This window comes from Mucilaginibacter sp. R-33, from assembly GCF_049949235.1.
In the GTDB taxonomy this organism is placed as follows: Bacteria; Bacteroidota; Bacteroidia; order Sphingobacteriales; family Sphingobacteriaceae; genus Mucilaginibacter.
In genome coordinates, this window is record NZ_CP188089.1 from 57,672 (window position 1) to 173,014 (window position 115,343).

Sequence of the window (115,343 nt, forward strand, 5' to 3'; positions counted from 1 at the left end):
TTATCTTAGGTATGGACCAGATCATTAATTATTTGCTTAAACTGTTTTACACATCACTAACATAATATCAGGGGAGACGGAGATGAGTGATCAATTGAAATGGTATGTAGTTAGGGCTATTAGTGGTAAGGAAAAGAAAGTTAAACAATACATAGATGCCGAAATTAGCCGTTTGGGCATTAGTCATTTGGTACCACAGGTATTAATACCTACGGAGAAGTATTACCAGATGCGTGATGGAAAGAAGATCGCGAAAGAGCGTAACTACTTTCCCGGCTATGTGCTTATGGAAGCTGTTTTAGATGGCGAAACCGAACACATTATTAAAAATATAAACAGCGTTATAGGTTTTCTGGGCGATAAAGCCGGAAACGCTATACCGCTTCGCCAGTCAGAAGTTAACCGTATTTTAGGTAAGGTTGACGAGATGAGCACACAGGGCGAAACCATGAATGTACCTTACTATGTTGGTGAGGCAGTTAAAGTTATGGACGGGCCTTTCAACGGTTTCAGCGGGGTTATTGAAGAAGTTAACGAGGAGAAAAAGAAACTGAAGGTAATGGTAAAGATATTCGGGCGCCGTACGCCGCTTGAATTGAATTACATGCAGGTAGAGAAAGAATAAGTTTGGTGAATAGTGAGCAGTTGATTAGTGAATAGTTAATTGCATACAACAAGCCAACAACAAAATAAACAGAGCGTTTGCAAAGTGTAAGTGAGAAAACTACTCACTACTCACAAAATCAACCACTCACAAAAATCTTAAATGTTACTTAGCTTCCACTTACTAACATTGAGTTTATAATTAAAGTAAATTAAAATGGCAAAAGAGATCGGTGCAATGGTTAAGCTGCAAGTTAAAGGCGGCGCCGCAAACCCATCACCACCAATTGGCCCTGCATTGGGTGCAAAAGGTGTGAACATCATGGAGTTTTGCAAACAATTTAATGCACGCACCCAGGACAAAGCTGGAAAAGTATTGCCTGTTTTGATTACTGTTTATGTTGACAAATCATTTGAATTTATCATCAAAACCCCTCCCGTTGCTATCCAGTTATTGGAAGCTACCGGTTTAAAGAGTGGTTCTGCTGAGCCTAACCGTAAAAAAGTTGCCAGTGTTAACTGGGAGCAGGTTGAGACTATAGCAAAAGATAAAATGGTTGACTTGAATGCATTCACAGTTGAATCGGCCATGAAAATGGTGGCAGGTACTGCCCGCAGCATGGGAATTACCGTATCAGGTACAGCTCCCTGGAATTAATTAATTTATACAAATCAGTTTAAAGACAGTGGCAAGATTAACAAAAAATCAAAAAGTGGCACTCTCCAAAATTGAGGCAAACAAATCGTACACATTACAGGATGCATCTGCATTGGTAAAGGAATTAACTCTTACTAAATTTGATTCATCAGTTGATATAGACGTTCGTTTAGGTGTTGATCCGCGTAAAGCCAATCAGATGGTACGTGGTATCGCAACATTACCTCATGGAACCGGTAAAACTGTACGTGTATTAGTTCTTTGTACTCCTGATAAGGAACAAGAAGCTAAAGACGCAGGTGCAGATTACGTAGGTTTGGATGATTATATTGCCAAGATTGAAGGCGGATGGACTGATGTTGATATTATCATTACTATGCCAAGTGTTATGGCGAAGGTAGGTCGTTTAGGTCGTATTTTAGGCCCGCGTAACCTTATGCCAAACCCTAAATCAGGTACAGTTACCCCAGAAGTTGGTAAAGCTGTAACTGAGGTAAAAGGTGGTAAAATCGATTTCAAGGTTGACAAAACCGGTATCATCCACACTTCAATAGGAAAAGCATCTTTCTCTGCAGATAAGATTTATGAGAATGCATTAGAAGTATTGCAAACAATCTCTAAATTGAAACCTTCTGCAGCAAAAGGAACATATTTCAAGAGTATTCATATCTCTTCAACTATGTCGCCTGGAATTACAGTTGAAACTAAATCAGTAGCGGGGATCTAATCATGAATAAAGAAGAAAAATACGACCTTGTTGTAGCCCTAACTGAGCAAATCAAAGAGTATGGTAATTTTTATATCACTGATACCTCTGATTTAACTGTAGCCAAGATCAACAACATCCGCCGTAAATGTTTCGAAAACGACATTACGATGCAGGTAACAAAAAATAGCTTGATTAAAAAAGCTATGGAAGCTGCAGGCGGTGATTTCAGCCCGATATATGATGTATTAAAAGGTTCATCATCAATCCTTTTCTCAAAATCAGCAACTGCTCCGGCAAAGTTGATCAAACAATTAAGGAAAACAGGTGAAAAACCAATTTTAAAAGCAGCTTATATTGATTCAGCGGTATTTATCGGTGATAACCAGTTAGATACTTTAACCAAACTGAAATCAAAAGAACAACTGATCGGCGAGATAGTTGGCTTACTACAATCACCTGCCAAAAACGTACTTTCTGCACTACAATCAGGCGGAACTACAATTGCAGGCCTTGTAAAAACATTACAAGAAAGAGGTTAACGAACGCCTCACAAAAGTTCGACAATAACAAACAAAAAGCATTAAAAGTAAAAATTTAAATAAAATGGCGGATTTAAAAGCGTTTGCTGAACAGTTGGTAAACTTAACAGTAAAAGAAGTAAACGAATTAGCTCAAATATTAAAAGATGAGTATGGTATTGAGCCTGCTGCTGCTGCTGTAGCAGTTGCTGCTCCTGCTGCTGACGGTGGCGATGCTGCTCCAGCTGCTGCTGAGCAAACTGCATTTGACGTTATCCTGAAAGAAGCTGGTGGCGCTAAATTAGCAGTTGTTAAATTAGTAAAAGACTTAACTGGCCTTGGTTTGAAAGAAGCTAAAGATCTTGTTGACGGTGCACCAAAAGAACTTAAAACTGGTGTAACTAAAGAAGAAGCTGAATCTTTGAAAAAACAATTAGAAGAAGCCGGAGCAGTAGTTGAGGTTAAGTAATTTAACCTACTGAAATATAGCATCAAGACTCCGACCATAAACGGTCGGGGTCTATTGCTGTTTATAAAGGTTTTGAATTAGATGTGAGATATTAGATATGAGATTTGAGATTTTTCGAATCGCTATTTCATATCTCAGATCTCATGTCTCAAGTCTCACATCTACAAAAATTAATAACTAAAATTTAAATACCTTGGCAAACAATAATAATCAAAGAGTAAACTTTGCAACCAGCAGAAAGGTACTTGATTACCCTGATTTTCTGGATGTTCAGTTACAATCTTTCCAGGAATTTTTTCAATTGGAAACCACTTCCGACAACCGTTACAAAGAAGGGCTGTTTAAAGTGTTTGCCGAAAACTTTCCTATTTCAGATTCAAGAAACATCTTTGTCCTGGAGTTTCTTGACTACTTTATTGATCCGCCCCGTTATGATATACAAGAGTGTATCGAACGCGGATTAACTTACAGCGTGCCATTAAAAGCCAAACTTCGCCTGTCATGTAATGATGAGGAGCACGAAGATTTTGAAACAATTGTACAGGACGTGTACCTGGGTACTATCCCATACATGACGCCAAAAGGTACATTTGTTATTAATGGTGCCGAGCGTGTAATTGTATCACAGTTACACCGTTCGCCAGGTGTGTTCTTTGGTCAGAGCCGCCACACCAACGGTACAAAATTATACTCGGCCCGTGTTATTCCTTTCAAAGGTTCATGGATTGAGTTTGCTACAGACGTTAACAACGTGATGTATGCTTACATTGACCGTAAAAAGAAATTCCCGGTTACCACGTTACTTCGTGCCATTGGTTATGACTCTGATAAAGATATATTAGAGCTGTTTGAACTGGCCGACGAGGTTAAAGTAAGCAAATCAGGCCTTAAAAAATATATTGGCCGTAAGCTTGCTGCAAGGGTACTTAAAACCTGGATCGAAGACTTTGTGGATGAAGATACCGGTGAGGTAGTTTCTATCCCCCGTAATGAAATCATCCTTGAGCGTGAAACCTTACTGGAAGACGACCATATTGATATGATCATCGACTCTGGTGTTAAAACCATCATCCTTAACAAGGAAGATGCTTCAACCAGCGGTGATTATACTATTATATACAATACCTTACAGAAAGATACTTCCAACTCTGAGAAGGAAGCGGTTGAGCACATCTACCGCCAGTTACGTAACGCTGAACCACCTGATGAAGAAACAGCTCGTGGTATCATCGATCGTTTATTCTTTTCAGATAAAAGATATGACCTGGGTGATGTGGGCCGGTACCGCATCAACCGTAAATTGAAACTGAACACTTCGGAAGAAACTAAAGTTTTAACCAAGCAGGATATCATCGCGATTGTTAAATATCTGATCAAATTAATCAACTCAAAAGCTGAGGTGGATGATATCGATCACTTGTCAAACCGTCGTGTGCGTACCGTTGGTGAGCAGCTTTATGCTCAGTTTGGCGTAGGTTTGGCACGTATGGCCCGTACCATTCGTGAGCGTATGAACATTCGTGACAACGAGGTGTTCACACCAACCGACCTGATCAACGCACGTACATTATCATCTGTGATCAACTCGTTCTTCGGAACAAACCAGTTATCACAGTTCATGGACCAAACCAATCCACTGGCAGAGATCACGCACAAGCGTCGTCTGTCAGCCTTAGGCCCCGGCGGTCTGTCACGTGAGCGTGCAGGTTTCGAGGTTCGTGACGTTCACTATACCCACTACGGTAGGTTGTGTACTATCGAAACTCCCGAAGGTCCGAACATTGGTTTGATTTCATCACTTTGCGTACACGCTAAGATCAACAACTTAGGCTTTATCGAAACTCCGTACAAACGTGTAGTTGACGGTAAAGTTATGGTTGATGAGCCGGTTATCTACTTATCTGCTGAGGATGAAGATGGTAAAACCATCGGCCAGGCAAACGCTGTGTATGATGACAAAGGTGAGTTTGAATTGCCACGTGTAAAAGCACGTTTCGAAGGTGACTTCCCGGTTATTGAGCCAGAGCGCCTGGACTTGATGGACATTGCTCCAAACCAGATCACTTCAATTGCGGCTTCGCTTATCCCGTTCTTAGAGCACGATGACGCTAACCGTGCATTGATGGGTTCAAACATGCAACGCCAGGCCGTACCATTGTTACGCCCGGAAGCGCCGATTGTTGGTACCGGTTTGGAAGGCCGTGTGGCAAAAGACTCCCGTACCCTGATCAACGCCGAAGGCGATGGTGTGGTTGAGTACGTTGACGCTAACGAAATCCGTATTAAATATGACCGTAACGAACTTGATCGTTTGATCTCGTTTGAAGGAGATAGCAAAAGCTACCGCTTAACCAAGTTTAAGAAAACCAACCAAAGCACCACCATGAACTTGAAGCCTATTGTTAAAAAAGGCCAGAGGGTTGAAAAAGGTGAAGTACTTTGCGAAGGTTACGCTACCCAAAATGGCGAGCTTGCATTAGGCCGTAACCTTAAAGTAGCGTTCATGCCTTGGCAGGGATATAACTTTGAGGATGCGATCGTGATCTCTGAGCGTGTTGTATCACAGGATATCTTTACTTCAATCCACGTTGAAGAGTTTGAGCTTGAAGTTCGTGATACCAAACGCGGTGAGGAAGAGTTAACACCAGATATCCCTAACGTATCAGAAGAAGCTACTAAAGACCTTGACGAAGACGGTATCATCCGTGTAGGTGCCGAGGTTAAAGAAGGCGACATCCTGATCGGTAAGATCACCCCTAAAGGTGAATCAGACCCATCACCGGAAGAAAAACTGTTGCGCGCTATCTTCGGTGATAAAGCCGGCGACGTTAAAGATGCTTCATTGAAAACCCCGCCGTCAATTGCCGGTGTTGTTATTGATACCAAATTGTTCTCTCGTGCTAAGAAAACTTCAAAAGCTGAAGAAAAAGCACAGTTGGAAAAATTGGATAACAAGCATGATAAAGCTGTAAAAGATCTGAAAAATACTTTGATCGAAAAGTTATTTGAGATCGTTAACGGTAAAACTTCGCAAGGCGTTTATAACGTTTACAAAGAGTTACAGGTTCCTAAAGGTGTTAAATTCACCCAGAAAATATTAGTTGAGCTTAATTACGATAACATTAACCCAACTAAGTGGACTACTGATGACGATAAAAACGATCAGATCAAGATCCTTCTTCATAACTTCAACATTAAGTACAATGAAGAGCTGGGTGCTTACCGTCGTGATAAATTCGCTATCAGCGTGGGTGATGAGCTTCCATCAGGTATCGTGCAAATGGCTAAAGTTTACATCGCTAAAAAGCGTAAGCTTAAAGTGGGTGATAAAATGGCAGGCCGTCACGGTAACAAAGGTATTGTTGCACGTATTGTACGTGACGAGGACATGCCTTTCCTTGAAGATGGAACACCGGTTGATATTGTGTTGAACCCGTTGGGTGTACCTTCACGTATGAACCTGGGCCAGATCTACGAAACCGTATTAGGCTGGGCCGGTAAAGAGCTTGGTGTTAAATTCGCTACTCCTATCTTCGACGGTGCAAGCCACGAAGAAGTGGAAGAGTGGATCAAGAAAGCCAACTTACCTGAATCAGGCCGTACTTACCTATACAATGGTTTAACAGGTGACCGTTTTGATCAGCAAACTACTGTAGGTATTATCTACATGCTGAAATTAGGTCACATGGTTGATGATAAGATGCACGCCCGTTCAATCGGACCGTACTCATTGATCACTCAACAACCATTAGGTGGTAAAGCACAATTCGGTGGTCAGCGTTTTGGTGAGATGGAGGTTTGGGCACTGGAAGCATTTGGTGCATCAAACATTCTGCAGGAGATATTGACCGTTAAGTCGGATGATGTTATTGGCCGTGCCAAAACATATGAGGCTATTGTTAAAGGTGAAAACCTGCCAACGCCATCAGTTCCTGAATCATTCAACGTATTGGTTCACGAGTTACGCGGCTTAGGTTTGGATATCACATTAGAATAAGGTTAAAGCTTAAAGGCTAAAGGTGAAAGGTTAGGAGGAAACTTCCAAAGCTTTTTACCTTTCACCTTTTTCCTTTCACCTAAAAATTACCTTTAAAAAATCAAAGTAGACTATGTCTTACAAAAAGGATAATAAAATCAAAAGTAACTTTACCACCATTACCATCAGTTTAGCCTCTCCCGAGTCTATCCTTGAGCGTTCAAGCGGTGAAGTTTTAAAGCCGGAAACCATTAACTATCGTACTTACAAACCTGAGCGTGATGGTTTGTTTTGCGAGCGTATTTTTGGCCCGGTTAAGGATTATGAGTGCCATTGCGGTAAATACAAACGTATCCGTTACAAAGGGATCGTGTGTGACCGTTGCGGTGTTGAAGTAACCGAAAAGAAAGTACGTCGTGAGCGTATGGGCCACATCAACCTGGTGGTGCCTGTTGCACACATTTGGTACTTCCGCTCGTTACCAAACAAAATTGGTTATTTATTAGGCTTGCCTACAAAAAGGCTCGACCTTATTATATACTACGAGCGTTACGTAGTGATACAGCCGGGTATTAAAGAGGCAGATGGAATCAATAAAATGGATTTCCTTACTGAAGAAGAATACCTTGACGTATTAGATACCCTTCCGAAAGAAAACCAGTACCTTGACGACAAAGATCCTCAGAAATTTGTTGCCAAAATGGGTGCCGAGGCTTTGGAAGAATTATTAAAACGCCTTGACCTTGATGAATTATCATTCAGCCTGCGTCACCAGGCAGCAAACGAAACTTCTCAGCAACGTAAAAACGAAGCCTTAAAACGCTTACAGGTTGTTGAAGCTTTCCGTGATGCAAAAACCAGGATCGAGAATAACCCTGAGTGGATGATCGTTAAGATTGTTCCGGTTATCCCGCCTGAGTTGCGTCCGTTAGTACCGCTGGAAGGTGGCCGTTTCGCTACTTCAGATTTGAACGACCTTTACCGTCGTGTTATTATCCGTAATAACCGTTTAAAACGTTTGATCGAGATTAAAGCACCAGAGGTAATTTTACGTAACGAAAAACGTATGTTACAGGAAGCTGTGGATTCGTTATTTGATAACTCACGTAAAGTTAATGCGGTAAAAACTGAAGGTAACCGTGCTTTGAAATCACTTTCAGATATCCTGAAAGGTAAACAAGGCCGTTTCCGTCAAAACTTATTGGGTAAACGTGTGGATTACTCTGCCCGTTCGGTAATTGTTGTAGGTCCTAACCTTAAATTACACGAATGCGGTTTACCAAAAGATATGGCTGCCGAGCTGTTTAAACCATTTATCATCCGTAAAATGATTGAGCGTGGTGTGGTTAAAACAGTAAAATCTGCTAAAAAAATTGTTGACCGTAAAGACCCATTAGTTTGGGACATTTTGGAAAACGTATTGAAGGGACACCCTGTATTACTAAACCGTGCGCCTACACTGCACAGGTTGGGTATCCAGTCGTTCCAGCCAAAACTGGTTGAAGGTAAAGCGATCCAATTGCACCCATTAACCTGTACGGCATTCAACGCGGATTTTGACGGTGACCAGATGGCCGTTCACGTACCACTTGGTAACGCGGCAATTTTGGAAGCCCAAATCCTGATGCTTGCTTCGCATAACATCCTTAACCCTGCTAACGGTACGCCTATCACTGTACCATCTCAGGACATGGTGCTTGGTTTGTACTACATAACCAAAGGCCGTAAAACTGATGAAACACGCGTGGTTAAAGGCCAGGGCTTAACTTTTTACTCTGCAGAAGAAGTAATTATCGCTTATAACGAGAAAAAACTTGATCTGCATGCGTTCATTAAAGTTAAAGCTTTAGTTAAAGAGCGCGATGGCAAAATCGTAAACAAAATTATCGATACTACTGTAGGCCGCGTGTTGTTTAACCAGCATGTTCCTGTAGAAGTGGGATATATTAATGAGCTGCTTACCAAAAAATCACTTCGTGATATCATTGGTGAAGTGGTAAAAATCACCGGTATGGCGCGTGCCGCCCAGTTCCTTGACGATATTAAGGAATTAGGATTTAAAATGGCGTTCCAAGGTGGTTTATCATTTAACCTGAAGGATATCAATATCCCTGCAGAAAAAGTTACTTTGATTGAAACAGCTTCTAAGCAGGTTGATGAGGTAATGAACAACTACAACATGGGTTTCATTACCAATAACGAGCGTTACAACCAGATCATCGATATCTGGACACGTATCAACAACCGCTTAACCGCTAACGTAATGGATATCCTTAGCAACGATAACCAGGGCTTCAACTCTGTTTATATGATGCTTGACTCAGGTGCCCGTGGTTCAAAGGAGCAGATCCGTCAGCTTGCAGGTATGCGTGGTTTGATGGCCAAGCCTCAAAAATCAGGCTCAGGTGGTGAGATCATTGAAAACCCGATCCTTTCAAACTTTAAAGAAGGTTTGTCGGTATTGGAGTACTTCATCTCAACTCACGGTGCCCGTAAAGGTTTGGCGGATACTGCGTTGAAAACAGCGGATGCTGGTTACTTAACACGTAGGTTGCATGACGTAGCCCAGGATATGATTGTTGGTGAGGTTGATTGCGGTACTTTAAGAGGTATCTACACAACTGCACTGAAAGATAATGAGGATATTGTTGAGCCATTATATGACCGTATTTTAGGTCGTACTACGCTTCATGATGTTCATGACCCTATCACTAACGAACTGTTAGCAGTAGCCGGTCAGGACATTACCGAAGAGGTTGCCAAAAAGATCGAGAACTCTCCGTTAGAAGGTATTGAGATCCGTTCGGTATTAACTTGCGAAAGCAAACGTGGCGTATGTGCATTGTGCTACGGCCGTAACCTTGCAAGCGGTAAACGCGTGCAAAAAGGCGAGGCTGTTGGTGTAATTGCTGCACAGTCAATCGGTGAGCCTGGTACACAGTTAACACTTCGTACATTCCACGTGGGTGGTACCGCGTCAAACATTGCGGCGGAATCTCAGATCAACGCTAAGTTTGATGGTATCATCGAGTTTGAGAACGTACGTACTGTAACCTATGAAACTGCTGAAGATGGCGCTGTTGATGTGGTATTAGGCCGGTCGGGCGAGTTCCGCATTATCGAAGCCGGAAGCAATAAAGTAATTGTTACCAACAACATTCCATACGGTTCATACCTGTATGTGAAAGACGGTAGCAAGATCACCAAAGGCGACCGTATCTGTTCATGGGATCCGTACAACGCTGTAATTATATCTGAATTTGCAGGTATTGCCCAGTTTGATGCCGTGTTGGAAGGTATCACTTTCCGTGAAGAAAGTGACGAGCAAACCGGTCACCGTGAAAAAGTGATCATCGATACAAGGGATAAAACTAAAAACCCTGCTATCCAGATTGCTGATACAAAAGGTAACATCATTAAAGGGTATAACATCCCGGTAGGTGCACACATCGCTGTTGATGAAGGCGATAGGTTACAAACCGGTCAGGTTATTGCTAAAATCCCTCGTTCAACCGGTAAAACGCGAGATATTACAGGTGGTTTACCACGTGTAACCGAGTTATTTGAAGCACGTAACCCTTCAAACCCTGCTGTAGTAACTGAAATTGACGGTGTGGTAACTTTAGGTGGCGTGAAACGCGGTAACCGCGAAATCACCATCGAGTCGAAAGACGGGCAGGTTAAAAAATACCTTGTACCGCTTTCAAAACACATCCTTGTACAGGATAATGACTTTATTAAAGCTGGTATGCCATTATCCGACGGTTCAATATCTCCTGCAGATATCCTGGCTATTAAAGGCCCTGCTGCCGTACAGGAATATCTTGTTAACGGTATCCAGGAAGTTTACCGTTTGCAGGGTGTGAAAATTAACGATAAGCACTTTGAGGTTATTGTTCACCAGATGATGCAGAAAGTATCTATCGAGGATGCGGGTGATACCCGTTTCTTAGAGCGCGAAGCTGTTGATGGATGGGATTTCATGACCGAGAACGATGAAATTTATGACAAGAAAGTGGTTACGGATCCGGGTGATTCAACTACACTGAAATCTGGTCAGATAGTTTCATTACGTCGCTTACGCGATGAAAACTCAGTATTGAAACGCCGCGACCTTAAACTGGTTGAAGTGCGTGACGCTATTCCTGCAACATCGAGCCCGATACTGCAAGGTATCACCAGGGCATCGTTAGGCACCAAGTCGTTTATCTCAGCGGCATCGTTCCAGGAAACTACCAAAGTACTGAATGAAGCAGCTATCGCAGGTAAAAAAGACAATATGCTTGGCCTGAAAGAAAACGTTATCGTAGGTCACTTAATACCTTCAGGTACCGGTTTACGCGAATACGAAAATATCCGTGTAGGTTCACAGGAAGAGTTTGACCGCCTGATGGCTTCAAAAGCAGAAGAGCTGGAAGCTTAATTTTCAGCGGTTTGAATATTTTATTGAGCCTCCCGGTTTCCGGGAGGCTTTTTTTTTGTCTTTTTTTAAAATTGTTAAAACAAAAGTAAAACATCTATGTTCTACGTTCGGCCTTGCGCAAGGTCAATATGGGGTTGATCCAAGTTATCTAAAGTAAAACAAGGCTCAATAATCACCTCAAAAAAAGGCTGTTTATGGAGAACGTCTTTTTGTTATTTTAGTAGCATGGAAGAACAGAACGAAAATCAGCTCAACATCGAGCTTTCAGAAGAAATTGCAGAAGGTATCTACTCAAACCTGGCTATCATTACTCATTCAAACTCTGAGTTTGTATTAGATTTTATCCGGGTAATGCCAGGCGTACCCAAGGCCAGGGTAAAATCGCGGATCATATTAACCCCCGAGCATGCCAAACGCCTTCTTTCGGCCCTGGAAGATAACATTGAAAAGTACGAAGCCATTAACGGCCGCATCAAAGTACAGCCCGATCATCCGGGTTTTCCGATGAATTTTGGTGGTACAATGGGACAAGCATAATTAAAAAATTTATATCAAAACGCTTTTAATATTATTAAATAGTTTATTTAATGGATTTTTTTTTAATAAATTTTAATTTTTTAATGTTTTTTGTGAAAAAGAATTTTTAACTTGCACAAGTTTAAGATAAGTAATTGCATCTATTGTCATATTTATGAGAAAACTCTATTCGCGGAACATATTCTATGTTCCGGTATTGTTGTGGGCCTTAACGCTATTATCATGTTCCTCAGCTAAACACATTAAGTATTTTGAAGATCTGTCAGATTCAACTCTCGTTACAAAGTTGGGTATTCCTCCTTTTGTTGAACCTACCATTCAAAATGATGATATTTTAAGTATTAATATTCAAACCCTGGATCCTCAATCAACAGAGTCAATCAACCTTGGTAATATTCAAACATCGGGTACCGGTACTATATCGGGAGCTGCGGCAAGTTTAAATCCAATGCAGGCTTCTGGATATCTGGTGGATAAAGAGGGGAATGTTGATATCCCTATTTTAGGTAAAGTGAGGGTTATTGGTCTTACAACAAGCCAGGCCAAAGAACTGATAAGGCAAAAAGCAGCCTTATCTTTTAAAGAGCCGATAGTAAATGTACGGTATACTAACTTTAAAATAAGTGTTACCGGCGAGGTTGCGCATCCTGCTGTATATGTTGTACCTAACGAAAAAGTGAGCATTTTAGATGCTCTTACCATGGCCGGTGATCTCACCATATATGGTAAAAGAGATAATGTATTACTTATACGGGAAGGCAATGGAGGCGAAAAAATAGCTTATAGAGTAAATCTAAATAGTAGCAAAGTTATTAATTCGCCATATTTCTATTTGCGCCAAAATGATCTTATATACGTTGAGCCTACAAAGGGCAAAGCAGCAGCTAATGATCTTGCGCAAACCCGTAACGTTACTATTCTTACTTCCCTGTTTTCATTACTCATAATTATTGCTTCCAGACTATGATCAGTGATTCTAAAAATCAAATCCCGCATTTCAAAAATAATAATATTGAGGATGAGAGCGATTTTGATATTAAGGCCTTAATAGGAATTGTTATTTCAAAATGGTACCTATTTGTTTTAGGTGTTGTTGTATGCTTTGCCGTAGCTTTTTTAATGGCAAGGTATGCTACGCCTGATTATAAAATAATCAGTAAGGTTATTATCGATGACCAAGCCAATCAAACTAAAACCAAAGCGGCCAATGGCAGTGGCATTGATCTCTCAAGTCTGTTCGATATGCCGAGCAATACAGAGAACGAGATCGAGATCCTGACTTCAAGAACATTAATGGAGGCAGTTGTCGACTCGCTTCAGCTTAATGTTAGCATTTTTCGAAAAGGGAATATCAGGTCTGTTGAGCTATTTGAAAACCTGCCATTCAAAGTTCGATTCATCCAAAAAAATGATTTGGTAATCGGTAACGATTTTGACGTAGCTGTTGAAAACGATGGGCTTTCTATCAAAAGTAAGGATGATACATTGAGTAAGAAAGTAAAGTTTGGTCAAATACTTTCATTAAATGGCTATGATCTTATTTTTCAACCAAATCCTAAGGCAGTACCAAGTAAAGAAGAAGATGACAAAGACGGTTACTTGATGCGTGTTACATCCGTAAATGCAAAAGTTGCGGCACTATCATTGGCTCTTGACGTTACCCTCACAGATAAAAAAAGCAGTACGCTTGATCTTACTTTGAACTACACCAATCCTAAAAAAGGGGAGTTCATTTTGCAACAATTAATGAACCTGTACCTAAAGTTTAACCTGGACAATAAAAACCAGATTGCCGACAGTACTTTAAAATTCATTGATAAGCGTATAGCTATTGTTAGTACAGAACTAAATGGTGTTGAAAAAGACCTGGAAGGGTTTAAACAGCAAAATAATCTTGCTGATGTTTCTGAGCAATCAAAGATTTTAGTGGGCAATGCATCAGATTACTACAAAAAGTTAAGCGATGCGGAATTGCAATTGAGCATACTAAATGACATCGCTCCGTATATTAATACGCCAAATACTAAAAAGATCATACCGACTTCGTTAACTATACCTGATCTTGTTTTTGCCGACGGAGTTAAAAGTTATAATGAACTCGTGGCTACCCGTAACCGCCAGGGCTTATCGGTAATGGATTCTAACCCTATCATAAAAAATCTGGATGATCAGATCGAGAGTGTTAGACAGAGCTTGGCTAAAACCTTCGAAGGTTACAAGCAATCGCTTTTAACATCATATAATCAGTTAAAACGGGAGAATAATAATATAACAGGTTTGATAAAGTCTGTACCCAAAAAGGAGCGTATATTTCTTGATTACTCAAGGCAGCAGAACCTTAAGCAGGAACTTTACCTTTACCTTTTACAAAAGAAAGAAGAAACTGCTATTTCCAAAACTTCAACAATCTCTACAGCACGTATATTGGATTCGGCCCGCGCCAATATAAATCCATATAAACCTAATAAAATGGTTTATTATTTAGCTGGTATAGCATTGGGTCTTCTCATACCGGGAGCTTTCTTATATATTAAAGAGCTGCTTAATGTAAAGATTCTTAATAAAGATGATATTGTTAAGGGAGTATCGGTTGGTATTTTAGGTGAGATAGGTAATAACGCAAACGCAACCTCGCTGGTAGTTACTAATAATTCGCGTTCAAATATTTCAGAACAGTTCAGGGCGTTACGAACAAATCTTCAATTCGTACTTCAGCCAAATCAGTCAAATGTTATCCTGCTTACTTCAAGTATGAGCGGGGAAGGTAAGTCATTTATCTGCGCCAACCTGGCCAGCGTACTCGCGCTGTCGGATAAAAAAGTTTGTATGATTGAGCTTGACTTAAGAAAACCGAAGCTATCTGTGAGTCTTGGATCCGACCATAATTTTGGATACACAAATTATGTTGTGTCAAATACGATAAGTGTGGCGGATATAATCAAACCAACTTTTTTCTCAGAAAATTGCTCCTTTATTTCGTCCGGTCCAGTACCTCCTAATCCTTCCGAGTTGTTGCTTAGCGGTAAACTCAAAGAGTTAATTGAAACACTGAAAAAGGAGTTTGACTATATCGTAATTGACTGTGCCCCGGTTGGGCTTGTAGCTGATGCCCTGATTATTGAGCATTTGGCTGATACTGTTCTATACATAGTTCGTCAATCATATACCTATAAAGACCAACTTAATATTCTTCAAAATCTGGTAAAAGAAAGAAAATTCAAGAACCCTTATATTGTGGTTAATGACATCAAGATTAATACGGGCAGTTACTACGGTTATGGCTACGGTTATGGCTACGGTTATGGTTACGGTTATGGTTATGGTAACTACAGCGAGCAAAAGCCCGAAGGTTTCCTGAAAAGATTATTTAAGCGTTAATTTTTTAGAGATAGGTTTCAACGAATGAAAGAGCGGGTAAAGCAGTTTATTTTAACTTCCACTTATAATACCACCTTTTGGTTTTGGGATTTGTTATTGTTAACATTTAAAAACAGGTTTATTGTTGGGACTAAAGATATCTTTGATGGTAAAAGGATTGCTATTGTTGGCCCTGCCGATAGTGTTTTAAATACCGGGCTGGGCGAATATATTGATGGTTTCGACATTGTGATCAGGATGAATATGGCGCCCTTAATGGTTGCAAAGGAAGGAAGCAGCAAGGATATTGGCTCAAGAACTGATATGCTTTTTCGTACGCATTCCGAATCTGAAATAACAGGGGGCAAGTACCTGTTTGATTTATATCATGATCAACAAACCAAATATGTTGTTTTTCCTTTCCTGCGGATAAAATCGCCTCAAATGCTGATGTATTTCTTTATGCGCAAATATCATCACAAGCTGAAGGATATTAGAATGGTGGTATTTGCTGATGATGATAAAGCAATTATTCGCGATAAAATAAACGGAAAATTGGCTACAACGGGTTTTTCAGCTATTTATTCAGTTTTACAATCTGATTTTAAAGAGTGTTATATTACTGGTTTCACTTTTCTGAAAACTGGCTATGTAAAAGGGTACCGTGATAGCTTTAATTCGCTCGAAGACGGGCTTAAAATTGTAAAAAAAGTAGGGTTACATGATCTGGATGCTGAATTTGAGGCATTTAAGAAATTAATTGTAAAAGATAGGAGCAAGATAAAACTCGATAGTACACTTGAGAAACTGATTGAATAAACTTAAAACTATATTACATTACTACTTTTTATGGAATTAGGAAACGTTATAGCGCATATTCCGGCCCGTGGAGGGAGCAAAAGGGTACAATCAAAAAACTTAAGGTTCATGGACGGAAAACCTATGATTGCCTATGCTATTGAAAGTGCGCTTGGTTCAAATTTACTTAACGATGTGTTCGTAAATACCGATGATGACAGTCTTGAGGCAGTAGCCCAAAGCCTTAATTGTAATATATACAGACGGCCTGCTTTACTTGGCGGGGATGATGCTACCGGCGAGGATTTTACATACGATTTTATTAAAGCCAAAAATCCGGATACACTTGTGCTTATAAATCCGGTTTGCCCGCTTATAAGGCCAAAGGATATTGATGCAGCTTTAAAAGCTTATGCAGAATCAGACGCTGATACCCTTATAGGTTGTACTCAAACCCAAATGCAATCATTTGTGGGTGATGAACCGATAAATATTGTTGTTGACGGACCGCTTGCTCCATCGCAGAATAATGAAGTTATCACTATTTGTAACTGGGCAGTAACTATCTGGAATGCTGCTACTTTTAAGGAGCTTTATGAACGCAACCGTAGTGGATATTTTGGTAAAAACCGATTATTCTGGCCGTTAGACCCGCTGGTTGCGGTTAAGGTTAGCGAGGAAAAGGATTTTAGGCTGGCTGAGGCACTATTAATAGCAAGAAAAAACACAACTTCAGAAAACGAAGCCCCGACTTATTGGTCGAAATAAAAAACATTACTTTATAACTTGATTATAAAGGTATTTATAATTGACACCTATGAAAATTCTAACATCACCATCGTCATTTGGGCAGGTTGGCAACGAGCCATTTGCCTTGCTGGCAGAAAATGGATACGAAGCAATCAATAACCCCTACGGACGTAAACTCACTGAAGACGAAGTAATTGAACTTGCTAAAGATTGCATTGGTATTGTTGCCGGCGTTGAACCGCTTACGGCAAGGGTTATGGATGCACTGCCTAATTTGAAAGTGATAAGCCGCGTAGGAATTGGTATGGATAGCGTTGACCTTGAATATGCAAAGCAAAAAGGTATTATTGTTAAAAATACGCCTGATGGACCGACCCGCGCTGTGGCCGAGCTTACACTTGGTATGACTTTGTCATTGTTACGCCGCATACCCCAGGCCGATGCTTCTCTGAAGAATAAGGTTTGGAAAAAACAAACCGGCAACCTTATTCTTGATAAAAAGATTGGAGTGATAGGTTTAGGACGTATAGGCAGGCTGGTTTCGCAGCTTTTTCGCGGAATTGGCAACCCTGTAATCGGATTTGATCCTTTTGCCGATCAGGCGTGGGCTACAAGTAATGGTGTAGAGCTGGCTGATTTTGAAACCGTTTTAAAGTTGGCCGATATTATCACTTTGCATGTGCCTGGCAATGCCGATAAATCTCCTGTAATAGCTGCTAAAGAGCTTGAATTGATGAAGCCTACCGCACAGCTTATCAATATTTCACGTGGTGGTATTGTTGATGAAGACGCCCTCTACACAGCATTATCTACAGGCAAGCTGGCTGCTGCTGCTATTGATGTTTTTGTTGATGAACCATATTCGGGACCACTTACCGGGCTTGATAATGTTATCCTTACCCCGCACATAGGTTCTTATGCCGAAGAGGGTAAATTACTGATGGAAATTGAAGCTGTTAAAAATTTGATAGCCGAATTAAAATAAAGTTTAATCCCATGAATTACAAAATTGGTATTATTGGCTACGGTGTAATGGGCAAAACACGCCGTACTGCTATCGAAGAATTAAAAAAAGGGACAATAGTGGCTATATCTGAGCCATCTATTGGTGCCGAAGAAGATGGTATCCCAAATGTAAGCCATGAAGATATCATCAATAACCCTGAAATTGATATCGTTATTGTTTGTACGCCTAACTTTTTAAACAAGGAGCTAACTATTCGTTCCCTTAATGCGGGTAAACATGTTTTTTGTGAAAAACCGCCTGCGTTTACTGCCGCCGATATCGTAGAGATTAAAGAAGCTGAAGCGCGCAGCGGAAAAACATTGATGTATGGCTTTAACCATCGCCATCATGACAGTGTGCTGCATATGAAACGCTTAATTGATAGTAATGAATATGGTAAAGTACTTTGGCTACGCGGCCGTTATGGAAAAAGTGTAACTAAAGATTATTTTAATCAGTGGCGTGCTAAAAAGGAGCTTGCCGGTGGTGGAATCCTCATGGACCAGGGTATTCATATGCTGGATCTTTTCCTGTTTCTTTCAGGCGATTTTGATGTTGTAAAGGCCGAAGTGTCAAATTTATACTGGCACATGGATGTTGAAGATAACGCCTTCGTTATCCTTAAAGAATCAGCAACAGGCAAGGTTGCTTCATTACACTCAACAATGTCGCAGTGGCGCCACCTTTTTTCACTCGAAATATTCCTCGAAAAAGGATACATGGTATTAAATGGCTTGATCACTTCGACTATGTCATATGGTGAAGAAACTTTGTCAATAGCCAAAAACCGTTCAACAGCGCCTGCTGCAACCTGGAAGGATGAGGTTGTTACCAAATATGTAAATAACAACAGCTGGCGTTATGAAATGGATCATTTTTTTGAATGTGTTGCTAATCATTCACCGGTTGTTTACGGTAGCTCAGATGATGCATTGAAACTAATGACCATTATTGATAAGGTTTACGAGCAAAAAGATTTTTAATTTATTGACTACCCCCTTAAAATATTATAAAATGGAAAGAACAGGTTTATTAAAAGATTACTTACAGGATTATGTTGGCCGTTTAACCGACATTTTAAACAAAATTGACCCTGAAAAACTGGGTGAAGTTGTTACCACCTTTATTGAGGCTTTTAAAAGCAAAAACACTATTTATGTGGTAGGTAATGGCGGCAGCGCTGCAACGGCTTCACATATGCAGGCCGATTTCAGGTTTTTCGTACGATATTTTTCAAAATTCCGTCCTAAAATTGTTGCCTTAACTGATAACATGCCAATGATTACTGCTATTGGTAATGACAATAATTTTGAAGACGTATTTGTTGAGCAAATGCGTGGTCAGTTTGTTGCAGGCGACGTTTTGATAGCAATATCCGCAAGCGGTAACTCGCCAAACCTGGTCAAAGCAGCTGAATATGCTAACGAACTGGGTGGTAAAACCATTGCTTTTGTTGGCTTTTTAGGCGGTAAGCTTAACGAAATATGTACAGTACCATTGTATACGCCAAACCCGAAAGGCGATTATGGCCCAATCGAGGATGTTCACATGATATTAAACCATATTATTGTGAACTACCTTTCAAAAGATGAAGAGTTTTTAGCCCTGGCAGAATAATTACGGGATGAGTACTTCTGGAGTCAGTATTGATCTTACCGGTAAGGTGGTATTAATAACAGGTGGTACCCGTGGTATTGGGAAAGCCATCGCTAATCGTTTTATTGAAGCGGGCGCAACGCTTATCCTTACGGGCACAAAGGCGGCTGAGGTTGATAAGCTTAATCAGGAAAACAAAATGGAAGAAGTGAGCTACCTCCAGGTTGATTTTTCGGATCCGGAAAGCAGTGCTGTTTTCCTTGATAAGGTTGCTTCTGTCGGTAAAATTGATGTGCTTGTTAATAATGCCGGCGTAAACCGTGTTGCTTATAATACCGAAACCACCCTGGACGATTTTAACTTTTTGAATGATATCAATGTTAAAGGGCCTTATTTGCTTTGCCGGGAAATAAGTAAGCTGATGAAGCATAATGGGTATGGTCGCATTGTGAATGTGACATCTATATGGAGCGCGATTACCCGCCCCGGACGATCATTGTACACTACCACCAAGTATGCTATCGCCGGCCTTACCAAAACACTGGCTGTAGAGCTTGCAGAGCATAATATACTTGTTAACTCGGTAGGGCCGGGATTTACAGAAACTGAGCTCACACTGGCAACCAATACTACCGAAGAGATTGAAAGATTAAGTAATATGGTGCCCATTAAGCGTTTTGCGCAACCGGTTGAAATAGCAAACCTTATACTGTTTTTATGCAGCGATTTAAATTCATATATGACCGGGCAAAATTTAATAATTGACGGAGGATACACCAATGTATAATTTTACAGTAAAATCTATAATTCATGATTATAGTGTAACATTTATTGAGGATACACAAAAAACGCTCCTTGATGAACTTAAGGAGGGTGATGTTATCATCATCGATAATAAAATAAAAGCCTTGTATGCCGATACACTTGAACCAATACTGGCTCAATACAGGCACATAGGTATTGATGCGCATGAATCTGTAAAAAGCTATCAGGGTGTTGAGCCAATTATCAACGATCTTATTGAGAATGGCTTTCGCAAAAATCATCGCCTGGTTGCAATAGGAGGGGGGATTACCCAGGATGCCACAGCTTTTATATCGTCCATCATGTACCGGGGCGTAAAGTGGTTGTTTTTTCCAACCTCGTTGCTGGCACAGGGTGATAGCTGTATAGGCAGCAAAACCTCTATTAATTTCAAGAATTTTAAAAATCAGTTAGGAGGATTTTACCCGCCCAATCAAATTTTTATCAATCTACATTTTTTGGATACCCTGCCGCTTGCCGATATAAAATCAGGAATGGGCGAAATGCTTCATTATTTTATCGTATCGGGCGAGGCTGATTTTGAACGCTTTAAACGTGAATATAATGATGCCCTTACCGATAAAAAAGTGCTGGCTGGGATCATTAACCGAAGCCTTGAAATTAAAAAAGGATATATAGAGCGTGATGAATTTGATCAAAATGAACGTTTGGTGTTTAATTATGGTCATTCTTTTGGTCACGCTATTGAATCGTTAACTAACTATCGGATCCCGCACGGCATTGCCGTAAGCCGTGGTATGGATATGGCAAACTTTGTATCTGTTAAATTAGGTTATATATCTGCCGAAACAAGGGATTATATCAGGGAGTTAACCAGCCAGATATGGGAAGGTACCCACATTGACGATATCGAACTTGATAAATTTACTGTTGCCCTGAGTAAGGATAAGAAGAACGTGGGCAAAACCCTTGGCTTGATACTAAATAAAGGCTACGGCAAAATATTCAGGGATATGCGGGCTATGGACGAGGAATTTGTTGGCTGGCTTAAAGAATATTTCGAAAACGAACTTTAAAATATTACCCCATGATTGTAGATAAATTAAAAAACATTGACATATACAAAGGTATATCTGCTGATATATATGAAGGCTTACAATACCTTCAAAACGTCGATCCTGATATTGCTATTGGTGTATATCAAATTAGCGAAAACGTTAAAGCCATTGTAAGTGAATATCACACTGTCGAAAATTTTGAACGTGGGTATGAAGCTCACAAACATGTTATTGACATTCAATACCCGGTAAGAGGGCTTGAAAGGGTTAAATGGTCGCCTATTGAAGGGATGAACGTAAATATCCCTTACAGTGAGGAGCACGACCGCACTTTTTATAAAGACCCGTCGCCACAGGGAACTTCAGTTGACATAGGCAACGGCATATTTGCAATTATGTTCCCTGAAGATGGGCATGGCCCTCAACATTACGTTGATAAACCCGAACTTATTAAGAAGATCACTATTAAAATAGCTATTTAAGCTGAGCATGAAGAATTGCATCCTCCTTTCACATATTATTACAGAAGATACCCCTGCTTATGGTAATAAGGACAGGATCACAATAAAAGCTAATTCGTCAATAAGTAACGGGGATACGGCTAATACTTCAAGCTGGTTTTTCTCAAATAATCATATAGGTACTCATATGGATTCTGCTTATCATTTTTGCGAAAATGGAGCAAAAACCTTCGAGATCCCGCTGGATGATTTTATTTTCAATCAGGTTTCGTTCATTGATATCCCTGCCACCGAGGCTAAGCTGATAGGTATTAACGATGTTATCAATGCCGGAACAATCCATCCCGAAACCGAGTTGTTGCTCATCCGCACAGGGTTTGAACAATACAGGCACGAAGAAAAATATTGGAACAATAACCCCGGGCTGGCTCCGGAACTTGCTGACCATTTCAGAAATAATTTTCCGGCTTTGCGTTGTGTAGGATTTGATTTTATATCACTAACCTCCTATCAATATCGTCCCGAAGGCAGGTTAAGCCACAAAGCTTTCCTTTGCCCTGAAAATGGGAAAAAGAGCATCCTTGTAATTGAGGATATGTCTTTAAAAAAAGTAACAGGTAAGCTGAATACTGTTATAGTTGCTCCATTGTTTGTTCAGGACGGCAATGGGGGAGCCGTTACCGTATTTGCAACCCCTTCTTAAAAATCATTAAAAGAAAAAAAAGACGATGAATAAGGTACTTGTTTTGGGAGCATTTGACAGATATAATTATGGCGATCTCCTTTTTCCGCTTATTATTGAGCAACAGCTTAAAACATATAATCCCAATATAGAGTTTGAATATTTTGGCCTGGTTAAAAGTGATTTGAGCGAGGTAGGTGGAAAAAAAACTCTTGATATACTTTCATTTTACAAAGAATGTAATAACGTTAATGCCAGAGTAAATGTAATTATTGCCGGAGGCGAGTCAATCAATGCTACCTGGAACGGTTTGCTCTCAAGTATTAGCGGCAGTTTTGCCGTGGTTAATAAATATCACAGGCAGCTAACCCGTTTTATTAACCTTAATCGCATTGCCAGGTTTATACTTAAAGGCCAAACAAATTTGCCGCTAATATTTGCTAAGGAAGATTTCAAAGGTGTTGATCACGTTATTCTGAATTCATTGGGTGGTTCAAGCATAAATGATCAGATTTTTTCAAAGTTTGCTGTACTTGAAGGTAAATTGAAAAAAGCAGACTATTTTGCAGTACGTGATAAAAAAACTTATGATGTAATGGCGAACAGGGGGATCCCTGTCAACCTGTTTCCCGATTCGGCAATTATCATGTCAAAGTTTTTTCCTTTAAGCAAACTTGAAGAGCTGGTAACCCCCGAGATTTTAAGTTATGTAAAGCAAAATAAAAAGAAATACATTTATTTTCAATCAAACAAAGGGTCGGCTATCAACAAAGAAACACTTATTGCAGAAAAGCTTTCAGAGATAGCCAGGAAACATGATTTGAAAATTGTTTTATGCCCAATTGGCGTGGCTTTAGGCCATGAAGACCATATTCCTCTTCTAAAGATAAAAGAGCAGCTTGATGTGCCGGTAAACTTTTTTGAGAAAGTTACTATCTGGGATATTATGTACCTGATAGGCAGCTCATATGCTTATATAGGTACCAGCCTGCATGGTGCAATAACTGCCATGAGTTTTGACGTGCCTTATATTGGTGTGAGGATAAAAAAATTGGATAGCTACATAAATACCTGGGGTGTTGAATCGCTCAAAGGAGTAGTTGAATTTGATGCGATGCCAAAACGCTTTGACGTACTAACCCAGGTGCCCGAAAGTGAGTTGGTAGCCAGCAGGGAACACCAATTTAAGCAAATTGAAAAAAGCTTCGATAACATTAAAAAAATGATACTTGCATCAGCATAAAACTATATGAGCACTTTTAAAAAGATTATCTCGGGTTCCATGTGGGGCATGTTGGCTAAAATACTGGATGCCATAGCCAAATTTGTTACCATTCCTATGCTTATTGGTTTTTATGGAAAAGCCGATTATGGTTTAATTGCGTTGGCGTTTTCATTGAATGCCTATTTGAGGCTAATGGATTTGGGTATGACAACCGGAGCAGTGCGCTTTTTCTCGATATGGTTTGCAAACGACGAAAAGGAAAAAGTAGTAAAAGTAGCACAGTCAAGCCTTGTTTTTTATGGTGTAATTGGATTGATAAACGCGATAATTTTTATCATAACAGGTTATTATTCGGATCATTTTTTCCATCTTCCGCCAAGTCAAACAACAGTTTTTGCATGGATGATGTATATTTTGGCCGCCAGTACTATATTTAACTGGATGTCTTTTGTTGTTAGGCAATTATTAACAGCCTGCGGTGAATTGGGTTGGATCAATGCGACGCTGGCAATAAGCAGCATCTTTAATTTTATAACCGCGTTTGTGGCTATTAAATTAAAGATTTCTCTGCCCGTATATTTTCTGTTGTATATTCTTTCAACGGTAATAGTAATCCCTTTAAATACAATCAGGCTTACCAAAACCAATATAAAAATAGGCAGGCTGCTTACGCCAAAATGGGATGGTAAAGCATTTAAAGAGATTTTGGGTTATAGTATGGGGATATTCATAATGAGTATTTTCACCTATTCGGCCGATAGTTTACGCCCTATTGTATTGGGTATTTTCACTACTAAAGGCACACAAATTTTAACAGATTACCGCATTGTTCAAACCATAATTATTTTGGTTAATACGCTGGGCGGTGTATTTTTCCAGGTTTTATTGCCAATTACATCAAGGAGCTTGGCGCTTAACGAAAAGAAGAAGATTGAAGAATTGATTTATACCGGTACAAAGTATATATCAATATTTTCTTCGATAATGATCTTTGTATTGATGGTTAATTCCACAATTATATTACACCTGTATGTGGGCAAGGAATATGAGCATCTTTCTTTATGGCTAATAATTGGTTTAATTACGCAGTTGCTTCAAATGCATTTAACGCCTATAGCCAGCCTCGTGCTATCAACAGGGAAAACAAAGTTCTTGATCTATTCTTCAGGGTTTTCATGTATCGCTTCATTGGTATTAACGGCAATTTTAACTGCTAATTATGGTATGGGCGCGGCTATGGTTGGCTATTGCGGCTATATGGTAGTTCAAATAAGTTTTTACTATTTTTATTATGTGCCTAAGATTTTGGATTTGAGCTCGGTGAAAATATTCTTTAAGTCGTTTTTGCCTGCGGTAATAATAGGGATAGTGCCATACGTTTTGATTCATCTTATGGATAATATGATTCACACGCGTAGCCTGCCTGTTTTACTTATAATTAATACAATAGTTATGATTGTTGTGTTTTTTACGCTTTGTACCGCGTTCATAGTAAAGCCGGCCGAATTGAAAGTTTTGTGGAAGAAATTAGTATAGAAAAAGTTAAGTATGACTGATTTGGTAACAGGGCGGCAAAAGAAAAAAGGGGGGATATACTTTTTCATTGTTCTTTTGACAATAGTAAGTATAAGGGCTTGGTCGTTTCAGTCTATTCCTGAAAATATATATGACGCGCTTGAATTAATTGTACTTTTCTTCCTCGTCTTTTTTGTTTGGGTAAATTATAAAAAGATAAAAGGGAAAAAACTAATTTTTAAGGATAATGTAGTTTTATTCATGCTTATTCCGGTCATAAGTATGTTTGGTGCGTTTGTATATCACGATCAGCCATTTTATCTTTCCCTGTTAATATTGCGAACAAACTTTTATTGGCTTTTTTATTTTTTACTCCATATTTATAATGTGCCGGTTAAAAAATTAATAGGGCTGATGACTTTTGTAGGTATTGTTTGGGCTACACTTACTATAGTTCAACAGTTTACCTATCCTGTTTATTACTTTTTTACCAGAACTGATGATGAAGAAACGGGTAAGTCAATATTAAGAGCCGGTATTTACAGGTTTCAGCTATCAAGATATGATTTTGGTGAATTTGTGGCTATTTATTTCTTTGACAAATTTTTAAGAACCAAAATATTCAAATACCTGCTGTATGTATTGTTCGTATTAATCGGGTTCTATTATTTTGGTACGCGTCAGTTTGCTATTGCTCTTATTTTGGTTATTATCATGACTGCATTTATGCAGAGCGGTAAAACAAAAGTGCTTGCAATTATATTTATCGCCATTGTAGCTACATTTCTTATTTTTTACCGGGATGTGCTGTTCAGCAAATTTATTGAGCTTACAAGTGACCAGTTTAATGACAAAGATGGTGACGTAAGGATTTTATGTGCACAATATTTTATGTTTGAATACTGGCCTCACTGGACAGCCGTATTTCTCGGTAACGGACGCGCCCACAGCGTTTCAAGCTATGGCTTGGAGTTAAAAAATACCGCTACAAGTCTTGGATTTTATTTGAGTGATATCGGTATTATCGGCTCTTTTAATGAATTTGGAATCTTCTACATTTTAAATGTTATCGCCTTTAACATCAAGGGTTTAAGAAAGAGGTATTACCTCGAAGAAGACAAATATCTCCGATTGTTTTTTTATTATTCAATAATCATATTGGTATTGGTAACATCTTATTCAAATGGCAGATCAATACCTTTTTATTGCTTTCTGCTGTATTTTGTTGATAAATCTTATGAAAAAAAACTCGCACAAAAGTCGGTTCAGCATTGGGATACCAGCGTTCAAGAGCAAGTTTCTTAAGGAATGCATTTCCAGCATACTGAACCAAACCTATGCCGATTTTGAGTTAATAATAATTAACGATTGCTCTCCTGAACCACTTGGGGACATTGTTAAACAATTTGATGACGAAAGGATAAAATACTTTGTTAACGAAACTAATACAGGTGCGTTAAATGTAGTAAACAACTGGAATAAATGCCTGAATGAAGCAGAGGGAGAGTTTTTTGTGTTGATGGGCGATGATGACAGTATGGAGCCTGATTATTTAGAGGAGTTTGATAAGCTAATTCAAAAATATCCGGAGCTGGATGTTTATCACTGTCGTACCCGCTTGATAAACGAAAACTCAAAACCTGTGATGCTTACTCCTTCATGGCCCGAGTATGAATCAGTTTATGAAAATATCTGGCACCGTATAAACAGTTTCAGGGTGCAATACATATCCGATTTTTTATATCGCACAGATGCTTTGAAAAAACGCGGGGGTTTTTTTTACCTCCCATTGGCTTGGTTTTCGGATGATGTATCGGCTTATATTGCAAGTGGTGAAAAAGGCATTGCTCATACAAATAAACCTGTGTTTAATTACAGGGTTAACAGCTTAACCATATCAAGTACAGGCAATAATGAAATGAAAATGGAAGCGGTTATGCAGCTTAGTACCTGGTTTAATAACTTCCTGGCTAAAAAGCCTGCATCAGAACAAGATGCTTTAGTTTATGATAATATTTCAAAAGGGTTAAAAAAGTACCTGCAAAAAAAGAAGATTAACACTATAGCATTTTCACTAAATAAAAACATTTTAAGTTCGGCGTATAAATGGTATAAACTTCGTAAAAAATACCAGTTTACGTTAAATGAGCTTTTGTTTGCTGTATTTGAGCACCTAAAAAAGAAAAAGGTAAAAGAAAAGTTTTCATCGGCACAATAAAAATGCGATTGCCTTAATGAACGGGTGAAAAATACCCCTATAACTCTATCATATGAAAAAGACACGTATCAGTTGGTTAACACCCGATTATTTTATTGATTGTGATTTAAATGTAATTCATCAGCTTGCCCTGAGCGGCGAATACGAAATACATTGGACAGTTATATTCCTGAAACAAAACAGCCGCTTTTCGGTGGCTGATCTTAAGTATCTGGAAGGTATTGAAAATTTGCATATCCATTATACTTATTATAAATATCGTGTAAGAAACCCGCGTAACCTTGCTCTTTTTTATAAACTGCTAAAAGGAATGAACCGGGAGAAGGCCGATATTATGTACATTGATCATCCCGCTATACCTTATTTTGCAATTGCTGCGGTTTTATTGCTTGATAAGGCCAAAACAATTTTTACGGCACACCAGGGATCAGTACATAGCGGCTTTTCATTTAAGAGTATTTTCAAAGCCAGTTACAAGTTTGCGTACTCAAGGTTTAAATATGTTCAGCTTTTTTCCGAAGCACAGTCAAAATTGTTTAAAGCACTGTACCCCCAAACACAGGTTTATACCATTAATTTGGCCTTAAAAAGTTTTGGTGATACAGATAAGCGTTTGGTTAAAGACGAAGTAGTTTTTTTTAATTTCGGTACCGTAAAGCCCGGTAAAAACATCGATTTGTTAATTGAAGCTGCCTGCAATATATACGAAGCGGGCGTGCGTGGCTTTAGGATAGTTATTGCGGGCTCTTGTCCAGACTGGGATTTTTATCAACAAAAGATACGCTATCCTGAAATATTTACGTGCGATATCAGATTTATTAAAAACGACGAAATTTCGGATATGTTTGCCCGGTACCACTACCTTGTTTTACCTTATAAAGTGGTTACGCAAAGTGGTCCGCTGAAAATTGCATTTAACTATAATACTCCTGTAATTGCTTCAAGAATAGGCAGCTTTGCCGATGAGATGAAAGACGGTGTTTCTGGTTATTTATTTGAGCCTGAAAATGTAAAGGATCTGGAACGTGTAATGACCAATGCGATTAATACTCATGCCGAAAACTATGGTAGGCTAATGGAAGCGCAACGCAAATATGTAAATGATAATTATTCGCTTGATGTTATAGTTGAAAAATATAAAAACATGTTTAAATCAGTCAATATTTAACATATGAAAAGGGTTGTTAAAAATATTTTCTTTGCTATAAACTCGTCAAGGTTAATATTTCATATACTTCTGTTTAAACTTAAAGCCGACCCTTTATTTGCCGGCGACCTTTTAAGGTGGAAGGAATTATACCACAAAGAAAAACATTCGGACATAAGCGCGTTTTTACATTTCCTGATATATAAACCCGAGTTCAGGAATCTTTTTTATTATCGTATGGGCAATGCCAGCCGTGTAATAAAATTTTTGTGCCCTCAAATGAATACCCTTTACATAAATACAAAAAAAATAGGTAAAGGGTTGTTTATAGCTCATGGTTTTTCATGCATAATATCGGCCGAATCAATTGGCGAAAACTTTTGGGTACTGCAACAGGTAACCGTAGGATCTGCACATGGCGGAGACCCTGTCATCGGTAATAATGTGCGTGTTTTTGCCGGTGCAAAGGTGATCGGTAAAATAAAAATTGGTAATAATGTAGATGTTGGAGCAAATGCCGTGGTTGTAAAGGATGTACCTGACAACAGCACAGCGGTAGGTGTTCCGGCAAGGATAATAAAAAGAGATATTCCGACTGATTAATTAAATTATAATGAATGTTTTTAAAGAGATAAAATTGCTGAATGGTAACTCGAAAGGAATATTCTTTTTACTGTTTTTTCGCACCAGTGCTTTTTTTACCCGCAATCTGCCATTAAAAATCGTTGGGCTTCCGGTAAGGTTGCTATACCGCATTATTATTCAGTGGATTATGGGGATAGATGTATTTGATTTTACCAAAATAGGCTCTGGTTTTAATGTTTACCATGGGCAAGGGCTTGTGATTAATGGCGCTGTTATAATTGGTGATAATGTAATAGCCAGGCATAACACCACTATAGGTAATGCCAAAGTAAATGGCGGCTCACCAGTTATAGGGAATAATGTACAAATTGGCGCTAACGCGGTAATAATTGGTGAAATTACAGTAGGTGATCATGCTATAGTTGCAGCAGGCTCGGTGGTTGTGAAAGATGTGCCTGCTTTTGCGGTTGTTGCAGGTAACCCGGCAAAAGTGATCAAATATTTAAATGCTTAATTAATTAATGGAAGCTTTATAAAAATTAAACTTTAAATTCATTAAAATTGCATTTATCAAAATAATTTATTGATATCAATAAAAAAAATGTAATTTAGCAATACTATCTATTGAAAATCTGTTTTTAAAAGTCTTTACCCCCGATGCCTAACGCCATATTTTTTCAACGAATCGCTTACTATCTTTATTCGCATAAAATCCCTCTTCTCCCAAGTTTAATTACACTTTTTATTTTCCTTATATACAACTCAAAAATTTCGCACAAAACACCAATAGGTAAAGGTACTTTTTGTGTATATGGAGGTATTGGTGTTTTAATTAATGGCAAAGCGATTATAGGTGAAGCCTGCAGTATTGGCGCCGGTGTTAAAATTGTGGGTAAAAGCCCCTATAAAAACGCGCCTAAAATTGGCAATAAAGTATTTATTGGGCCTGGGGCGGTAATATCCGGCCCTGTGATTATTGAAGACAATGTAATTATTGCACCCAATGCGGTGGTCACCAAAAGTGTTCCAAAAGATGCAATTGTAGGTGGCATTCCGGCTAAAATACTTGGCGATGTAACTACTCTTGATTACGATATTATGAAAAACGAATCATTTAAAGAGGGATATATTGATTTTTTAATAAAATAACAAACTGCCTGTCTTGAACAACAACTTCGAAAACATATTATACATTGGCCCCGACCACAAAAATCACAGGGGAGGGATAGGTGCAGTACTTGACGTTTATGCAAGCTATCTGGGCAACTTTAAATTTGTTCCATCTTTTAAAGCAGTTAATCCGCTAAGAAAAGCATTGGTATTTGTTGGCTCATTGTTTAGTATATCATCTGTTTTAGGTAAAGATAAAGCTATAAAGGTGGTGCATATTCATGGCTCGCATGGAGCCAGTGTTTATCGAAAATCAATAATTATTTTCCTGGCAAAAAAGATCTTTTCAAAAAGGGTTATTTACCATTTGCATGCCAGCTCATTTGATGTTTACTACAAAAAGGGAAATGGGGTTTATAAATGGCTGTGCAATAAATCAATTAAGGCAGCCGATGTTGTAGTTGCGCTATCGCCAAAGTGGTATGATTATTACAATGAAACTTTTGCCCCCGAAAACCTGATTACCATAAAAAATGTGATCCCGTATCCTGATCTCTCAAAACTGCAGCCAACCAGGGCGGGTGGCAAAACACGTTTCTTATTTTTAGGCAGAATTGGCGATCGTAAGGGCATATTTGATGTGCTTAATGTGGTAAACGATAATAAAGAGGCATGGAGGGGCAAACTTGAGATACACATTGGCGGCGATGGTGACATTGACAGGTTGAAAAAAATAATAGCAGATAATGAGCTTGGAGATATCGTAAAATACATTGGCTGGGTTGATGGAACGATAAAGCATAAAGCGTTGTCATCTTCTGATGTATTGCTGCTGCCTTCATATAATGAAGGGTTACCTATCTCTATTCTCGAAGCCCTTAGCTACGGAATGCCGGTAATAGCTTCAAATGTGGGCGGAATTCCTGAAGTGGTAAAGAACCGGGTTAACGGTTTTCTTGTAACACCGGGAGATCTTCCTGCGCTTGAGCAAGCTATCAATGAAATACAGGAGCTAAATGACCTGCAGTTCGCTGACATGAAAAAAGCTTCACTTGAAATAGTAAAAGATTATATGCCCGATAAATTGATTGTTGAACTTAATAATTTGTATAGCAGTATAGTATGAAAAGCAAATTATTGTGGTTTATTAACAGGGCCCGCACTATATCACTACCAGAGTGGGGTTATCGGATAAAACAGCAGTTATTAATAAAAAGAGAACAGCTGCTGCCCAAAGTCCCCGAAGGGAAACTTTTAACTGTTGAATTACCGCCGGCTATTAAATTTGCCGACCTTCCGGCAGTTTCCTCAAAAAACGATTTTAAGTTTTTTGCATATTCCGTTAATATCAGTGATCCCCTGGATTTTCACCTCGATGTGTCGTCTGGAAAGTCATTTCCAATGAGTTTTTCGAAGAAAATTAATATGCGTTCTGATGCTTACGGAAGTGCAAAGGTTGTTTGGGAAGTTAACAGGCTGCAATTTCTGTTGCCGTTGCTTTTGGATTATAAACATACCAGAGATGTTACTTTACTCAACCGCTTTGTGAGTATCATGACAGAGTGGGACAAGCAAAATCCGTATCTTAAAGGAGTAAACTGGTACAGTAATATTGAAGTTAATATCCGGCTCATGAACTGGTATTGGTGCTGGTTATTACTTGCCGATGATGAAACATTTTTAAATGATGAAAGTTACACCCGCTTCAAAAGTGATATTTGGGTACCGCTTATTTACAAACATTGTTATTATTCATATCATAACCCGTCTTTTTATTCCTCGGCTAATAACCACTTGATATCTGAATATGCCGGTTTATTTTTAGCAACCAGTTTATGGAAATTCAAAGAGTCGGCCTATTGGAATAATTATGCACGTAAAGGACTGGAGAAAGAAATCGCTTTGCAGCATTCGCCAAATGGTATCAATAAGGAAGAAGCTGCAGAATATATTCAGTTTATTACCGACTTCTTTTTATTAAGCTACGTAACTGCTGAACAATATGGAAAAGGCTTTAGCCCTGCCTATAAAACCATGCTCATTAATATTGTTAATTACATAAATGAGTTTTTAGATATCAAGGGTGCTTTCCCCAAATATGGCGATGAAGATGACGGTCGCTTGATACTGCCCGACGGTAATACGCACAGTAATAATTTTATTTCGATTTTAAGTACAGCGGCAATTTTATTCAATAACAGCTCATTTAAAAGAGAAGACGCTGAATGGGATATAAAAACCGCATTGCTTACTGCCTATATTAACGGAAAATCAGTATGGGATAAGTTACCTGTCTCTGGATATAAACCTGTCAGTAAATTTTACAAGGAAGAAGGGCATTTTTATTTCAAAGATTATACGGCTGCCAATAAAGAGGTTTATGCGCATATGGATGCAGCGTCACTTGGTTTTTTATCCATAGCAGCACACGGCCATGCCGATGCGTTATCGTTTACTTTAACTATCGATGGATTGCCGGTTTTGGTTGATCCCGGAACATTTACATATCATACCCACCCGGCCTGGCGTAAATACTTTGTCAGTACTCTTGCTCACAATACAATAACAGTAAATAACAAAGATCAGGCTCAACTGGCGGGTCCTACCATGTGGTTAAACCATTTTAAATGTATCGTCGAAGATGCTGCTATAAACGGTACAGAAGCTCAGGTACAGGCAAGTCATGACGGGTATAATAAAATGGGGGTAAGGCACAGGCGAACTGTTAAATATAACAGCAGTGATAAGGTTTTTTATATTACTGATGAGATAGCGCTGAAGCAAGGGATTTCTGTTGATTTGAAAATGCCTTTCCATTTGCATCCCCTTGTATCGGCTTTGGCAAACAGTAATGAAGTTGCAATTTCAAAAAAGGAATCACACGAAAACATCGCGTCATTAACAGTTGACCCGGCTTTTAAATGGGAGGTTATTACCGCGCAGGCCGATGCCCCCCTTGCATGGTATTCACCGTCATTTATGATAAAACAGCCATCATCTGTTTTAATAGGAAATTTATCATTGAACAGTTCAATGACATTTAACACCATTATAAAAATTCTATAGCTTATGAATATTAGTATTTTCGGACTTGGATATGTAGGCTGCGTAAGCCTCGGTTGTTTGGCAAAGAATGGTCACACCGTTGTTGGTGTTGATGTGAGCGAAAGTAAAGTATCACAGATCAATAGTGGCATAGCAACAATTGTTGAAAATGATATAGATGAAATTATTGCCGAACAGCATAAAGCTGGTCGCATAAGCGCCACACAGGATGTGGCTCAGGCTATTTTAAATACAACAATTTCAATAGTAGCAGTTGGTACCCCCTCATCTGAAAAAGGGCACCTTAACCTTGATTATATTTTTAAAGTTGCCGAAAATATAGGTGACGTGTTAAAGAGTAAAAACGAATTTCACGTTATTGCAATACGCTCAACTGTTTTTCCGGGTACATGCGAGAAGTTTTCGCGTATTATTGAAGAAAGGACCGGCAAAAAAAACAACATTGATTTTGCAGTAGTTGACAATCCCGAATTTTTGAGAGAGGGTACTGCTGTTGATGATTACTATAACCCGCCGCTTACACTAATTGGAAGTAATAGTGAACAAGCTACCAAGTTGATGGTGAGTTTGTATGATCAGTTACCCGCCGAAGTTATTGTTACAGATGTGAAAGTCGCAGAGATCATGAAGTATGTTAACAATACCTATCATGCGCTCAAAATCTCTTTTGCAAATGAGATTGGTAACGTTTGTAGTGCACTTGATATCGATTCACATAAAGTAATGGATATCTTTTGCAAAGATAAACAGTTGAATATATCTCCTTACTATTTTAAGCCGGGTTTTGCCTATGGCGGTTCATGTTTGCCTAAGGATTTGAAAGGTTTGCAAACACTTGCTCATGATCTTTACGTATCAGTGCCGGTGATTGATAGCATCGATAAAACCAACGAATACCAAAAGCAGCGCGCACTAAGTATGCTTAATAAATATTTCGGTAAAAAAATTGCAGTTTTAGGCCTGAGCTTCAAAGCAGGTACAGACGATCTCCGTAACAGTCCTTCTGTTGAAATTGTGGAGAACCTTTTAGGCCGCGGGTTTGATATTCAAATCTATGATAAAAATGTTCACATTGCTAAACTTACGGGCAAAAACAAAGATTATATAGACAGCCGTATTCCTCACTTATCACGCCTTATGGTTAGTGATCTGGATAAGCTTGTTCAGGAAAGTGATCTGATAATTATAAGCAATAAGGAACTTGAGTTTGTTGAAAAGCTCGAAAATGTGTCTGGCAAAACCATTATCGATATGGTTAAAATTAATAGCCCTAAAATCATCGCCAATAACAACTATAGAGGAATTAACTGGTAATTAAATTATATGCAGGATCTGAAAGGCAAACATATACTTATTGTTGTAGAAAATTTACCTCTTCCTTTTGACAGGCGTGTATGGCAGGAGGCCAACACTTTTAAAGAGCAGGGGGCAGAGGTATCAGTGATATGCCCAAAAATGAAGGGATACACCGAAAAATATGAATGTCTTAACGGAATCCATATTTACCGGCATTATCTGCCGCTTGAAGCTGACGGTGCCTTAGGGTATCTTTTAGAATACAGTGCAGCCTTGTTTTGGGAGTTTGTACTAAGCTGGAAAATATACTTCAAGAAACGTTTTCATGTAATACAAGGCTGTAACCCTCCCGATCTGATATTTTTGGTCGCCATCTTTTTTAAGATTTTTGGTGTAAAATACGTATTTGATCATCACGATATCAACCCCGAACTTTATATAGCTAAGTATAATAAGAAAGGTTTTTTTTATAATTTCTTGCTCCTCGCCGAAAAATTAACTTTTAAAGCGGCTAATTTCAGTATCGCAACAAATGAAAGCTATAAAAAAATAGCAATTGAGCGTGGCGGTATGCCTGCCGACAAGGTTACCGTAATCAGGAGCGGCCCAAAGCTTGACAGGCTTAAACTTACTGCGGGCAATGTAGTCTATAAAAAAGGAAGAACATTTTTAATAGGTTATGTGGGAGTTATTGGCGAGCAGGAAGGTATTGACTTGTTGCTTTATTCGGCACAAAAAATTATAGCAAAACGGCAGGATGTTCAGTTTGCTATAGTTGGCGGTGGTACCGAGGTTGAAAACTTGAAAGTATTAACCCAAAAACTTGGTCTTGAGGATTACGTTGATTTTTATGGCCGTGTTGATGACGCAACTTTAGTTGATGTTTTAAATACAGCCGACGTTTGCGTTAACCCCGATAAACCCACTGAAATGAATAATCTTTCAACTATGAATAAGATTATGGAGTATATGGCGTTAAAAAAACCAATAGTTCAGTATGATTTAAAAGAGGGACGTTTTTCGGCACAGGAGGCATCGTTGTATGCTGATGAAAAAGATCCTGATGATTTTGCAAATAAAATATGCTGGTTACTTGATAATCCTGCAGAGAGGGCCCGCATGTCTGAATTTGGATATAATCGTGTAGTGAATGAGCTTTCCTGGGAATTTGAAAGTAAAAAGCTTATCGATTTTTATAAGAAGGTATTTGCAGGAAAATAGTCACCATTATACTGAATTTTGATTTATTGCTGTAATAACAAATTTAGTAAACATGAAAAAGACGTTGATTAAAGCTTTAGCCGGGCTTATTTTGGGAGGCACACTATTGGCTTTTATACCGCCGCAGGATTCGGTAGGTTCAAAAACAGTAAATAAAACAAGTTTTAACCGGAGTTTGATGGGCGGACGTCCTAAAATATCAAACTGGGGTTTGCAGTCTGCCGGTAATTCAGTTGAAGTAACATCTGAGCAAAGCAGGTTTAGGGGCGGGCGCTCATTAAAATTAAGCCTTGCGAAGGCTGATTGGAGCAGACAAAGTAACCGGCGGACTGAAATAATGAATACAAGGTTCAAAGAATTTACAATGGGGCGCGACTGGTGGGTTGGTTTTAGTGAATATATTCCAAACGATTGGGAAAATGATTTGAAGGGGAATCAGGACGTTATTTGGCAGTTTCATGGTGCCGTAAATGGCCCCGGAGGTGGAAGCCCGCCACTTGCGGCTTACGTTGAAGGCGATAGCTTACGTGTAGTTTTACGAACCGGAGATGTCCCGTCAGCATATGGAAAATCAAACTACCTTGCAAGATTTTCAGTCCCTAAAGGTGAATGGAGCGATTGGGTAATCAAGGTTAATTTTGATTACGAAAACGGCTCGGTTAAAATTTGGCGAAATGGTAAGGTTTTGGTTGATTATCATGGCTCAACCATGTATAAGTGGATCAATCAGGTCAATGAAAAAGGACCTTACCTTAAATTGGGCATTTACAAACCAGGCTGGGCAGAATTGCCTACAGTGGCAACAAAGCGTGTTATTTACTTAGATGCTATAACCGTGGCCGGAAGTAACGGCTCATATGATAAAGTGAAACCCGGTAATGACAGTGCCGAGGTTAATTAAAAAAAAAATTTAAACTATGTCAAAAAAAATAATCCTTATTACCGGTGGTGCCGGTTTCATTGGTTCACATGTAGTTCGCCGGTTTGTTACGAAATATCCCGAATATACAATTGTTAATCTTGACGCGCTAACTTATGCCGGAAATCTGGAAAACCTGGAAGACATAGAGAACGCCCCCAATTATAAGTTTGAAAAAGCAGATATTACTGATAGAGATGCTATGAGTAATGTTTTTGATAAGTTTGGGATTACAGACGTGGTTCACCTGGCTGCTGAGTCGCATGTCGACAGATCAATTTTAAGCCCGATGGATTTTGTTTATACCAATGTTATCGGCACGGTAAATTTACTTGAAGTAGCAAAAAATAAGTGGAAGGATAATTACGGTGCGCACCTGTTTTACCACGTATCTACCGATGAGGTTTATGGTGCTTTAGGTAGTGAAGGCTTTTTTACCGAAGAAACCCGCTATGATCCTCATTCACCGTATAGCGCAAGCAAAGCGTCATCCGATCATTTTGTACGTGCATATCATGATACTTATGGCATTAAAGTAGTAGTTTCCAACTGCTCAAACAACTATGGGCCATATCACTTTCCCGAAAAACTAATACCGCTGATGATCAACAACATTATCAATAATAAATCATTGCCTGTTTATGGCGACGGAAAGTACACACGTGACTGGCTGTTTGTTAAAGATCATGCTATTGCTATCGACTTGATATTTCATGAAGGAACAGTAGGAGGTACCTATAACATTGGCGGTTTTAACGAGTGGAAAAACATTGATCTTGTACACTTGCTTTGTGAGCAAATGGATGAAAAGCTTGGACGTGAAGCCGGAACAAGTAAACAACTGATTACTTTTGTAAAAGACCGCCCGGGCCATGATCGGAGGTACGCCATCGATGCCGGAAAAATTAACCGCGAACTTGGCTGGAAACCGTCTGTGACTTTTGAACAGGGACTTTCTGAAACCATTGATTGGTTTTTGGCAAACAAAAAATGGCTGGATAATGTAACAAGTGGAGCATATGCCAGCTATTATGATAATCAGTACGCAAGCAATTAATTCAGTTAAACAGGTATAAGATATTTATGACCATAACACCCACACCACTAGACGGATGTATAATTATTACTCCACGCATTTTTAACGATGACAGGGGGTATTTTTTTGAATCATATAATACACAAACTTTTAATAACGCTGTTGGATATGAGGTGAATTTCGTTCAGGACAATCAATCTTTTTCAACAAGAGGCGTATTCAGAGGGTTGCACCTTCAAAAAGGAGAGCACTCGCAGGCAAAGTTGGTGAGGGTAACCAAAGGTGAGGTGTTAGACGTTGCTGTTGACTTAAGGCAAAAGTCGGCTACCTATGGTCAATATCACGCAGTATTGCTTTCTGAAGAAAACCACCAACAATTTTTTATACCGCGTGGCTTTGCACATGGGTTTATTGTATTGAGCGATGTTGCCATTTTTCAATACAAATGTGATAATTACTATAATAAAGCAGCCGAAGGAGGTTTGCACTTTGCCGATCCTGACCTGAATATAAACTGGGGCATGCCGGCAGCTGAGCTCCTGGTATCAGAAAAGGACCTGCAACTGCCATTTTTAAAAGATGCAGGTGATCTTGGCTTTTAAAGTTTATTTTTGTTTTTGAAAAATACCTGTCAATCTTAATATGGAAAATATTTTAGTATTCGGCGCGTCCGGGCAACTTGGTCAGTGTTTAAAAAAAGTTGCGTTGTTAAAGGGTGTAACCTCCACTTCTTTCCCTCCCGAATCAGAGGCCGATATTCTGAATACTGACTTGCTGGCTAAAGTTTTTGAACAATATAAGCCGGCTTATGTCATCAATTGTGCTGCCTATACAGCGGTTGACAAGGCCGAAGACGAGGTAGAACTCGCCCGTAAAATCAATAAAACCGGAGCTGCTAACCTGGCGGTTCAATGTAAGGCTTATGGTGCTGCGTTGGTGCAGATTTCAACCGATTTTGTTTTTGAGGGTAATAACCCAAACCCGCTCAGTGAGGATGATATTGCTGAACCTATAAGTGTTTACGGGCTTACCAAGCTTGAGGGAGAACAAGATGTAGCAGCTATTTTGCCGCAGCATTTTATTATCCGCACCAGTTGGCTATACTCTGAGTTTGCTAATAACTTTGTGAAAACGATGCTAAAGCTTGGCGCCGACAGGGACGAATTAAAGATCATTGCCGATCAGGTTGGCACACCAACTTATGCCATTGATCTTGCCGGTGCCATACTTGATATTATAATCTCAGGCTCGGAAAATTATGGCATTTATCATTACAGCAATGAAGGGGTAACTTCATGGTATGATTTTGCTAAAGGAATTTTTGATATATCTGGAACACAGGTTAAGGTATACCCTATCCGTACAAGTGAATATCCTACAAAGGCAACAAGGCCCGCATATTCGGTAATGGATAAAGCTAAGATCAGGAATACCTTTGGTTTACAAATACCCTACTGGCGGGACAGCCTTATAGTTTGTATTAACGCATTACAATCGGCACAATAAAAAAATTGACTATGAAAGGAATTATCCTGGCAGGCGGCTCCGGAACCCGTCTTTATCCCATAACAAAGGCGATCAGTAAGCAGTTGATGCCTATTTATGATAAGCCAATGATCTACTACCCTCTGTCGGTATTGATGTTGGCTGGGATCAATGAAATATTGATTATAACAACCCCCGAAGACCAGCCTGGTTTTAAACGCTTGCTGGGCAATGGGAGTGAACTCGGGTGCCGTTTTGAGTTTGCAGTGCAGGAAGTGCCTAACGGACTTGCACAGGCCTTTGTAATAGGCGCCGATTTTATTGGGAGTGATAAAGTAGCCCTGGTGCTTGGGGATAATATCTTTTATGGATCCGGTTTCAGCACCCTTATTCAAAGCTTTAACGATGTAAACGGAGCAGCTATTTTTGCCTATCCGGTAGCTGATCCGGAACGTTATGGTGTGGTGGAGTTTGATAAAGATTTTAAAGCACTTTCTATCGAAGAAAAACCGCTTAAACCAAAGTCCAATTATGCTGTTCCCGGTTTATATTTTTACGATAACCAGGTTGTTGAAATAGCCAAAAATATTCCGCCTTCGCCAAGGGGCGAATATGAAATTACCGATGTAAATAAAGTATACCTTGAAAAACAGCAACTTTTTGTGGGCGTAATGGACAGGGGCACAGCATGGCTTGATACTGGCACATTTGATTCGTTAAGTGACGCCACAGAATTTGTCAGGGTAATTGAAAAAAGACAGGCTACCAAAATCGGCTGTATTGAGGAAATTGCTTACCGGATGGGATATATAACTTATGATGAACTTCAGGCTATTGCCACAAAATATATTAAAAGCGGCTATGGTAAATATATTCAGGGTATTGCGCAACAATAAAAACTGTTAATATTATAAACGTTAATATCGTTGTAAATTAGAAGCCCAATAAATATGATTGAATGGTAAAAATTGCTTTAATTACAGGCATTACCGGGCAGGATGGCGCATACCTGACTGAATTATTACTTTCCAAAAATTATATAGTTCATGGTATTAAGCGGCGTAGCTCCCTATTTAATACCGATAGGATTGATCATCTGTACCAGGATCCTCATGATGTTAATAAAAATTTGATATTGCATTATGGAGATCTTAGTGATAGCACTAACCTGATCCGTATAATTCAGCAGGTGCAGCCCGATGAGATCTATAACCTTGGAGCAATGTCACATGTTAAAGTAAGTTTTGATACACCTGAGTATACAGCTAATGCCGATGGCATTGGCACCCTGCGTTTATTAGAAGCTATACGCATCCTGGGGCTCGAGAAAAAGACTAAAATATATCAGGCCTCAACGTCGGAATTATATGGTTTGGTGCAGGCTGTTCCGCAATCGGAAACTACGCCGTTTTACCCGCGCTCACCTTATGCAGTTGCTAAATTATACGCGTATTGGATCACGGTAAATTATCGCGAAGCTTACGGTATTTATGCCTGCAACGGTATATTATTTAATCACGAAAGCCCTTTACGGGGCGAAACATTTGTTACCCGTAAAATTACCCGTGCAGTTGCTAAGATCGCTATGGGGCTACAGGATAAGTTATATCTTGGTAACCTTGATGCTCAACGCGATTGGGGCCATGCCAAAGATTACGTTGAAGCTATGTATCTTATACTGCAGCAGGAAGTTGCCGAAGATTATGTAATAGCTACTGGTATAACCACACGTGTACGTGAGTTTGTACGTCTTGCTTTTAAAGAGGTAGGTATTGAAGTTGAATTTAAAGGTGAAGGTGCTGATGAAAAAGGGTACGTGGTTAACTGTAATGATCCAGATTTCAACGTTCAGATTGGGAAAGAAATAGTTGCAGTTGATGAAAAGTATTTCCGTCCCACCGAAGTTGATCTCTTGATAGGCGACCCCACCAAATCAAAAACAAAATTAGGTTGGGAACCAAAGTATGACTTGCAGGGATTAGTGAAAGAAATGGTTGCTGCCGATGTCGATCTGTTCAAACGTGAAAAGCTGCTGGAAGATTCGGGTTACAGCATTAGAAAGCAATTTGAGTAATATCGATGGAAAAAGATGCAAAAATATATATAGCCGGCCATCGGGGCATGGTTGGTTCAGCAATTTTTCGCAAGCTGGAAAAAGAGGGATTTACCAACATTATTACCCGTACATCGCCAGCGCTTGATTTGCGCAACCAGCAACAGGTAGCTGATTTTTTTGTGTTGGAGAAACCGGAGTATGTTTTTCTTGCGGCCGCTAAGGTGGGAGGGATTGTGGCCAATAATACATACCGTGCTGAATTTTTGTATGATAACCTGCAAATTCAGAATAATATTATTCACAATGCATATCTGAATGGCGTAAAAAAACTGATGTTTTTGGGGTCAAGCTGTATTTATCCTAAGATGGCTCCGCAGCCGCTGAAGGAAGATTATCTGTTAACAGGTCCGCTTGAAGAAACAAATGAACCCTATGCCATTGCAAAAATAGCCGGTATAAAAATGTGCGATGGATATCGTACCCAGTATGGCTGCAATTATATATCTGTTATGCCAACCAATTTGTATGGCTACAATGATAATTATCATCCTCAGAATTCGCATGTTTTGCCCGCATTGATCCGCCGTTTCCATGAAGCAAAAGTGCAGCGGGCACCTGCTGTTACCATATGGGGTACCGGTGTGCCGATGCGTGAGTTTTTATTTGCCGATGATCTGGCCGAAGCCTGTTATTACCTGATGCAAAACTATAATGAGCCGGGTCTGGTCAATGTAGGTACGGGCGAAGATATCTCTATAAAAGATCTGGCTTTGCTTATCAAGAAAATAATTGGTTATGAGGGGGAAATTAATTTTGATACCTCTAAGCCTGATGGAACGCCTCGTAAATTGATGGATGTTACCAAATTGAACAATGCGGGCTGGAAATACCATACTACATTAGAGCAAGGTATTGCGATTGCTTATAATGACTTTTTAGTCAATGGCCAACAGGTTGCACAAAGATAATTGAGCGGTATTGCGATTTATGTAAAATAAGAGGCCGGATTTTCTAAAATCCGGCCTCTTATTTTATGATTTGAAAAACTGGTTTGCTAACCGTCTCCTCGGTAAAGTTAAGGGCTATAAGAATGTCCCTGCTGCTACCGTTTCATTAGTTGATTCATCAACCAGGATCAATGAACCGGTAATACGGTTTTTGCGATACTCGTCAAACACTACGGGTTGAGTAGTGCGTAAGCGGATCTTCACCATTTCGTTCATCTTAATATCAGTATTTTCTTCCTGCTTTTCAAGCGTATTGATATCCAGTTTATAATAAACTTCTTTAATGATCGACATTACCTCGCGGGTAGTAGTTTTGAGATGATATTTAGCACCTGGGCGTGGGCCGCGGGGTGCCATCCAGCAAATCATGGCGTCAAGGTCCTGGCTCACCTGTGGTTCGCTGTCGTCTTTAACAATCATATCGCCGCGACTTACATCAATATCATCCTCCAGTGTAATGGAAACCGACATTGGTGCAAAAGCTTCCTCGACCGGGCCCGAATAAGTGTCAATAGATTTTATTGCTGATGTTAACCCTGACGGCAATACAGTGATCTTATCGCCAGGCCTGAAAATACCGCCAGCTATCCGGCCGGCATAACCACGGTAATCATGATATTCATCCGCATGCGGACGGATCACTGTTTGCACCGGGAAGCGGGCGTCAGAATGGTTTTCATCGCTTGCAATATGAATAGTTTCCAGTGTATGCAGCAAGCTTTCACCCTTGTACCATGGCATATTTTCCGAGTCGTTAACCACATTGTCACCGGCTAAAGCACTGATCGGTACAAAACGGATATCAGTAACATCAATTTTAGCTGCAAATGCTTCGTATTGCTCAACTACTTTATTAAACGCTTCTTCGCTGTAATCAACCAGGTCCATTTTGTTTACACAAACAATAATGTGAGGGATTTTTAACAGCGATGCGATGAACGAGTGACGGCACGTTTGCTCTACCACGCCTTTGCGTGCATCAATAAGCACCAGGGCAAGGTTGGCGGTCGAAGCGCCAGTAACCATGTTGCGGGTATACTGGATATGGCCGGGAGTGTCGGCAATAATAAATTTGCGTTTAGGCGTGGCAAAATAGCGGTAGGCCACGTCAATGGTAATGCCCTGCTCACGCTCCGAACGTAAACCATCAGTTAATAATGATAGATCAACATGCTGAAGTCCTTTTCGCTCGCTCGATTGTTTTACAGCCTCCATCTGGTCTTCAAAGATGGATTTCGAATCGTATAGTAAGCGCCCTATAAGGGTACTTTTACCATCGTCAACACTACCTGCTGTAGTAAAACGTAATAATTCCATTGTGGTGGTATGTTTTTTGCTCCGGGCTTGGCTGCCTGAAGGCTCATTGAATCAAATTTAAAAATAACCTTGCTTTTTCCTGTCTTCCATTGAAGTATCCGAGCGTTTATCGTCGCTTCGGTTGCCCCGTTCGGTGCTGCGGGTTGCTGATACTTCAGCAACTATCTTCTCCAGGGTATCAGCGTCTGATTCGATACCGCCGGTGATGGTGATATCGCCCAGGGTACGGAAACGCATGAGCTTATTTTCGATAGTTTCACCCTCCCTAAGCTGTAAGAACTCCGAAGCAGGCAGCCAGGTATTATCGCGGTAAACGGCATTACGCTGGTGTGCAAAGTATAATGAAGGTATAGCTATGTTTTCCTGCAGAATGTAGTTCCAGATATCCATTTCGGTCCAGTTGCTGATGGGGAACACACGGAAGTGTTCGCCCATGCGCTTGCGGCCGTTAAAGATATTCCAAAGCTCGGGGCGTTGGTTTTTAGGATCCCACTGGCCAAACTCATCGCGGTGACTGAAGAAACGTTCTTTAGCACGGGCCTTTTCTTCGTCACGGCGTGCGCCGCCGATAGCAGCATCTATCTTATTGCTTTCGATGGTATCAAGCAGGGTTACTATCTGCAACTCGTTGCGGCTGGCGTTGATACCACTTTCCTCAACTGCACGGCCTTTGTTAATTGATTCCTGAACCGAGCCTACAATGAGTTGTACGCCAAGGCTTTCAACCAGCTTATCCCTAAACTCCATAGTTTCAGGAAAGTTATGACCAGTATCAATATGGATTAGGGGCATTGGGATTTTAGCGGGCCAGAATGCCTTTTTTGCCAGGTGTGTTACAACAATAGAGTCTTTCCCGCCCGAAAACAGGATGGCAGGACGATCAAATTGTGCAACCACTTCCCTGATAATGTAAATGGCCTCTGATTCTAATTCCTGCAGATGAGTAAGATAATATTTATGCATGTTACCAATAAAAACACTGCTAACCCCACATAAATAGTAGAGTTTGGCATTTAAACTGCAATTATACGCATTTGTGCTAATTTAAACGCTATCTATTTGGAATTTAGCAATGAAGATTTGGATTAATTTTGTGTGCTTTTCGGCGGGGCAGCTATTTATAATAATACCTTTATGCAGTTGTTTCAATCGTTTTGATCATTTGGTGAATAACATCGGGAGCACCGGCATCAAACCAAACAAAATCTTTATCTTTTCTGAACCAGGTAAGCTGCCTTTTGGCGAAACGCCTGGTATTTTGTTTTATAAGCAGAAGGGCTTCATCAAGGCCGGTCTTGCCATCAAAGTAATCAAACAGCTCAGAATAGCCCACTGTATTTAAAGCATTAAGTTGACGGTAGGGAAGGAGGTTTTTTACTTCTTGAATCAGGCCTTGTTTAGCCATCAGATCGACGCGCAGGTTTATACGTTCATACAATTTTTCGCGGGGCATATCAAGCGCCAGTTTGATAATATTAAAAGGTCTTTTATTTACAGTGGCGTTGCGGTAAGATGAAAACGGTTTACCTGAGGTTTCAAAAACTTCCAACGCCCTGATGATACGCTGAGGATTATTAAGGTCGACCTGGGTATAATAATCCGGATCGACCTGTTGTAGGTGTTTTTGTAATGTTGTAATTCCTTCGTTTTCCAGTTGCCGGTTTAGTTTTTCACGTACTGAAATATCGGCTACGGGCAAGTCATCAAAGCCTTCACAAATAGCTTTAATGTACAAACCTGATCCTCCCGCCAGGATCACCTTATCATGTACTTTAAAAAGTTCATCTAAAAGCGCAAGCCCCTGCTTTTCAAAATCGCCAACAGAAAAACTTTCGGATATGGAGTGCGAATTGATAAAGTAGTGTTTGGCCGCAACCAACTCGCTTTCATCGGGTTTGGCAGTGCCAATACTCATCTCCCTGAAAAATTGTCTCGAATCGGCAGAAACCACCACAGTATTGGAATGCTGCGCCAACTTAATAGCTGCAGCTGTTTTCCCTACTGCAGTGGGGCCGGCAACTACAATGAGGGTTTTATTACCCTGCGTCATGTTCATAAGCCTAAGCTTTACTCATATCAAAAATGTCGGTAACTAAATATACTTCGTCCCGAACTTATTTTTTACATCAGCCACAACCTGCTTGATGTTTTGTTCCTGGTCGCGAGGGCAAATGAGTAGGGAGTTGTTCGATTCTACTACGATATAATCATGCAGCCCCTGCAATATTACCAGTTTTTCGCCCGGCACGTTTACCATGCAGTTTGAAGAGTCATACATGATCACTTTTTCGGCGGGGATAACGGCATTGCCTACATAATCCTTTTCGGCAAGGTCATATATTGATGCCCAGGTACCCAGATCGCTCCACCCAAAATCCGAAGGTAGTACATACACATTATCTGCTTTTTCCATAATGCCGTAATCTATCGAGATATTGACGCATTGCTGGTAAATGTTATGTACATGCGGCTTTTCATTATCCGAGTTATAAACCGGCCTTGCCTCGGCAAAGATCTCATGCATTTCTGGCAGGTACTGATTAAAGGCCTTAACAATGGTTTTGGCCGACCAAACAAAGATGCCGGCGTTCCATAAAAAGTCGCCGCTTTGAATAAAGGTTTTAGCTATTTCAAGAGTGGGTTTTTCGGTAAAGGTTTTTACCTTATGAAACTCATCATTGATAACGTTATCAGTGTATTGGATATATCCGTAACCGGTATCTGGCCTTGATGGTTTAATGCCCAGGGTTATCAGGTAGTCATTTGAAGCGGCGGTCTGCAATGATTTTTCGATAGCGGCAACAAAAGCATCTTCATCCAGGATCTGCTGATCAGAAGGGGCTACAACAATAGCGGCATCGGGGTTAAGGCTTTCAATTTTAAAACAGCCATAGGCAACACAAGGTGCCGTATTACGCATTACCGGTTCGGTAAGGATCTGCTGATCCTCCATATCGGGCAATTGTTGTTTTACCAGTTTGGTGTAGTTTTCGTTAGTAACAACGTAAATATTTTCTTTGGGGCAAACTTTCAGGAAACGTTCGTAGGTGTTTTGTATTAAGGTTTTACCGGTACCGAGTATATCTATAAACTGTTTGGGGTGCGATGTACGGCTTATCGGCCAAAAGCGGCTTCCAATTCCTCCGGCCATAATTATGGCATAGTAATTTTTGTTATTCATTGATAAATGGGGGTAAATTATTATGAGCTGGTTAAAGTAACAAAACAAGTGAGGTGACCTAACATAAAAAACGAGTATATAAATTATATACTCGTTTTTTGTGATTTAATAATCATCGCTACCGCCGCGGCCTGGCTTTTCATCATCATCAAAGCCTTCATCATCGCTAAATTCATTGCCGAATTCATCTTCCTCCTCTTCTTCTTCACCACCGCTGTGTTTTTCTTCCGGCAGATCATCGGTATCTGTAACTTCCGAAAAATCTTCGGCATCCTCCGGGTTAAAGGCCATTTCGTTCAAAAAGTCGAAATCTTCGGTAACAGGCGGTAAAACGGTAGCATTAAATGAGTTGCCAAATTGTTTTGGGGCCTCGCCAACTGATTTTACAACGGCAGGGTAGGTAGTACCTGGTGTTTCATCTAAAATGATCTTCATCAGTTCAACATGAAAATCAAACGGACGATCGAAATTAAATGTATAGTAAAATTTTTGGTGCGGATCATCAATAAAACTCAACAGCTTTACTTTATTCATTAATGATACACCACGGTCAATACGCCTTTGGTTAGGCAGGTAAGTTATTTCTTCACCCTTGGTCCATTGGTCATTGCTAATATAAAATGATGAAGAAAATTCCGGATTATACCCGGTTGACTGATGAATTGCGCGGTGAAGGTCTTCGAAAGTTTGATTTGATTTTACATCAATTTCTCTCATAACGTCATCGTAGTCTTCAAAAGTAACCCTGAACCTGTATACTGCCATTGCTTATTGTAGATTTTGGACAAAAATAATAATGTTTTAATTTAATTTGGGGTAGTCACAACTTTTAAGCCAATTTCAAGGCCTTTGCTTATTGTAAAGCTTAATGCGGCCTCACGACTGTTGGGAATTTCGCCTTCCAAGATGGCTTCGCGGATCTGATTTTTGATTATTCCTACTTCCCGGCCTTCTTTTATCCCAAACATGGTCATGATATCGTTACCGGTAACCGGCGGTTGCCAGTTACGGATACTATCGCGCTCTTCAACATCTTTTAATTTTTGTTGAACAAGCTCAAAATTGTTACGATATTTTTTAACCTTATATTCATTTTTGGTGGTGATGTCTGCTTTACACAACAACATGAGTGCCTCAATGTCATCTCCTGCCTCAAAAAGCAAACGCCGCACTGCCGAATCGGTAACTATGGATTGTGAAAGTACGATGGGCCTTAAATGCAGCTGCACCAACTTTTGAACCTGCTTCATTTTTTCATTCAGCGGCAGCTTAAGCTGCGCAAAGATCTTGGGCACCATGCGTGCGCCGCGGTCTTCATGGCCATGAAAGGTCCAGCCGTGGCCGGGCTCAAAACGTTTGGTGGCTGGTTTGGCTATGTCATGCAGTATAGCAGCCCAGCGTAACCACAGGTCGTCAGTAGTTTCGCAGATGTTGTCAAGTACCTGTAGTGTATGGTAAAAGTTATCCTTATGGCCTTTGCCATCTACATAGTCAACCCCGTAAAGGGCTACCATTTGCGGGAAGATTTTATGCAACAGCCCGGTATCAAACAGGTAATTAAAACCTATTGATGGTACCGGCGACAAGATGATCTTGTTCAGTTCATCGGTAATCCGCTCCTGCGATATGATACTGATCCTGTCGGCCGTGGTTTTAATGGCTTCAACAGCGATATCATCAATCCTGAAATTGAGCTGAGTGGCAAACCTGATGGCCCGCATCATACGCAGCGGATCATCAGAAAATGTTTCGTTAGGGTTAAGCGGCGTACGGATCAGCTTATTTTCCAGGTCGGCAATGCCGTTAAAGGGATCAAGTAACTCGCCAAATGAATCGGGGTGCAGTGAAATGGCCAGCGCGTTGATGGTAAAATCGCGGCGTTTCTGATCATCTTCCAAAGTGCCATTCTCCACAATTGGCTTGCGCGAGTCGCGGCGATACGATTCTTTGCGGGCGCCAACAAACTCTATCTCCAGATCGCGGTATTTGAGCGAGGCTGTACCGAAGTTTTTATAAACCGCCAGTTTAACTTTAAGTGTATTGGCAACAATTTCGGCAAAAGCTATCCCGTTGCCAATAATTACGATGTCAATATCCTTCGACGGGCGGTTCAGGAAAATATCACGCACAAAACCACCTATAGCAAAGGCCTGTACATTTTGTTCGCCCGCTAAACGGGATATAACAGAAAATACGGGATGCCTGAGGTGTTGTTGCATAGTTTGATGCTTAAAAATGCTGATAAGGGTACAAAGGTAAGATTAATTGGTAAAATGCCCCGGTAAAGTCAAAAGTCTTAAGTGGGAAGTCTTAAGTGGAAAGTCCTAAGTATCTTTCCGCTTAATAAACAAAATTTTCAGACTTCAGACTTCAGACTTTGGACCTCATACTTCCGACTTTCTGCACGATGGGGGGTTAACAGGGTTAATATAATTTAAATTATTTTGATTTAAATAATTGATAGTCAATATATTGAATATATAGAGGGGTTACGCCAAAGATTTTCCAAAAATGTTTCTGTCAAAAGATATTTTCAAAAATGCCTTTTTAACTAATCACTAATCTCCAACCTCTAATCTCTCGTTAACGACGCAAAAACTCAAACCTGCCATCAGGGGCCAACCTCATGATGGTTGACGGTGTTTTGATCTCTTTGCTATGCTGCTCTAAATCAACTACATAATCAACGCCATCAATAATTTCCTGATCTATTTGCGAAAAATACTGTGGCGAAGGTTTCCCGCTGATGTTAGCTGATGTTGAAACCAATGGTTTGCGTAAACGCTGAATCAACTGCTGGCAAAAAGGGGTGTCTTTTACAACCCTGATCCCCACACTGCCATCGGCGGCAATTAATGCCGGAGAAATGTTTTTAGCACCCGGCATTACCAGTGTTAAAGGGTTTTCAGCATATTCAATCAGTTCAAAGGCCAGCGGGTTTACTTCACTGATATAGCTTTCCAGCTTGTTTTCAGTATCCAGCAAAATGATCATGCTTTTGGCCTCATCGCGCTGTTTCAGGCGGTAGATCTTTTGAATGGCTTCGGTGTTGGTGGCGTCACAGCCGATGCCCCAAATGGTATCGGTAGGATAAAGGATGATGCCACCCTCTTGTACAATTTTAAAAGCCTTGGCTACTTCGTCTCTAAGCATGGTTCAAAATGTTTTGGTAAAGCTGCATTAATTGCCGGCTTAATTTATCATCGGTAAAATTGGCTGCGTAAGCGCGGCCTTTGGTGATCATGGTTTGCCTTAAGCCCTCATCATTAAGTACCCGGTTTAGTTTTTCGGCAAGACCGGTATCATCATCAGGGTTCACATAAAGGCTGCCCGGCCCGCCTGCTTCTTCAAGGCAGGAGCCTGTTGCTGCTATAACCGGCGTGCCGGAGTTTAAAGCTTCTAACACGGGTATACCAAATCCTTCGTACCGTGACGGGTAAACAAATACCGACGCCAGCTGGTAAACAGCCGGTAACTCTGCAAATGTAACGTCTTTTAAAAATATTACCCGGTGGTTTAAGTTATTAGCCGTTATATACGTTTTAACCAATTCTGTGTATTGGGTTTCTTTGCCAATTACCACCAGTTTTATGTCATCGATATTTTTTAACGCCTTAACGGTTAACAGCAGGTTTTTACGTTCTTCAATAGTGCCAACACTTAAAATAAAACGGTTTGGCAGGTTATATTTTTCTTTTACTGCCGATTTCTGCGCGGCGGTTTGTTCAATTGCAAACGAAGGGTCACATCCCTGGTAAATGACTCCGATTTTTTCTGGATCAATGCCAAGCAGTTCAACAAGGTCATCTTTTGTTTTCTGACTTATGGCGATGATTTTGTCGGCAACGCGGCAGGCATGTTTAACCTTTGCCAGGTAAATGCGGTAATTAATTGCACCAAACTGTTTCGGGTACCGCATAAAAATAACGTCGTGCACCGTAACAACCGACTTGATGCCGCTTGCCTGAATACCTGAAGGCAACTCATGGCTTAAACCATGATATAGTTCAATGCCGTCGCGTTTAAGATCTTTAATAATTCCCTTGCTGCGCCACCATGAGGTAAACCATTTACTTTTAGGAATTGCGGTGCGGATGTTAGGATAATCGCCAATAAAATTAAGCCGGGGATTGGCTTTTGCCTTTGGCGTATATAAATATAAAGTATTGATCGGATTGAGCGATGCTACGCCTTTAATTAACCAGCGGCTGTAATTGCCTAAGCCCGTGTTATTATAAAAAGCCCGTTTAGCATCGTATCCTATCTTCATGTTAAGTCTTAAGTCGGAAGTTTTAAGTTCTAAGTCGCTTATTAATATTTAAAGCCATAAATGAAGGCGGATTAAATACCCAACAATCACTTATGACTTTAAACTTACGACTTCAGACTATATTATACCGCTACGTTGTTTTCACGCAGGGCATCATTCAATGACGTTTTTTTATCGGTTGATTCCTTACGGGTACCGATAATCAGGGCGCAAGGCACCTGGTATTCGCCGGCTGCAAATTTTTTGGTATATGAACCTGGAATTACTACCGAACGGGCAGGTACACGGCCTTTATATTCAATTGGAGTACTGTGGGTAACATCAATAATTTTGGTTGATGCGGTTAATACCACGTTTGCGCCTAATACGGCTTCGTGTTCAACATGTACACCTTCAACAACAATGGCACGTGAGCCAATAAAGCAGTTATCTTCAATAATAACCGGGGCAGCCTGCAACGGCTCCAATACACCACCAATACCAACACCACCGCTTAAGTGTACATGTTTGCCAATCTGCGCACATGAGCCTACAGTAGCCCAGGTATCAACCATGGTGCCTTCATCTACATAAGCGCCAATGTTTACGTACGATGGCATCATGATAACACCTTTGGCCAGGTGGGCACCGTAGCGGGCAATACCATGAGGTACCACGCGAACGCCGGTTTGCTTGTAATCCGTTTTGAGTTTCATTTTGTCATGAAAAACAAAAGGGCCGGTTTTAATTTCTTCCATCTGCCTGGTCGGGAAATACAAAACAACCGCCTTTTTAATCCACTCATTTACATGCCAGCGTGTGCCAATGGGTTCGGCCACACGGATCTCGCCTTTGTCCAAACGGTCAATAACGGTTTCAATGGCGTTGGTGTATTCATTATAGTTCAGCAGGTTCCTGTCTTCCCAGGCCTCTTCAATCAGTTTTTTAAGATCTTGCATTGGTGAAATTAAACTTTTGGCAAATTAAAGGATTTTTTACTTTTATGCTGTTTTGATGCCTTCATGGCCATAAAGGGACAAAACAGGGACAAAATTGATTACCTTATATTAATGTTTTTTGAGTTATGAATTTATTTACTTGCACACTTCCGAAGAAGATTAGCAGGGACAAAGATAATAAAAAGTGGTTTGTTCGCTACTCCATTACTTATAATGGCGAAAAAACAGAATACCCTAAAGAGTATAGTGAAAATTCACCCCGGAATTTCAATAAGTCTCCAATTCGATTGCTTTGGTAGAATCCCAACCTTTCTTTTTAAAAAGTCTTTTGCTTAAAAGTAGTCCTAAAGACAAACCTAAAACTACTCCTGATACGCTGAACGGCAAAACGAAATTGACAGGGTTTTTCAATATAGCAAATTGGTAAAAGATTGCTACACCAACAAGCAAATAAGAAATGATGGTCGATATTGAAACCCCGATTTTTTTAGGCCGGGGAACGAAATAAGCAGTAAGTACTATCAGAACAAAACACAGAATGAAGAACACAAGGAAATGATACATTGCATCAGTAACAATGTTTTTAGCCATAAAATCATTTAAAGGGTTGGCGTATGCTAATGCAGATATCAGGCCAGTAAAAATTAAAAAGGCAAATAAAACTCCTAAAATCGTTTTAAAGATATTCATCCTGTAGGTTCGGTTATCAAAGATAAAAATACTTCGGTCTAATATTTATTAATGTGAAATTGATAAAGAAGGCTTGGGATTCATTAAGAATGAAGAAGGTGTAGTTTTACATGCTTACAAAGATATTGTAGGTGTTTGGACTATCTGTATAGGCTGTACTTATTATCCGAACAGTAAACCAGTAAAAGAAGGTGATATCATCACTCAAATCCAATGTGATGACCTTTTTTTGAATGTTTACGTATAATATTTTGACTTACAGAGCCTTGTTTTACACACATTTATACAATATCCGGACAATCGATGGGTAGCTATATAAAAAACATTAAGTAAGCCTTAATTTTATGTAAACGGAAACCAACGTTTAAACTAATTAGGTGTCAAAGCCTTCCGGACAGCGAGTGTCGGGGAGGCTTATTTTTTGTGATCGTTTTTTGGATAATAATTTATAAAAAAAATAAACAATAGCATTTTATTCAGCGTATAAATATTTTCTTATATCAATCTCTTAAATTACAGGAGGTTGATATGGCTATTTTTACTTTTTAATTGATTATAAACCCTGATTATCCCCTAAAGTATGACCCCATTTGTCCTAATTGCCATTATTTTACTTGGCCTGGCATTGCTGCTTATTTTTGGCGTTTTGTTTTTTAGCTTTCTCAAATACATCCAAAGGCGCTATTATCCACACTGGAAATTCCCTGATTATATCAGCGTTGGTTATGCCGAATATCTTTATCGGAAATTTGTGAAAAGGGATTTGCCAAAATAAGTTTTGCGCAGCTGATTTGTCGCATATTTAAAAATGCGTTAATTAGCACTATGGCAGTAAATCGAAACTTTTATAAAGATGTACTTTTCGGTGTCGCTATCGGTGATTCACTTGGTGTTCCTGTTGAATTCAGGTCGAGAGAAAACATCGCTCAAAAGCCGGTGACTGACATGATAGGTTTTGGCACTTATGATCAGTTGCCCGGCACATGGTCTGACGATAGCTCGTTGACTTTTTGCCTTGCTGATGTTTTGGCAGATGGTTACGATCTGCAAAAAATTGCGAATAGTTTTGTTAACTGGCTATACGACGCGCAATGGACAGCACGGGGAGAGGTATTTGATGTTGGCATTGCTACCCGGGCTGCAATTGAAAGGGTTTTACGCAAAGCGAGGCCGGATTTAGCCGGTGAATTCGATGAATCATCAAACGGTAATGGTTCATTGATGCGGATCCTGCCTTTGTTATTTTATATTAAAGATAAGTCGGTAAAGGAACGTTTTGCGATTGTAAAAGAAGTATCATCTATAACTCATGGGCATGTACGTTCGGTAATAGCCTGTTTCTACTACCTTGAATTTGCCCGGAAATTGCTTACTAATGCCAACGCATTAGCTGCTTATCATGAAGCAAATACTGAGGTAAGAACATTTTTAGCTGGCACAACCATCAATCCAGATGAGTTAGCCTTGTTTAACAGGTTGCTGAATAATGATATTCACGAACATCCTGTAAATGAAATCCAAAGTAGCGGTTACGTGCTGCATACACTTGAAGCGGCAATTTGGTGTTTGTTAACCACAACAAGCTATAGCGAAGCCGTGTTAAAAGCAGTAAATTTGGGGCTCGATACCGATACAACCGGCGCAGTTACCGGCGGGTTGGCCGGTTTGCTTTATGGCATTGAAAGTATTCCCGAACACTGGATACTTATGATTGCACGTAAAAATGATATTGATGAATTGGCCCAACGCCTGGCCGATAAATATAAAAGGAAATGATAAATGGCCGAAAAAGAAAAACTTAGAATAGATAAATACCTGTGGGCCATCCGCGTTTTTAAAACACGCACACTGGCTTCTGATGCTTGTAAAGCTGGCCGCGTAAAACTGGATGGTAAAAATATAAAACCATCGTACGAGGTAAAAATTGGCGATGTTTACCAGGTAGCTAAGGGTATAGAGCGCAAGGTAGTGAAGGTAACAGGTCTGCTCGAAAACCGGGTTGACGCCAAAACGGCTGTGAATTTTTATGAAGATATAACCCCGGTTGAACAAACCCAGGCATTTAAATCAATGTTTCACGCCCCGATACTTAAGCGAGATCGTGGTACTGGTCGCCCTACCAAGGCCGACAGGCGCGAAATTGATGACCTGAAAGATAATTTTTTTGAGGAAAAAGAAGAGGGATAGCCCAACCCAACCCTCCCCTAAAGGGAGAGGGCTTCTGAAAGCCGGATAATGTATTATAAAAGTCTTCCCTTTAGGGGAGATTTAAGGAGCAACTTAATAATGTTCCCTATGCTCGGTTGTTTCCCAAAGTTTAAAGGCGGTTAATGCTTCATCCCGAAGGAGCTGCACGAAAGGAAGTTTGCGTTTATCCATTGGGTTTTCCAATTCATCGTAAATAAAATGATCGTCGAACCCTATTGCGGCGGCATCCGCTTTGGTATTGGCGTAATAAATTTTATCAATACGGGCCCAGTAAATGGCGCCCAGGCACATGGGACAGGGCTCACAGCTGGTATAAATTTCACAACCCGCTAAGTTATAGGCTTCCAACTCCTGGCAGGCCAGGCGGATCACCGAGACTTCGGCATGTGCGGTAGGGTCATTAGTGGACACAACACGGTTGGCACTGCGGGCTACTATCATGCCATCCTTAACAATTACAGCCCCAAAAGGGCCGCCTATTCCGCGCTTTACATTGTCTTCGGCCAGCTCAATAGCTATGCGCATAAATTTTTCGTGTGCCGTATTTTCCATATTGTCCTAAATTAAAAAACCTCAACTGAAGTTGAGGTTTTAATTTGAAAATGTGTCAATTTGAATATTTGAAAATGACTTGTAATTTTCAAATTACTACATCATCAAATTTTCAAATCGTATATTATTTTTTGTCTTTAGCGTAAGCTTCGTTAAGGCGTTTGGCAACGTCAACGGTAACATCTAAAGATGGATCACCATACAATACGGTTGGATTGGCTTTTGAATAGGTTAACACCAGTTTGTAGCCTTTTTCTTTAGCATAACCTTTTACAAAGTCGGCAATTTTATCATACAGTTTAGCATTTTCAGAGGCTTGCTCGTTTTGGAACTCGGCACCTGCATTTTGAGAGTAGCCTTGTAATTCCTGTTGTTTACGCTGTAACTGTTGCTCGGTGGCCTGGCGCTGATCGGCAGGCATGGTAGCCTGATTTTTCTGGTACTCGGCAACCTGGCGCTGAAAAGCCTGACCGCGGTTTTGCAGATCGGTTTGTGATGCTTTGCCTTTTTCTTCAAGGCGTTTTGACATATCCTTAAAGTAATCGTACTTGTTTAATAAAGAGTCAGAGTTTACATAAACAATGGTTTCTTTATCAGGCGTTGCCGCAGTTGTTGAAGCAGCCGGTTTATCGGCGGTTTTATTTTGGTTACAAGCGGCAACGCTACCTGCAATGGCTAATCCTAAAGTAAGCTTGGTTAAAATTGAAGCACTGGTTTTCATTATCTCAATAAAAATATTATAAAATTTTGACAAAGATAATCTTTCATTGCAAGTATCCTAATTTTAGATGAGGTGATTTTGGGAGCAAACAGATGTGCAAATTTCAAATTACAAATATGCAGATGGGATTTATTGTGATGGCTTGGAGGATTTTAATTTGCGCGCAAAGCCACAAGCGGCAAAGTCTTTCTTATCCACTACGGTCCTCGTTTTACGGCATTTTGCATTATGAGAGTGGATACCGGCCATGAGCGTATTGCCAGCAGGCGTATGCGCGGATAGCGGCCGCAGGTAACTCCATTAATGATTTTGAATATCGGATTTTTGATTTCAGATTTCTGAACCTGACTTTTTATTGGCAGGGTTTGAAATGTGACAAGTTCTACAAAATTAGAGTTCAGACGAAGTATTCTGTTAATCCTAAAATCCTGTAAATTCTGATTCTGACAACTCTCCACAACTGTACTTTTATCCACAAATAATCGTTAATACGGGGTATTTTTTGTAATTTTGAAGATTGTTTCATTAAATAAATATGAGCGAAGAAATTCAGGATAAATCCAATTATTCAGCAGATAACATACAGGTTTTAGAAGGTTTAGAGGCGGTACGTAAGCGTCCGTCGATGTACATTGGGGATACAGGTGTTAAAGGGTTGCACCACCTTGTATATGAAGTAGTTGATAACTCTATCGACGAAGCCCTTGCCGGTTATTGCGATGATATAAAAGTTACTATACATGTTGGTAATTCCATAACCGTATCAGATAACGGTCGTGGTATTCCTACAGGTATCAATACAAAAGAAGGTAAATCGGCGCTTGAAATTGTAATGACCGTTTTGCACGCCGGTGGTAAATTTGATAAGGATACTTATAAAGTATCCGGCGGTTTACACGGTGTGGGTGTGAGTTGCGTTAACGCATTATCAACCCATGTGAAGACCCTTGTGCACCGTGAAGGCAAGATCTTTACCCAGGAATACGAACGCGGCAAGCCAATGTTTGATGTTAAGGAAATTGGCTTATCTGATAAAACAGGTACTATTCAAACCTTTCAGCCCGATCCGGAGATTTTTACTACCACTACAGAGTATAAATATGATACGCTTGCTGCCCGTTTGCGTGAACTGTCGTTCCTGAACAAAGGCATTCGCCTGAGTTTAACCGATGAGCGTGAAACCCAGGAAGATGGTACTTTCCGTAGCGAAGAGTTTTTCTCAGAAGGTGGTTTGCGCGAGTTTGTTAAGTTTTTGGACGGAACACGTACATCGATCATCCCCGAGCCCATTTATGTAGACGGTAATAAGGGAGGTATCCCGGTTGAGCTTGCCCTGCAGTATAATGATACTTACAGCGAGAATGTTTTTTCGTACGTAAATAACATTAACACCATTGAGGGTGGTACACACGTAGCGGGCTTCCGTCGCGGTTTAACCCGTACCTTAAAAGCCTATGCAGATAAAGAGGGCCTGCTGAAAAACGTAAAAGTTGAGATCAGCGGCGATGACTTCCGCGAAGGATTAACTGCTATTATATCAGTAAAAGTGCAGGAGCCTCAGTTTGAAGGCCAAACCAAAAGTAAGTTGGGTAACAACGAGGTGATGGGCGCGGTTGACGTGGCTGTGGGTGAAATTTTGGGTAACTTTTTAGAAGAGAACCCTAAAGAAGCCCGCCTGATTGTAAATAAAGTGATCCTTGCCGCTACTGCGCGTGCCGCCGCCCGTAAAGCGCGCGAAATGGTACAGCGCAAGAGCGTGATGACAGGCTCTGGATTACCGGGCAAACTGTCTGATTGTGCCAATAGCGATCCAACCCTTTGCGAGTTATTTCTTGTCGAAGGTGACTCGGCGGGTGGTACCGCCAAACAGGGCCGTAACCGCGAGTATCAGGCTATTTTACCATTGCGTGGTAAGATCCTGAACGTGGAGAAAGCCATGGAGCATAAAATTTACGAAAACGAAGAGATCAAGAACATGTTTACCGGTTTGGGCGTAAGCCGCGGTACGCCTGAAGATGATAAAGCCCTTAACTTAACCAAGCTCCGTTACCATAAGATCATTATCATGACGGATGCCGACGTGGACGGTTCGCACATTACCACGCTGATCCTTACCTTCTTTTTCCGTTACATGAAGGAGCTGGTTGAGGCTGGTTACGTATATATTGCCTCGCCGCCGCTTTACCAGGTTAAAAAAGGTAAGGAGTACGAATATTGCTGGAACGATGTACAGCGCGATGCCGCTATCCAGCGCCTTAAAGGTGCGGGCAAAGAAGACAGTGTACACGTACAACGCTACAAAGGTTTGGGTGAGATGAACGATATCCAGCTTTGGGATACTACCATGAACCCCGCTACCCGCACGCTTAAACGTGCTACCATTGAAAACGCCGCCGAGTGCGACCATACCTTCAGCATGCTGATGGGTGATGAGGTTGCTCCGCGCCGCGAGTTCATTGAACGCAACGCTAAATACGCTAAGATAGATTCATAAGCCCCCCCGACCCCTGAAGGGGAGAGATGGTTGATACATTTTTAAGGCCCGCTTCTTTTTGAAGCGGGCCTTTTTTGCAGGAGCTTGTACCCATCCGGTTTTGGCAGGGCGTATTTAAATCCATTTTGCCGGAGTTGTTGTAATCGCTAACTTTAATTATGGAATATTACGATAACCGGGTTGATACCTACATCGAAAAATCGCCCGAATTTGCGAAGCCGATTTTAAACTATCTGAGAGCTGTGGTGCATGAAGCCTCGCCTATGATAATTGAAACCATGAAATGGAGCATGCCTTTTTTTGATTATAAAGGTGTGGTTTGCAATATGGCTGCTTTTAAACAGCATTGCTCATTTGGTTTTTGGAAGGCATCGTTATTATACGACCCACAAAAGGTATTGAGCCTGGCTGATCAGGCTGCAGGTAGCTTCGGCCGCCTGACCAGTATTGATGACCTTCCTCCAAAGGAAGTACTTGTTGAGTTTATACAACAGGCGATTGCTTTAAATGAGGACAATAAACCGAGGCCGGCTTCCCAAAAAAAGTCGCCCGCCCAACGCGAGGAGCTGGTAGTACCTGACTACTTCGTGAAATTTTTAGAAGCCCATCCGCAAGCCTGGTTAAACCTTAATCAATTCAGCTACTCGCAGAAAAAAGAGTATATTGAATGGATAACCGAAGCCAAAACCGAGGCCACCCGCCTTAAGCGTATGGAAACCGCCGCTGAGTGGCTTACTGAAGGTAAATCAAGGCACTGGAAGTACAAGTAAATTCCAAATACCGAATATTAAACTTAACGCTTATGTTTTTCATCGATCTTAAGTATATCGCCCCTCTTGAAGAGATTGATGCTTATATGGAAGTCCATCTGAAGCATCTTAATAAATATTATGATGAAAAGGTATTTGTTGTTTGGGGGCCTAAGGTGCCGCGCACGGGTGGGGTAATCCTGGCCTTTGCAGGCTCAAAGGAGCAAATAGAGAAGATCATTACCGAAGATCCCTTTTACAAGCATAAACTTGCTGAATTTACCGTCACCGAGTTCTTAACTCCCGTGTATCACCCAGATTTAACGGCACTGCTGGACGGTGCAGAATAGGTTTAGTTTATTTTATCCAGCCGGGTTGGTTTTTCATTTGGAAAGCTGAAAACCATGTACATTTTGTTGCCGTCTGTATTGAAAGTAATATCGGCCCGTTCATTTTCATACATAAAGAACGAAGCTTTTGCATATGGTACAATTACCATAGGTATTGCATCATTTTGGACGAAGTATAGCTTGCCTTCAGCAACATAAGTCTTGAATATGTTTTTTTCATCGCCTGCTATCTGGTAATTACCTGCATATTGTTCCAGTTGCTTTGCTGGTATATTAATGGCCTTATGCTGTTTGCAATAAGCAAATTTTATTGCGTTTTGCATTACTTGCGCCAATGCTGCCCCATGCCCGGCATTTGGGGTGATTGCGGTAGCAATATCAAGCTCTTTACAATGCTGGTTTTGCATGTAGATTTTAAAATCCTGAATATTTTTGCTGGTTAAGAGCTCAAAAGAACCTACGCCTAAAAACACCCTGCAGTTAATGTCATGATTATTGACAAAATATTTCTTAGCCGAAGGGATCAGCTCACTTCCGCTGTTGCCCGGAGCGCCTATGAAAATCATGTTAAACAGGTTGGGGTGCTCAAACAATACCATGGTGGCGAACATGCCACCAAACGAATAGCCATATAAGGCTTTATTATCGGTTACACGGTACTTGCTTTGTATAAAAGGAATTACTTCCTGCTCAATAAATGATATGAACTTTGGTCCGCCGGTTGCGGGGTTCAGATCGCGGCTACGTTGATTTAGGCGGCTGCCGTAACCAATGCCTACAATGAGTGCTTCGGTGGTTTCATAATCCTGCCGGAGCATGTTGAAGCAGTTCATGGCAACGGTCATGTTCCAGTCGCCATCGGTCATGTACAACACCGGATATTTGGTTTTAGTAGTATCATAGCCCGGGGGAAAATGTACATAAATGGTGTAATCTTCGCCAATAACTGTTGAGTGATAGTCCCATTGCACCATGTCTTTGTCGGTAAAAGGGGCGGGGGTATCGCTTTTAACCTGCGCGGCAGCAATGTTTGCGAAAAAGATAAAAGCAAGCAGACAGAGGCTGGTCTTGATACTTTGTTTCAACATGGCGTGTGGTTATATAAATTAAGATAGTCTTAATTTACAAAAGGTTACAGCGTTGCTGAAATAAAAAAGGAATACCGGGAGAGGAATTTTCATTCCCCCTTTAGAGGGCAGGGGGCTAAAAATCCAGCGGCCCCAGCCTTTTCATATTTTTCATAATGAGGTATTGCCTGTGCTTTAAATATTTGGTTGGGTTGGTGGCCGACCATTTTAGCGGGCTTGGGAAAATCACCGCTATGGCGGCAGCTTCCTGCCGGGTTAAATCGGAGGCCGGTTTGTGAAAATAAGCCTGCGAAGCAGCCTCAACACCGTATATGCCATCGCCCATTTCAATCTCGTTCAGGTAAACCTCCATGATGCGTTTTTTGCTCCAAAAGGTTTCTATCAATATGGTAAAATAAGCTTCGATACCTTTACGGAGTATGGAACGGCCTTCCCAAAGGAAAATATTTTTGGCTACCTGCTGTGATATAGTACTGCCGCCAATTAGTTTTTTGCTGTGCGAGTTTTTTTCGATAGCTTTTTCGATGGCGTTAAAATCGAAGCCGTGGTGCTCTAAAAAGGTCTGATCTTCGGCAGCAACGGCGGCACGTTTCATATTGTCGGAGATCTCGTCAAAATCTTTCCACTTTTTATCTATCTTCCATTCCTTACCTGCCGATTTACGCTGGAAGCCGCGTTCGATCATTAACCAGGTAAAAGGAGGGTTTATAAAACGGTAACCAATGACACCCAAAAGGCTTAAACCAAAAAACAGGATGAATATCAGTTTAAAAATTCTGAATATCAATTTAGGGATGCCATAAAATTTTGAATCCGATTTTGAATTCCGTTTGCCCGACGTTGATTTTTGGTTGTTTTTGCCGAAGAATTTGAACACAGTTATAAAATATTTCCTGATAAAAGAAGAGGGTGCTTTGCTTTAGCAAAACACCCTCTAAAATTCTAAAATTTTTCCAGAAATCCGAAATCGAAACTCCGAATTCCGAAATATAATTATTCCGCTACTACTGCAAACGGAACCTGTACTTTAACTTCTTTGTGCAGGTTGATGTTGGCAACATACTCACCAACAAATTTTGGCTCCTGATCAAAAGTGATACGACGACGGTCAACTTCAAAACCTTCTTTTTTCAATGCATCAGCAATTTGGATAGTGTTGATAGCACCGAAGATTTTGCCTGTTTCGCCGGCTTTAGCACCAATGTTAAGTTTAACACCTTCTAAACGAGCTGCAATAGCATCAGCATCCTTGCGGATTTTTTCTTGCTTAAATTGAGCTTGTTTAAGGTTTTCGGCTAAAACTTTACGTGCGCTTTCAGTAGCTAATATGGCGTAGCCTTTTGGTAAAAGGTAGTTACGGCCATAACCTGGTTTCACATTTACGATATCGTCTTTATCACCCAGGTTTTTTACATCTTGTTTTAAAATAACTTCCATTTCTTAAATCTCCTATTATTTTAATGAATCTGTAACGTAAGGTAATAAACCGATGTGGCGTGCGCGTTTAACAGCCTGGGCCACTTTACGCTGAAATTTTAATGAAGTACCGGTTAAACGGCGTGGTAATACTTTACCTTGGTCGTTAATGAACTTCAATAAAAAGTTTGCGTCTTTGTAATCAATATACTTGATACCGTTCTTTTTGAAACGGCAGTATTTTTTACGGTTATCCTCCACTTTTGGAGCGGTAACGTATTTAATTTGTTCGTTAGCCATTAGTTTGCTGCCTCCTCTGCTTTAGCTGCTGGTTTTTTGTTAAAAGCACCGCTACGTTTTTTGTCATTGTAAGCAATGGCATGTTTATCCAAAGCAATGGTCAGGAAACGCAAAACACGCTCATCGCGCCTTAACTCTATCTCCAATTTGTTAATTAATTCACCCGGAGCCTTAAATTCAGTTAAGTGATAGTACCCTGTAGTTTTCTTTTGAATTGGGTACGCTAATTTTCTCAAACCCCAATTATCCTCCTGGACAATTTCGGCTCCGCCATCAGTAAGAATTTTGCTGTATTTGGCATTTGCCTCTTTAGCAGTCTCTTCTGAAAGCAACGGGGTTAGAACGATCACGATTTCGTACTGTTGCATTATACTTGATTTTTAATTATTTACCCGCTATAACGGGGCTGCAAATGTAGAGGTAATTATTGAAACAATCAAATGTTTTTAGATGAAATGCTACGTGTATAACAGCAAATTAGCCCGGCAGCGCTATATTAGCAGCTAAATTAATATTATGAAAAAGAACCTGCTCCTTTTTATCGCATTTTTTTTAACAACAACCAGTGCAATAAAAGCACAAACAATAGGGCCCGCGCAACAACGCCTGCTTGATTCGCTTTGTAAAGAATTGTCCAAAATTGATGTGGCGAAGATATCTACCAAACAGGCAGCCAATGATGCTTTTGAAAAGTGTTTTGAAAACCATGCCGACTTGCTGCTGGATGTAGCCAAAGAGCAAAATGTTGAGGTAACCGATGAACCGGCAATGAGTAAAGTAGGCGTGGAGATTGGTAAAAACCTGATGAAGCAAAAATGCGGATCTTTTATGCAACTGGCCATGAAAATGGGAAAGGATGACGATGCTGAGGATACCGGTACCCAGGTTACTACCGGCGTATTTAAACGGATTGATACAAAGGGATTTAATTATATTGTTATAACAGATAAGGCGGCGTCCGAAAAATCATTTATCTGGCTCAGGCAGTTTCCCGGGTCTGAGAAATTTATGGATGCTCCACCGGCTAAACTTGCCGGTAAAAAACTGCAGATAACCTGGAAGGATATGGAAGTGTATCTGCCGCAGGCTAAAGGATATTATACAGTAAAGGAAATAGTATCGATAGATATTTTGTAAACAAGGAAGAGATTGTGTTGATAAAAACAATATTTTTTCTAAAACTTATGGCATAGCTTATGGTTTTACTTTGAAACTCATAAGTTATGCAACCCGCAACTATTCAAGCCGGAAAAGGAATAAGTAATCCGCTTACTTTCGATGAGATCTTAATGTATGGCGGAGGGGATGATCCCCTTGAAGGCGATTGGGACGACCAGGAAGATGAGGATTTTGATGACATCCTTGAGGATAAAGAAGATATGCATGAATTACAGGTTGACGGCAATATCGGCGAGCCCGACCCCGAAGATGATGATCATTTGCCTGATGATGATATTTAATATATTATGTGCTAAGTCTTGTTTGTTTGACTGTAACATATTAAGCTTTTTTTGCTTATTCCTGTTTATTTCCCGTTGTTGTCTTAAAAAGACAATCAGAGCAGCTTGTTCTCTGAGCTAAGTTAAACCAAAATTGCGTAACAATCATAACGCATGCTCTTTGGTGTCTATTTTTTTCCCCATGATTTAATTTTTTTCGATCTGAGTTTCATTGATTTAAACGGATAGTTAAATTTAATTTGAAGTTAAAATACGAATAATGTAATTTATTTGCTATAATTACGATTGTTTTTGTATTGTCAATAGTATTATTGATGTGATTTTAATAAAAAAACAATATTATTTTTAATAAATTATCATTTTTTTGTTATTTGAAATTAATCGTTAGCCGAAACTGTCTGTTATGAAAAAATTAGTCGTCTTGTTGCCGATATTATTATCTTTTTTTTTAGCAAAAGCACAAAATCAGGATGTGCATATTAGCCTGGAGGCCCAGGGCATTGCCACTACCAATAATTCAGTGCCATTTTGGTTACGGTCAAATCAGTTTGGCAGTATTCCGTTATCGGGAGGTTCGGGAAGTTTGATCGGGAAAATTCGGAAAGATTATGATACAACAAAAACCTATGGCTGGGGATTTTCATTTGAAGGACGTGGTAACGTAGGTAAGGGGAGCAATTTTTTGCTTATTGAAGGATTGATCAAAGCTCATGCAGGTATTTTTGAACTGAAAGCAGGTCGGTCAAAAGATATTGTAGGACTCGTAGATTCGAGCCTGTCATCGGGAGCCTTTTCTATATCGGGGAATGCTTTAGGAATTCCTAAAATAAGTATCAGTATACCCAATTATTATAGTATTCCCGTTTTTGGTAAGTTATTTGCTGTTAAAGGCTCCCTTGCAAATGGATACGCCGGAAGAATCTCATCAAACTACCGGGACAAGGATATAAACTTTAAGAGTTATTATCTCGAAAATTACCTTTATGTCAAAATAGGCAAACCTAACTGGCGTTTGAAATTTGAAACCGGATATAATCACCAGGCCTTGTGGGGGGAAGAAAAACGGGTTTTTGGCCCATGGTTCAACCTGTCCGGCGCAGAAACTTACTGGTATGTGTTTACAGGGAAGGTGTTTAACCATTCGAAGGTAGGTAATCACCTCGGGTCGTTGGACGTGGGGGCCGAATATAAATTTGACGCGCTTACCCTGAAGCTTTATCGTCAAAATTTTTATGATAAAGGAGGGCTCGGGTCACTTGCTAATATTAAGGACGGCCTAAATGGTATTAGTTTTACCAATAATCAGGCCGGATCAGGTAATTTTGTTTGGAAAAAGCTATTGTTTGAGTTTTTATATACTGCTAACCAGGCGGGCACTCCAGATTCTAAAATTACGAATTCAGGCGCAGAGGATTACTATAATAATTACGAGTATGTAGAAGGGTGGTCATATAAAAATATTGCTTTGGGTTCGCCATTTATTACAACTACAGTAGATGCAAGAGCCGATGTGGGCCGTTATCAACGGCAGTTTTTTATAAATAACAGGTTGTATGCTTTGCACGGTGCAGCGCAGTTTTATGCATTTAAATGGAATTATATTGTTAAAATGTCCTATTCACATAACCTGGGCACATTTCAAACCGGCACCGGGCCTTTCAGGTGGGTAGGCGGTCAATTAACAAAACCAATTAATCCAGGTGCGTTTGGTGAAATAAACCAGCTATCATTTTATTTTGGAAGTTCGAGGCCATTGAAAAATGGCTATAGCATAGGTTATGATCTGGCATATGATAATGGAGAATTATTATATAATTCTTTTGGTATTATATTGAAACTTTCAAAGTCGTTTATGTAACAAACATTGGTTTAAGGTTTTTTTAAATAAAGATAAGTGGCACATGTGTAAAAAAAATTAGCAAAACCGCTCTTTCACCAAATCTAATTTCTCACTACCTTAGCACTTGTGGATAATTTCATTGTTTCGGCCCGTAAGTACCGCCCGGCTACTTTTGAAACCGTTGTTGGTCAGCAACATATAACCAATACGCTCAAAAACGCTATAAAAAATAACCAGCTGGCGCAGGCATTTTTGTTCTGTGGGCCGCGTGGTGTGGGTAAAACTACCTGCGCGCGGATTCTGGCTAAAACCATTAACTGTACCAATTTGCAGCCCAATGGCGAAGCCTGCGGCGAATGCGCTTCATGCAAGGCTTTTGAAAACGGAAATTCTTTTAATGTTCATGAGCTCGATGCTGCTTCAAACAATTCTGTTGATGATATCCGCAGTTTGATTGAACAGGTACGGATCCCGCCACAGGCGGCACGGTATAAGGTTTATATTATTGATGAGGTGCACATGCTATCGCAGGCGGCGTTCAACGCTTTCCTGAAAACATTGGAAGAGCCGCCTCATTATGCCATATTTATATTGGCCACTACCGAAAAACATAAGATCCTGCCAACCATTCTTTCGCGCTGCCAGATCTTTGACTTTAACCGTATCCGGGTTGAGGATATGGCCAATCACCTTGCATCAATTGCCGGTAAGGAAAATATAGGTTATGAACCCGACGGTTTGCACATCATCGCACAAAAAGCCGATGGTGGTTTGCGCGATGCGCTTTCAATGTTCGATCAGATTGTAAGCTTCTCGGGTGGCAAAGTTACTTATCGTTCGGTTATTGATAACCTGAACATACTTGATTACGATTACTACTTTAATATAACCGAAAGCCTGCTTAAGGAAGATACTGCAAAAGTATTGTTATTTTTTGACGAGATCCTTTCGCGGGGGTTTGATGGTGCCCATTTTATAGCCGGACTTTCCGAACATTTCCGGAACCTGTTAGTTGGAAAAGATCAATCAACATTGAAATTGCTTGAAGTAAGTGAAGGAATAAAAACAAAATACCTGCAGCAATCCCAGCAGGCATCGGTGTCGTTTTTGCTCTCGGCCATGAATATTGCCAACCAGTGCGATATTAGTTATAAGCTCAGCAAAAATCAACGACTCCAGGTTGAACTGGCATTACTCAAGATGTGCCACCTGCCATCGGTGTTTAACCTGGCAACCACACCACTCACTGTAACTTCCGCGACCGACGGGGGATTAAAAAAAAAACCTGATACCTCAGCAATAGCACCTGTTAATAGTACACCGGTAAGTCCTGCTGTATCAATAGCAAGTGAGGCCGCACCTGTATACAACGTTCCGGTAAAAGAAACTGCAATACCGGCTGCACAGGTAAAAGAAGCCCCGCCCGCTGAAAAGCCTAAGGTGATAATGCCTTTGCGCAGCACGCTCACTCCTTCGTTAACCGGAGAGGTGAAAACGCCTGAAGCTTTACTTGAAGAAGAAGACCCTTATTTAAAAGGTGAGGATAAGGAAGATTTTACCATGGATGCCTTTTTGCAATGCTGGAGCGACTTTGCCGCATTTGCAAAAAAGGAAGGAAAAAAAACTTTGCTAACCGTTCTTACGTCTGGTGCTCCGCGCATGCTAAAGCCTTATGTTTTTGAGGTAATAGTAGGTAATATGGTGCAGGAAAATATTTTCAGGGATGAAAAGCCTATTATGCTCAACTACATGCGCAGTGCACTTAAAAATTTTACTATTGAAGTAAATGCCCGGGTTGACGAACAAAAGGTGGTACGTAAGCCTTATACCGCGCCCGAAAAGTTTCAGCATATGGCAGCCCGCAACCCGCAATTGCTGGAGTTGAAGAGCCGGTTTAATCTTGACTTTGATTAATTCGGGGTTATGAACGCTGAGTTGTGAACTTGATTAAAATCCACAACTCAGCAGTTAATAAATTATCTCAGGGGTTCCTGTCATTTTTGGGGTATCCCTCTTCGTCAAGGTCGTCCCGGTCATCTTCGGGAGTATGAGAAAGAGCGGCATCAACCGGATCAATCTCAACGCTTTCTCCGTTGTCAATGTGCATTCCCAACTCATCTACATCGGTTTCCAGCGAACGGTCTTCATCAAATTCGCCGTCAACATCGTAGGGATTTGCTTCATCATAAGTGGAGTTAAAATCTTCACCGTTTTTGGCTGTAGTGTGATACGGGTCTGGGTGGTCATAGTCCGGGTCATCACTTTTAACATCGTATTCGTAGCTGTTGTCGTCCGGATTATAGTTCAGGTTTTCCTCATCAATGGTTTCGCCCAGCTCATCTTTCAGTGTTTCGTCGCGATCAGGCAGATCATCGTTAAAGCCCGCATCGTCTATTTGATCGTTGTTCATAGGTTTGTACTTTTATTATATAAATATACGCAGTAAAAATCCTGCCAAAAAGCAAATCAACCAAAAAAAAAGATTTAGCCTAAGCTTAATAATGAATCTGTTTCCGGTAAGATGTAACACCACCAATAGCAAATTTAAAACCTAAAGTAACCTGCGAATATGCATCATTATGCGCACCAGCAACATAAGCGTCAAGATTATCGCCCATAATAAAGTTGTATTGGTAACCCAGGTCAATTTTAACCGCAGGCTGGTTGTAACTGTTAAACAGCTTAAACTCATAACCCAGCCTTAGCGGTATAAATATTTCATTTGTTTTAGGTTCGTAGGGCAATACCTGGTCATGCTCCAATAAAAGCGCATCATTCGTTCTATATACAACATTATTATTAATGTATCCTAAGCCCGATGACAGGTAAAGGTTTTTAAAAGCATTGGCTATGGTACTTCTCGAGTAGTCAATTAATTCGCCTGCCTGTACCTGCACCCTGAAAGAGTAAGCACTGAAATGGTTTTCAAATTGCCTTTGTGTACTTGTAGCCGGCGAACCGCCTTTTAAACGGCCTACCTCCACATTAAATACATAATTTACAAACGGGCTTTGATTGTAAGTAAAGTTAAGATTTATAGAAGGTGTTGTTTTTAAGGTTTGTACATCGGTCGAACTGGCCTGGTTGATACCTGCGGCAAAGCCAACATCATATTGTGCATAATCAAAGCCTATTTGGGCTTTGGCTAAAAAAGATACTGAACACAAAAGGATTATAACGGAGGCTTTTAGTATGGATTTTATCATAAATAAACTGCAGCACCTGTATAAAAGGAGCTTGTTTTATGGTAAGCGTTTTATTTTATAAAAATAGCACCAAAGTTTATAAAAACAACAATGCCAGTGTTAATAATTGTCATTATAACGAAATCTATAATTATTCATTGCGTTATTTGATAAAATTCATAAAGTCAATTTTATATATTTGGGCCGTTTGTATAACAAAAACCACATCAGGCATGTCAAAAATAAAAGTAGAGAATCCGGTAGTTGAACTGGATGGTGATGAAATGACCCGAATTATCTGGAAATTCATTAAAGACAAATTGATTACCCCTTACCTTGATCTTGATATCAAATATTATGACTTAGGTATCGAGTACCGTGACCAAACCGACGACCAGGTAACTATTGACGCAGCTAACGCTATTAAACAATATGGCGTTGGTATTAAATGTGCTACTATTACTCCCGACGAAGCAAGGGTGAAAGAGTTTGGGTTAAAACAAATGTGGAAATCGCCAAACGGCACTATCCGTAATATCCTGGATGGTACTGTTTTCCGTGAGCCAATTGTTATGTCTAACGTGCCTCGTTTGGTACCTAACTGGACAGCTCCTATCTGCATTGGTCGTCATGCTTTTGGCGATCAGTACCGTGCTACCGATTTCTTAACTAAAGGTAAAGGCAAACTTACTGTTAAGTTTACACCTGAAGATGGAGGCCCGGAGCAATCATACGAAGTATTTAACTTTAAAGGCGATGGTGTTGCATTAACCATGTACAATACCGATGAGTCTATCAGAGGTTTTGCTCACGCTTGTTTTAACCAGGCTTTAATGAAAGGCTGGCCTTTATACCTTTCAACTAAAAATACCATTCTTAAAAAATATGATGGCCGCTTCAAAGACATTTTTGAAGAGATCTATCAAAACGATTATAAACAAAAGTTTGAAGCAGCCGGTATCACGTATGAGCACAGATTAATTGACGACATGGTTGCATCGGCCCTTAAATGGAACGGTAACTTTGTTTGGGCTTGTAAAAACTATGATGGCGACGTACAGTCAGATACCGTAGCACAGGGCTTTGGTTCATTAGGTTTAATGACCTCAACTTTGGTTACTCCGGATGGTACTGTAATGGAAGCCGAAGCAGCCCATGGTACAGTAACCCGTCACTATCGTGACCATCAGGCGGGCAAACCAACCTCAACCAACCCAATTGCATCTATTTTTGCATGGACAAGAGGTTTGGAATTCCGTGGTATTTTAGATAAAAACACAGAATTGATTAATTTCTGCAAGGCTTTGGAAGAAGTTTGTATTGAAACCGTTGAAAGCGGCAAAATGACCAAGGATTTGGCCATTACCATTAAACCAAAAGTGGAGCACGGTACCGATTACCTGTACACCGAAGAGTTTTTGGCTGCAATTGACGAAAACTTAAAAAAGCGCTTAGGTAAATAATTGCCAGGCAAATTAATATGGAAAAGCTCATACAATTTGTATGGGCTTTTTTGTTGTACATTAATCCCAGGTAAACCAATTTAGCATTTTCAATTATCTATTTAACTCCTAACTTAGCGGTCAAAATACACAACACTATGTCGGCATTATATCCATTAAAATTTAAAACCATATATAAAGATAAGATATGGGGTGGTCAAAAGATCAAAACCTATTTGCATAAAGATTTTGGCAGCCTGCCAAACTGCGGCGAAACCTGGGAAATATCAGGTGTTAAGTCTGATGTTTCGGTTGTAGCATCCGGTGCCCTTGAAGGCGAATCATTAGCCGATTTACTGGAGCAATACAAAGACGAGCTGGTTGGCAAAAAAGTTTATGACCATTTCGGTAACATCTTCCCTTTATTGGTAAAGTTTATTGATGCCAATGATGATCTTTCGGTACAGGTACACCCTGATGATAAGCTGGCTAAAGTACGCCATAACTCATTTGGTAAAACCGAAATGTGGTATATCATTGAAGCTGATCCGGGTTCGACATTGATCACCGGTTTTAACCAGGAAATGACCGAGCAGAAATATGTAGATGCTTTAAACAGCGGCCACATCATGGATATCCTTAATAAAGAGAAGGCAGTAGCTGACGATGTTTTCTTTTTACCGGCAGGCAGGGTGCATACTATTGGCAAAGGTTTGCTGATTGCCGAAATTCAGCAAACATCTGATATTACTTATCGCATTTACGATTTCGACCGCGTTGATGATAAAGGCAATAAACGTGAGCTACATACTGAAGAAGCCCTTGCTGCTATCGATTATAAACATTATCCCGAATACAAAACATTATACGAGCCTACAGAGAATGAAACCGTAAAATTGGTTAGCTGCCCGTATTTTACAACCAATGTGCTTGATTTTGATGAAAGCACATCAAAAGACTACTCGGCCCTTGATTCTTTTGTGATCCATGTTTGTGTTGAAGGTGGATATACCGTTAAATATAACAATGAAGCGTACGCCGTTAAAATGGGCGAATGTATCCTGTTGCCAAAAAGCATCGATAAAATTGAGCTGGAAACAACAGGTGGCTTTAAAATACTGGAAAGCTATATCGAATAATAGCACACGGTTGTTTCCTGCGTTTATGAAAAAACAAATATATTTTTTTTGCCTGGCCACAGTAGCATTACTTGCGGGTAATGCCTGCAAAAAAGAAAAGGGTGAACCTGTAAATGCTTATGCAGGTAAGTATTCGCTGATATCAGAAACTAATATAAACATTACCACCGGTCACTCAGATACCTATACAAACGCCGTATCACCGTGCATAAGTGATAACCAAACTAACCTGAAAGGTGATGGCACATGGACAGCCGCTTACGTAGGCACTGAAGATTGTTATGTTTCACGGACTGATAATAGTTACACTATTATTGGGCAAAAGGGGGCATCTGCGTCAGGTTCCTGGGTGCAAAGCGGCAACCGGATAAAGTTTACTTTGTCTAATAAATCTGTTTCATACGGCGTGGTGAGCAATGTAGGCGGAAAAGTTCAGCTTACATTTAAAGATACCTCCCAATACTTTATTTCTACTTCGGTGTTAATGAAGCAATAATAAATACGGAGCCTTTTAGGTTCCGTATTTTTTTACTTGCTCGCTGACTTGCGGTTAAACGTTGTCAAAAACCTCTTTTAACTGGTTTATTCGTACAGGTTTGAACAGATAGTCAGAAACTTCAGAAATATTTTTCGCCCGGTGGATATCGTTAAGATCAACTGATGAGCTCACCATATAAACAGCGATCTTTTTCCCAGTTCGGGGTTTTATTTTCGCAAATTCATGCATAAACTCCCATCCATCCATAACCGGCATATTAATATCCAGTAATATTACATCAGGTAGGTTATGATCTTCGTTTGCTTTTTTCAATGCGCAAATGGCTTCTTCTCCATTTACAAAATGGCTTAATTGGGTATTCAGTTCCTTTATGCTTATTAATTTTTTTAGGCCGTAAACGTAAATACTATCATCATCCACAATCCAGGTGTTAGCCGGACTTCGCTCTGCAATCATCTATTGGTAATTTAATTATACCAATCTGATAGTAAATTTTGTGCCAACATTTACTGTGCTGTCAACTTTAATGCTTCCGCCTAATGCTTCAATCTGGTTACGGGTTATAAATAAGCCAATGCCTTTTGCATCCGTATTTTGATGAAATGTTTTGTACATGCCAAAAATCTTATCGCCATAGCGGTCAAGATCTATACCAAGGCCGTTATCTTCAAAAATGAGATAAATATGTTTTCCTTCTGTTAAGGTATAGCATTTTATAATGGGCTGTCTGTCGGGGTGACTGTATTTTAAGGAGTTGGTAAGCAGGTTTTGTAAAATACTTTCCATGTAAGCCGGTATATAACTGATCTCACGGCATTGCGTAAAGTCACCCTCAACATGGGCGTTTATGGTTTCAATATTATTTTTTAACGCCGAGCAAATGTTTTTGAACATGGGTTCCAACTCAACCACCTTTCGCTCTTTGGTAATTTCGGTTTGAATCTTAACTATTTCGTTGATGTGTTCGATGGTCAGATCCAGGCTGTCGCTGATGGTTTTAATATGCGAAAAGATTTCCTCCCGTTCTTCAGTTGTTTCGGTTTGTTCAAACAGGTTTACCATAAATTGAAGGTTGCCCGTATGCGAACGAAGATTATGTGAAACAATGTACGCGAAGTTTTGCAGGCGGCGGTTTTGGTCGGTCAGTAAATTTATCGACTGTTCAAGTTTCAGCAACTTTCTTTTTTCGCTGTCGATATCCTGGATAACCCCTTTAACAGATGTGCATTTGCCCAGGTGATCAATCACAGGTACAGCCTTTACTTTTAGCCATAACATATTGTTTTTGGCCGAACGTAAGAGCAACTCAATATCAAAGGGCCTGCTATCTTCAACAGTATGGTTAATAGCATTTTGTAAAACAGGCCGGTACGGAGGCTCAAAAAAACTAATAAACTCTTCAACGCTCAGTTTTAAATGATTTTGAAGATCAAATAAGTCATATACCTGTTTTGACAGCGCAATGGTATTGATGTTTTGAGGATCAATTTCCCAGATGCCTAAGCGCGCTGTTTTAAAGGCATCATCATTGGTGATTTGGTTATGTGCCGATAATAAGTCATCTTGTTTGTAACGGTTGATGTTTACAAGCGAACCGTAAACTATACTGCCATGCTCGTCGTCCAGCTTCCTGATAGTAGTTTCAAACCACTGGTACCCGTTTTTTTTTGTTAAAAAACGTAATTGAAGCGGCGGTGTGTCTTCCGCTATCCTGTTGTTAATAGCGTTGAAAAAATACGGTTTATCCCCGTGGTAAAGCAGATGTTCAAAAAAAGTATAAGCATCGCATTCAATTTCATTGAATTGATAGCCTAATAGTGTATAGAAACCCGTTGACCATTTTACTTCCCTTGTATTGAAATTGTACTTCCAGATCCCCGTATCCAGATCATTGATCAAAGGGGTAAGATGTACATCATCGCCGGAAAGTTTACCCTTTTCAAAAAAACTCATATCAACAATCTGTTCACTAATTCAATTTGCTTTTGACACATGCTTATGATTAAAACGTGTGCCATGATTTGAAGTTTTTATAATTTATAACCATCAGTTGTGTGGCCGTGGCATCTTTTCAATCATTATTCCACATTTGCCCGGTTTCAAATATAATATTTTTGATATTTTCTAAAGTATTCTTTTACTGGTATTTATGGTTTTATGAATATCTGGCCATATCTACTCCTAATTGAAGTAATATTTTACAAAAATATGTTCAGGCTTCATTTTTTGTGTTGAAAAAATGAAGGTGTCCTTCATAAAATTGTTTGATATAATTTAATTGTAAAAAATAGCGGGTACTAAGTTAGTAAATATGGGTGAACTATTAATAGGTATTATAATGTCCTATTTTACAGGCAATTTACCGAGGTTTAACTTTGTAGAAAATATTAAATCATTATTTGCCTATTAGTTCATTAAGCGCGTTTTTTGCAATCCATTTGGCTGATTTGCTGGGCTGGCCATAAATATTGTGTGCAGTGTTAATGGCTTTAACTTTTAATATATTATTCCGTTTGCCTATTTGGCGTAAAGCCCAGTTAATAGCTTTTTTAACAAAGTTTCGATTATCCCAGGCTTCCCGCTCCATAATAGGAAACAAGTCTATAAATATTTCGTCGGGCGCTGTTTTATTGTGAACTGCATATTCGGCCATTAAAACGAAACCGGCACGTTTTACAAATTCCTGCTCATGACTGCTATATTCCACGGCTTTATCAATGGCGAATGGGGTGCGGTCAAAAAGATTACCGCAAACCTGGTCGCAAATATCCCATGAATAAAAGTCGCTGGTCCAGCTGTCCATTAGTTCGGGGGTAACCTGTTTAGAATCGGCTATCATGGAGGCCAGTAACCGGGCTTCATGTATTTGTGTATCCCAAAGTGCCAAAGCCAGCTCATGATCTTTTTTAATGACCTTCGCCAGTTTACGGATCTCTGGCAATTTTACCCCCAAAGCTTGTGAGCTATCAATACCAAAACGGGCCATCCCTTTTAGGTACGCGGCATCAGCTTTTTCTTTAAGCTGTTCAAGTAAAAATGGTACGGCATCCATTTAATTGGTCATGCTTTTCTTTTGGAGTGTATTGTGAATTGGCACTACCTGCATCAGTGCCGCGCTGCAATAAAAAGGGTGCAGCTCCATAACTAAGGCCCCTGCTTTGATGGCCGGGTCGGTTTCGGTAAGTTTTTGGGCTTCTTCCACGGTTTCTACATTAAAAATAAAAATGCCGCGTAAGGGTTGGTTATCCAGAAACGGACCGGCCACAACTAACTTACCTTCGGCCGCAAGGCGGCCAATATTTTTAAGGTGTGCCATCTGCAGCTGCATATTAGCCGCCGAATCTTTGAGTTGTGTTGGCCCTTCTTTTAAAAAGGCCATCACATACTTTTTCATGCCGTAATCATCAGCCCCAAGTTTTTTGGCCAGGACAGCATCGTAAACAGGTTTTGAAGCAGCAGTATTCTGAGCTAAGCAGTTAAAGCTTAATGCAACAGCAGTAATGATAAGTAAAGCTTTCTTCATAAAAGTAATTATTGGTTATATCAAATATAAATAATGCTGGCAAATAAAAAGCCGGGCATTGCCCGGCTCCAAATCATAATTTCAATATTAAAAATGCGAAATCTAAATTCCGAAATCCGAAATCAAAGATTTCCCCTTGCTTCCTGCTCACGCTCAATGGCCTCAAATAGGGCTTTAAAATTGCCTGCGCCGAATGATTTGGCCCCTTTGCGCTGTATGATCTCGAAGAACAATGTCGGTCTGTCTTCGACGGGCTTGGTGAAGATCTGCAGCAGATACCCTTCGTCATCACGATCGACCAAAATGCCTAAACGTTTCAATGGCTCAAGGTCTTCATCAATATGGCCAACACGGTCGATCAGGTCATCATAATAGGTTGAAGGCACTGTTAAAAATTCAACCCCGCGGTTTTTTAGTTCGGTTACGGTAGCTACAATATCATGGGTAGCAAGGGCCAGGTGCTGTACACCTTCATCCTCGTAAAATTCCAGGTATTCTTCAATTTGCGATTTCTTTTTACCCTCGGCAGGTTCGTTGATCGGGAATTTCACATAACCGTTCCCATTGCTCATCACCTTGCTCATCAAAGCCGAATATTCGGTCGAGATCATTTTATCATCAAAGGTGAGGATGTTGCGGAAACCTAAAACTTCCTCATAAAAATTAACCCACTCATTCATTTTATGCCAGCCCACGTTGCCCACGCAATGGTCAACATATAGCAGACCGGTATCTGCCGGGTTGTAGTTATTTTCCAGCTTTTGATATCCCGGTAAAAACAAGCCTTTGTAGTTTTTACGCTCGATGAACATATGCACGGTTTCGCCGTATAATTTGATGCCGCTGGTACGTACTTCGCCATGCTCATCGGTTAGCGTTTGCGGTTGCTGATATGGTTCGGCACCGCGTTTGGTAGTTTGTTCAAAGGCGTCGTAGGCGTCATCAACCCATAGGGCCAGCACTTTCACACCGTCGCCGTGTTTTTTGATATGCTCGGCAATAGGGTGATCAGAGTGCAGGGGAGTGGTAAGCACAATCCTGATTTTGCCTTGCTGTAATACGTATGATGCCCTATCGCGCACTCCGGTTTCGGGTCCGGCATAAGCCAGGTTTTGAAAACCGAATGCACTTTTATAGTAATGGGCAGCCTGCTTGGCATTGCCAACATAAAATTCCACATAATCGGTGCCGTTAAGGGGCAGAAAGTCGGTAGTGGTGGGTTGTTTATCTAAAGTTTGTGTGTTCATTTTAATTGAATTAAATATGTCATTGCGAGGAGGAACGACGAAGCAATCGCATGCTATACAGGGCGAATACGCCTCCGTGCGGTTGCCACGCTACGCTCGCAATGACAAAAGATTATTATTGCCAGCTCTTATAATAATTTTCGTCCTCAATCTTAATCGCGTCTTCCGTTAGCATCAGCGGCCTGAACGGGTCGATCATCACCGCCAGCTCATCTGTTGATTCTTTGCCTATTGATTTTTCGACCGAACCTGGATGAGGTCCGTGCGGGATACCACCGGGATGCAGGGTAATCTGTCCCTTAACTACGCTTTTGCGGCTCATAAAATCACCATCTACATAGTACAAAACCTCATCGCTGTCTACATTGCTGTGGTTATAAGGTGCAGGGATAGACAACGGATGGTAATCAAACTTGCGGGGCACAAATGAGCAGATCACAAAGTTGTTGCCCTCGAAGGTTTGGTGTACCGGAGGCGGCTGGTGTAAGCGCCCGGTTATGGGTTCAAAATCGTGGATGGACAGCGCCCAGGGATAATGAAAACCGTCCCAACCCACAAAATCAAAAGGATGAGTACCATAGATATAGGGATAAATAAGACCTTGCTTTTTGATCAGGATCTTGAAATCGCCATGCTCGTCATAAGTTTTCAGATCGGCCGGTAGTTTGATATCGCGCTCACAATAAGGCGAATGCTCCATCAATTGCCCATACTGGTTGCGGTAACGCTTTGGCGGCCGGATAGGGCTAAAGCTTTCCACAATGAAAAGCCGGTTGGCCGTGCCGTCAAACTCCATCTGGTAGATGGTGCCGCGGGGGATCACCAGGTAATCGCCGTATTGGAACTTGATGTTGCCGAAACCTGTTTTTAAAGTGCCTGTGCCTTCGTGAATGAAAACTACCTCATCGGCCTGACTGTTCTTGTAAAAATAATCGGTCATGCTTTGGCGTGGTGCTGCCAGCGAAATGTGCAGATCGCTGTTTACCAGCACCGGTTTGCGGCTTTGCAGGTAGTCATCCTCCGGCTGTACGTTGAAGCCTATCAAACTGGTATGCTTCAGGTGTTTTTCGCGTGCTATTTTGGGTTCCACACTGTAGGGTTCGCCAAGGGTTTTTACAATGGTGGGCGGGTAGGCGTGGTACACCAGCGAATAAAGGCTCGAAAAGCCTTCGGTTGACACCAGCTCTTCGGCATATAAACTACCATCGGGCTTACGGAATTGCGTATGCCGCTTAGGCGGAATTGATCCTAAACTATGATATAGAGGCATGGATTGGTTTAATTGGTTAACAATAAAACGTATAAAATGCTGATTTGTGTTCGGGCCCAAAAAGTCCGTAACGCATAGCCTGACCATTAAATAAATAATGGTTAAAAAAGATAGACGAAAGAGGAGGGGAAATTAGTATTGCGCCAGCACGATCTTGGCAAGCATAGCATCTCTGAACGATGACGCATCGCTCATGGAGGTTAACCCCAATGAAAACAGGAAATGCATTTGTACGCGCAGCATGATACTAAGTTAAGGGGATTATTTTTAGGATGCAAATTTAGGGTTGAATAGTGAGTGGTTGATTAGGTGAGTGGTTAGTTATTTTTTAATCCTAACGCCGCCGCTCGGCTCCAGCCGAGTGGCGACTATAAAACGGCCTCTGGCCGCCGGCATGATGTATACAGGCCAGAGGCCTGGGAATAATTACCACTCGGCTGGAGCCGAGCGGTGGCCGAAAGTTGTAACCACTAACCTGATCAACGATATAAACTGTTAACTATTCAAGCAACTACTCACCTAATCAACTTAATCAATCATTCACTCCCCAATAATCAACCATTCACTATAATTCCCTCAATCAAAATCATTAGCTTTGATTATACCAATTAAGCTACTCTATGAAATTAGTATCCTATAAAACCGAAGACCGCGAACATCTTGGCGTTTTTGTTAATGGCCACATCTACAATTTAAACTCATGCGATAAGCTGATCCCTGATAACATGAACGAGTTTTTATGGGGAGGGCCCGAACTGATGGAACATGCCGCAAGGGTTAATGAAGAAATCCGGTCGGGAAAGATAGAAGCTAAAGAGGAACTGTTTTTTGAGCTGATAGCCCCGGTACCTCACCCAACATCGTGCCGCGATGGGTATGCGTTCCGCCAGCATGTGGCGTCGGCAAGGCGTAACCGTAAATTGGATATGATACCGGAATTTGATCAGTACCCTATATTTTATTTCACCAATCATAATGCCATACAAGGCCCCGGCGAAATTGAATGTATGCCCGATCATTTTCAAAAGCTTGATTTTGAGCTGGAAGTTGCCGTTGTTCTCCATAAAAAAGGCCGTAACATTACAGCTGCCGAAGCAGATAGCTTTATAGCGGGATATATGATCATGAATGATATGAGCGCCCGCACCTTGCAAATGGAGGAAATGCTGCTGAACCTTGGCCCGGCGAAAGGTAAGGATTTTTCGACGGTGATTGGTCCCTGGCTGGTAACGCCCGACGAGTTAGAGCAATATAAAATACCCGCAAAATCTGGTCATACAGGTAATGCTTATAACCTGGATATGAAATGCGTGGTGAACGGGAAACAGGTATCGGCAGGTAATATGGCTGATATGGACTGGACCTTTGCCGAGATCATTGAGCGTGCTGCCTATGGTTGTGATGTTTTGCCGGGCGATGTAATTGGTTCGGGTACTGTTGGCACAGGTTGTTTTCTTGAACTGAATGGCACCGGTGTACTTAATAATGCAGATTATGAACCACAATGGCTGCAGCCGGGAGATTTGGTTGAAATGGAGGTTACCGGTTTAGGCATGCTCGGGAATATTATTAAAAAATCCAATAGTGATTTTTCGATATTGAAGTTGAAGAAGTAAGAAATAATACCGGTAAGCATGAAATGCGTCATTGCTATAACCCACCAGGGAACCCCGGGAAAAAATGGTTATGACCTTTAAAATGTATTATGACGTGCGGGGCCGCGTTAGGGATTGCAGTGAAAAGCCCACAGCGCGTGCAGGGATTGCGGGTAGGAAAGGCGAGGACTTGTAACGGAAAGCCCGGGCCGCAGGCAACGCCCATGTTATAAAATTGATCGAGAAAATATACTTAATAATCAATAACTTATAATTCCGTCATTATAAGGTACGAAGCAATCCCAAACTATACAGAGGGACTTGTATAGCTTCTCTGCCAATTGGGGATTGCTTCGTACCTCGCAATGACGGTGAAAGTAAAACGTCCATGCCCACCATCCACATATCCGATCTTTCTCCTGTTCAACTGCAAAGCTACCTGAACTTTGCGGTAGCTCCGCGACCGATTTGCCTGGCCTCCACAGTTGACAAGGCCGGGAATGTAAACCTGAGCCCTTTCAGTTACTTTAATATTTTCAGCGTTAATCCGCCCATATGTATTTTTTCGCCATCACGGCGGGTGAGGGATAATACCACCAAACACACGCTCGAAAATATCAGGGAAGTGCCCGAATGCGTGATCAATATTGTTAATTATGATATGGTGCAGCAAACTTCGCTCTCAAGCGTAGAGTATCCGCAGGGTGTTAATGAGTTTAATAAATCGGGTTTAACACCTGTACCATCCCAATTGGTAAAACCGCCACGCGTGGCCGAATCATATGTGCAGTTGGAATGTGTGATTAACGAAGTGATTGAATTGGGGCAAAGTCATGGCGCAGGTAATCTTGTGCTTGCTGAAATTAAGCTGGTCCACATTAATGATGCCGTTTTAGATGCAGAGGGCAAAATAAACCAAGCCAAAATGGACCTGGTCGCCCGGCTTGGCGGCGACTGGTATTGCCGGGTTACCAAAGATAGCCTGTTTAAAGTAGCCAAACCCAATACCAAAATGGGCATAGGTGTTGATGCACTGCCTTATGCTATCCGCAACTCAAGGGTTCTTACGGGTAACAACCTCGGGCAATTGGGTAACCTCGAAGCTATACCCGGCGATGAAGCTATCGAAGTCTTTGCGCTTACCCCGGAGATAAAAGAAGTACTTGATGCCACCATCGGCGATAGTCAGACCCGTGAGTTGCAATTACATTTGAAAGCTAAACAATTGCTTGAAGAAGAGCGGGTTGAAGAAGCTTTGATGGTGTTGCTGATGGAATGATAGCTGAATATGCATTCTTCTGCCGGCGTAGGACGGATCATCAGCTACATCCCTTTAAAGTCTGTTATAGTATTTCCGTCATACCGGTACACTCCACCCATAGCACCAAACCAAATATTTCCTTTATCATCTTCTAAAATCCCAAAAACCATTGGCTTATTAGTGATTTCGGTTACTGACGGCTTTTTATCAGACAAGGATTTTTCATCGTAACGGGAAAGCGCCCAGGCCGCTGTATTAGCGCTAAAACCAGAAAGTATCCTGTTGGGGTTATCAGCACTTTCTGAGCTTGTCCAAATGTTTCCCTTTTTATCTTCGTAAACATAACCCGCAAATTTCCGGGTGAAATTGGTAAATGACCTACCATCGTAGCGCCACAGTCCATCACTGCCGGCGAGCCAGATATTGCCCTTTTTATCTTCCATTACAGAACGAACATTGGTAAAAGGTTTGCCATTACGGCTGAAAACGTTAAACATTTTTCCGTCGTACACAAAGGTGTTGCCTCTTGTGGCAAACCAAAGCTTGCCCGTTCTGTCTTCAATAATTGAATTAACTTCATAAGGTGCCCTATCCGGAAATGTTTTCCCTGTTGGGTCTTCATTCATCCCATATCCGTTTATGATATAATTCCGAAATGATGTTCCGTCATACCGGCTTGTTCCACCCCAAACGCCGAACCAGATACTGCCTTTTTTATCTTCATAAATACTTACAACATCATTATTGAGAAGGCCATCCTTTATTGTAAAATTACGAAAGGATTTACCATCGTAACGGTAAACACCTGAACCGATAGAGCCAAACCACAGGTTGCCTTTCCTATCTTCTAAAACAGAAAAAAAACGGGCCGAACTCACTTTACTTGTGATATTGGTAAAAGATTTCCCATCGTATCGAAAAATACCATCAAATGCAGCAATCCAAATGTTGCCTTTTTTATCTTGTATGATATTACGGGTAATACGGTTAGGCCCGGCGAAAGGAATTACGCTTTCGGCATGTTTTTGCTGGGCCTGTGCAGGGGAATAAATTACTCCTGCCAGCAGTATAATCAGGCAGGACAAAACGTTTCTTTTATTTTTCATATCATATCAAGTTGATTCAGCGAAATTACTCTGATACCTTTCCGTCAGAAGAACCTGGATTGTAAATAAAAATGTAAACTTTGTAAATAAAGGCTCCATATTATGCCTGATGGCCGAAGTCTCCTCTCCCGGGGAATGCAAATCCTTGTTCGGATTGACATTGAGCGTGTGTTAACGCCAGAATTGTTTCGGAAGAAATAGAAAAAGCGAGGGATTGTGCGATTCCCTCCCCTGGGAGGGTGTAGGGAGGGGTTTTAGCGAGATACCTGATCGTTGCAAGGCGTATAAACCCCTCCCTGCCACCACGAAATCCAGCCGCACCCCTCCCAAGGGCATAGCCGTCAACTTAAGGAATAGAAAGCGGGGGAGGGTGCGATTCCCCTCTTGAGAGGGGCGGAGGGGTGTGTGTTTGCTTTGATAAGCCTACAGCAGAAACACACCCCTGCTAACCGCTCGTCCCTCCGCGCCCCCTCTCGAGAGGGGATTTTGTTCAATCGGTGCTTAAGTTGACGGCTATGCTCCCAGGGGGAGGGAATTAAAAATCTTTCGAATACTTCTGGTGATAACACCGATCACAAGCTAAAGATTTGAGCCCCATCCGCGTAATCAAAAAAATCAACGGTTAATAAGCGTATTCCTTCCCCTTAAGATGATAGTCAACTGGTAGCTGTCGTTTTTCAAATAATTCGTAAGCCGGTTTGAGGTTGCGCCAAAAGGCATCCTGTTTGTAAGCCGCATAGCGCTTTAAGTTTGCATCATCCATCCGGAAAGGGAAAATATCAACACGGACCTGCTTTTGGCCGGCTGCAAATGCCTCGTAAACCAGCGTGTAAATTTCTTCTATCCGTGCATCGGTCATGGCATAGCAACCTATAGAGGCACAATGCCCATGTACCATGATGGCACTGCCGGTATAACCTTTAGCTTTATCAACCGTATTAGGATAGCCTACATTAATAGCCAGGTAATAGTTACTTACCGGGTTTAGTTGTTTGGGCTCTATAGTATATAAGCCTTCCGGGCTTTTACCGTCGCCACTGCGGGTTTTGGTACCTAACCCGCCGGAGTAGGTGCATACGTCATAAGTTTTAAAGAGCTGGTATTTATTAGCCGATTTTACCCATACTTCAAGTACGCTGATGTCTTTGATAATACGGAGGTATACTGAGCCATAGGGGGCAAAGCCTTTATCTTTAAGTTCTTTCTGAAGTTTAGGCCATATTTTAAGACGTACATCGTTAGCTCTTTTGCTGTCGGGGATTTCAGTTTTGTGAAGTGCTGCCAATATAATTAATAGCAGCAATGTAATTGGTTTAGGCATTGGTCAGGTTTTTAACTATAATTATAGTTAACGGAGTTGTTGGAAGGAAATTATGTAGGAGGGGAGATTTTTTGTTGGCTAAAAATGCAGGTTATAATCTCCATGTCATTGCGAGCGCAGCGCGGCAATCGCACGGATGCATAGCCGCTCTGTATAGCATGCGATTGCTTCGTCGTCCCTCCTCGCAATGACATTTTTTGTTGTAAGCAGTTGGTTCTATATCCCCAGCACCTGTTTCAACTTTACATACCCTGTTTTACTTACCGGGATTTTAGCGCCTGATTTCAGGATGGCCAGGTGCGCGTCTTTTTCGTATGGGTCGATACGGGTGATCTGCTGTATGGCTACGATGTAGGAGCGATGAACACGAACAAAATGATTAGGATCAAGGGTTTGCTCAAAAAAGCTCATGGTTTTGTTTTTGAGATACGAGCCTTCTTTGGTGATCACACTTACATAATCATCATCGGCCTGCAAATACTCAACATCGGCAACCGGGATGATCTTTACCTTGGTGCCGGTTTTAACCACAATACGCTCATGCTGGGCAGGCGACTGGGTAGCGGCAGTTTCCAGCAACTCTTCCGTTTGTTTAACAGCAGGTTTTGGCGTGGCTGAGGCCAGGAATTTTTCAACCGCCTTATTAAAACGTTCTTTGCTGAAGGGTTTTAATAAATAGTCGACCGCGTGGGCTTCAAAAGCTTTGATGGCGTATTCGTCAAATGCGGTAGCAAATATTACGGCAGGAGGCTGTTCAACCAGTTCCAACATTTCGAAGCCGGTAATTTTGGGCATCTGGATATCTAAAAAAACCAGGTCGGGCTGGTGCTGTTGAATGGCTTTAAGGCCTTCAAAGCCGTCGTTACATTCCTGTATCAGTTCAATGTCTTTAAAATCAAGCAGGTATTCCCTTACAACCATGCGGGCTAAAGGTTCATCATCAATAATTAAAGCTCGCTTCATAGTTGCGGTATTTTTATAATGGTAGTATACAGATCATCGCTCGCATGGGTTTCCATTAAATCATTGCGGGCATACAGCAAATATAATCGCCGTTGCACTCCCCGCAAACCAAAACCTGTACCTTTTTTTGGTTTCGATGTTTGCGGATCGTAAGGGTTCTGTACCATTAAGTTCAGATAGCCATCCTCAATTTCACCGCGAATGCTCACGGTAACTTCGCCTATGGTGTCGTACAGACCAAATTTAATGGCATTTTCAACCAAAGGCTGTAACAGCATAGATGGCAGTATGGCGGTTCCGCATTTGGGATCACAGCTTATTTCGGTTTGTAAACGGTGACCAAAACGTACTTTCTCTATATCGAGATATAGGTTAAGATGTGCAAGTTCTTCCGTTAAGCTAACCTGCAGCTGATCGTCCTTCTTAAGCGTTCCGCGTAAAAAATCGGATAGCTGGTGGATCATCCTGCGGGCCTCATCAGGCTTAAAGCCAATAAGCGCATTGATAGAGTTAAGACTATTAAACAGGAAGTGGGGCTGCAGTTGCTGCCTCAAATTATATAATTCGGCTTCGCGGGCAAGCTGCTCGGCCTCGGTTTTACGTTTCAGCGTTTCTTTCTGGTCGAGTTGCGAAAACCACAGCAGGCTGATCATGGCCATCCAGCCTATAGCCAAAAAGTCGGTAAAAAAGCGGATGATTAACGACTGGGCCAGGAAGCCGGTGTAGATCGTGTCGCTGTTAATTAGGGGTAACAGGTAGCGGCAGCCGGCTGTGCAGATCCCTGCAAGTGCTACACACCATATAAACAGGTTAATGTAGCTTCCCTTGCCCGGTTGATAGTAACGTAAGTTATTGTTGATAAGCCAGCATGCGCATGAAAGCAATATGGCGCTCAACAAGCCATCGGTGGCGGCGGTGAACCATAAAAACCCAAAACTATGGATGATGTAAGTTTGCAGTGCGGCCCAGGCCACACCGCATATTACAAATGCCGCGTATAGTTTTGATGATTGTATTGATGGAACTTCCAAAACGGGTTGCTTTCTTGTGGTTTAAGGTTTAATTTCTGATGCCCAATAAGGCCGACTTATGATGCGCCCAGGCAATGTACAGGTCGGCATCGGGTGTTTCATGTATGTTGTAGTATAGCTCGGTGCCGTCGGTAAGTTCACCAAGCTGGTTAAGTTCGGCCACATCTATAAATTGCCATTTAACGGTTTGCTTTTCAATGTTTTTAAAGCTATCCTGGTTGGCGTGACCTATCCGGTTGGCTTTTTCATAAGCCACCAGTTCATTATCTGCACTGATCAATCTTAATTGCTCATCAAATTGCGCCTGATGGTCGCCATCCCCGCTTATCACCCTGAAAACTAATTTTGCTACGTACCAGTTCATGTTGTTTATGCTTTTCGTAATTAGCTGCCTTAATTAATAACTGCGGATATCTACCCCCGCGAATATGGATACCCCTTTAAGTACCAGCACCTTTTCGCTGCCTACGCTTGCGGTGCTCCTGATGCGTTTATCATCAACACTGGCAAAAACCGCTGCCAGGTCAGATACTACCTGCCAGTTTGATGGCACAATAATTTTAGTGCCGCCGAAGATCTGGGTGATGTCGATGATGATACGGCCATTAATATCTGCCTGCGTAAAATCAAGTTCGGCACCGCCAAATATGTTTACGATATCGCCACCGCGGAACTGTTTGGAAAGGATTGTTTTGTTAACCCCGCCAAAAATGGATACGGTATCGATATAATCATCGCCGGAGTATTTGGTGTTGTATTGCTGCTGTTTTTGAGCGTAGGGATCAACCGGAGGGATCGGGTCGCCTTCATCTTTTACGGTGTAGTCAACCACAGGCTCTGTTTTTTCAAATTGAAAAGGCTCTTTTTTATCCCAGTTGGTCCATTTTTCTCCTTTGAAATCGTTTTTCCACTGCTGCGGATCAAAATGTTTGTTGCGTCTTAATATCAGCCACATGCCAAAGCCGATTACAGCCAGGGGGCCAACTATCCGATCGGAATTGTTAATGTTCTGGGTGATCAGGAATATAGTACCTAAAGCTACCAGCAATACCCACGATGCTTTTTTGTAATTATGCTTTGCACCTATGTATATCCCCCAAAAGATAAGCCATAAGGGCCACAGGGAAAGATGAGCGGGTATGAAAAAAATTCGGAATTGCTGAAGTAGCAATATGCCGCCTACAGCAAGTAAAATGATCCCGGCAACAGATTTGCCTTTGTTGGGATCTTTTGGATGTTCTATATCGTTGTTCATTGTATTATCTGCAAATTAAAATCATATCCAAAACTAAGGTAACATTATAGTTGAGCCAAACAAAAATTGGCGATGTATTTAAAGAAATCGGTAAAAGGGGAGGTTTTGGCGGTGAAAAAGTTGCGGGTGATTATTTATCATCCGGCAAAAATAAAAAAATGTATGTTGCGACGGTTTTTATCGGGAAAATTAGGCATGGCTTTATCCCGGCAAATAAATCTTCGGGGCTGAATAAGCGGATGGCAGAATATCCAAAAGAATTAAAATGCAAATAATCAACGTTCAAATTAGGTTTTATCGCGGGTGTTCAATTTTTGAAAAACGGGTGTTCAGCTTTTATTTCCTGAATATCTATGTTGTTGATTATCAGTATGTATTTGTTCAAATAGGGCCAATTGATGATAAATACTAAAATACAAATGGTTGATTATTAGTCATTTGTATTTTATAAAAATAACCAGGTGTTTACACCTAAAAAAGTTGAACACTAAGCTAACATAGGTTGAGGGGTTGGATTTTAGATTATAGCTATCATTAGTATAAACAAAAAGCCGGGGCTTTTTAAAAATGCCCCGGCTTTGATATATATGATGGATGGTTGAGTTTAAGCTTCGGTTTTGGGTTGCTCAAAATCAAAGTGTTGTTTAGCTTTTTCGTTCTTTTCCCAGAAGTCCCTGTCGGCTTGTTTGGCAGGCCTGATGGCTATCCAGGTGCCAAGCAGCATAAGGGCTATTGGCCAGGTTATGCGGTCGGCGTCATTAACGTTATCGTTTACCAGGAATATCAGGCCTAACAGTATCATGAAGATCCATGATGGTTTCTTGAAGTCGTGTTTAGCACCCATGTAAGCGCCCCAGGCTATGAACCACATTGGCCAGCTAAAAAGCCAGTCGGGAATAAGGAAGGCATTAAGCTGATCTATCAGAAATAAACCACCGGCTGCCAGTAAAATTATTCCTAACATGATCTTGCCATTTCTTTTGTTTTCGGTGTTTATTATATCATTGTTCATCGCTTTAAGTTTTAATGTTACCCAAATCTACAGCGATGGGACAGGCAGGTCAATCAATTGTTGGCGATGTAAGGGGAGATGTCGGTAAAGTGGGGGATAAAGGCGGTGAAAAAGAAGCGGAGCGGCAAGAGCCAGGAAGTCAAGAGTCAAGAAGCAAGATATAGAAAGCGGCAAGAGGTCAAGATGAAAGAAACAAAATAAGAAAAATGAGATTAGCGTTGATAAGATCGAATTGTTATTTCTGACGAACAGGTGGCGGAAGTGTAATGGCGTGAGGCGAAATCTTATACGCCCCACTATTAAACCATGTACTGCGCTTTGCAGGCCGTATGACAACCTTTTTAATAAAAAAGAACCCTCTCCAAAGGAGAGGGCAGGGTGAGGTCTTATTCTGGTTCCTGTTGGCTCAGGCAGTGGAAACTGCCCAGGCCCCAGATAATGTCGGTGCTGTCAATGCCGACAACCTTGCGGTCGGGGAAGCATTGGGTCAATATGTCAAGCGCTTTATCGTCGTTCTTTGAACGGTAGGTAGGCACTATTACCGCTGAATTGGCAATGTAAAAGTTGGCGTATGAAGCCGGCAGACGGGTATCTTCATAAATCACTGCATCAGGCATGGGCAATTCAACAATGTTTAGCTGTTTGCCGTTAAGCAGGCGCATGGTTTGTAATGTTTCGAGGTTTTCCTGAAGGATGTGGTAGTTCTCATCATTCTTATCTTCCTCAACAACGGTAACAACCGTATCCTCGTTTACAAAGCGGGTGATGTCGTCGATATGGCCATCGGTATCATCGCCTATGATGCCATCGCCCAGCCAAAAGACCTGTTCTGCACCGTAATAGTTTTGCAGGTAGGCTTCAATTTGTTGCTGGCTGAGTTGTGGATTACGGTTTTTGTTAAGCAGGCAGGCAGTAGTAGTCAAAATAGTACCTTTGCCGTTAAAATCAACTGATCCGCCTTCCATTACAATGCCGGGGTTAAATACCGGCAGGCCAAAGTGGTTACCTATTTTGGTCGGGATCACATCGTCCAGGTCAAATGGAGGATATTTACCGCCCCATGCGTTATAACCCCAGTCTACAATAGCTTTTTGACTTGTAGTCGGGTTGATCAAAAACGCCGGACCGTGGTCGCGGCACCAGGCGTCGTTGGTCGGGAATTCAAAGATCTCTATTTTGTTAAGATCAACACCTGCGTTTTGCAACTGGAAAATCACCGAGGCTTTCATATCAGCATCAGTCACGTTAATGCGTACCAGTTCGCCTTCGGTAACAATCTTTATAAACTCAATGTAAGGCGCGTAAATGGTATCGATCTTGCCAGGCCATGATGCCTCTTTGTGAGGCCAGCTTAGCCAGGTAGCCGTATGTTTGGCCCACTCGGCGGGAAAAGAAAAGCCTTGCGAGGCGGGTGTTAATATGGTTGATATTTGTTGGCTCATAATTTGGTTAATGCAAATGTAATAAACAGCATGTCATTGCGAGCGTAGCGCGGCAATCGCATACTATACAGAGTGACCCTGTACTGCGTGCGATTGCTTCGTCGTTCCTCCTCGCAATGACATGTGGGAGACGGGTTAGTCCTCGTCTAACAAGCGTTTAGTTATCGGCTGATAGCTGTCTATTCTTCTGTCACGTAAAAACGGCCAGTGACTCCTGTAGTAATCAGATTTATCCAGATCAAGCTCTTGTACTACTACTTCCTCATCGTTATGTGATGTTTGGTGTATAATAGCACCAAATGGGTTAGCAAAGAACGAACCGCCCCAGAATTTTACACCGGCTTCCTCGCCAACACGGTTCACGCTTACTACGTGTATACCATTAGCTACCGCATGCGAACGTTGAATGGTTTGCCACGCGTTGTATTGCTCAACGTTGGTTGCTTCATCTTGTGTAGTAGCCCAGCCGATAGCGGTTGGGTAAAATAATATATCGGCACCCATTAAAGCGGTAATACGCGCTGCTTCAGGGTACCATTGGTCCCAGCAGATCAATACACCTACACGGGCAAATTTGGTGTTGAATACTTTGTACCCCAAATCGCCGGGAGTGAAGTAAAATTTTTCGTAAAAGCCCGGATCATCAGGAATATGCATTTTCCGATATTTGCCTAAATAGCTTCCATCAGCATCAAGCACCGCGGTTGTATTGTGATAAACACCCTGAGCACGTTTTTCAAACAGTGAAGCAATGATCACCACGTTAAGCTCGGCAGCAACTTTTGAAAGTTCATCGGTTGATGGGCCGGGAATAGCTTCGGCCAGCTTAAAATTGTCGTAATTTTCTTCATCGCAAAAATAAAGCGAGGTAAAAAGTTCCTGTAAACAAACTATTTGCGCGCCTTTAGCAGCCGCTTCCCTTACTTTAACAATTGCTTTCTGCAGGTTCTGCTCTTTATCAGCAGTACAGCTCATTTGTACTAAACCAACTTTTACTTTACTCATCTCCAAAAAATTTGCGCAAAAATAACACTTTGTAACAAGGATTTCACCCATTTAATATTATGATTACACTCAGTTGAAAGTACGATTACACTGGTGTGAGATTGCCTTTGCCATTTTACATTGCTCCCTCCCCGAAATAATAACCTGATTTACTGGTTTTAATGTTTCTGAAAACAAAATGAAGAAAAATTGTTAATTGACTATCCCGTACATCCAAATAAAAAAATAACATAGCTTTGCAGCCGAATGACACAAACAGAAGATCTCATTGACGAAGGTGCCGAACATAAAACCTGGAAAGGTAAGCTTTGGGGCGTTATAAAAGTAATCCTTATTATCGTAGTAACCGGCGGCTTGCTTTACTATGTATTCAGTAAGGTTCCGTTTGCGAAAATTAAATATCGTTTAGTCCATGCCGACCGCGCCTGGCTAACCGCCGCTATAGTCTGTTATATCGGGTCGATGTTTTTTTCATCATGGCGGTTATTGAGCTATTTCAAATCCATCGGTTTGCGGTTAGACTGGCGCTTCAACCTGCGCCTGTATTTTCTTGGCTTGTGCTATAATGTGCTATTGCCAGGCGGTATCGGCGGCGATGGTTACAAAATTTACCTGCTGCACAAACGCTATCATTTGCCTACAAAAAAAGTGTTCTGGGCCATCCTGTTTGACAGGCTTAGCGGCTTTTGGGCCATAGGGGCCATTGTAGTTGGTTTGGTGATTTTAATACCAAGTTTCCCCTATCACCTGGCCTGGCCGCTTGGTATAGTATCGGTTGGTTCTGTGATCTATTACGCTGTAGCCCGCAAATTTTTTAAAGAATATACCCACAACTTTATACAGGCACATTTAAAAGCTATAGGTGTACAAAGCATGCAGTTGCTCGCCATTGTTTGCTTACTGCTTGCGCAGGACTTTAACGGTAAATTTGCTCCATATCTGCTGTCATTTCTTTTCTCATCGCTGGCTGCAATTATTCCGTTCAGTTTGGGAGGCGGAGGCGTCCGCGATGCATTGTTCCTTACACTGGCCCGTCAGTTTAACCTGGCCGAAGATATGGCAGTTTATTTGAGCTTGGGGTTTTACCTCATCTCAATTATCGTAGCTTTATTGGGAGTGTATTATGTATTAGCTCCTAAGCGGCTGGATGCTAGGCTTAAAAAAGGCGAAGAACCAAAATTGGAAAATCACCCGATAGAAGAATAATATTCTGCCTCAGTTTTAATTTCAGAATAATAAACTGAAACTTGTTTTCATGGCAACCATCTGCTAAACTTGGCGTTGTATTATAAATCGCAAGTTATCAATGAGCCATTTTAATGATTTTAATAATCCGCAAGTTGCGGCATTGCCCGGTCATTTAAAACAATTTATTGTCGACCAGCACTACGAGCATTATACGCCTATCGATCATGCGGTGTGGCGCTATGTCATGCGTCAAAATTATAGTTATCTAAAGGATGTCGCTTACTACCCGTACATTCCCGGCTTGCAAAAAGCAGGTTTAACTATTGAACATATTCCCAATTTACAGGAGATGAATGATGCCCTCGGCAAAATTGGCTGGGGTGCTGTTACGGTCGACGGCTTTATCCCGCCGGCGGCCTTTATGGAGTATCAGGCTTACAGGGTGCTGGTTATAGCTGCGGACATTCGCCAGTTAAAACATATTGAATATACCCCGGCGCCCGATATCATCCACGAGTCGGCGGGGCATGCGCCCATTATTGCCGATAAGGATTATCATGAATATCTGAGCTATTTTGGATCGATAGGGGCCAAGGCCATGTTTTCGGCACAGGATTTTGAGCTTTATGAGGCTATCCGGGCTTTATCGATATTAAAAGAAATGCCCGATGCCGATGAACAGGAAATCCTTAAAGCCGAAGAGCTGGTAACTTATTGCCAGGAGAATATGGGTGAACCTTCGGAAATGGCGTTGCTAAGCCGCTTACACTGGTGGACGGTAGAGTATGGCTTAATAGGCACTCTTGAACAGCCAAAAATCTATGGTGCAGGCCTGCTTTCCTCAATCGGCGAAAGTTCAACGTGTATGAATAAAGATGTTCAAAAGCTATGGTATACTATTGACGCTGTTAAATATCCTTATGATATCACCAAGCCACAGCCCCAGCTTTTTGTAACCCCCGATTTTCAGAACCTGATCAGCGTGCTGGAAGAGTTTGCCAATACCATGGCTTTCAGAAAAGGTGGTGCTTACGGATTAAACAAGGCTGTTGAAAGTAAGAACATCTGTACGGCTGTTTACAGTTCGGGCTTGCAGGTTTCGGGTAACATTACCGATTTTAAGACAGATGCAGGCGGCAAAGCTTATTTTATAAAAACCACCGGCCCCACCGCGCTGGCCCTAAGCAATAAACAGTTAAAAGGCCATGGTAAAGATTATCATAAGGATGGTTTCAGTTCGCCGGTTGGTAAATTGAAAGGCAGCGGTATTGCTTTAGAAGATTTTTCGGAAGAAGATTTAAAAACGGCAGGCATAGTAAAAGGGCAGCACGCGGAATTGCATTTTGAAAGCGGCATTACAGTAAAAGGTATGGTGAAAAATATTCTTTCGCCAAAGGATAAGATCTGCCTGGTCACTTTCAACGATGTAACCGTTACTGATGATAATGGAATGGTATTGTTTGATCCGGCCTGGGGTGTTTATGATATGGCTGTTGGCGAGGAAGTTGTTTCGGTATTTTGCGGCGCCGCAGATAGGGAAGCTTACGAAACCATTGTTTTTAAATCAAAGACAGAAACGCATCATGCTGTGCATGATCATAAAACCAAAGAACTGCACAAGCTTTACCAGCAAGTACGCAATTGCCGCGTTAACCATGGGGATTATGGTTTTTTAGGCAATGTATGGCAGCAACTCCAAAAAGATCATCATGACGATTGGCTTTGTGCCCTTGAGATCCTGGAAATACTCGATCACGAAAACGTAGACTCAGAATTAGCCGCCGAGATCAAACATTTTTTGGAGCAAAAAGGAAGTAATGAGCCTGAATACGGCAAGCTCATCAGCGATGGCTTTTACCTGATCAAGCACCCGGTTGAGCAAAAATTGGTAGTTTAGCGTTGATTTATCATCTTAGAGGATAAATCACGCGTCATTGCGGGGAACGAGGCAAGGACGCGTGAAAAATGAAAATTAATAATAAATAATCATTCCCCCTTTAGGGGGGTAGGGGGCATATGAACATTATAATAACCGGCGCCAGCAGCGGCGTGGGCTTTGAAGCCGTAATTGAACTGATACTATCAGGTAGCCACAAGGTAATAGCACTGGCCCGTTCACAGGATAAGCTGGAGCGTTTGTTGGAGATAGCCCACGGCTTAAACCCCGATTGCCAGTTGTTTGCCTTAAAGTTTGACATTGTACATGACGATTATGAAGGCTTACAGCATTTTGTAGCATCGCATTTTGATAACCGGGTTGATATTTTAATCAATAATGCAGGTGTGCTCATCAATAAACCTTTTACCGAATTGCTCGAATCGGATTTTGTAGAGATGCTGCAAAGCAACTTTATTGGCCATGTGCGCGCTATCCAGGCTTTAGTACCTTTAATGCCTTCCGGGTCACATATCCTTAATATTGGCAGTATGGGCGGCTTTCAAGGGAGTGCTAAATTTCCGGGCCTTGCGGCTTATTCGGCAAGTAAATCAGCTTTGCATACACTAACCGAGTGTTTGGCCCAGGAATTTACTGAACAAGGTGTTAAAGTAAATTGCCTGGCTTTAGGATCGGCACAAACCGAGATGCTGGAACAAGCTTTCCCGGGTTATCAATCGCCGGTAATGGCATTTGAAATGGGAAAATATATCGCCGATTTTGCCTTAACCGGGAGCAAATTTTTTAACGGAAAAATAATACCTGTAGCAGCAACTACCCCTTGAAATATTAGATAATATTGCAAACATTTTTTATAACTTAGTTATTATAACTATGTTATACCTGCCGCGTATGGACACAAGGTTTACGTCACTCTTTACTCATTCAAAAGATATTTTTTTTGTCATGGATATGAATGGCGTGATCATGCATACCAATCATGCTTTTCGTAATACTCTTAACTATAGCGATGAGGAATTAACGGGTATAAATATTGAAGCTATATGCCATCCGGCAGATAAAGAACGCCAGACAGAGTCACAAAACAGCCTTCTGCTTAATAAAAAATTAGTTGGCTATCAAAGCCGTATTAAAGCTAAAGACGGGTGTTACTTTAGTATTATCTGGTCGGTAATACTGAATGAGGATGATAACCTGATTTATTCGAGCGGGAATACACTGGCCGGCATGATTGGCCAATCAGAAGATGATATTGTTCAACATACTATTCAAAGCCTCAATGAAGGCTTTATTGTACTTGATGCCAACTGGGATATAATTTCCTTTAATCCGGCGTTCCAGGCTATGACTAACCTTAGTTTAACCGAACTTGCTGAGGCCAATTTTATGGAGATTAAAAGTCTTGGTTTAACTGAATCGGTAGAGAGCGAGTTTCAACTTTCGTTAACCTGCAAAAAATCCATACAGGTACAATATTTAAATGCCTATTCAAACAGCTGGCTTCGGATCAATATATACCCTTATCAGGATCAGCTGGCTGTTTTTATACGTGATATAACGGAAATAAAAATGCAGGAATGGGTATTGGAGCTTGAAAAGAAGGTGCTGGAATTAAACGCGATGTCACAATATACGCTGGCGCAATCTGCTACCGAGCTGCTTATGGGAATTGAAAGGATCTTCCCGGATATGATCTGTTCTGTTTTGGAAGTTGACGATAAGCAGGAGAAATTACATACGCTTGCCGGTCCGCGGTTGCCACAGGCTTACAGTAATCAACTGGAAGGTTTATCAATAGGGCCCAATGTAGGATCGTGCGGTACGTCGGCATTTCACCGTAAGCAGGTTATAGTAAGCGACATTGAAAACGACCCGCTTTGGGCTGATTATGTTGGTCTTGCTAAACCGTACGGACTAAAGGCTTGCTGGTCGTCGCCTGTAATGAGTTCGAAAAACTCAAAGGTTCTGGCTGTATTTGGCATTTATTACCATACCATGCGTAAGCCAAATAAGGAGGAGTTAAATATCATTGAACGCACGGTGAATATTTTGAGGGTGTTGATAGAAAGTAAAAAAACCGAAGATAACATACGCGAGCAAAACCACAGGCTGCAAACCATAGCCAATATCAGTTCGCACGAATTGCGTAAGCCGGTAGCTACTATTTTGGGTTTAGTTAATCTGTTTGATAACGATGATCTGCAAAACCCACTCAACAAGGAGATCATCGAGCATATTGATACTACATCGCAGCAACTTGACGGGGTTATTCATTCTATTGTGGAAAGAACCGCGTATATTAAGGCATTCGGGGCTGATGCGTAACTGCGAGTTTTAATCAATGGTTATATTTTTTACATCTTAAAGTAGGTAATTGTGTAGGAATTTCTTAAATTGGGGTATAATATAAAACCTATGCGCCTTTTATTTACACTTACCACGTTATTGATCATTAATGCCGCTTTCGGGCAAGCTGTAACCGAAACCTATCCTAAAACCTTATTTTGCCCCGACGATTCGGTCAGGCTTAGTTTTTCAAAATTTCCTGGAAAAGAAGCTTATTGCGTCAGCGGCCTCAAAACCAGCCCCGGTACTGATGCCACAACTGGCATATATGCTACTTTTTACTACGGGAAAGATTCTGTGAAGATAAACTATCATAATAACCTGCCATACGGTCACGTAGTATACATTAAGCTTGAATCGCCAAAAGGTAGTAGTACTTTAAGACTTCACTTTAATGATATCTCTAATTCCTTCCCGAAAGCTTATATGGCAAAAAATCTTAATAATATACAATTTGATATCCCCGAACCTTATGAGCTGGCCAATATCATCTGGACGCTTTCGCCTGCCGGGCAAAAAGCTACTGATCTGAACAAAGAAGGTGATTACTATAAAAAGGTGGTAAGTTGGTTTAAACCTTATATGGACCATAAAGTGTTTAAAGCGTTGAGTTTTCCGGATAGTCTTTACGGCAGTAAATACTATGAGTTCCGGGAAAATAGTTTTGCGTTTAATTTCCAGGATACAGTACCCGGTTCAAAAAATACAAAATTGCTTTTCAACGGGCCTTACTATTATGTTTATGGCAATGAACTTGCCGATAGCAGCTTGTTTGGAAAGCTAAAGCCATTGGTTGAAGATTTTGCTGCAAAGTCTAACTTCAGGAAGTTTTATCAGCAGAATTTACCTTATTACCGGCAACAACTTGCACGTCAAAAAACACTATTACCGGTGAGGCAAATGTGGACCTGGCTTGAAAATCAATTTCCGAAACGGAAGTACCAATCATACAGGATAGTATCCTCTCCGCTTATTGGCGGTTCGCACAGTACACAACGTTATGCTACCTATGACTACGACGAAAATAAACTATTTACCGAAAATGCGATGTTTATATGCGGAACAGACAGGTATGACCGTGAAAAAGAACTTTCAGAAAAACAACGCGAAGGTTTAATGACAGGCATTGTATTTACGGAGATAGATCATAATTATATTAACCCTACAACAAGTGTATACGCTAAACAAATTGACAGCATATTTTCAAAGCGTTCTGTTTGGGCCAAGACAGGTAATAGCAGCGATTTTTATGAAAACCCTGTCAGCGTGTTTAATGAATATATGACCCACGCCGCTTTTTGTCTTTATATAGCTGATAATTATGACAAACCGGTAGCTGATTATGTGATTGAACGCCGCGAAGCTCTAATGGTAGAGCGTCGGAATTTTATCCACTTTAAAGAATTTGATCAGGAGCTGTTACGCTTACACCGCCAAAATAGAAACTTAAAAACGGCCGATCTTTACCCCATGATCGTATCCTGGTGTAAAACGCAGATATAAGTAATCAGCAAATGAGTGGATATAAGCCTGTGCAGAATGAAATATTTGATTTGCATTAGTTTTTTCTTGTTTGTGTGTGCTGCTTCTTTTGCGCAGGTTACCACATTCACCATTGATAGTAGTAAGTTAAACAGGTCATTAATGATAGTTTTGGATTCTATTTATCAATCAGATCAATCGGTTAGAATAAAATATCTGCAGGCAAAAAGAGATAATGCACAAATCAACGTTGCCGATAGCCTGCAAGACGTTATGCATAAAACTGACAGTCAAAATTTGATCAGGGTAAATACTATACTAACAAAGTATGGTTGGCTTGGTCCACAAAAAGTAGGTATTACAGGTAGCCAGGCTTTGTTCCTGGTAATCCAACATGCCGATTTGCAAACGCAGCAAAACTACTTACCACTGATCAGAACCGCGGAGAAAAACGGCGAAATACTTTCAAGCAACCTTGCCATTCTTGAAGACAGGATCAATATGCGGACCGGCAAAAAGCAAGTTTACGGCAGCCAGGGATTTACAGATAAACAAACAGGCAAAATATATGTCTATCCTATTGTTGATGTTGATCATTTAGATGACCGACGCAGGGCAATGGGGATGCCGCCAATGAAAGATTACTCTAAAAACTGGGATGCAGAAAGATATAAGAAGCAACTGCCAGAGATAGAGAAATTAGTTCAGGCGCAGAATATCAGATAACGTTCCAGATAAATACCTACGGGAAGCTTAAACCTACGCTCAAGCTTCCCGTAAAGGGTGTTCTTCTTTAGGCGATACCTGGGCTCTTGTATCTACCGATTTTACCCGCCAATGCCCCACAGCTTTTGGCGTATCGCCATTTGCTCTTCAGCCTTTTGCGCCCACTTTTAAAAACTCATTAACTACTATTTCGGATACATAACGTTTAACGCCATCTTTGTCGGTGTAATTACGATTAGCCAGTTTGCCTTCTACAGCAACTTCATCACCTTTTTTTAGCAGGTCTTCGGCAAGTTTGGCTTGTGGCCCCCAAAAAACCAGGTTATGCCACTGGGTATCGGTTATTTTCTCGCCTTTATCGTTTTTATAACTTTCGTTGGTGGCTATGGACAGGCGTACCATCTTTTTATTACTGTCGAATACTTTTACTTCCGGATCCATACCTAAGTTGCCTACTAGGCGTACACTGTTTCTTAATGAGTTCATAGTTTTAATATTTATCGTTTATTGTTTGTTTGAATTAACGATACAAAGGTGGGGAGGGCAAGAAAAATTAGCCGGATATTAACCGTTTATAGGTATTTATATACGATTGTGACCCACTACACTATAACTTCAAAGAATATCTGTATAATTTGTAAGGTGAAATAGTTAACCTTATATTTATGCCGTATTAAAATATTGTACTGAACATCGGAGTGTTGTCCAAAATTCTCACAAACAACAAACACACGTCCCGAGGTATAAGTGCGCCGTTAAGGCGTGGCTGTATCTTTACGTGTGTATAGGCCGTGAGAAGCCTTGGGCGACTAAAGATAATTGCAGTCACGCTTATTTTTTGCCCATTAAATTCTCACACATTATGAAACTGCCTGAACTATCGCGTAAGCAATGGATAGTACTATCCTGTTTACTGGTGTTGCTTATCACCAACCCCTCAGCCCAAACATTTAAAGATCACATTGGCAATCGAAGCCAGTACGGGATCCGCCGGGAATACAATCTGTTTATATGTAGTGTGTATGCAAACTTTGGCAGTACATACGTAGGGGTATTGGGCAACTTCTTTAAAATAGGGTAGGTAATGAAGTTACTGGATTACGATTGGCTTATAGAGCGTGTATTGATGCTCTTAGGCTATCTGTTGTGGTTTAGCTTTGCCTATGTAATGACTAAACAGTATTTGCTTGTAACACCAAAGACCAGGTTAATACAAATGCAGATAAAACTATTTGTGTTAGGGGTGGCAATAATGGCTATTATATGTTTATACTTTGGGAAGTTGCACTATTATGAGCAGTTGATAATAAACGTGGTGATAGGATATGTCGGGATGAGATGTAGTATCAATATGAATAAAGAAATAAGAGCCTAAGTAATTAGGCTTTTTTTATATAAGAGATATTATGGTTATAGGAGGTAATGTAGGCAATGATGATTTGAGAACAGGAGTTACAATAGATAGTAATAGGAGATAGTATAAGTGTGTAGTTTATGTTGTCAATTGTCAAGTGACAACATCGTGTCATAGTCGTATGTATATTACTATATGTCGTGACAAATTATTACGAATTACGCTGAATTACTATGAATTACGATGATTTTTAAAGAAATATTGACTGTTATGTGTATTTAAATATACCTCTAATTTTTGTCTTAAAAAAATTTGCATATATGATTCTCAATCCCGTATATTTGATGGCATCAATCCGAGGCATTATGTTTAACAATCAATTTATTTCTGAACTCAAAGCTCAAAGGTTAAATGTCCTTGAGCAATTAAAGCATATTGAGGCTATGCTTAAACTTTATGGAGTTAATGTAAGTGAAGAAGAAATGCCATCTTATAGTGGTATTGAAGCTTTAGTACATGAACGCCCATATAAAAAGGACGCAAGTAATAAAGAAAAGATTGCAGGCTTACTTAAACTAACTAATAGATTTTTGAGCATTAATGAAATGACTTCTTTAGTCATGGAGTTTGAACCTAAATCCAAAGTTGAGGAAGTAAAAGCATCTTTAAGCAGTGCTAAAAATATCTTACTTAAAGATGGTTCTATTGTTAAAGTTCAAGTGGGTACAAATAATAGCAATACATTTTATGGCAGTCCTTCATGGATAGACGAGCAAGGTTTTCCGTTGCCCGAACATAAATATAGTGAAGATGCTGTACAACTTAAGGCAAAAATAGTGATATAAAAAAAACCGCTTCACTGATGTTTCCGAGGCATGCAAGCGAAGCGGTTTTAAGAATTTTTAAGATATAGCCCCTGTAGTTCAACGGATAGAATATCGCACTGTCGACGCGGGAGATTCTGGTTCGATTCCAGACGGGGGCACTCTTATTTACCTCAAAGGTAGATAGGATAATTTAATTATACAAATTAATTAGTCAATACTATTTATCATGGAGATAGAGCAACCAAAATTAGGTAAAGCCTTACCATTTAGAACAATCAACGATATTGCTATTCACTTTAAAGAGAAAGATACTTGTATTGAGTATCTAACGCTATTGCGTTGGAGTGGTAAAGTTAAGTGTGCTCATTGTAATCATGATAAGGTGTATGAGTTAAAAGGCGCTTATAAAGGCTATAAATGCGCCAAATGCAGAAAGAAATTCAATGCTACTAAGAATACCATATTTGAGAATAGCCCTATTGAACTAAGTAAATGGTTCATGGCAATCTTTATCTTATCTACGCATCGTAAAGGTATTAGCAGTGTACAAGTTGCCCGTAATATTGGTGTAACTCAAAAGACTGCATGGTTCATGATGCAGCGTGTTAGATATGCTTTTAAAATGAACTCCTTTAATGAGCCGTTTAAACTGGGCAAATCTAAGTTTGACGAAAAGGGCAAAGAGATTAAAACAGTTGTTGAAGCAGATGAAACTTACATTGGTGGAAAACCAGGCAATATGCACAAACACAAACAGGAGGCCATTGAAAAGAGGGGGACACAAAATAAGATTGGTGTAATCGGTGCTATTGAGCGTGGAGGCAAAGTAAAGCTTAGTGTTATTGATAATACGGATCACGCCAACGTTATACCGTTCTTAGTTAAATCAGTTCATCAAGGAACAAAGCTAATGACTGATGAACATGTGTCTTATAATACCATGAATAGAGTATTTGAGCATCAAACAATCAAGCACATGCTTAAAGAATATGTTCGGGGTGAAGTGCATACAAACACCATAGAAAACTTTTGGTCGTTGCTTAAACGTGGTGTATATGGCACATATCATTACATTAGCCCTAAACACGTTGCCCAATATTTAGAAGAGTTTGCATTTAGATTTAATTCAAGAGAATTAACAGAAGCGCAAAGATTTGACAATTTAATATCTTTGTCTAATTATAAAATCACCTACAAGGTATTAACCGCTAATCATGGCTCAAAAGAAACGCAAACAAGCTAAACCCAAAACAGACAAGCTCAATCAAACTATGGATGGTTTAGGCGTTGATTTTAATACCCTCATGCAATCGTTAGTACAACCATCTACTAAAGAAGATAAAAGTAAAAAAGCCTAAGTTAATAGGCTTTCATAGTTCTTTGTTTGTTAGCTAATGTCCAACGGTAAACAGCAGGCCGAAGGACAGCGGCGTGGTGTCTGTCACATTTTATCAAACTCTAATGTTTTATAACGATGGCAAATACATCAAAAAAACAGACAAAGTTTGAACGTGTGTATCGTTCCGGTTTGAAAAACGGAGCAGACTACTATTTACGTTCAGCACATAAACACCATTCTTGCAACGACAAGAAGAAGTAATGTGCAGGGGAGCAGTTGACGCTGTTCCCCTTTTTTTGTAAAGGTATATCAATATTCAATAACTATTTCATTTCAATTTATACACATTCTTTTTACCCTCCCTCTCAGCCGTTATCTTACCTGCCTTAAACATTCTACTGCTTACATAAGTAATACGCTCAAACGCTCGCTTAGTATCCCTAATGTGACCGTCAACACGCAAGATATATTCTGTTATATCAGTTGCATCACCTTTACCTATCTTACTCAAAGCAAATAACACTTTCTTCTCTGCACTCATCTTAGGATTGTACATCAACGTCGAGATTAACAAATCCTCATCAACCTCTAAGTCATCCATCATGTAAGGCATTGCATCTAATACATTTATCTCGCCTATATTCTCAAATGCCTTGATAGCTATCTCAACACGCTCCAACTCCATTTTAAGCTTTACACGCCTCACCTTTAGTTGTGCTAAAACTTGTTCGTCTGTTAACTCCATAACTTATTGGAATACCCTGTTTTAACGATAATAGCACAAGATAACTATTCAATTATCAACCTCAAAGCACAAACAAACCTTTATTTTTTGGGTCACAACAGTATATAATTACCCGTTTATAGTCGATAGTATCCGTTTGTAAGCGTTTGCAAACGGATAATTTAATCGTTACCTTTATGCTATGAACCAGGAAAGAGTATGCTTAGATTGTGGTACAGCCCTACAAGGCCGTGCCGACAAAAAGTTTTGTAATGATCTATGCCGCAATAATTACAATAACCAGCTCAATAGTAATAGCTACAACCTGGTGCGTAATATCAATAATATCCTTCGCCGTAACCGCCGCGTGCTTGAAGAGCTGAACCCCACGGGCAAAACCAAAACAACCCGAAAAAAGCTTACTGCAAAAGGTTTTGATTTTGACCATATTACCAGTATTTATCAAACCAAAACCGGGTCGACCTATTTTTTTAATTATGAGTATGGCTACCTGTTATTAGATAATGATGAAGTGTTGCTGGTGAAACGGGAAGGGGAGCAGTAACAGTGGGCAGTTTGCTTGAGTGGCAGTAACAGTTGGCAGTAGCAGTGAGCAATTTGCAGTGAGTGGCAGTAGCAGTTTATAGAGAGTGGCAGTTTGCTGTGGGATTTGCCGGTTTATTTGATTTGAACTTTAGGCGTTCTGTACTCAGCTTTAAAATCCGATTCTCTATAGATTTAATAGCATTTAACAGTTTAATATTTTGATAATTAATACTTAACTGTTGTTTCATTCGGCGCTTTATGTTTTCAATAAATTTAAGTACGTTTGGGGAAATGTAAATTTTTAATTTTTGACTGATCTTACTAATTTAAAATGAAATTATTTATTAAAAAACCGATTGCTCAACTAATGGCTGCTTCGGCAGAGACGGAGAAGTCGCTCAAGAGAACCTTAGGCGTTGGCTCACTTATAGCACTCGGTATCGGCGCGATTATAGGTGCCGGTATTTTCGTTCGTACGGCAGCTGCGGCAGGTGAACATGCCGGGCCTGCGGTTACCATCTCATTCCTTATAGCAGCCGCCGGTTGCGCCCTGGCCGGTTTGTGCTATGCAGAATTTGCCAGTATGATTCCTATCGCTGGATCTGCTTATACCTATTCTTATGCTACCATGGGCGAGTTTATTGCCTGGATCATTGGCTGGGACTTAGTGCTTGAATACGCGCTTGGTGCCGCTACAGTTGCAATTGGCTGGTCGCAGTATTTTAATGAATTTCTAACCACTTTCTTTAACGTGCATATACCATACGCATGGTCGCACTCGTTTATGGAAGTGTCAAATACCACTGCAGGTATGTACGCCGCCGAAATGGGTACAAGAGGTATTGTTAACCTGCCGGCTATTCTGATCCTGTTCCTGTTAACGCTGTTATTGATTCGTGGTACTGCAGAATCGGCAGTTGTGAATAATATCATCGTAATTGTAAAAGTTGCCATAGTATTGATGATCATTGGTTTAGGCTGGCATTTTATTAACCCAGCGTTCCACACCCCATATACCATCCCTGCCGATGCAGGTAAAATTAAAGTGAGTGCCGGCGTAGTTGACTATGCCGATACCTTTAACCACGGATGGCTTGGTGTACTACGCGGTGCAAGCGTTGTGTTTTTCGCCTTTATTGGTTTTGACGCGGTTTCAACTGCCGCTCAGGAAGCTAAGAACCCACAGAGAGACATGCCAAAAGGTATTTTGATATCGTTAGTGTTTTGTACTGCACTTTATATTCTGTTTTCGCACGTGTTAACAGGTTTAGTATCATACAAAGATTTCCTGATTCAGGGTAAAGAAGCTTCAGTAAGTTACGCTATCAAAACCGCTATGCCTGGTTATGGATGGCTGGCTTCATTTGTTACCGTATCGATACTTGCAGGTTTTTCTTCGGTGATCCTGGTGATGCTGATGGGCCAAACCCGTGTATTTTATACCATGAGCACCGATGGTTTGATCCCTAAAGTATTCTCAAAGCTACACCCTAAGTTCCGTACCCCTTACAAATCGCAATGGTTATTCTTTGTGTTTGTATCATTGTTTGCCGGTTTTATTCCTGATAAATATGTAGGCGATATGGTGAGTATAGGAACACTGTTTGCTTTTGTGCTTGTATGTATTGGTATCTTTATTTTAAGGAGAACCGACCCTGGCATTGAACGCCCGTTCAAAACTCCGGCTTATATGATAGTTTGCCCGCTTGGTGCCCTCATTTGCCTGTGTATGATTGCGAGCGAAGGCTGGGAAAACTGGGCAAGGCTTATCGTTTGGTTACTGATCGGTTTTGCCGTTTACTTTGGTTACAGTATCAAACGTTCACATGTACGCCATGGTAAAGTTGAAGGTGCTAATAACCCTATCAACCCTAAATTTGTTGAGTAATCATAACAATGTTATCATAAACAAAAAAGGTTCTGAATTTTCAGAACCTTTTTTGTTACATTCTCTTTTTATACCAGTAAACCAATGATACCGCTTCATGAAGGGCGATAAAAACCTGTGGGTATTAGTATTTGTATGTATCATCAACTCGTTAGGGTTCGGCATTATTGTACCGATACTTTACTCTTATGGTAAAACCTTTGGCGTTACCGGCGAAACATTAGGTATCCTCACCGCTTCCTTTTCAGTAGCTCAGTTTTTTGCCACACCGGTTTTGGGTTCCCTGTCTGACAAATGGGGACGAAAGCCTTTACTGGTGATCAGCCTGGCAGGTACCTGTATTTCCTTTATCCTTTTTGCCGAAGCCCGGAGCATGATCATGCTTTTTGCAGCCCGGATTTTGGACGGGCTAACAGGAGGAAATGTTTCTGTGGCACAGGCCATGGTATCGGATACGGCAAGGCCGGATAATAGGGCAAAAAGGTTCGGTATACTAAGTTCTGCTTTTGGGTTTGGCTTTGTGATTGGGCCGGCCGTTGGTGGTTTCCTGAACAGGTATGGTATGCAGGTACCTTTCTTTTTTGCGGCTGGCATTTCACTTATAGGCACACTTTGCAGCCTGTTCTTTTTAAAGGAAACCAACCCGCCCGATAAAACAAAAAAGAACTCGGAAAAAACTACATTTTCGTTTACCTCGCTGATAACTACACTTAAACGACCGGTTATCGGCACAACTGTGTTTACCGGTTTTATGCTTACCATGGCGCAGTTTACCATGATCATAGCATTTCAAACTTTTACTGTTGATGTACTGAAGATCAACCCTACGCAGATCGGTATTTTGTATGCCGGTTTCGGAGTAAGCGGTATTATCATGCAGCTTTGTGTGCCGCTGTTCACCAAATGGTTTTCATCTAAATCAATGATCCTGTTGCTTTCTACATTTCTATGCCTTGTAGCTATGTTTGTTACCGGGCTCACCAATCATTTTATTCCTTTTGTTATGGGCATTTGTATTTATGGCCTGTTTAACGGTTTGCGTAATCCTATGCTCAACGCCATAATTGCCGATCATATTGACCATAAAGAACAAGGCAAGATCTTGGGCATCAACCAATCGTATGCTTCCATAGGGCAAACCCTCGGCCCGGTTACCGCAGGCTTTGCAGCTTTGCTATCTGTACATGCTATTTTCTTCTTATCTTCATGCTATATTTTGGCGGCATTGCTGCTAAGTATCCGGTTAAAGAAAAAAGAATAAATTCAAAGACACCATGCCGCACCCGTTTATTTTTAAAGAGATCATTTCGGTTACGATGATCCTTTTTGCAATTATTGATATTTTGGGTGCCATACCGGTAATTATTCAGCTCAGGCAGCGTGTAGGTCATATCGAATCGGAAAAGGCCAGCATAGCTGTGCTGGTGCTTATGGTAACGTTCCTTTTTATAGGGGATGAACTGCTTGCTGTAATAGGTCTGGATATTTCTTCATTTGCCATTGCGGGCTCATTGGTGATCTTCATCATCGCCATGGAAATGATCCTGGGTGTCGATTTTTTTAAAGAGGAATTGCCACAGGCCGCATCCATTGTACCGCTTGCCTTTCCGCTTATTGCGGGTGCCGGGACTATGACCACGCTGCTTTCCCTTAAATCGCAATATCAAACACAAAATATCCTTGTGGGCATTGTGCTGAATACTCTTGTGGTTTACCTGGTGCTAAAAAATGTAAAATGGCTTGAAAGGCTGCTTGGGCCGATAGGTTTAAGCGTGCTGCGTAAAGCTTTTGGGATTATTTTATTGGCTATCGCGATTAAGCTTTTCCGGAGTAATACGCATTTGTAGCCCCCTGGCCCCCTAAAGGGGAGTGTTGATTCTAATTATATATGGTTGATTTGAACTCAGAGAGTATATCAAGATTTTGGGATTGGTTTAAAACTGTTTCGGCAGATTTATTGATGAATCCGAATGATGCTTATTTCGTTAACTTATTGGATAAACATGTTGGCGAGCTTGGTGGTTTTGATTGGGAAATTGGCCCATGGGAAGAAAATATATTATTTTTTGCTATCTCTCCCAATCTTAATATTGCACAATTAGAATTTACCCGAAAGATAATTACTATGGCACCCGATTGTCCTGGCTGGAAATTCTTGCCATCCAAACCACCCAAAGATTGGGCCGGTACCTGGGAAATGGAAAATGAAACAGGTAAAAACGTCATAGTGGATGCCAGCGATTGGAAATATATCCTTTACCGTTTTGACGATGGAACATTAGATATTGACATCAATATATCTGATTTTAAAGGAAACAGTGCCATTCGGGATATTGCCGTTGATATAGCTTTAACGGGTTATTTAGGTGAAGAAACCTTTATGAATTTGATTCAGGAAATAAATATCGTTGATAGGTTAGAGGAAGTGTATGCAGATAAAGCAACCTCACTTAAAAATATCAGGAAGCATCTTGAAAGAATTAAATAGCTATTTCTGGCTACGGATATTATAACACCTATCTACTATACACTCCCACTTTAGGGGGCCGGGGGGCTCAGCCTTGCCACAAACATGGTATCCGCCTTACGTTCATAGCCTTTTAATACCGCTTTCTCTTCCAGTTTTAAACCAAGCTCGTTTACTAAATAATCAACTACATCTTCATTCTCACCTTTAAAGGCAGAACAGGTAATATAGATGAGCGGCTTGCCGGGCTTAAGATATTTCATCACGTTTTGGGCAATACTCTTCTGAAGCTTTTGGAAAAACTCGATCTTGTGCATATCAAACTGGGCTATCATTTCGGGTGTACGTCCCCAGGTGCCCGAGCCACTGCAGGGGGCATCCAGGATAATCCCGTCGAAAGCGTAATCATGCATCACTGAATCAATGTTTTGGGTAAGATCGAGTGCTTTTTTCTGGTATTTGGTTAATCCGGCCAATTGGAAACGCTCATCAAGGTTGGCCAGTATAGATTCGCGGATATCGGATACAACCAGTTTGATGTTAGGCTCATCTTCATGCAGCAATAATGATTTACCACCCGATGCTGCGCAGGCATCCCACCAGCTATCCCAGCGCTGAGGCTTAAAATAATTCCCTGTTTGCTGCGATGAATAATCCTGCACTTCAAACCAGTGTTGTTTGGGAAATATGGTTTCGAGGCGGGTACCATTGGGCAGCGAATAACAGCCGTTGCCTTCATCTTTAAAAACAACCTGGGCTTTGGTTAGTTCGGCCTTTACCAAATGATCATAACCGTTGCGCACACGGATAAACAGATCGGGCTGGCAAAAAAATGATTTCAGAAAAGCTTCTTTATCAATCCCTTCTGAAAGCTGTCTGCTCCATGGGAAAACATCTGCCAGTTTAAAATCAGGGTAGGCGGTTTTTACAAGGGCCAGTTTATCATCGTCACTAAAACCAATACATACAGCCCACTCTGGTTTGAAGTGTTGCAGGTAAGAGTTGGTTTGGGTGTTGCATAAAAACTCGGCAACTAACAGGCGTTCATCTTCACAAACATCAGGCAATGCCCTGCCCAGGCGAAAGTAATTGTATACTAACCGGTTGGCAACCCGCCTGTCGGTTGAGCCCATTTGTTTGTTTTGCCGGTAAAAGCCGGGTAAAAATTTACTTAGTGGCGTATCGGCAGGGTATTCACCCAAAATTCGCTGAAACGTTTTAAGCTGATTTATAGCCTTCATTCTACCTGTTTTAGCTCAAAGTTAGTATACATTAATATATTTACGTGGGTATTGATCCAACCCAGGCCCGGCTTTTTGATGAAATGAAAGCCGTTATACAAACCTGTAAAATCCGTTCCTTCTATAGATTGCATACCTTTATCCGTAAAGAGTAGCTTTCCAAAATACAATCCTTCATCAAAACCCTTAATGGCGTATTCGGTCGGTTCAACGTGATAAGCACGCCTATAGTTACGTAAAAATGTTATTGTAGCCCCCGCTTTGTAATTTATTTTTTCGGTAGAGGTAATATGCGTATTCAAACGTTGTAAAAGTTGCGGTTTCAGGAAACTGAACTTCTCCCAGCTTGGGTGCCCAAACACCATAACCGGATAGTGTTTGTTCAATGTATCTAACGATCGGAGGGTCACACCTAAAAATGCCTGATCGGTTGCAGGGATCACAAACACATTTTTCTCTGTTTTAGAAAGCTGCGGCAGCAGGCTGCTGAGTTTTCCTCGTACCACATATACATTGGTAACCTTTACCTTCTTTTTGCTTAAGCTGTCGATAGCCTTTTTAAAATTAACAGCGTAATCATTTTCCTGGTTAAAGCCCGAACGCAGAATAAAGATCTTTTTAGGCTTAACCGTTCTGTTGAGATATTCGGCTGCGCCCCAGGCATGATATTCAAGCGGCGGAATAGCAGTGATTAAATTTTTGCTTTTAATTGTGCTTGGATTGGCAGGCGATAAGGGAGATAAAATTGGCCCCTTTGAATATGATAACGCCCCGGAAAATGCCTTCACCCCATCCGGAAAAACCGGGCCGACTATCAAATCGCTTGAACGTATAAACGCGTTTAAAGCCAGATCATGCGCCTGCATAGCCTCATCCTTTGAGTCAAAGATCTGTAGCTTATAATTATTGCCATATGCTGTAAGTGAATCAAGGGCGAGCTTAAATCCCTGGTAATATTCAACAGCGATATTGGCCTGGCTCAATTGTATAGGACTATATTTTTGAGCCGGATTTAAATGTTCAAGATTTAAAGGCAGGATCATGGCTATAGTAGCCACCTTTTGTTCCGAGGGCTTATCTGATAGTTTTTCGGTAGTATTGCCGGGCTTTTTTTCGGTATCAGTCGGTTTTTTTACGGTAGTTGCTACCGGCCGCGTTTTGGGTGAACACGCGGCCAGCAGCAAGGCTATGCAAAAAAACGGTAACCACTTATTCCCACTCAATGGTGGCCGGTGGTTTTGAACTGATATCATATACTACCCGGTTAATTCCTTTTACGTTGTTGATGATCTCGTTGCTGATCTTGGCCAGCAAGTCGTAAGGTAAATGGCACCAGTCGGCGGTCATCCCGTCAACCGATTCAACTGCACGTAGGCAAATTACGTTTTCGTAAGTACGCTCATCGCCCATTACGCCTACCGACTGTACCGGTAAAAATATAGCGCCGGCCTGCCAAACTTTATCGTAAACCCCGGCAGCACGTAAATTGTTTATATAAATTGCATCGGCTTCCTGTAATATTGCTACTTTTTCAGGCGTGATGTCTCCCAAAATCCTGATAGCCAGGCCCGGGCCCGGGAAAGGGTGACGGCCTAAAATATTAGGATCGATTCCTAAAGCTTTACCTACTTTCCTTACCTCATCTTTAAACAAAGTGTTAAGCGGTTCAACTACTTTAAGTTTCATAAAATCGGGCAGACCGCCAACGTTGTGGTGCGACTTGATGGTAGCTGAAGGGCCTTTTACTGATACCGACTCGATAACATCGGGATAGATAGTGCCCTGGCCAAGCCATTTCACATCCTGTACCTCATGCGCGGCATCATCAAATACTTCGATGAACACGCGGCCGATAGCTTTACGTTTCTTTTCAGGATCGGTTAAGCCGGCAAGCGCGTCATAAAAACGTTGTTTGGCATCGATACCTTTTATATTTAAGCCCATGTGTTGGTATGAATCAAGCACCTGCTCAAATTCATCCTTACGCAAAAGCCCGTTATCAACAAATATACAATGCAGGTTTTTGCCGATAGCATGGTGCAACAACACCGCGGCAACCGACGAATCAACACCGCCTGATAAACCAAGAACCACTTTGTCATCGCCCAGTTTTTCGCGAAGAGCGGCAACTGTGGTTTCGATAAACGAGTCGGGTGTCCAGTCCTGCTTGCAGCCACAAATGTCAACCAAAAAGTTTTGCAGCAATTGCTTGCCGTCAATACTGTGGGTAACTTCCGGGTGAAATTGGATGCCGTAAGTTTGGGTTCCGGTTACCTGGTAAGCGGCAACTTTAACGCTATCGGTACTTGCAATTACCTCAAAGTTATCGCCAATGGTAGCAATGGTATCGCCGTGCGACATCCACACCTGTGAGCCATCGGGAACATCCTTAAATAATGGATTCTCCCTTTTGATATATTCCAGATTGGCGCGACCGTATTCGCGGGTGCTTGAAGGCAATACTTCGCCGCCATGAAAATGGGCAACGTATTGCGCACCATAGCAAACACCTAAAATAGGGCGGGTAGTATGGAATTTTTCAAATTCGAAATGAGGAGCATCTTCCTGCCTTACAGAATAAGGGCTGCCGGAAAGAATGATACCTTTTACAGTGTTGTCAATTTCGGGATAATGATTGAAGGGGTGGATCTCACAATAAATATTGAGCTCCCTGACACGGCGCGCTATAAGTTGGGTGAATTGCGAACCAAAGTCAAGAATGAGGATTTTTTCTTGCATGGGCAAAGATAGGATTTTGATTTCGGAATTGGGAGTTGGGATTTCGGATTTTTTTATTTGATGATTGCCGGTGAATTTGCGCTCATCTGATCCACTTGCGCTCATCTGTGATGAGTGCTTAATATGGTTCCGCATTTGTAATGCGATTCGCGATGCAACCGCTAAGCCACGTTAAGCGCCCGTTGCAAACGAGCGCAAGTAGATTGAACAGCGGACCTGAATGGTGTATACATCAGGGTCCTCTGCGAGAGACCCTGATGGGACGTTAAATCCTATAAATCCAAAAAAACTTCCTAAATCCTGATTCAAACGTTCTGATAATTCAGCATCCAGTTAATACCGTATTTATCCGTAAGCTCCGCGAAGTATGCCCCAAAGAACATATCGCTCAACGGCATGGTAACCACACCTCCGGCCGAAAGTTCGTTGAACAGGCGCTCGGTTTCTTCGCGGCTTTCGGGTTCAATATTGATATGCATGTTATTACCGGTTTGCAGTTTAAAGCCCATACTCTCCGGCGCGTCGGTAGCCATCAGCACATGGCCTCCCATAATGGTAAGTTCGCCGTGGATGATCAATTTTTTATCAGCTTCGTTCATCCGGACCTCAGCCGGCAACTCTATATCGCTGAACCGCGTGAGTTTTTTACCTGTAAACTCGCCCTTAAAAACCTCTTTGTAAAAGGTTAAAGCCTCTTCAGTGTTTCCGGGGAAATTTAAATAAGTGGTAACCCTTGCAGCATTGCCCGGTTTCAGGTCTTTCCTGATCCTGAAAGCTGTGCTCAGATAATGATCGAGGTTGCTTAAGCCGGCAGTGAAGCCTTCCTGGAAGCCCATACCAACAATGGTTTGCATATCTTCCACTTTGTCAAAATAGATATCGATGTTAACGGTTGTATGCTCACCCTCGCCGGTAAAGTTCTTCTCCCAGTTCATGACAGGAAAATTGGTATTGGTTACCGCATTTTCATCACAAAAGGAAACAGCATTGGCGATTTTTTGCTGAACCACAATGGTTTTGTACTCTTCCTTGCACCATGTTGGATGTTCTGTATGCTCAGGGCCAACCATTTGGTACAGCCAGTAGCCACCTTCCCTAAAATCCTGGGTTTTGGTTTCGGTGCGATAGGGATGAGGTGCCCACCACTGGTCGAGGATCTCGCTTTCGGTCCATGCTTGCCATACTAAATTGAGTGGCGCGTCAAAAGTTCTTACCACATTAAGCCTCTTGTTTTGCAGGTCTTTGGTAAATACGGTTTCGTTGTTTGTCATGACTGTTTGTTTTTTAGGTTTTGTAGTACGTTATCTAACTGGCTAAAACGGGTTTCCCACAGGGCGCGGAACTGGTCCATCCAAACATCTACTTCTTTCATTTTTTGCGCGTTAAAATGATAATAAATTTCGCGGCCGGTTTGTTTTTGATTAACCAGCTGGCATTCGCTCAGGATTTGAATATGCTTGGATACAGCTTGCCGGCTGCTTTGAAAATGTTCGGCAATGGCATTGGGTGTCATAGCCTGCAAAGCAAGCAAACTAATGATGGCCCTGCGGGTAGGATCGGCAATGGCCTGAAATACATCTCTTCTCATAAATCTTTTTTTGCAACCGTTTAATTGCGAATATAAATGCAATTAATCGGTTGCGGAAATTTATTCGAAAAATGTTTTGAGTTGCAATTTTAGATTTTTGGAAATGCCTGGAAGGCTAAAGTTAAATACTAAGGAGGTTGAAATCTTCTGAGAGGTGTTTAAAACGAATAAAATATGTTTTTTGTAGAGACGCATCACATGCGTCTCTTGTAGGGCAAACCGCGTTTTAGACGAGCATGCGTAAATTGCATATGGGAGACGCATGTGATGCGTCTCTACAATTACAAGGTATTGTTTTAACAGCTTCAGAGGAATCAACTATTCCTCATCCGTAAAATGCGCTTTCCGTTTCTCTTTGGCAAATTTATCAGCATTATAATTTTCAGATTGCCCTCTGGGGATAGATAACGAATGCCAGTTTTCATTGCAAAGCATCTTACCTAAAAAAACGATCTGACCAACGTGGTAAGGGTAATGGGCGAGCTGCCGGTTAACGGCTTCCATAACCGTATGACCCTGGTTGCGGATATAGATGATCTTACCGAGATCGTCGGCGGTTAGTTTATCAAGCGTATCAAAGAGGCATTGCCATCCCTGTTCCCAGGTTTCGGTAATTGTTTGACGGGTGGGGGTAGAAGGGGTAAATTCAGCTTCCCGGTTACGGGTGGGTTTTTCGCCATCAGTAGTAAAAATATCAGTCCATCTGGAAATCATATTGCCTGACATGTGCTTCACGATCATGGCAATGCTGTTTGATTCGGGGTTGTATTGCCAATATAATTGTTCGTCGGTAAGTTGTTCAAACGTTTTTTCGCCGAGGGATTTGTAATAAGTAAACTGTTTTTTTACACTGGTTAGATAGTCGTTTTCCATAAGTTAAAGTTACAGCTGAAAGCAGAATGCAAAAAGCATAAAGCAATAAATTGATTTTTGGTTAGTGTGATTTAATTGATGAACTTATACAAACAAATCGTATTCCTAACCTCTGATTTCTAACCTCTACCCATTGTTTTTTAACCTCTAATCGCTACTTCCGTAATTCCCTGATCTCGGTTTTTAACTCCTGCAATTGTTGCCTGGTTTGGCGGTTTTCAAGGTAAAAATATATCGCGAAGCCTAAAAAGATTTTCCCTAACACAAACACAGCAGCAAAGATCCAGCGCCAGGATTTATGCAGGCGCATATGGTTCGACTCCGATTCAATCGGGATGAACTGATCTTCGGGAGGTGTTTTTTTATGCTTATTACGGCCATCGTCTGAAGTGCGGAATTTAATTGGTTGTGCCGGATTTCCCTGGTGGATAAGGCCGTCTATCTCATCTTCTATCTTTTCCCACATATGCGGAGGCGGTGAAATAGCCATTTCACCTGCTATTTTTTCCATATCTGTTTCCAGTTGCTTCAGGGCCTCATCTACTTCAGGGTATTTTGCCTTCATGTACATTAGCTCCCTTACTTCCTCGTCGGTGGCTGCACCCATTACAAAAACTTCAAGTATGCCACTATCAATATACTCTTTCATTGTTCCTCCCGTTCCTGATAATGGTAAAACATACTTTTAACGTTTTTCTGATTTCTTCTTCCGTTTTATTAAGTTCTATAGCAATGCTTCCTGCCGATTTGCATTGGTAATGAATACCGCAAAAAACCTGCTGTTGAAAGGGTGTCATTAAAGTTACATACCGGTTATTGACCCAGGGTAAATTTTCCCAAGCTCTTTTATCGGTATCATTTTCTAACGCCTCAAAAAAGTGAACCAATTTTTTGCGCGCCATGATTTGCAAACGCCAAAAGGCGCTTGTTCCGCTTTTTGAAAATTCCTCAAGCTCGTTTGGTACATCGTTAAAAACAGCTGAAAGGTACTGTTCAGCTATCGGCTTATTTTGCACAACCTCATAAATGTAGCCTAAAAGCTTTGCTGAATAACTGTTGTACAGGTTAAGTACGGCTGCCGATTTGCTCTGGCCCATGGGTGCAGATGTTTGTAACCGCGTATTCAAATTAGGGTCAGTTAAATGGTATGTTTTTAATATTCAACGAAATGTATCGAAGATATGTTGCAAATTAAAGAGAAATTACGCAAAATGTGCGAAGTAAAAAGGGGAGATTTCACACCGCTTTTATTGCATGTAATTGTATATAATTTACTACAATGCTGCCACGGGTGTAACATGTAGAAGTTTATGGTATCTTAGTGTCTGAAACAATTCCCTAATATGCTGTTAACCGATCCTCCCCCTGCTGAAAATAACGTACTGAATCCGGCCACTTCAAAACTCTTTTATATTGATAATTTAAAAGTTGCGCTGACGGTTTTGGTGGTGCTGCACCATACTTTTATTACTTACGGAGCGCCGGGAGGCTGGTATTTTACGGATAAAACAACACATACAGGGGCAATTATACCTATGTCGCTTTTCGTGGCCGTAAATCAGTCGTTTTTTATGGGCCTATTCTTTTTTATTTCGGCCTACTTTACGGCGTCGTCATTGCAAAAGAAAAGCGCTGCACGTTTTACTGCCGACAGATTAAAGCGTTTAGGTGTCCCGCTGGTGTTTTACTCGTTTATCCTGTCGCCGGTGCTGAGTTATATTGTGTACCGTTTTGCTGAAGGGCATCAGGTTACCTATCTTCAATATTTAGGCGGTTTTGATGGATGGATAGATTTTGGGGTACTTTGGTTTGTAGCTGCTTTATTGTTATTCAGCTTAATTTTTGTGCTGATCAATTCAATGATAAGGCCCCAAAGCCAACAGTTAAAAAAAGTGCCATCAGCTTTTTCCATTATCATATTTGCTGCCGCATTAGGGTTAATTTCATATATCGTACGAATGGTTTTTCCAATTGGGTGGATACTTAAGCCGGTTGG

115 protein-coding genes, 1 tRNA gene and 1 pseudogene (2 of these 117 cut by a window edge) are annotated in these 115,343 nt (G+C 40.9%); 73 read left to right on the forward strand and 44 right to left on the reverse strand.

The window, feature by feature from the left end:
• From secE to fcl, 39 genes are all read left to right on the forward strand, one after another.
• Nucleotides 1-65, forward strand: partial view of a preprotein translocase subunit SecE gene (secE, locus tag ACP26M_RS00280; RefSeq protein ID WP_090529653.1) — the 3' portion only. It extends 130 nt beyond the left edge of the window; 65 of the gene's 195 nt are visible here — the last part of the coding sequence; the start codon falls outside the window, past its left edge; the stop codon is at nt 63-65.
• Between the two features lie 17 nt (nt 66-82).
• Complete coding sequence (nusG, locus tag ACP26M_RS00285; protein ID WP_090528679.1) at nt 83-625, forward strand: transcription termination/antitermination protein NusG; 543 nt, start codon at nt 83-85, stop codon at nt 623-625.
• Nucleotides 626-820: 195 nt separating this feature from the next.
• A complete protein-coding gene (rplK, locus tag ACP26M_RS00290; protein WP_090528676.1) occupies nt 821-1,261 on the forward strand; it encodes a 50S ribosomal protein L11 in 441 nt (146 codons plus the stop codon).
• 28 nt (nt 1,262-1,289) lie between these two features.
• Complete coding sequence (gene rplA / locus ACP26M_RS00295; protein ID WP_090528673.1) at nt 1,290-1,988, forward strand: 50S ribosomal protein L1; 699 nt, start codon at nt 1,290-1,292, stop codon at nt 1,986-1,988.
• A gap of 2 nt (nt 1,989-1,990) precedes the next feature.
• Nucleotides 1,991-2,509: a 50S ribosomal protein L10 gene (gene rplJ / locus ACP26M_RS00300; RefSeq protein ID WP_090528670.1), complete on the forward strand. Its 519-nt coding sequence runs from the start codon at nt 1,991-1,993 to the stop codon at nt 2,507-2,509.
• Between the two features lie 64 nt (nt 2,510-2,573).
• A complete protein-coding gene (gene rplL / locus ACP26M_RS00305) occupies nt 2,574-2,957 on the forward strand; it encodes a 50S ribosomal protein L7/L12 (protein WP_022833154.1) in 384 nt (127 codons plus the stop codon).
• Nucleotides 2,958-3,150: 193 nt separating this feature from the next.
• The gene (gene rpoB / locus ACP26M_RS00310) at nt 3,151-6,954 is read left to right on the forward strand and encodes a DNA-directed RNA polymerase subunit beta (RefSeq protein ID WP_426585118.1); all 3,804 of its coding nucleotides are present in this window, start codon (nt 3,151-3,153) and stop codon (nt 6,952-6,954) included.
• A 112-nt stretch (nt 6,955-7,066) separates the two neighbouring features.
• On the forward strand, nt 7,067-11,356 hold the full coding sequence (gene rpoC, locus ACP26M_RS00315) for a DNA-directed RNA polymerase subunit beta' (RefSeq protein WP_426585120.1): 4,290 nt from the start codon (nt 7,067-7,069) through the stop codon (nt 11,354-11,356).
• A 225-nt stretch (nt 11,357-11,581) separates the two neighbouring features.
• On the forward strand, nt 11,582-11,893 hold the full coding sequence (locus ACP26M_RS00320; protein WP_090528662.1) for a DUF3467 domain-containing protein: 312 nt from the start codon (nt 11,582-11,584) through the stop codon (nt 11,891-11,893).
• Nucleotides 11,894-12,047: 154 nt separating this feature from the next.
• Nucleotides 12,048-12,860 (forward strand): polysaccharide biosynthesis/export family protein, encoded by an 813-nt coding sequence (locus ACP26M_RS00325; protein ID WP_426585123.1) that lies wholly within the window; start codon nt 12,048-12,050, stop codon nt 12,858-12,860.
• Entirely contained in the window at nt 12,857-15,271 is a 2,415-nt protein-coding gene (locus tag ACP26M_RS00330) for a GumC family protein (RefSeq protein WP_426585125.1), read from the forward strand. The genes ACP26M_RS00325 and ACP26M_RS00330 overlap by 4 nt, the downstream gene beginning before the upstream one ends.
• A gap of 24 nt (nt 15,272-15,295) precedes the next feature.
• On the forward strand, nt 15,296-16,069 hold the full coding sequence (locus ACP26M_RS00335; RefSeq protein ID WP_426585127.1) for a glycosyltransferase family 29 protein: 774 nt from the start codon (nt 15,296-15,298) through the stop codon (nt 16,067-16,069).
• Between the two features lie 30 nt (nt 16,070-16,099).
• Entirely contained in the window at nt 16,100-16,816 is a 717-nt protein-coding gene (locus ACP26M_RS00340; protein ID WP_426585129.1) for a cytidylyltransferase domain-containing protein, read from the forward strand.
• A gap of 49 nt (nt 16,817-16,865) precedes the next feature.
• A complete protein-coding gene (locus tag ACP26M_RS00345; protein WP_426585131.1) occupies nt 16,866-17,783 on the forward strand; it encodes a phosphoglycerate dehydrogenase in 918 nt (305 codons plus the stop codon).
• An 11-nt stretch (nt 17,784-17,794) separates the two neighbouring features.
• A complete protein-coding gene (locus tag ACP26M_RS00350; RefSeq protein WP_426585133.1) occupies nt 17,795-18,787 on the forward strand; it encodes a Gfo/Idh/MocA family protein in 993 nt (330 codons plus the stop codon).
• 31 nt (nt 18,788-18,818) lie between these two features.
• Nucleotides 18,819-19,421 (forward strand): D-sedoheptulose-7-phosphate isomerase, encoded by a 603-nt coding sequence (locus ACP26M_RS00355; protein ID WP_426585135.1) that lies wholly within the window; start codon nt 18,819-18,821, stop codon nt 19,419-19,421.
• 7 nt (nt 19,422-19,428) lie between these two features.
• Entirely contained in the window at nt 19,429-20,187 is a 759-nt protein-coding gene (locus ACP26M_RS00360) for an SDR family NAD(P)-dependent oxidoreductase (protein ID WP_426585137.1), read from the forward strand.
• The gene (locus ACP26M_RS00365; RefSeq protein ID WP_426585139.1) at nt 20,180-21,241 is read left to right on the forward strand and encodes an AroB-related putative sugar phosphate phospholyase (cyclizing); all 1,062 of its coding nucleotides are present in this window, start codon (nt 20,180-20,182) and stop codon (nt 21,239-21,241) included. Before ACP26M_RS00360 ends, ACP26M_RS00365 begins: the two co-directional genes overlap by 8 nt.
• Nucleotides 21,242-21,252: 11 nt before the next feature.
• Complete coding sequence (locus ACP26M_RS00370) at nt 21,253-21,705, forward strand: YhcH/YjgK/YiaL family protein (protein ID WP_426585141.1); 453 nt, start codon at nt 21,253-21,255, stop codon at nt 21,703-21,705.
• A 7-nt stretch (nt 21,706-21,712) separates the two neighbouring features.
• Nucleotides 21,713-22,387, forward strand: a complete 675-nt coding sequence (locus ACP26M_RS00375) for a cyclase family protein (protein ID WP_426585143.1) — start codon at nt 21,713-21,715, stop codon at nt 22,385-22,387.
• 25 nt (nt 22,388-22,412) lie between these two features.
• A complete protein-coding gene (locus tag ACP26M_RS00380) occupies nt 22,413-23,609 on the forward strand; it encodes a polysaccharide pyruvyl transferase family protein (RefSeq protein WP_426585145.1) in 1,197 nt (398 codons plus the stop codon).
• A gap of 6 nt (nt 23,610-23,615) precedes the next feature.
• Nucleotides 23,616-25,127, forward strand: a complete 1,512-nt coding sequence (locus ACP26M_RS00385) for a polysaccharide biosynthesis C-terminal domain-containing protein (protein ID WP_426585147.1) — start codon at nt 23,616-23,618, stop codon at nt 25,125-25,127.
• Nucleotides 25,128-25,520: 393 nt separating this feature from the next.
• Nucleotides 25,521-26,411, forward strand: coding sequence for a hypothetical protein (locus ACP26M_RS00390; protein ID WP_426585149.1), 891 nt, complete (start codon nt 25,521-25,523; stop codon nt 26,409-26,411).
• Nucleotides 26,344-27,324, forward strand: a complete 981-nt coding sequence (locus ACP26M_RS00395) for a glycosyltransferase family 2 protein (protein WP_426585151.1) — start codon at nt 26,344-26,346, stop codon at nt 27,322-27,324. The genes ACP26M_RS00390 and ACP26M_RS00395 overlap by 68 nt, the downstream gene beginning before the upstream one ends.
• 52 nt (nt 27,325-27,376) lie before the next feature.
• Nucleotides 27,377-28,492: a glycosyltransferase family 4 protein gene (locus ACP26M_RS00400; protein ID WP_426585153.1), complete on the forward strand. Its 1,116-nt coding sequence runs from the start codon at nt 27,377-27,379 to the stop codon at nt 28,490-28,492.
• 3 nt (nt 28,493-28,495) lie between these two features.
• Nucleotides 28,496-29,074: a serine O-acetyltransferase gene (locus tag ACP26M_RS00405; protein ID WP_426585155.1), complete on the forward strand. Its 579-nt coding sequence runs from the start codon at nt 28,496-28,498 to the stop codon at nt 29,072-29,074.
• A gap of 10 nt (nt 29,075-29,084) precedes the next feature.
• Entirely contained in the window at nt 29,085-29,570 is a 486-nt protein-coding gene (locus ACP26M_RS00410; protein WP_426585157.1) for a serine O-acetyltransferase, read from the forward strand.
• Between the two features lie 143 nt (nt 29,571-29,713).
• Nucleotides 29,714-30,205 (forward strand): serine O-acetyltransferase, encoded by a 492-nt coding sequence (locus tag ACP26M_RS00415; RefSeq protein WP_426585159.1) that lies wholly within the window; start codon nt 29,714-29,716, stop codon nt 30,203-30,205.
• 13 nt (nt 30,206-30,218) lie between these two features.
• Nucleotides 30,219-31,292, forward strand: coding sequence for a glycosyltransferase family 4 protein (locus ACP26M_RS00420; RefSeq protein WP_426585161.1), 1,074 nt, complete (start codon nt 30,219-30,221; stop codon nt 31,290-31,292).
• Nucleotides 31,289-33,232: an alginate lyase family protein gene (locus ACP26M_RS00425; protein ID WP_426585163.1), complete on the forward strand. Its 1,944-nt coding sequence runs from the start codon at nt 31,289-31,291 to the stop codon at nt 33,230-33,232. Before ACP26M_RS00420 ends, ACP26M_RS00425 begins: the two co-directional genes overlap by 4 nt.
• A gap of 3 nt (nt 33,233-33,235) precedes the next feature.
• Complete coding sequence (locus tag ACP26M_RS00430; protein WP_426585165.1) at nt 33,236-34,546, forward strand: nucleotide sugar dehydrogenase; 1,311 nt, start codon at nt 33,236-33,238, stop codon at nt 34,544-34,546.
• Nucleotides 34,547-34,555: 9 nt separating this feature from the next.
• Entirely contained in the window at nt 34,556-35,749 is a 1,194-nt protein-coding gene (locus ACP26M_RS00435; protein ID WP_426585167.1) for a glycosyltransferase family 4 protein, read from the forward strand.
• A gap of 52 nt (nt 35,750-35,801) precedes the next feature.
• Entirely contained in the window at nt 35,802-36,650 is an 849-nt protein-coding gene (locus ACP26M_RS00440; RefSeq protein WP_426585169.1) for a polysaccharide lyase, read from the forward strand.
• Between the two features lie 16 nt (nt 36,651-36,666).
• A complete protein-coding gene (gene rfbB / locus ACP26M_RS00445; RefSeq protein WP_426585171.1) occupies nt 36,667-37,725 on the forward strand; it encodes a dTDP-glucose 4,6-dehydratase in 1,059 nt (352 codons plus the stop codon).
• A gap of 26 nt (nt 37,726-37,751) precedes the next feature.
• The gene (gene rfbC, locus ACP26M_RS00450) at nt 37,752-38,306 is read left to right on the forward strand and encodes a dTDP-4-dehydrorhamnose 3,5-epimerase (protein WP_426585173.1); all 555 of its coding nucleotides are present in this window, start codon (nt 37,752-37,754) and stop codon (nt 38,304-38,306) included.
• Nucleotides 38,307-38,346: 40 nt separating this feature from the next.
• Entirely contained in the window at nt 38,347-39,210 is an 864-nt protein-coding gene (rfbD, locus tag ACP26M_RS00455; RefSeq protein WP_426585175.1) for a dTDP-4-dehydrorhamnose reductase, read from the forward strand.
• A gap of 11 nt (nt 39,211-39,221) precedes the next feature.
• Nucleotides 39,222-40,085: a glucose-1-phosphate thymidylyltransferase RfbA gene (rfbA, locus tag ACP26M_RS00460; RefSeq protein ID WP_426585177.1), complete on the forward strand. Its 864-nt coding sequence runs from the start codon at nt 39,222-39,224 to the stop codon at nt 40,083-40,085.
• 62 nt (nt 40,086-40,147) lie between these two features.
• On the forward strand, nt 40,148-41,263 hold the full coding sequence (gmd, locus tag ACP26M_RS00465; RefSeq protein WP_426585179.1) for a GDP-mannose 4,6-dehydratase: 1,116 nt from the start codon (nt 40,148-40,150) through the stop codon (nt 41,261-41,263).
• Nucleotides 41,264-41,268: 5 nt separating this feature from the next.
• Nucleotides 41,269-42,213 carry a GDP-L-fucose synthase gene (gene fcl / locus ACP26M_RS00470; protein ID WP_426585181.1) on the forward strand — a complete coding sequence of 315 codons (945 nt, stop codon included), beginning with the start codon at nt 41,269-41,271 and terminating at the stop codon, nt 42,211-42,213.
• A 114-nt stretch (nt 42,214-42,327) separates the two neighbouring features.
• On the opposite strand, the pseudogene cysN reads toward fcl, so the two are convergent.
• The 10 genes and pseudogenes from cysN to ACP26M_RS00520 all read right to left on the reverse strand — a co-directional run.
• A pseudogene (gene cysN, locus ACP26M_RS00475) lies at nt 42,328-43,575 on the reverse strand (sulfate adenylyltransferase subunit CysN); the annotation flags it as partial.
• A 51-nt stretch (nt 43,576-43,626) separates the two neighbouring features.
• Nucleotides 43,627-44,532, reverse strand: a complete 906-nt coding sequence (cysD, locus tag ACP26M_RS00480; RefSeq protein ID WP_426585183.1) for a sulfate adenylyltransferase subunit CysD — start codon at nt 44,530-44,532, stop codon at nt 43,627-43,629.
• A gap of 169 nt (nt 44,533-44,701) precedes the next feature.
• The gene (miaA, locus tag ACP26M_RS00485) at nt 44,702-45,625 is read right to left on the reverse strand and encodes a tRNA (adenosine(37)-N6)-dimethylallyltransferase MiaA (RefSeq protein WP_426585185.1); all 924 of its coding nucleotides are present in this window, start codon (nt 45,623-45,625) and stop codon (nt 44,702-44,704) included.
• A 36-nt stretch (nt 45,626-45,661) separates the two neighbouring features.
• Complete coding sequence (locus ACP26M_RS00490) at nt 45,662-46,750, reverse strand: mannose-1-phosphate guanylyltransferase (RefSeq protein WP_426585187.1); 1,089 nt, start codon at nt 46,748-46,750, stop codon at nt 45,662-45,664.
• Between the two features lie 105 nt (nt 46,751-46,855).
• Nucleotides 46,856-47,515, reverse strand: a complete 660-nt coding sequence (locus ACP26M_RS00495) for an IS1096 element passenger TnpR family protein (protein ID WP_426585189.1) — start codon at nt 47,513-47,515, stop codon at nt 46,856-46,858.
• 41 nt (nt 47,516-47,556) lie between these two features.
• Nucleotides 47,557-48,969 (reverse strand): CCA tRNA nucleotidyltransferase, encoded by a 1,413-nt coding sequence (locus ACP26M_RS00500; RefSeq protein WP_426585191.1) that lies wholly within the window; start codon nt 48,967-48,969, stop codon nt 47,557-47,559.
• A gap of 364 nt (nt 48,970-49,333) precedes the next feature.
• Complete coding sequence (locus ACP26M_RS00505) at nt 49,334-49,903, reverse strand: L-threonylcarbamoyladenylate synthase (protein WP_091166671.1); 570 nt, start codon at nt 49,901-49,903, stop codon at nt 49,334-49,336.
• Nucleotides 49,896-51,020: a glycosyltransferase family 4 protein gene (locus tag ACP26M_RS00510; protein ID WP_426585194.1), complete on the reverse strand. Its 1,125-nt coding sequence runs from the start codon at nt 51,018-51,020 to the stop codon at nt 49,896-49,898. Before ACP26M_RS00510 ends, ACP26M_RS00505 begins: the two co-directional genes overlap by 8 nt.
• 122 nt (nt 51,021-51,142) lie before the next feature.
• Nucleotides 51,143-51,958 (reverse strand): 2,3,4,5-tetrahydropyridine-2,6-dicarboxylate N-succinyltransferase, encoded by an 816-nt coding sequence (locus tag ACP26M_RS00515; RefSeq protein WP_426585195.1) that lies wholly within the window; start codon nt 51,956-51,958, stop codon nt 51,143-51,145.
• 267 nt (nt 51,959-52,225) lie between these two features.
• Nucleotides 52,226-52,648 (reverse strand): hypothetical protein, encoded by a 423-nt coding sequence (locus tag ACP26M_RS00520; RefSeq protein ID WP_090528543.1) that lies wholly within the window; start codon nt 52,646-52,648, stop codon nt 52,226-52,228.
• Between the two features lie 73 nt (nt 52,649-52,721).
• Between ACP26M_RS00520 and ACP26M_RS00525 the strand changes: the two genes are divergently transcribed.
• The 4 genes from ACP26M_RS00525 to ACP26M_RS00540 all read left to right on the forward strand — a co-directional run bounded on the left by ACP26M_RS00525 (nt 52,722) and on the right by ACP26M_RS00540 (nt 54,835).
• A complete protein-coding gene (locus ACP26M_RS00525; RefSeq protein ID WP_426585197.1) occupies nt 52,722-52,895 on the forward strand; it encodes a lysozyme in 174 nt (57 codons plus the stop codon).
• A gap of 333 nt (nt 52,896-53,228) precedes the next feature.
• Nucleotides 53,229-53,423 carry a hypothetical protein gene (locus ACP26M_RS00530; protein WP_426585199.1) on the forward strand — a complete coding sequence of 65 codons (195 nt, stop codon included), beginning with the start codon at nt 53,229-53,231 and terminating at the stop codon, nt 53,421-53,423.
• 50 nt (nt 53,424-53,473) lie between these two features.
• Nucleotides 53,474-54,424 carry an ADP-ribosylglycohydrolase family protein gene (locus ACP26M_RS00535; RefSeq protein WP_426585201.1) on the forward strand — a complete coding sequence of 317 codons (951 nt, stop codon included), beginning with the start codon at nt 53,474-53,476 and terminating at the stop codon, nt 54,422-54,424.
• Between the two features lie 3 nt (nt 54,425-54,427).
• The gene (locus tag ACP26M_RS00540; RefSeq protein WP_426585203.1) at nt 54,428-54,835 is read left to right on the forward strand and encodes an RNA-binding S4 domain-containing protein; all 408 of its coding nucleotides are present in this window, start codon (nt 54,428-54,430) and stop codon (nt 54,833-54,835) included.
• A gap of 93 nt (nt 54,836-54,928) precedes the next feature.
• Here ACP26M_RS00540 and ACP26M_RS00545 read toward each other — a convergent pair whose 3' ends face one another.
• Entirely contained in the window at nt 54,929-55,408 is a 480-nt protein-coding gene (locus ACP26M_RS00545) for a nucleoside deaminase (RefSeq protein ID WP_426585205.1), read from the reverse strand.
• Nucleotides 55,409-55,532: 124 nt separating this feature from the next.
• Nucleotides 55,533-56,129: an OmpH family outer membrane protein gene (locus tag ACP26M_RS00550; RefSeq protein ID WP_426585207.1), complete on the reverse strand. Its 597-nt coding sequence runs from the start codon at nt 56,127-56,129 to the stop codon at nt 55,533-55,535.
• A gap of 535 nt (nt 56,130-56,664) precedes the next feature.
• Here ACP26M_RS00550 and gyrB point away from each other — a divergent pair.
• From gyrB to ACP26M_RS00565, 3 genes are all read left to right on the forward strand, one after another.
• Entirely contained in the window at nt 56,665-58,623 is a 1,959-nt protein-coding gene (gene gyrB, locus ACP26M_RS00555) for a DNA topoisomerase (ATP-hydrolyzing) subunit B (RefSeq protein ID WP_426585209.1), read from the forward strand.
• Between the two features lie 158 nt (nt 58,624-58,781).
• Nucleotides 58,782-59,393: a YdeI/OmpD-associated family protein gene (locus ACP26M_RS00560; RefSeq protein WP_426585211.1), complete on the forward strand. Its 612-nt coding sequence runs from the start codon at nt 58,782-58,784 to the stop codon at nt 59,391-59,393.
• Nucleotides 59,394-59,425: 32 nt separating this feature from the next.
• Complete coding sequence (locus ACP26M_RS00565; RefSeq protein ID WP_426585213.1) at nt 59,426-59,722, forward strand: YciI family protein; 297 nt, start codon at nt 59,426-59,428, stop codon at nt 59,720-59,722.
• 2 nt (nt 59,723-59,724) lie between these two features.
• On the opposite strand, the gene ACP26M_RS00570 is transcribed toward ACP26M_RS00565, so the two are convergent.
• The 5 genes from ACP26M_RS00570 to rpsF form a co-directional block, all read right to left on the reverse strand.
• Nucleotides 59,725-60,810 carry an alpha/beta hydrolase gene (locus ACP26M_RS00570; protein WP_426585215.1) on the reverse strand — a complete coding sequence of 362 codons (1,086 nt, stop codon included), beginning with the start codon at nt 60,808-60,810 and terminating at the stop codon, nt 59,725-59,727.
• A 115-nt stretch (nt 60,811-60,925) separates the two neighbouring features.
• A complete protein-coding gene (mtgA, locus tag ACP26M_RS00575; protein WP_426589785.1) occupies nt 60,926-61,597 on the reverse strand; it encodes a monofunctional biosynthetic peptidoglycan transglycosylase in 672 nt (223 codons plus the stop codon).
• A 206-nt stretch (nt 61,598-61,803) separates the two neighbouring features.
• On the reverse strand, nt 61,804-62,247 hold the full coding sequence (rplI, locus tag ACP26M_RS00580) for a 50S ribosomal protein L9 (RefSeq protein WP_091166691.1): 444 nt from the start codon (nt 62,245-62,247) through the stop codon (nt 61,804-61,806).
• Between the two features lie 15 nt (nt 62,248-62,262).
• Nucleotides 62,263-62,526: a 30S ribosomal protein S18 gene (gene rpsR, locus ACP26M_RS00585; RefSeq protein ID WP_022833472.1), complete on the reverse strand. Its 264-nt coding sequence runs from the start codon at nt 62,524-62,526 to the stop codon at nt 62,263-62,265.
• Nucleotides 62,526-62,894, reverse strand: coding sequence for a 30S ribosomal protein S6 (rpsF, locus tag ACP26M_RS00590; protein WP_090528512.1), 369 nt, complete (start codon nt 62,892-62,894; stop codon nt 62,526-62,528). The genes rpsR and rpsF overlap by 1 nt, the downstream gene beginning before the upstream one ends.
• Nucleotides 62,895-63,042: 148 nt before the next feature.
• On the opposite strand from rpsF, the gene ACP26M_RS00595 reads away from it, so the two are divergent.
• The 4 genes from ACP26M_RS00595 (at nt 63,043) to ACP26M_RS00610 (ending at nt 67,740) form a co-directional block, all read left to right on the forward strand.
• A complete protein-coding gene (locus tag ACP26M_RS00595) occupies nt 63,043-63,663 on the forward strand; it encodes a hypothetical protein (protein WP_426585219.1) in 621 nt (206 codons plus the stop codon).
• A gap of 86 nt (nt 63,664-63,749) precedes the next feature.
• Nucleotides 63,750-63,986 (forward strand): hypothetical protein, encoded by a 237-nt coding sequence (locus ACP26M_RS00600; protein WP_426585221.1) that lies wholly within the window; start codon nt 63,750-63,752, stop codon nt 63,984-63,986.
• A 403-nt stretch (nt 63,987-64,389) separates the two neighbouring features.
• Entirely contained in the window at nt 64,390-65,844 is a 1,455-nt protein-coding gene (locus ACP26M_RS00605) for a capsule assembly Wzi family protein (RefSeq protein WP_426585222.1), read from the forward strand.
• 108 nt (nt 65,845-65,952) lie between these two features.
• The gene (locus tag ACP26M_RS00610) at nt 65,953-67,740 is read left to right on the forward strand and encodes a DNA polymerase III subunit gamma/tau (RefSeq protein WP_426585224.1); all 1,788 of its coding nucleotides are present in this window, start codon (nt 65,953-65,955) and stop codon (nt 67,738-67,740) included.
• A 67-nt stretch (nt 67,741-67,807) separates the two neighbouring features.
• Here ACP26M_RS00610 and ACP26M_RS00615 read toward each other — a convergent pair whose 3' ends face one another.
• Both ACP26M_RS00615 and ACP26M_RS00620 read right to left on the reverse strand, forming a co-directional pair.
• A complete protein-coding gene (locus ACP26M_RS00615) occupies nt 67,808-68,236 on the reverse strand; it encodes a hypothetical protein (RefSeq protein WP_426585226.1) in 429 nt (142 codons plus the stop codon).
• Between the two features lie 85 nt (nt 68,237-68,321).
• Nucleotides 68,322-69,032, reverse strand: a complete 711-nt coding sequence (locus tag ACP26M_RS00620) for a hypothetical protein (protein ID WP_426585228.1) — start codon at nt 69,030-69,032, stop codon at nt 68,322-68,324.
• A gap of 212 nt (nt 69,033-69,244) precedes the next feature.
• Between ACP26M_RS00620 and ACP26M_RS00625 the strand changes: the two genes are divergently transcribed.
• The 3 genes from ACP26M_RS00625 to ACP26M_RS00635 all read left to right on the forward strand — a co-directional run bounded on the left by ACP26M_RS00625 (nt 69,245) and on the right by ACP26M_RS00635 (nt 72,088).
• Entirely contained in the window at nt 69,245-70,474 is a 1,230-nt protein-coding gene (locus tag ACP26M_RS00625; RefSeq protein WP_426585230.1) for an NADP-dependent isocitrate dehydrogenase, read from the forward strand.
• A gap of 137 nt (nt 70,475-70,611) precedes the next feature.
• Nucleotides 70,612-71,592 (forward strand): type I phosphomannose isomerase catalytic subunit, encoded by a 981-nt coding sequence (locus ACP26M_RS00630; protein ID WP_426585232.1) that lies wholly within the window; start codon nt 70,612-70,614, stop codon nt 71,590-71,592.
• A gap of 25 nt (nt 71,593-71,617) precedes the next feature.
• Entirely contained in the window at nt 71,618-72,088 is a 471-nt protein-coding gene (locus ACP26M_RS00635; RefSeq protein ID WP_426585234.1) for a hypothetical protein, read from the forward strand.
• Nucleotides 72,089-72,142: 54 nt separating this feature from the next.
• Here the strand turns inward: ACP26M_RS00635 and ACP26M_RS00640 are convergent, their stop codons facing one another.
• The 6 genes from ACP26M_RS00640 to ACP26M_RS00665 all read right to left on the reverse strand — a co-directional run bounded on the left by ACP26M_RS00640 (nt 72,143) and on the right by ACP26M_RS00665 (nt 78,131).
• Nucleotides 72,143-72,547, reverse strand: a complete 405-nt coding sequence (locus tag ACP26M_RS00640) for a response regulator (protein ID WP_090528481.1) — start codon at nt 72,545-72,547, stop codon at nt 72,143-72,145.
• Between the two features lie 15 nt (nt 72,548-72,562).
• Complete coding sequence (locus tag ACP26M_RS00645) at nt 72,563-74,044, reverse strand: PAS domain-containing sensor histidine kinase (RefSeq protein ID WP_426585237.1); 1,482 nt, start codon at nt 74,042-74,044, stop codon at nt 72,563-72,565.
• Between the two features lie 442 nt (nt 74,045-74,486).
• Entirely contained in the window at nt 74,487-75,143 is a 657-nt protein-coding gene (locus ACP26M_RS00650) for a DNA alkylation repair protein (protein ID WP_426585239.1), read from the reverse strand.
• Nucleotides 75,144-75,614: a YciI family protein gene (locus tag ACP26M_RS00655; protein WP_426585241.1), complete on the reverse strand. Its 471-nt coding sequence runs from the start codon at nt 75,612-75,614 to the stop codon at nt 75,144-75,146.
• A gap of 122 nt (nt 75,615-75,736) precedes the next feature.
• On the reverse strand, nt 75,737-76,861 hold the full coding sequence (hppD, locus tag ACP26M_RS00660; RefSeq protein WP_426585243.1) for a 4-hydroxyphenylpyruvate dioxygenase: 1,125 nt from the start codon (nt 76,859-76,861) through the stop codon (nt 75,737-75,739).
• Between the two features lie 115 nt (nt 76,862-76,976).
• On the reverse strand, nt 76,977-78,131 hold the full coding sequence (locus ACP26M_RS00665) for a homogentisate 1,2-dioxygenase (RefSeq protein ID WP_426585245.1): 1,155 nt from the start codon (nt 78,129-78,131) through the stop codon (nt 76,977-76,979).
• A gap of 620 nt (nt 78,132-78,751) precedes the next feature.
• Between ACP26M_RS00665 and ACP26M_RS00670 the strand changes: the two genes are divergently transcribed.
• Complete coding sequence (locus tag ACP26M_RS00670) at nt 78,752-79,747, forward strand: fumarylacetoacetate hydrolase family protein (RefSeq protein WP_426585247.1); 996 nt, start codon at nt 78,752-78,754, stop codon at nt 79,745-79,747.
• A 367-nt stretch (nt 79,748-80,114) separates the two neighbouring features.
• Nucleotides 80,115-81,005, forward strand: a complete 891-nt coding sequence (locus ACP26M_RS00675) for a flavin reductase family protein (RefSeq protein WP_426585249.1) — start codon at nt 80,115-80,117, stop codon at nt 81,003-81,005.
• A 44-nt stretch (nt 81,006-81,049) separates the two neighbouring features.
• Here ACP26M_RS00675 and ACP26M_RS00680 read toward each other — a convergent pair whose 3' ends face one another.
• The 6 genes from ACP26M_RS00680 to ACP26M_RS00705 all read right to left on the reverse strand — a co-directional run bounded on the left by ACP26M_RS00680 (nt 81,050) and on the right by ACP26M_RS00705 (nt 86,663).
• Nucleotides 81,050-82,093 carry a ligand-binding sensor domain-containing protein gene (locus ACP26M_RS00680; RefSeq protein WP_426585251.1) on the reverse strand — a complete coding sequence of 348 codons (1,044 nt, stop codon included), beginning with the start codon at nt 82,091-82,093 and terminating at the stop codon, nt 81,050-81,052.
• Nucleotides 82,094-82,715: 622 nt separating this feature from the next.
• Nucleotides 82,716-83,414, reverse strand: coding sequence for a L,D-transpeptidase family protein (locus tag ACP26M_RS00685; RefSeq protein ID WP_426585253.1), 699 nt, complete (start codon nt 83,412-83,414; stop codon nt 82,716-82,718).
• 216 nt (nt 83,415-83,630) lie between these two features.
• On the reverse strand, nt 83,631-84,377 hold the full coding sequence (locus ACP26M_RS00690) for a LytR/AlgR family response regulator transcription factor (RefSeq protein WP_091166727.1): 747 nt from the start codon (nt 84,375-84,377) through the stop codon (nt 83,631-83,633).
• Nucleotides 84,374-85,408 (reverse strand): sensor histidine kinase, encoded by a 1,035-nt coding sequence (locus tag ACP26M_RS00695; protein ID WP_426585256.1) that lies wholly within the window; start codon nt 85,406-85,408, stop codon nt 84,374-84,376. Before ACP26M_RS00695 ends, ACP26M_RS00690 begins: the two co-directional genes overlap by 4 nt.
• A 28-nt stretch (nt 85,409-85,436) precedes the next feature.
• Nucleotides 85,437-85,772: a DUF4288 domain-containing protein gene (locus ACP26M_RS00700; RefSeq protein ID WP_110583047.1), complete on the reverse strand. Its 336-nt coding sequence runs from the start codon at nt 85,770-85,772 to the stop codon at nt 85,437-85,439.
• A 33-nt stretch (nt 85,773-85,805) separates the two neighbouring features.
• Nucleotides 85,806-86,663: a LiaF transmembrane domain-containing protein gene (locus ACP26M_RS00705; protein WP_426585258.1), complete on the reverse strand. Its 858-nt coding sequence runs from the start codon at nt 86,661-86,663 to the stop codon at nt 85,806-85,808.
• 50 nt (nt 86,664-86,713) lie between these two features.
• On the opposite strand from ACP26M_RS00705, the gene ACP26M_RS00710 reads away from it, so the two are divergent.
• Entirely contained in the window at nt 86,714-86,938 is a 225-nt protein-coding gene (locus ACP26M_RS00710) for a hypothetical protein (RefSeq protein WP_426585260.1), read from the forward strand.
• 329 nt (nt 86,939-87,267) lie between these two features.
• Here the strand turns inward: ACP26M_RS00710 and ACP26M_RS00715 are convergent, their stop codons facing one another.
• From ACP26M_RS00715 to ACP26M_RS00725, 3 genes are all read right to left on the reverse strand, one after another.
• Nucleotides 87,268-87,675: a LiaF transmembrane domain-containing protein gene (locus ACP26M_RS00715; protein ID WP_426585262.1), complete on the reverse strand. Its 408-nt coding sequence runs from the start codon at nt 87,673-87,675 to the stop codon at nt 87,268-87,270.
• Nucleotides 87,676-88,061: 386 nt separating this feature from the next.
• Nucleotides 88,062-89,117 (reverse strand): agmatine deiminase family protein, encoded by a 1,056-nt coding sequence (locus ACP26M_RS00720; protein WP_426585264.1) that lies wholly within the window; start codon nt 89,115-89,117, stop codon nt 88,062-88,064.
• Between the two features lie 135 nt (nt 89,118-89,252).
• On the reverse strand, nt 89,253-90,122 hold the full coding sequence (locus tag ACP26M_RS00725; RefSeq protein ID WP_426585266.1) for a carbon-nitrogen hydrolase: 870 nt from the start codon (nt 90,120-90,122) through the stop codon (nt 89,253-89,255).
• Between the two features lie 246 nt (nt 90,123-90,368).
• Between ACP26M_RS00725 and ACP26M_RS00730 the strand changes: the two genes are divergently transcribed.
• The 6 genes from ACP26M_RS00730 (at nt 90,369) to ACP26M_RS00755 (ending at nt 97,761) form a co-directional block, all read left to right on the forward strand.
• Complete coding sequence (locus ACP26M_RS00730) at nt 90,369-91,328, forward strand: lysylphosphatidylglycerol synthase transmembrane domain-containing protein (protein ID WP_426585268.1); 960 nt, start codon at nt 90,369-90,371, stop codon at nt 91,326-91,328.
• 100 nt (nt 91,329-91,428) lie between these two features.
• Nucleotides 91,429-93,207 carry an aromatic amino acid hydroxylase gene (locus ACP26M_RS00735; RefSeq protein WP_426585270.1) on the forward strand — a complete coding sequence of 593 codons (1,779 nt, stop codon included), beginning with the start codon at nt 91,429-91,431 and terminating at the stop codon, nt 93,205-93,207.
• A 119-nt stretch (nt 93,208-93,326) separates the two neighbouring features.
• Nucleotides 93,327-94,031 carry an SDR family NAD(P)-dependent oxidoreductase gene (locus ACP26M_RS00740; protein WP_426585272.1) on the forward strand — a complete coding sequence of 235 codons (705 nt, stop codon included), beginning with the start codon at nt 93,327-93,329 and terminating at the stop codon, nt 94,029-94,031.
• Between the two features lie 67 nt (nt 94,032-94,098).
• Nucleotides 94,099-95,532, forward strand: coding sequence for a PAS domain S-box protein (locus ACP26M_RS00745; protein ID WP_426585274.1), 1,434 nt, complete (start codon nt 94,099-94,101; stop codon nt 95,530-95,532).
• A 90-nt stretch (nt 95,533-95,622) separates the two neighbouring features.
• The gene (locus tag ACP26M_RS00750) at nt 95,623-97,056 is read left to right on the forward strand and encodes a hypothetical protein (RefSeq protein ID WP_426585276.1); all 1,434 of its coding nucleotides are present in this window, start codon (nt 95,623-95,625) and stop codon (nt 97,054-97,056) included.
• A 36-nt stretch (nt 97,057-97,092) separates the two neighbouring features.
• Nucleotides 97,093-97,761 (forward strand): DUF6624 domain-containing protein, encoded by a 669-nt coding sequence (locus ACP26M_RS00755; protein WP_426585278.1) that lies wholly within the window; start codon nt 97,093-97,095, stop codon nt 97,759-97,761.
• 147 nt (nt 97,762-97,908) lie between these two features.
• Here the strand turns inward: ACP26M_RS00755 and ACP26M_RS00760 are convergent, their stop codons facing one another.
• On the reverse strand, nt 97,909-98,247 hold the full coding sequence (locus ACP26M_RS00760; RefSeq protein WP_090528414.1) for a single-stranded DNA-binding protein: 339 nt from the start codon (nt 98,245-98,247) through the stop codon (nt 97,909-97,911).
• Between the two features lie 376 nt (nt 98,248-98,623).
• On the opposite strand from ACP26M_RS00760, the gene ACP26M_RS00765 reads away from it, so the two are divergent.
• From ACP26M_RS00765 to ACP26M_RS00785, 5 genes are all read left to right on the forward strand, one after another.
• The gene (locus ACP26M_RS00765; RefSeq protein WP_426585281.1) at nt 98,624-98,842 is read left to right on the forward strand and encodes a hypothetical protein; all 219 of its coding nucleotides are present in this window, start codon (nt 98,624-98,626) and stop codon (nt 98,840-98,842) included.
• Nucleotides 98,843-99,459: 617 nt separating this feature from the next.
• The gene (locus ACP26M_RS00770) at nt 99,460-99,960 is read left to right on the forward strand and encodes a hypothetical protein (protein WP_426585283.1); all 501 of its coding nucleotides are present in this window, start codon (nt 99,460-99,462) and stop codon (nt 99,958-99,960) included.
• 67 nt (nt 99,961-100,027) lie between these two features.
• Nucleotides 100,028-100,100 (forward strand) — tRNA-Asp (locus ACP26M_RS00775).
• Nucleotides 100,101-100,168: 68 nt separating this feature from the next.
• Nucleotides 100,169-101,185 (forward strand): IS1595 family transposase, encoded by a 1,017-nt coding sequence (locus ACP26M_RS00780; protein WP_426585285.1) that lies wholly within the window; start codon nt 100,169-100,171, stop codon nt 101,183-101,185.
• Nucleotides 101,157-101,300 (forward strand): hypothetical protein, encoded by a 144-nt coding sequence (locus tag ACP26M_RS00785; RefSeq protein WP_426585287.1) that lies wholly within the window; start codon nt 101,157-101,159, stop codon nt 101,298-101,300. The genes ACP26M_RS00780 and ACP26M_RS00785 overlap by 29 nt, the downstream gene beginning before the upstream one ends.
• A 309-nt stretch (nt 101,301-101,609) precedes the next feature.
• Here ACP26M_RS00785 and ACP26M_RS00790 read toward each other — a convergent pair whose 3' ends face one another.
• Nucleotides 101,610-102,026 carry a hypothetical protein gene (locus tag ACP26M_RS00790; RefSeq protein ID WP_426585289.1) on the reverse strand — a complete coding sequence of 139 codons (417 nt, stop codon included), beginning with the start codon at nt 102,024-102,026 and terminating at the stop codon, nt 101,610-101,612.
• 181 nt (nt 102,027-102,207) lie between these two features.
• Here ACP26M_RS00790 and ACP26M_RS00795 point away from each other — a divergent pair, with 181 nt between their 5' ends.
• The 5 genes from ACP26M_RS00795 to ACP26M_RS00815 all read left to right on the forward strand — a co-directional run bounded on the left by ACP26M_RS00795 (nt 102,208) and on the right by ACP26M_RS00815 (nt 106,927).
• The gene (locus tag ACP26M_RS00795; RefSeq protein ID WP_426585291.1) at nt 102,208-102,570 is read left to right on the forward strand and encodes a hypothetical protein; all 363 of its coding nucleotides are present in this window, start codon (nt 102,208-102,210) and stop codon (nt 102,568-102,570) included.
• Nucleotides 102,571-102,882: 312 nt separating this feature from the next.
• On the forward strand, nt 102,883-104,439 hold the full coding sequence (locus ACP26M_RS00800) for an amino acid permease (RefSeq protein WP_112653578.1): 1,557 nt from the start codon (nt 102,883-102,885) through the stop codon (nt 104,437-104,439).
• A 97-nt stretch (nt 104,440-104,536) separates the two neighbouring features.
• A complete protein-coding gene (locus tag ACP26M_RS00805; protein ID WP_426585293.1) occupies nt 104,537-105,700 on the forward strand; it encodes an MFS transporter in 1,164 nt (387 codons plus the stop codon).
• Nucleotides 105,701-105,713: 13 nt separating this feature from the next.
• Nucleotides 105,714-106,286 (forward strand): MarC family protein, encoded by a 573-nt coding sequence (locus tag ACP26M_RS00810; protein ID WP_090528400.1) that lies wholly within the window; start codon nt 105,714-105,716, stop codon nt 106,284-106,286.
• 41 nt (nt 106,287-106,327) lie between these two features.
• On the forward strand, nt 106,328-106,927 hold the full coding sequence (locus tag ACP26M_RS00815; protein WP_426585295.1) for a hypothetical protein: 600 nt from the start codon (nt 106,328-106,330) through the stop codon (nt 106,925-106,927).
• Between the two features lie 50 nt (nt 106,928-106,977).
• Here ACP26M_RS00815 and ACP26M_RS00820 read toward each other — a convergent pair whose 3' ends face one another.
• From ACP26M_RS00820 to ACP26M_RS00855, 8 genes are all read right to left on the reverse strand, one after another.
• On the reverse strand, nt 106,978-108,147 hold the full coding sequence (locus tag ACP26M_RS00820) for an RsmB/NOP family class I SAM-dependent RNA methyltransferase (protein WP_426585297.1): 1,170 nt from the start codon (nt 108,145-108,147) through the stop codon (nt 106,978-106,980).
• On the reverse strand, nt 108,144-109,400 hold the full coding sequence (locus ACP26M_RS00825) for an ABC transporter substrate-binding protein (RefSeq protein WP_426585299.1): 1,257 nt from the start codon (nt 109,398-109,400) through the stop codon (nt 108,144-108,146). Before ACP26M_RS00825 ends, ACP26M_RS00820 begins: the two co-directional genes overlap by 4 nt.
• On the reverse strand, nt 109,357-110,886 hold the full coding sequence (gene guaA, locus ACP26M_RS00830) for a glutamine-hydrolyzing GMP synthase (protein ID WP_426585301.1): 1,530 nt from the start codon (nt 110,884-110,886) through the stop codon (nt 109,357-109,359). Before guaA ends, ACP26M_RS00825 begins: the two co-directional genes overlap by 44 nt.
• Before the next feature lie 305 nt (nt 110,887-111,191).
• Entirely contained in the window at nt 111,192-112,157 is a 966-nt protein-coding gene (locus ACP26M_RS00835; protein WP_426585303.1) for an SRPBCC domain-containing protein, read from the reverse strand.
• Entirely contained in the window at nt 112,154-112,474 is a 321-nt protein-coding gene (locus ACP26M_RS00840; protein ID WP_090528388.1) for an ArsR/SmtB family transcription factor, read from the reverse strand. The genes ACP26M_RS00835 and ACP26M_RS00840 overlap by 4 nt, the downstream gene beginning before the upstream one ends.
• A 318-nt stretch (nt 112,475-112,792) precedes the next feature.
• Nucleotides 112,793-113,347 (reverse strand): DUF1572 domain-containing protein, encoded by a 555-nt coding sequence (locus ACP26M_RS00845; RefSeq protein ID WP_426585305.1) that lies wholly within the window; start codon nt 113,345-113,347, stop codon nt 112,793-112,795.
• 154 nt (nt 113,348-113,501) lie between these two features.
• Nucleotides 113,502-113,996: a hypothetical protein gene (locus ACP26M_RS00850; RefSeq protein WP_426585307.1), complete on the reverse strand. Its 495-nt coding sequence runs from the start codon at nt 113,994-113,996 to the stop codon at nt 113,502-113,504.
• Complete coding sequence (locus tag ACP26M_RS00855; RefSeq protein ID WP_426585309.1) at nt 113,980-114,444, reverse strand: hypothetical protein; 465 nt, start codon at nt 114,442-114,444, stop codon at nt 113,980-113,982. Before ACP26M_RS00855 ends, ACP26M_RS00850 begins: the two co-directional genes overlap by 17 nt.
• Nucleotides 114,445-114,690: 246 nt before the next feature.
• Here ACP26M_RS00855 and ACP26M_RS00860 point away from each other — a divergent pair, with 246 nt between their 5' ends.
• Nucleotides 114,691-115,343: the 5' portion of an acyltransferase family protein gene (locus ACP26M_RS00860; protein WP_426585311.1), read on the forward strand. 514 nt of this gene lie beyond the right edge of the window; only the first 653 of its 1,167 coding nucleotides appear in the window; it begins with the start codon at nt 114,691-114,693; its stop codon lies off the right edge, out of view.

Excerpts from the sequence above, each read along its gene's own strand:
- nusG (WP_090528679.1), top strand. The coding sequence starts at position 83 with ATGAGTGATCAATTGAAATGGTATGTAGTTAGGGCTATTAGTGGTAAG.
- rplK (WP_090528676.1), top strand. The coding sequence starts at position 821 with ATGGCAAAAGAGATCGGTGCAATGGTTAAGCTGCAAGTTAAAGGCGGC.
- rplJ (WP_090528670.1), top strand. The coding sequence starts at position 1,991 with ATGAATAAAGAAGAAAAATACGACCTTGTTGTAGCCCTAACTGAGCAA.
- rplL (WP_022833154.1), top strand. The coding sequence starts at position 2,574 with ATGGCGGATTTAAAAGCGTTTGCTGAACAGTTGGTAAACTTAACAGTA.
- rpoC (WP_426585120.1), top strand. The coding sequence starts at position 7,067 with ATGTCTTACAAAAAGGATAATAAAATCAAAAGTAACTTTACCACCATT.
- ACP26M_RS00320 (WP_090528662.1), top strand. The coding sequence starts at position 11,582 with ATGGAAGAACAGAACGAAAATCAGCTCAACATCGAGCTTTCAGAAGAA.
- ACP26M_RS00325 (WP_426585123.1), top strand. The coding sequence starts at position 12,048 with ATGAGAAAACTCTATTCGCGGAACATATTCTATGTTCCGGTATTGTTG.
- ACP26M_RS00330 (WP_426585125.1), top strand. The coding sequence starts at position 12,857 with ATGATCAGTGATTCTAAAAATCAAATCCCGCATTTCAAAAATAATAAT.
- ACP26M_RS00335 (WP_426585127.1), top strand. The coding sequence starts at position 15,296 with ATGAAAGAGCGGGTAAAGCAGTTTATTTTAACTTCCACTTATAATACC.
- ACP26M_RS00340 (WP_426585129.1), top strand. The coding sequence starts at position 16,100 with ATGGAATTAGGAAACGTTATAGCGCATATTCCGGCCCGTGGAGGGAGC.
- ACP26M_RS00345 (WP_426585131.1), top strand. The coding sequence starts at position 16,866 with ATGAAAATTCTAACATCACCATCGTCATTTGGGCAGGTTGGCAACGAG.
- ACP26M_RS00350 (WP_426585133.1), top strand. The coding sequence starts at position 17,795 with ATGAATTACAAAATTGGTATTATTGGCTACGGTGTAATGGGCAAAACA.
- ACP26M_RS00355 (WP_426585135.1), top strand. The coding sequence starts at position 18,819 with ATGGAAAGAACAGGTTTATTAAAAGATTACTTACAGGATTATGTTGGC.
- ACP26M_RS00360 (WP_426585137.1), top strand. The coding sequence starts at position 19,429 with ATGAGTACTTCTGGAGTCAGTATTGATCTTACCGGTAAGGTGGTATTA.
- ACP26M_RS00365 (WP_426585139.1), top strand. The coding sequence starts at position 20,180 with ATGTATAATTTTACAGTAAAATCTATAATTCATGATTATAGTGTAACA.
- ACP26M_RS00370 (WP_426585141.1), top strand. The coding sequence starts at position 21,253 with ATGATTGTAGATAAATTAAAAAACATTGACATATACAAAGGTATATCT.
- ACP26M_RS00375 (WP_426585143.1), top strand. The coding sequence starts at position 21,713 with ATGAAGAATTGCATCCTCCTTTCACATATTATTACAGAAGATACCCCT.
- ACP26M_RS00380 (WP_426585145.1), top strand. The coding sequence starts at position 22,413 with ATGAATAAGGTACTTGTTTTGGGAGCATTTGACAGATATAATTATGGC.
- ACP26M_RS00385 (WP_426585147.1), top strand. The coding sequence starts at position 23,616 with ATGAGCACTTTTAAAAAGATTATCTCGGGTTCCATGTGGGGCATGTTG.
- ACP26M_RS00390 (WP_426585149.1), top strand. The coding sequence starts at position 25,521 with ATGACTTTTGTAGGTATTGTTTGGGCTACACTTACTATAGTTCAACAG.
- ACP26M_RS00395 (WP_426585151.1), top strand. The coding sequence starts at position 26,344 with ATGAAAAAAAACTCGCACAAAAGTCGGTTCAGCATTGGGATACCAGCG.
- ACP26M_RS00400 (WP_426585153.1), top strand. The coding sequence starts at position 27,377 with ATGAAAAAGACACGTATCAGTTGGTTAACACCCGATTATTTTATTGAT.
- ACP26M_RS00405 (WP_426585155.1), top strand. The coding sequence starts at position 28,496 with ATGAAAAGGGTTGTTAAAAATATTTTCTTTGCTATAAACTCGTCAAGG.
- ACP26M_RS00410 (WP_426585157.1), top strand. The coding sequence starts at position 29,085 with ATGAATGTTTTTAAAGAGATAAAATTGCTGAATGGTAACTCGAAAGGA.
- ACP26M_RS00415 (WP_426585159.1), top strand. The coding sequence starts at position 29,714 with ATGCCTAACGCCATATTTTTTCAACGAATCGCTTACTATCTTTATTCG.
- ACP26M_RS00425 (WP_426585163.1), top strand. The coding sequence starts at position 31,289 with ATGAAAAGCAAATTATTGTGGTTTATTAACAGGGCCCGCACTATATCA.
- ACP26M_RS00430 (WP_426585165.1), top strand. The coding sequence starts at position 33,236 with ATGAATATTAGTATTTTCGGACTTGGATATGTAGGCTGCGTAAGCCTC.
- ACP26M_RS00435 (WP_426585167.1), top strand. The coding sequence starts at position 34,556 with ATGCAGGATCTGAAAGGCAAACATATACTTATTGTTGTAGAAAATTTA.
- ACP26M_RS00440 (WP_426585169.1), top strand. The coding sequence starts at position 35,802 with ATGAAAAAGACGTTGATTAAAGCTTTAGCCGGGCTTATTTTGGGAGGC.
- rfbB (WP_426585171.1), top strand. The coding sequence starts at position 36,667 with ATGTCAAAAAAAATAATCCTTATTACCGGTGGTGCCGGTTTCATTGGT.
- rfbC (WP_426585173.1), top strand. The coding sequence starts at position 37,752 with ATGACCATAACACCCACACCACTAGACGGATGTATAATTATTACTCCA.
- rfbD (WP_426585175.1), top strand. The coding sequence starts at position 38,347 with ATGGAAAATATTTTAGTATTCGGCGCGTCCGGGCAACTTGGTCAGTGT.
- rfbA (WP_426585177.1), top strand. The coding sequence starts at position 39,222 with ATGAAAGGAATTATCCTGGCAGGCGGCTCCGGAACCCGTCTTTATCCC.
- gmd (WP_426585179.1), top strand. The coding sequence starts at position 40,148 with ATGGTAAAAATTGCTTTAATTACAGGCATTACCGGGCAGGATGGCGCA.
- fcl (WP_426585181.1), top strand. The coding sequence starts at position 41,269 with ATGGAAAAAGATGCAAAAATATATATAGCCGGCCATCGGGGCATGGTT.
- cysD (WP_426585183.1), bottom strand. The coding sequence starts at position 44,532 with ATGCATAAATATTATCTTACTCATCTGCAGGAATTAGAATCAGAGGCC.
- miaA (WP_426585185.1), bottom strand. The coding sequence starts at position 45,625 with ATGAACATGACGCAGGGTAATAAAACCCTCATTGTAGTTGCCGGCCCC.
- ACP26M_RS00490 (WP_426585187.1), bottom strand. The coding sequence starts at position 46,750 with ATGAATAACAAAAATTACTATGCCATAATTATGGCCGGAGGAATTGGA.
- ACP26M_RS00495 (WP_426585189.1), bottom strand. The coding sequence starts at position 47,515 with ATGGCAGTATACAGGTTCAGGGTTACTTTTGAAGACTACGATGACGTT.
- ACP26M_RS00500 (WP_426585191.1), bottom strand. The coding sequence starts at position 48,969 with ATGCAACAACACCTCAGGCATCCCGTATTTTCTGTTATATCCCGTTTA.
- ACP26M_RS00505 (WP_091166671.1), bottom strand. The coding sequence starts at position 49,903 with ATGCTTAGAGACGAAGTAGCCAAGGCTTTTAAAATTGTACAAGAGGGT.
- ACP26M_RS00510 (WP_426585194.1), bottom strand. The coding sequence starts at position 51,020 with ATGAAGATAGGATACGATGCTAAACGGGCTTTTTATAATAACACGGGC.
- ACP26M_RS00515 (WP_426585195.1), bottom strand. The coding sequence starts at position 51,958 with ATGCAAGATCTTAAAAAACTGATTGAAGAGGCCTGGGAAGACAGGAAC.
- ACP26M_RS00520 (WP_090528543.1), bottom strand. The coding sequence starts at position 52,648 with ATGAATATCTTTAAAACGATTTTAGGAGTTTTATTTGCCTTTTTAATT.
- ACP26M_RS00530 (WP_426585199.1), top strand. The coding sequence starts at position 53,229 with ATGACCCCATTTGTCCTAATTGCCATTATTTTACTTGGCCTGGCATTG.
- ACP26M_RS00535 (WP_426585201.1), top strand. The coding sequence starts at position 53,474 with ATGGCAGTAAATCGAAACTTTTATAAAGATGTACTTTTCGGTGTCGCT.
- ACP26M_RS00540 (WP_426585203.1), top strand. The coding sequence starts at position 54,428 with ATGGCCGAAAAAGAAAAACTTAGAATAGATAAATACCTGTGGGCCATC.
- ACP26M_RS00545 (WP_426585205.1), bottom strand. The coding sequence starts at position 55,408 with ATGGAAAATACGGCACACGAAAAATTTATGCGCATAGCTATTGAGCTG.
- ACP26M_RS00550 (WP_426585207.1), bottom strand. The coding sequence starts at position 56,129 with ATGAAAACCAGTGCTTCAATTTTAACCAAGCTTACTTTAGGATTAGCC.
- gyrB (WP_426585209.1), top strand. The coding sequence starts at position 56,665 with ATGAGCGAAGAAATTCAGGATAAATCCAATTATTCAGCAGATAACATA.
- ACP26M_RS00560 (WP_426585211.1), top strand. The coding sequence starts at position 58,782 with ATGGAATATTACGATAACCGGGTTGATACCTACATCGAAAAATCGCCC.
- ACP26M_RS00565 (WP_426585213.1), top strand. The coding sequence starts at position 59,426 with ATGTTTTTCATCGATCTTAAGTATATCGCCCCTCTTGAAGAGATTGAT.
- ACP26M_RS00570 (WP_426585215.1), bottom strand. The coding sequence starts at position 60,810 with ATGTTGAAACAAAGTATCAAGACCAGCCTCTGTCTGCTTGCTTTTATC.
- rplI (WP_091166691.1), bottom strand. The coding sequence starts at position 62,247 with ATGGAAGTTATTTTAAAACAAGATGTAAAAAACCTGGGTGATAAAGAC.
- rpsR (WP_022833472.1), bottom strand. The coding sequence starts at position 62,526 with ATGGCTAACGAACAAATTAAATACGTTACCGCTCCAAAAGTGGAGGAT.
- rpsF (WP_090528512.1), bottom strand. The coding sequence starts at position 62,894 with ATGCAACAGTACGAAATCGTGATCGTTCTAACCCCGTTGCTTTCAGAA.
- ACP26M_RS00595 (WP_426585219.1), top strand. The coding sequence starts at position 63,043 with ATGAAAAAGAACCTGCTCCTTTTTATCGCATTTTTTTTAACAACAACC.
- ACP26M_RS00600 (WP_426585221.1), top strand. The coding sequence starts at position 63,750 with ATGCAACCCGCAACTATTCAAGCCGGAAAAGGAATAAGTAATCCGCTT.
- ACP26M_RS00605 (WP_426585222.1), top strand. The coding sequence starts at position 64,390 with ATGAAAAAATTAGTCGTCTTGTTGCCGATATTATTATCTTTTTTTTTA.
- ACP26M_RS00615 (WP_426585226.1), bottom strand. The coding sequence starts at position 68,236 with ATGAACAACGATCAAATAGACGATGCGGGCTTTAACGATGATCTGCCT.
- ACP26M_RS00620 (WP_426585228.1), bottom strand. The coding sequence starts at position 69,032 with ATGATAAAATCCATACTAAAAGCCTCCGTTATAATCCTTTTGTGTTCA.
- ACP26M_RS00625 (WP_426585230.1), top strand. The coding sequence starts at position 69,245 with ATGTCAAAAATAAAAGTAGAGAATCCGGTAGTTGAACTGGATGGTGAT.
- ACP26M_RS00630 (WP_426585232.1), top strand. The coding sequence starts at position 70,612 with ATGTCGGCATTATATCCATTAAAATTTAAAACCATATATAAAGATAAG.
- ACP26M_RS00635 (WP_426585234.1), top strand. The coding sequence starts at position 71,618 with ATGAAAAAACAAATATATTTTTTTTGCCTGGCCACAGTAGCATTACTT.
- ACP26M_RS00640 (WP_090528481.1), bottom strand. The coding sequence starts at position 72,547 with ATGATTGCAGAGCGAAGTCCGGCTAACACCTGGATTGTGGATGATGAT.
- ACP26M_RS00645 (WP_426585237.1), bottom strand. The coding sequence starts at position 74,044 with ATGAGTTTTTTTGAAAAGGGTAAACTTTCCGGCGATGATGTACATCTT.
- ACP26M_RS00650 (WP_426585239.1), bottom strand. The coding sequence starts at position 75,143 with ATGGATGCCGTACCATTTTTACTTGAACAGCTTAAAGAAAAAGCTGAT.
- ACP26M_RS00655 (WP_426585241.1), bottom strand. The coding sequence starts at position 75,614 with ATGAAGAAAGCTTTACTTATCATTACTGCTGTTGCATTAAGCTTTAAC.
- hppD (WP_426585243.1), bottom strand. The coding sequence starts at position 76,861 with ATGAACACACAAACTTTAGATAAACAACCCACCACTACCGACTTTCTG.
- ACP26M_RS00665 (WP_426585245.1), bottom strand. The coding sequence starts at position 78,131 with ATGCCTCTATATCATAGTTTAGGATCAATTCCGCCTAAGCGGCATACG.
- ACP26M_RS00670 (WP_426585247.1), top strand. The coding sequence starts at position 78,752 with ATGAAATTAGTATCCTATAAAACCGAAGACCGCGAACATCTTGGCGTT.
- ACP26M_RS00675 (WP_426585249.1), top strand. The coding sequence starts at position 80,115 with ATGCCCACCATCCACATATCCGATCTTTCTCCTGTTCAACTGCAAAGC.
- ACP26M_RS00680 (WP_426585251.1), bottom strand. The coding sequence starts at position 82,093 with ATGAAAAATAAAAGAAACGTTTTGTCCTGCCTGATTATACTGCTGGCA.
- ACP26M_RS00685 (WP_426585253.1), bottom strand. The coding sequence starts at position 83,414 with ATGCCTAAACCAATTACATTGCTGCTATTAATTATATTGGCAGCACTT.
- ACP26M_RS00690 (WP_091166727.1), bottom strand. The coding sequence starts at position 84,377 with ATGAAGCGAGCTTTAATTATTGATGATGAACCTTTAGCCCGCATGGTT.
- ACP26M_RS00700 (WP_110583047.1), bottom strand. The coding sequence starts at position 85,772 with ATGAACTGGTACGTAGCAAAATTAGTTTTCAGGGTGATAAGCGGGGAT.
- ACP26M_RS00705 (WP_426585258.1), bottom strand. The coding sequence starts at position 86,663 with ATGAACAACGATATAGAACATCCAAAAGATCCCAACAAAGGCAAATCT.
- ACP26M_RS00715 (WP_426585262.1), bottom strand. The coding sequence starts at position 87,675 with ATGAACAATGATATAATAAACACCGAAAACAAAAGAAATGGCAAGATC.
- ACP26M_RS00720 (WP_426585264.1), bottom strand. The coding sequence starts at position 89,117 with ATGAGCCAACAAATATCAACCATATTAACACCCGCCTCGCAAGGCTTT.
- ACP26M_RS00725 (WP_426585266.1), bottom strand. The coding sequence starts at position 90,122 with ATGAGTAAAGTAAAAGTTGGTTTAGTACAAATGAGCTGTACTGCTGAT.
- ACP26M_RS00730 (WP_426585268.1), top strand. The coding sequence starts at position 90,369 with ATGACACAAACAGAAGATCTCATTGACGAAGGTGCCGAACATAAAACC.
- ACP26M_RS00735 (WP_426585270.1), top strand. The coding sequence starts at position 91,429 with ATGAGCCATTTTAATGATTTTAATAATCCGCAAGTTGCGGCATTGCCC.
- ACP26M_RS00740 (WP_426585272.1), top strand. The coding sequence starts at position 93,327 with ATGAACATTATAATAACCGGCGCCAGCAGCGGCGTGGGCTTTGAAGCC.
- ACP26M_RS00745 (WP_426585274.1), top strand. The coding sequence starts at position 94,099 with ATGGACACAAGGTTTACGTCACTCTTTACTCATTCAAAAGATATTTTT.
- ACP26M_RS00750 (WP_426585276.1), top strand. The coding sequence starts at position 95,623 with ATGCGCCTTTTATTTACACTTACCACGTTATTGATCATTAATGCCGCT.
- ACP26M_RS00755 (WP_426585278.1), top strand. The coding sequence starts at position 97,093 with ATGAAATATTTGATTTGCATTAGTTTTTTCTTGTTTGTGTGTGCTGCT.
- ACP26M_RS00760 (WP_090528414.1), bottom strand. The coding sequence starts at position 98,247 with ATGAACTCATTAAGAAACAGTGTACGCCTAGTAGGCAACTTAGGTATG.
- ACP26M_RS00765 (WP_426585281.1), top strand. The coding sequence starts at position 98,624 with ATGAAACTGCCTGAACTATCGCGTAAGCAATGGATAGTACTATCCTGT.
- ACP26M_RS00770 (WP_426585283.1), top strand. The coding sequence starts at position 99,460 with ATGGCATCAATCCGAGGCATTATGTTTAACAATCAATTTATTTCTGAA.
- ACP26M_RS00780 (WP_426585285.1), top strand. The coding sequence starts at position 100,169 with ATGGAGATAGAGCAACCAAAATTAGGTAAAGCCTTACCATTTAGAACA.
- ACP26M_RS00785 (WP_426585287.1), top strand. The coding sequence starts at position 101,157 with ATGGCTCAAAAGAAACGCAAACAAGCTAAACCCAAAACAGACAAGCTC.
- ACP26M_RS00790 (WP_426585289.1), bottom strand. The coding sequence starts at position 102,026 with ATGGAGTTAACAGACGAACAAGTTTTAGCACAACTAAAGGTGAGGCGT.
- ACP26M_RS00795 (WP_426585291.1), top strand. The coding sequence starts at position 102,208 with ATGAACCAGGAAAGAGTATGCTTAGATTGTGGTACAGCCCTACAAGGC.
- ACP26M_RS00800 (WP_112653578.1), top strand. The coding sequence starts at position 102,883 with ATGAAATTATTTATTAAAAAACCGATTGCTCAACTAATGGCTGCTTCG.
- ACP26M_RS00805 (WP_426585293.1), top strand. The coding sequence starts at position 104,537 with ATGAAGGGCGATAAAAACCTGTGGGTATTAGTATTTGTATGTATCATC.
- ACP26M_RS00810 (WP_090528400.1), top strand. The coding sequence starts at position 105,714 with ATGCCGCACCCGTTTATTTTTAAAGAGATCATTTCGGTTACGATGATC.
- ACP26M_RS00815 (WP_426585295.1), top strand. The coding sequence starts at position 106,328 with ATGGTTGATTTGAACTCAGAGAGTATATCAAGATTTTGGGATTGGTTT.
- ACP26M_RS00820 (WP_426585297.1), bottom strand. The coding sequence starts at position 108,147 with ATGAAGGCTATAAATCAGCTTAAAACGTTTCAGCGAATTTTGGGTGAA.
- ACP26M_RS00825 (WP_426585299.1), bottom strand. The coding sequence starts at position 109,400 with ATGATATCAGTTCAAAACCACCGGCCACCATTGAGTGGGAATAAGTGG.
- guaA (WP_426585301.1), bottom strand. The coding sequence starts at position 110,886 with ATGCAAGAAAAAATCCTCATTCTTGACTTTGGTTCGCAATTCACCCAA.
- ACP26M_RS00835 (WP_426585303.1), bottom strand. The coding sequence starts at position 112,157 with ATGACAAACAACGAAACCGTATTTACCAAAGACCTGCAAAACAAGAGG.
- ACP26M_RS00840 (WP_090528388.1), bottom strand. The coding sequence starts at position 112,474 with ATGAGAAGAGATGTATTTCAGGCCATTGCCGATCCTACCCGCAGGGCC.
- ACP26M_RS00845 (WP_426585305.1), bottom strand. The coding sequence starts at position 113,347 with ATGGAAAACGACTATCTAACCAGTGTAAAAAAACAGTTTACTTATTAC.
- ACP26M_RS00850 (WP_426585307.1), bottom strand. The coding sequence starts at position 113,996 with ATGAAAGAGTATATTGATAGTGGCATACTTGAAGTTTTTGTAATGGGT.
- ACP26M_RS00855 (WP_426585309.1), bottom strand. The coding sequence starts at position 114,444 with ATGGGCCAGAGCAAATCGGCAGCCGTACTTAACCTGTACAACAGTTAT.